This window comes from Glycomyces buryatensis, from assembly GCF_004912275.1.
GTDB classification, from domain to species: Bacteria; Actinomycetota; Actinomycetes; order Mycobacteriales; family Micromonosporaceae; genus Glycomyces; species Glycomyces buryatensis.
On the sequence record NZ_STGY01000055.1, the window covers coordinates 1 to 100,144 of the forward strand.

General features: G+C 67.5%; 91 protein-coding genes, 1 tRNA gene and 3 pseudogenes. 48 read left to right on the plus strand and 47 right to left on the minus strand.

Features of this window, described 5'->3' with window-relative positions:
- Positions 1-395: 395 nt before the first annotated feature.
- The 4 genes from FAB82_RS13995 to FAB82_RS14010 all read right to left on the minus strand — a co-directional run bounded on the left by FAB82_RS13995 (position 396) and on the right by FAB82_RS14010 (position 7,205).
- Positions 396-1,625 carry a S8 family peptidase gene (locus FAB82_RS13995; RefSeq protein WP_211116593.1) on the minus strand — a complete coding sequence of 410 codons (1,230 nt, stop codon included), beginning with the start codon at positions 1,623-1,625 and terminating at the stop codon, positions 396-398.
- A gap of 319 nt (positions 1,626-1,944) precedes the next feature.
- A complete protein-coding gene (locus FAB82_RS14000) occupies positions 1,945-3,126 on the minus strand; it encodes a S8 family peptidase (protein ID WP_136535159.1) in 1,182 nt (393 codons plus the stop codon).
- Positions 3,127-3,414: 288 nt separating this feature from the next.
- Positions 3,415-4,962, minus strand: a complete 1,548-nt coding sequence (locus FAB82_RS14005; RefSeq protein ID WP_136535160.1) for a S8 family serine peptidase — start codon at positions 4,960-4,962, stop codon at positions 3,415-3,417.
- Between the two features lie 392 nt (positions 4,963-5,354).
- Positions 5,355-7,205 carry an ABC-F family ATP-binding cassette domain-containing protein gene (locus tag FAB82_RS14010; protein WP_136535161.1) on the minus strand — a complete coding sequence of 617 codons (1,851 nt, stop codon included), beginning with the start codon at positions 7,203-7,205 and terminating at the stop codon, positions 5,355-5,357.
- A gap of 185 nt (positions 7,206-7,390) precedes the next feature.
- On the opposite strand from FAB82_RS14010, the gene FAB82_RS14015 reads away from it, so the two are divergent.
- Positions 7,391-9,211, plus strand: coding sequence for an ABC transporter ATP-binding protein (locus FAB82_RS14015; RefSeq protein ID WP_136535162.1), 1,821 nt, complete (start codon positions 7,391-7,393; stop codon positions 9,209-9,211).
- Positions 9,212-9,229: 18 nt separating this feature from the next.
- Positions 9,230-11,023 (plus strand): ABC transporter ATP-binding protein, encoded by a 1,794-nt coding sequence (locus tag FAB82_RS14020; protein WP_136535163.1) that lies wholly within the window; start codon positions 9,230-9,232, stop codon positions 11,021-11,023.
- A gap of 71 nt (positions 11,024-11,094) precedes the next feature.
- Here the strand turns inward: FAB82_RS14020 and FAB82_RS14025 are convergent, their stop codons facing one another.
- The 3 genes from FAB82_RS14025 to FAB82_RS14030 form a co-directional block, all read right to left on the minus strand.
- Positions 11,095-12,096 carry a hypothetical protein gene (locus tag FAB82_RS14025; protein ID WP_136535164.1) on the minus strand — a complete coding sequence of 334 codons (1,002 nt, stop codon included), beginning with the start codon at positions 12,094-12,096 and terminating at the stop codon, positions 11,095-11,097.
- Positions 12,097-12,151: 55 nt separating this feature from the next.
- The gene (locus tag FAB82_RS27150) at positions 12,152-12,310 is read right to left on the minus strand and encodes a hypothetical protein (RefSeq protein ID WP_168801596.1); all 159 of its coding nucleotides are present in this window, start codon (positions 12,308-12,310) and stop codon (positions 12,152-12,154) included.
- Between the two features lie 105 nt (positions 12,311-12,415).
- Entirely contained in the window at positions 12,416-12,763 is a 348-nt protein-coding gene (locus FAB82_RS14030) for a DoxX family protein (RefSeq protein ID WP_136535165.1), read from the minus strand.
- Positions 12,764-12,898: 135 nt separating this feature from the next.
- Between FAB82_RS14030 and FAB82_RS14035 the strand changes: the two genes are divergently transcribed.
- Complete coding sequence (locus FAB82_RS14035; RefSeq protein WP_136535166.1) at positions 12,899-13,186, plus strand: DUF1905 domain-containing protein; 288 nt, start codon at positions 12,899-12,901, stop codon at positions 13,184-13,186.
- 245 nt (positions 13,187-13,431) lie between these two features.
- Here the strand turns inward: FAB82_RS14035 and leuA are convergent, their stop codons facing one another.
- From leuA to FAB82_RS14050, 3 genes are all read right to left on the minus strand, one after another.
- Positions 13,432-15,138 (minus strand): 2-isopropylmalate synthase, encoded by a 1,707-nt coding sequence (leuA, locus tag FAB82_RS14040; protein WP_246039645.1) that lies wholly within the window; start codon positions 15,136-15,138, stop codon positions 13,432-13,434.
- 247 nt (positions 15,139-15,385) lie between these two features.
- Positions 15,386-15,964 (minus strand): nitroreductase family protein, encoded by a 579-nt coding sequence (locus FAB82_RS14045; RefSeq protein WP_136535168.1) that lies wholly within the window; start codon positions 15,962-15,964, stop codon positions 15,386-15,388.
- Positions 15,965-16,067: 103 nt separating this feature from the next.
- A complete protein-coding gene (locus FAB82_RS14050) occupies positions 16,068-16,850 on the minus strand; it encodes a hypothetical protein (RefSeq protein ID WP_136535169.1) in 783 nt (260 codons plus the stop codon).
- A 159-nt stretch (positions 16,851-17,009) separates the two neighbouring features.
- Between FAB82_RS14050 and FAB82_RS14055 the strand changes: the two genes are divergently transcribed.
- Together FAB82_RS14055 and FAB82_RS14060 are read left to right on the plus strand one after the other, a co-directional pair.
- The gene (locus FAB82_RS14055) at positions 17,010-18,275 is read left to right on the plus strand and encodes an aspartate kinase (protein ID WP_136535170.1); all 1,266 of its coding nucleotides are present in this window, start codon (positions 17,010-17,012) and stop codon (positions 18,273-18,275) included.
- Between the two features lie 2 nt (positions 18,276-18,277).
- The gene (locus tag FAB82_RS14060; RefSeq protein WP_136535171.1) at positions 18,278-19,345 is read left to right on the plus strand and encodes an aspartate-semialdehyde dehydrogenase; all 1,068 of its coding nucleotides are present in this window, start codon (positions 18,278-18,280) and stop codon (positions 19,343-19,345) included.
- A gap of 184 nt (positions 19,346-19,529) precedes the next feature.
- Here FAB82_RS14060 and FAB82_RS14065 read toward each other — a convergent pair whose 3' ends face one another.
- From FAB82_RS14065 to FAB82_RS14075, 3 genes are all read right to left on the minus strand, one after another.
- Positions 19,530-20,309: an ABC transporter permease gene (locus FAB82_RS14065; RefSeq protein WP_136535172.1), complete on the minus strand. Its 780-nt coding sequence runs from the start codon at positions 20,307-20,309 to the stop codon at positions 19,530-19,532.
- Positions 20,302-21,279 (minus strand): ATP-binding cassette domain-containing protein, encoded by a 978-nt coding sequence (locus FAB82_RS14070; RefSeq protein WP_136535173.1) that lies wholly within the window; start codon positions 21,277-21,279, stop codon positions 20,302-20,304. The genes FAB82_RS14065 and FAB82_RS14070 overlap by 8 nt, the downstream gene beginning before the upstream one ends.
- 195 nt (positions 21,280-21,474) lie before the next feature.
- Complete coding sequence (locus FAB82_RS14075) at positions 21,475-22,131, minus strand: TetR/AcrR family transcriptional regulator (RefSeq protein ID WP_211116594.1); 657 nt, start codon at positions 22,129-22,131, stop codon at positions 21,475-21,477.
- 35 nt (positions 22,132-22,166) lie between these two features.
- Between FAB82_RS14075 and FAB82_RS14080 the strand changes: the two genes are divergently transcribed.
- The 4 genes from FAB82_RS14080 (at position 22,167) to FAB82_RS14095 (ending at position 27,678) form a co-directional block, all read left to right on the plus strand.
- Positions 22,167-22,481 (plus strand): rhodanese-like domain-containing protein, encoded by a 315-nt coding sequence (locus FAB82_RS14080; RefSeq protein ID WP_136535174.1) that lies wholly within the window; start codon positions 22,167-22,169, stop codon positions 22,479-22,481.
- A gap of 74 nt (positions 22,482-22,555) precedes the next feature.
- Positions 22,556-23,953, plus strand: a complete 1,398-nt coding sequence (gene cysS / locus FAB82_RS14085; RefSeq protein ID WP_136535175.1) for a cysteine--tRNA ligase — start codon at positions 22,556-22,558, stop codon at positions 23,951-23,953.
- Positions 23,954-23,971: 18 nt separating this feature from the next.
- Positions 23,972-24,976, plus strand: coding sequence for a 23S rRNA (guanosine(2251)-2'-O)-methyltransferase RlmB (rlmB, locus tag FAB82_RS14090; RefSeq protein ID WP_136535176.1), 1,005 nt, complete (start codon positions 23,972-23,974; stop codon positions 24,974-24,976).
- Between the two features lie 134 nt (positions 24,977-25,110).
- Complete coding sequence (locus FAB82_RS14095) at positions 25,111-27,678, plus strand: Hsp70 family protein (protein ID WP_136535177.1); 2,568 nt, start codon at positions 25,111-25,113, stop codon at positions 27,676-27,678.
- A gap of 57 nt (positions 27,679-27,735) precedes the next feature.
- On the opposite strand, the gene FAB82_RS14100 is transcribed toward FAB82_RS14095, so the two are convergent.
- Genes FAB82_RS14100 through FAB82_RS14115 form a run of 4 tightly spaced genes read right to left on the minus strand, consistent with a single transcriptional unit; the run spans position 27,736 to position 30,635 of the window.
- Complete coding sequence (locus FAB82_RS14100; protein ID WP_136535178.1) at positions 27,736-28,374, minus strand: lysophospholipid acyltransferase family protein; 639 nt, start codon at positions 28,372-28,374, stop codon at positions 27,736-27,738.
- Positions 28,371-29,333 (minus strand): phosphatidate cytidylyltransferase, encoded by a 963-nt coding sequence (locus tag FAB82_RS14105; RefSeq protein ID WP_136535179.1) that lies wholly within the window; start codon positions 29,331-29,333, stop codon positions 28,371-28,373. Before FAB82_RS14105 ends, FAB82_RS14100 begins: the two co-directional genes overlap by 4 nt.
- Positions 29,330-29,944: a CDP-alcohol phosphatidyltransferase family protein gene (locus tag FAB82_RS14110; protein ID WP_136535180.1), complete on the minus strand. Its 615-nt coding sequence runs from the start codon at positions 29,942-29,944 to the stop codon at positions 29,330-29,332. Before FAB82_RS14110 ends, FAB82_RS14105 begins: the two co-directional genes overlap by 4 nt.
- Before the next feature lie 55 nt (positions 29,945-29,999).
- Complete coding sequence (locus tag FAB82_RS14115; RefSeq protein ID WP_136535181.1) at positions 30,000-30,635, minus strand: hypothetical protein; 636 nt, start codon at positions 30,633-30,635, stop codon at positions 30,000-30,002.
- A gap of 228 nt (positions 30,636-30,863) precedes the next feature.
- Between FAB82_RS14115 and FAB82_RS14120 the strand changes: the two genes are divergently transcribed.
- Together FAB82_RS14120 and FAB82_RS14125 are read left to right on the plus strand one after the other, a co-directional pair.
- A tRNA-Thr gene (locus FAB82_RS14120) sits at positions 30,864-30,940 on the plus strand.
- A gap of 98 nt (positions 30,941-31,038) precedes the next feature.
- A complete protein-coding gene (locus FAB82_RS14125) occupies positions 31,039-32,298 on the plus strand; it encodes an ATP-binding protein (RefSeq protein ID WP_211116595.1) in 1,260 nt (419 codons plus the stop codon).
- Positions 32,299-32,331: 33 nt separating this feature from the next.
- Here FAB82_RS14125 and FAB82_RS14130 read toward each other — a convergent pair whose 3' ends face one another.
- The 4 genes from FAB82_RS14130 to FAB82_RS14145 all read right to left on the minus strand — a co-directional run bounded on the left by FAB82_RS14130 (position 32,332) and on the right by FAB82_RS14145 (position 37,958).
- On the minus strand, positions 32,332-33,234 hold the full coding sequence (locus FAB82_RS14130) for a carbohydrate ABC transporter permease (RefSeq protein WP_136535183.1): 903 nt from the start codon (positions 33,232-33,234) through the stop codon (positions 32,332-32,334).
- Positions 33,231-34,223, minus strand: coding sequence for an ABC transporter permease (locus FAB82_RS14135; RefSeq protein ID WP_211116596.1), 993 nt, complete (start codon positions 34,221-34,223; stop codon positions 33,231-33,233). Before FAB82_RS14135 ends, FAB82_RS14130 begins: the two co-directional genes overlap by 4 nt.
- Entirely contained in the window at positions 34,220-35,887 is a 1,668-nt protein-coding gene (locus FAB82_RS14140; RefSeq protein WP_136535184.1) for an extracellular solute-binding protein, read from the minus strand. Before FAB82_RS14140 ends, FAB82_RS14135 begins: the two co-directional genes overlap by 4 nt.
- Before the next feature lie 337 nt (positions 35,888-36,224).
- A complete protein-coding gene (locus FAB82_RS14145; protein ID WP_136535185.1) occupies positions 36,225-37,958 on the minus strand; it encodes an N-6 DNA methylase in 1,734 nt (577 codons plus the stop codon).
- 128 nt (positions 37,959-38,086) lie between these two features.
- On the opposite strand from FAB82_RS14145, the gene FAB82_RS14150 reads away from it, so the two are divergent.
- The gene (locus FAB82_RS14150) at positions 38,087-38,710 is read left to right on the plus strand and encodes a hypothetical protein (RefSeq protein WP_136535186.1); all 624 of its coding nucleotides are present in this window, start codon (positions 38,087-38,089) and stop codon (positions 38,708-38,710) included.
- A gap of 257 nt (positions 38,711-38,967) precedes the next feature.
- Positions 38,968-39,669, plus strand: a complete 702-nt coding sequence (locus tag FAB82_RS14155; protein ID WP_136535187.1) for a hypothetical protein — start codon at positions 38,968-38,970, stop codon at positions 39,667-39,669.
- 139 nt (positions 39,670-39,808) lie between these two features.
- Here FAB82_RS14155 and FAB82_RS14160 read toward each other — a convergent pair whose 3' ends face one another.
- From FAB82_RS14160 to FAB82_RS14170, 3 genes are all read right to left on the minus strand, one after another.
- Positions 39,809-40,516 carry a ComEA family DNA-binding protein gene (locus FAB82_RS14160; protein WP_136535188.1) on the minus strand — a complete coding sequence of 236 codons (708 nt, stop codon included), beginning with the start codon at positions 40,514-40,516 and terminating at the stop codon, positions 39,809-39,811.
- The gene (locus tag FAB82_RS14165; RefSeq protein WP_136535189.1) at positions 40,517-41,953 is read right to left on the minus strand and encodes a serine/threonine-protein kinase; all 1,437 of its coding nucleotides are present in this window, start codon (positions 41,951-41,953) and stop codon (positions 40,517-40,519) included.
- A 71-nt stretch (positions 41,954-42,024) separates the two neighbouring features.
- On the minus strand, positions 42,025-42,708 hold the full coding sequence (locus FAB82_RS14170) for a hypothetical protein (RefSeq protein ID WP_136535190.1): 684 nt from the start codon (positions 42,706-42,708) through the stop codon (positions 42,025-42,027).
- A 184-nt stretch (positions 42,709-42,892) separates the two neighbouring features.
- On the opposite strand from FAB82_RS14170, the gene FAB82_RS14175 reads away from it, so the two are divergent.
- Entirely contained in the window at positions 42,893-45,046 is a 2,154-nt protein-coding gene (locus tag FAB82_RS14175) for a DnaJ-like cysteine-rich domain-containing protein (RefSeq protein WP_136535191.1), read from the plus strand.
- A gap of 137 nt (positions 45,047-45,183) precedes the next feature.
- Here FAB82_RS14175 and FAB82_RS14180 read toward each other — a convergent pair whose 3' ends face one another.
- From FAB82_RS14180 to FAB82_RS14195, 4 genes are all read right to left on the minus strand, one after another.
- The gene (locus FAB82_RS14180; RefSeq protein ID WP_136535192.1) at positions 45,184-45,702 is read right to left on the minus strand and encodes an SUKH-4 family immunity protein; all 519 of its coding nucleotides are present in this window, start codon (positions 45,700-45,702) and stop codon (positions 45,184-45,186) included.
- Between the two features lie 320 nt (positions 45,703-46,022).
- On the minus strand, positions 46,023-47,633 hold the full coding sequence (locus FAB82_RS14185) for a hypothetical protein (RefSeq protein ID WP_136535193.1): 1,611 nt from the start codon (positions 47,631-47,633) through the stop codon (positions 46,023-46,025).
- Positions 47,634-47,639: 6 nt separating this feature from the next.
- Positions 47,640-48,344, minus strand: coding sequence for a hypothetical protein (locus FAB82_RS14190; protein ID WP_136535194.1), 705 nt, complete (start codon positions 48,342-48,344; stop codon positions 47,640-47,642).
- A gap of 21 nt (positions 48,345-48,365) precedes the next feature.
- Positions 48,366-48,656: a hypothetical protein gene (locus FAB82_RS14195; protein ID WP_136535195.1), complete on the minus strand. Its 291-nt coding sequence runs from the start codon at positions 48,654-48,656 to the stop codon at positions 48,366-48,368.
- 385 nt (positions 48,657-49,041) lie between these two features.
- Here FAB82_RS14195 and FAB82_RS14200 point away from each other — a divergent pair, with 385 nt between their 5' ends.
- The 5 genes and pseudogenes from FAB82_RS14200 to FAB82_RS14220 all read left to right on the plus strand — a co-directional run bounded on the left by FAB82_RS14200 (position 49,042) and on the right by FAB82_RS14220 (position 52,803).
- Positions 49,042-49,890, plus strand: a complete 849-nt coding sequence (locus tag FAB82_RS14200; protein WP_136535196.1) for a hypothetical protein — start codon at positions 49,042-49,044, stop codon at positions 49,888-49,890.
- On the plus strand, positions 49,887-50,177 hold the full coding sequence (locus FAB82_RS14205) for a hypothetical protein (RefSeq protein WP_136535197.1): 291 nt from the start codon (positions 49,887-49,889) through the stop codon (positions 50,175-50,177). The genes FAB82_RS14200 and FAB82_RS14205 overlap by 4 nt, the downstream gene beginning before the upstream one ends.
- 118 nt (positions 50,178-50,295) lie before the next feature.
- A complete protein-coding gene (locus FAB82_RS14210; RefSeq protein WP_136535198.1) occupies positions 50,296-50,946 on the plus strand; it encodes a hypothetical protein in 651 nt (216 codons plus the stop codon).
- Between the two features lie 200 nt (positions 50,947-51,146).
- Positions 51,147-51,461 (plus strand): annotated as a pseudogene (locus FAB82_RS14215) (respiratory nitrate reductase subunit gamma); the annotation flags it as partial.
- A gap of 85 nt (positions 51,462-51,546) precedes the next feature.
- Positions 51,547-52,803 (plus strand): leucine-rich repeat domain-containing protein, encoded by a 1,257-nt coding sequence (locus tag FAB82_RS14220; RefSeq protein WP_136535199.1) that lies wholly within the window; start codon positions 51,547-51,549, stop codon positions 52,801-52,803.
- Positions 52,804-52,969: 166 nt separating this feature from the next.
- Here FAB82_RS14220 and FAB82_RS14225 read toward each other — a convergent pair whose 3' ends face one another.
- The 8 genes from FAB82_RS14225 to FAB82_RS14260 form a co-directional block, all read right to left on the minus strand.
- Entirely contained in the window at positions 52,970-53,362 is a 393-nt protein-coding gene (locus FAB82_RS14225; protein WP_136535200.1) for a contact-dependent growth inhibition system immunity protein, read from the minus strand.
- Complete coding sequence (locus tag FAB82_RS14230; protein ID WP_136535201.1) at positions 53,359-53,658, minus strand: hypothetical protein; 300 nt, start codon at positions 53,656-53,658, stop codon at positions 53,359-53,361. The genes FAB82_RS14225 and FAB82_RS14230 overlap by 4 nt, the downstream gene beginning before the upstream one ends.
- 40 nt (positions 53,659-53,698) lie before the next feature.
- On the minus strand, positions 53,699-54,178 hold the full coding sequence (locus tag FAB82_RS14235; RefSeq protein WP_136535202.1) for a hypothetical protein: 480 nt from the start codon (positions 54,176-54,178) through the stop codon (positions 53,699-53,701).
- 9 nt (positions 54,179-54,187) lie between these two features.
- Complete coding sequence (locus FAB82_RS14240; protein WP_136535203.1) at positions 54,188-54,880, minus strand: CdiA C-terminal domain-containing protein; 693 nt, start codon at positions 54,878-54,880, stop codon at positions 54,188-54,190.
- A 12-nt stretch (positions 54,881-54,892) separates the two neighbouring features.
- Positions 54,893-55,606: a WXG100 family type VII secretion target gene (locus tag FAB82_RS14245; RefSeq protein ID WP_136535204.1), complete on the minus strand. Its 714-nt coding sequence runs from the start codon at positions 55,604-55,606 to the stop codon at positions 54,893-54,895.
- Positions 55,607-55,921, minus strand: a complete 315-nt coding sequence (locus tag FAB82_RS14250) for a type VII secretion target (RefSeq protein WP_136535205.1) — start codon at positions 55,919-55,921, stop codon at positions 55,607-55,609.
- Entirely contained in the window at positions 55,918-56,301 is a 384-nt protein-coding gene (locus FAB82_RS14255; protein ID WP_136535206.1) for a YbaB/EbfC family nucleoid-associated protein, read from the minus strand. The genes FAB82_RS14250 and FAB82_RS14255 overlap by 4 nt, the downstream gene beginning before the upstream one ends.
- Positions 56,302-56,578: 277 nt before the next feature.
- Positions 56,579-57,700 carry a hypothetical protein gene (locus tag FAB82_RS14260; protein ID WP_136535207.1) on the minus strand — a complete coding sequence of 374 codons (1,122 nt, stop codon included), beginning with the start codon at positions 57,698-57,700 and terminating at the stop codon, positions 56,579-56,581.
- A gap of 360 nt (positions 57,701-58,060) precedes the next feature.
- Here FAB82_RS14260 and FAB82_RS14265 point away from each other — a divergent pair, with 360 nt between their 5' ends.
- Positions 58,061-58,726 carry a DUF4272 domain-containing protein gene (locus tag FAB82_RS14265; protein WP_168801598.1) on the plus strand — a complete coding sequence of 222 codons (666 nt, stop codon included), beginning with the start codon at positions 58,061-58,063 and terminating at the stop codon, positions 58,724-58,726.
- 131 nt (positions 58,727-58,857) lie between these two features.
- On the opposite strand, the gene FAB82_RS14270 is transcribed toward FAB82_RS14265, so the two are convergent.
- Positions 58,858-60,012 carry an RNA-guided endonuclease InsQ/TnpB family protein gene (locus tag FAB82_RS14270; RefSeq protein ID WP_136535209.1) on the minus strand — a complete coding sequence of 385 codons (1,155 nt, stop codon included), beginning with the start codon at positions 60,010-60,012 and terminating at the stop codon, positions 58,858-58,860.
- Positions 60,013-60,188: 176 nt separating this feature from the next.
- Between FAB82_RS14270 and FAB82_RS14275 the strand changes: the two genes are divergently transcribed.
- From FAB82_RS14275 to FAB82_RS14285, 3 genes are all read left to right on the plus strand, one after another.
- Positions 60,189-61,289 carry an adenosine deaminase gene (locus tag FAB82_RS14275; protein ID WP_136535210.1) on the plus strand — a complete coding sequence of 367 codons (1,101 nt, stop codon included), beginning with the start codon at positions 60,189-60,191 and terminating at the stop codon, positions 61,287-61,289.
- A gap of 19 nt (positions 61,290-61,308) precedes the next feature.
- Complete coding sequence (locus tag FAB82_RS14280; protein WP_136535211.1) at positions 61,309-62,547, plus strand: amidohydrolase family protein; 1,239 nt, start codon at positions 61,309-61,311, stop codon at positions 62,545-62,547.
- 818 nt (positions 62,548-63,365) lie between these two features.
- Positions 63,366-64,004: a ubiquinone/menaquinone biosynthesis methyltransferase gene (locus FAB82_RS14285; RefSeq protein ID WP_136535245.1), complete on the plus strand. Its 639-nt coding sequence runs from the start codon at positions 63,366-63,368 to the stop codon at positions 64,002-64,004.
- Between the two features lie 77 nt (positions 64,005-64,081).
- Here the strand turns inward: FAB82_RS14285 and FAB82_RS14290 are convergent, their stop codons facing one another.
- The gene (locus FAB82_RS14290; RefSeq protein WP_136535212.1) at positions 64,082-64,840 is read right to left on the minus strand and encodes a carbonic anhydrase; all 759 of its coding nucleotides are present in this window, start codon (positions 64,838-64,840) and stop codon (positions 64,082-64,084) included.
- 241 nt (positions 64,841-65,081) lie between these two features.
- Here FAB82_RS14290 and FAB82_RS14295 point away from each other — a divergent pair, with 241 nt between their 5' ends.
- Positions 65,082-65,288 (plus strand): hypothetical protein, encoded by a 207-nt coding sequence (locus tag FAB82_RS14295; RefSeq protein ID WP_136535213.1) that lies wholly within the window; start codon positions 65,082-65,084, stop codon positions 65,286-65,288.
- Between the two features lie 8 nt (positions 65,289-65,296).
- Positions 65,297-65,698, plus strand: a complete 402-nt coding sequence (locus FAB82_RS14300) for a PIN domain nuclease (RefSeq protein ID WP_168801599.1) — start codon at positions 65,297-65,299, stop codon at positions 65,696-65,698.
- 90 nt (positions 65,699-65,788) lie between these two features.
- On the opposite strand, the gene FAB82_RS14305 is transcribed toward FAB82_RS14300, so the two are convergent.
- The gene (locus FAB82_RS14305; protein WP_136535215.1) at positions 65,789-66,649 is read right to left on the minus strand and encodes a dioxygenase family protein; all 861 of its coding nucleotides are present in this window, start codon (positions 66,647-66,649) and stop codon (positions 65,789-65,791) included.
- Positions 66,650-66,729: 80 nt separating this feature from the next.
- Between FAB82_RS14305 and FAB82_RS14310 the strand changes: the two genes are divergently transcribed.
- Positions 66,730-67,188 carry a MarR family winged helix-turn-helix transcriptional regulator gene (locus tag FAB82_RS14310; protein WP_136535216.1) on the plus strand — a complete coding sequence of 153 codons (459 nt, stop codon included), beginning with the start codon at positions 66,730-66,732 and terminating at the stop codon, positions 67,186-67,188.
- A 71-nt stretch (positions 67,189-67,259) separates the two neighbouring features.
- Complete coding sequence (locus FAB82_RS14315) at positions 67,260-67,856, plus strand: hypothetical protein (RefSeq protein WP_136535217.1); 597 nt, start codon at positions 67,260-67,262, stop codon at positions 67,854-67,856.
- 164 nt (positions 67,857-68,020) lie between these two features.
- Here the strand turns inward: FAB82_RS14315 and wrbA are convergent, their stop codons facing one another.
- Positions 68,021-68,647, minus strand: a complete 627-nt coding sequence (gene wrbA, locus FAB82_RS14320) for an NAD(P)H:quinone oxidoreductase (RefSeq protein ID WP_136535218.1) — start codon at positions 68,645-68,647, stop codon at positions 68,021-68,023.
- Between the two features lie 476 nt (positions 68,648-69,123).
- On the opposite strand from wrbA, the pseudogene FAB82_RS14325 reads away from it, so the two are divergent.
- From FAB82_RS14325 to nuoN, 15 genes and pseudogenes are all read left to right on the plus strand, one after another.
- Positions 69,124-70,389: pseudogene (locus FAB82_RS14325) on the plus strand (geranylgeranyl reductase family protein); the annotation flags it as partial.
- Between the two features lie 124 nt (positions 70,390-70,513).
- Positions 70,514-70,873 (plus strand): NADH-quinone oxidoreductase subunit A, encoded by a 360-nt coding sequence (locus tag FAB82_RS14330; RefSeq protein ID WP_136535220.1) that lies wholly within the window; start codon positions 70,514-70,516, stop codon positions 70,871-70,873.
- A 4-nt stretch (positions 70,874-70,877) separates the two neighbouring features.
- Complete coding sequence (locus FAB82_RS14335) at positions 70,878-71,513, plus strand: NuoB/complex I 20 kDa subunit family protein (RefSeq protein WP_136535221.1); 636 nt, start codon at positions 70,878-70,880, stop codon at positions 71,511-71,513.
- The gene (locus FAB82_RS14340) at positions 71,444-72,175 is read left to right on the plus strand and encodes an NADH-quinone oxidoreductase subunit C (protein WP_425461586.1); all 732 of its coding nucleotides are present in this window, start codon (positions 71,444-71,446) and stop codon (positions 72,173-72,175) included. Before FAB82_RS14335 ends, FAB82_RS14340 begins: the two co-directional genes overlap by 70 nt.
- 23 nt (positions 72,176-72,198) lie before the next feature.
- Entirely contained in the window at positions 72,199-73,524 is a 1,326-nt protein-coding gene (locus FAB82_RS14345; protein ID WP_136535246.1) for an NADH-quinone oxidoreductase subunit D, read from the plus strand.
- A pseudogene (gene nuoE, locus FAB82_RS27535) lies at positions 73,521-74,207 on the plus strand (NADH-quinone oxidoreductase subunit NuoE); the annotation flags it as partial. The gene FAB82_RS14345 and the pseudogene nuoE, both read left to right, overlap by 4 nt.
- 2 nt (positions 74,208-74,209) lie before the next feature.
- On the plus strand, positions 74,210-75,544 hold the full coding sequence (nuoF, locus tag FAB82_RS14355; RefSeq protein WP_246039649.1) for an NADH-quinone oxidoreductase subunit NuoF: 1,335 nt from the start codon (positions 74,210-74,212) through the stop codon (positions 75,542-75,544).
- The gene (locus FAB82_RS14360; protein WP_136535225.1) at positions 75,544-78,018 is read left to right on the plus strand and encodes an NADH-quinone oxidoreductase subunit G; all 2,475 of its coding nucleotides are present in this window, start codon (positions 75,544-75,546) and stop codon (positions 78,016-78,018) included. Before nuoF ends, FAB82_RS14360 begins: the two co-directional genes overlap by 1 nt.
- Complete coding sequence (nuoH, locus tag FAB82_RS14365; protein WP_136535226.1) at positions 78,015-79,370, plus strand: NADH-quinone oxidoreductase subunit NuoH; 1,356 nt, start codon at positions 78,015-78,017, stop codon at positions 79,368-79,370. The genes FAB82_RS14360 and nuoH overlap by 4 nt, the downstream gene beginning before the upstream one ends.
- Positions 79,370-79,939: an NADH-quinone oxidoreductase subunit NuoI gene (nuoI, locus tag FAB82_RS14370; protein ID WP_136535227.1), complete on the plus strand. Its 570-nt coding sequence runs from the start codon at positions 79,370-79,372 to the stop codon at positions 79,937-79,939. Before nuoH ends, nuoI begins: the two co-directional genes overlap by 1 nt.
- Positions 79,936-80,712 carry an NADH-quinone oxidoreductase subunit J gene (locus FAB82_RS14375; RefSeq protein ID WP_136535228.1) on the plus strand — a complete coding sequence of 259 codons (777 nt, stop codon included), beginning with the start codon at positions 79,936-79,938 and terminating at the stop codon, positions 80,710-80,712. The genes nuoI and FAB82_RS14375 overlap by 4 nt, the downstream gene beginning before the upstream one ends.
- The gene (gene nuoK, locus FAB82_RS14380) at positions 80,709-81,008 is read left to right on the plus strand and encodes an NADH-quinone oxidoreductase subunit NuoK (RefSeq protein WP_136535229.1); all 300 of its coding nucleotides are present in this window, start codon (positions 80,709-80,711) and stop codon (positions 81,006-81,008) included. Before FAB82_RS14375 ends, nuoK begins: the two co-directional genes overlap by 4 nt.
- Before the next feature lie 19 nt (positions 81,009-81,027).
- Positions 81,028-82,920 carry an NADH-quinone oxidoreductase subunit L gene (gene nuoL / locus FAB82_RS14385; RefSeq protein WP_136535247.1) on the plus strand — a complete coding sequence of 631 codons (1,893 nt, stop codon included), beginning with the start codon at positions 81,028-81,030 and terminating at the stop codon, positions 82,918-82,920.
- Positions 82,920-84,461 carry an NADH-quinone oxidoreductase subunit M gene (locus tag FAB82_RS14390; RefSeq protein WP_136535248.1) on the plus strand — a complete coding sequence of 514 codons (1,542 nt, stop codon included), beginning with the start codon at positions 82,920-82,922 and terminating at the stop codon, positions 84,459-84,461. The genes nuoL and FAB82_RS14390 overlap by 1 nt, the downstream gene beginning before the upstream one ends.
- On the plus strand, positions 84,454-86,007 hold the full coding sequence (gene nuoN, locus FAB82_RS14395; RefSeq protein WP_136535230.1) for an NADH-quinone oxidoreductase subunit NuoN: 1,554 nt from the start codon (positions 84,454-84,456) through the stop codon (positions 86,005-86,007). The genes FAB82_RS14390 and nuoN overlap by 8 nt, the downstream gene beginning before the upstream one ends.
- A gap of 75 nt (positions 86,008-86,082) precedes the next feature.
- Here the strand turns inward: nuoN and FAB82_RS14400 are convergent, their stop codons facing one another.
- Positions 86,083-86,616, minus strand: a complete 534-nt coding sequence (locus FAB82_RS14400; RefSeq protein WP_136535231.1) for a hypothetical protein — start codon at positions 86,614-86,616, stop codon at positions 86,083-86,085.
- A 355-nt stretch (positions 86,617-86,971) separates the two neighbouring features.
- On the opposite strand from FAB82_RS14400, the gene FAB82_RS14405 reads away from it, so the two are divergent.
- Both FAB82_RS14405 and FAB82_RS14410 read left to right on the plus strand, forming a co-directional pair.
- Positions 86,972-88,351 (plus strand): DHA2 family efflux MFS transporter permease subunit, encoded by a 1,380-nt coding sequence (locus tag FAB82_RS14405; protein WP_168801600.1) that lies wholly within the window; start codon positions 86,972-86,974, stop codon positions 88,349-88,351.
- Positions 88,329-88,916: a TetR/AcrR family transcriptional regulator gene (locus FAB82_RS14410; protein WP_136535233.1), complete on the plus strand. Its 588-nt coding sequence runs from the start codon at positions 88,329-88,331 to the stop codon at positions 88,914-88,916. Before FAB82_RS14405 ends, FAB82_RS14410 begins: the two co-directional genes overlap by 23 nt.
- A gap of 13 nt (positions 88,917-88,929) precedes the next feature.
- On the opposite strand, the gene FAB82_RS14415 is transcribed toward FAB82_RS14410, so the two are convergent.
- The 3 genes from FAB82_RS14415 to FAB82_RS14425 form a co-directional block, all read right to left on the minus strand.
- Entirely contained in the window at positions 88,930-89,526 is a 597-nt protein-coding gene (locus FAB82_RS14415; RefSeq protein ID WP_136535234.1) for a Uma2 family endonuclease, read from the minus strand.
- Between the two features lie 73 nt (positions 89,527-89,599).
- Entirely contained in the window at positions 89,600-90,592 is a 993-nt protein-coding gene (locus FAB82_RS14420; protein ID WP_246039651.1) for a polyprenyl synthetase family protein, read from the minus strand.
- Between the two features lie 104 nt (positions 90,593-90,696).
- Positions 90,697-91,935 carry an MFS transporter gene (locus tag FAB82_RS14425; protein WP_168801601.1) on the minus strand — a complete coding sequence of 413 codons (1,239 nt, stop codon included), beginning with the start codon at positions 91,933-91,935 and terminating at the stop codon, positions 90,697-90,699.
- 594 nt (positions 91,936-92,529) lie between these two features.
- Between FAB82_RS14425 and FAB82_RS14430 the strand changes: the two genes are divergently transcribed.
- From FAB82_RS14430 to betT, 4 genes are all read left to right on the plus strand, one after another.
- Positions 92,530-93,270, plus strand: coding sequence for an IclR family transcriptional regulator (locus FAB82_RS14430; protein WP_246039652.1), 741 nt, complete (start codon positions 92,530-92,532; stop codon positions 93,268-93,270).
- Positions 93,271-93,508: 238 nt separating this feature from the next.
- On the plus strand, positions 93,509-94,987 hold the full coding sequence (locus FAB82_RS14435) for an aldehyde dehydrogenase family protein (RefSeq protein ID WP_136535237.1): 1,479 nt from the start codon (positions 93,509-93,511) through the stop codon (positions 94,985-94,987).
- 2 nt (positions 94,988-94,989) lie between these two features.
- Complete coding sequence (gene betA / locus FAB82_RS14440) at positions 94,990-96,651, plus strand: choline dehydrogenase (protein WP_136535238.1); 1,662 nt, start codon at positions 94,990-94,992, stop codon at positions 96,649-96,651.
- 39 nt (positions 96,652-96,690) lie between these two features.
- Positions 96,691-98,799, plus strand: a complete 2,109-nt coding sequence (gene betT, locus FAB82_RS14445; protein WP_136535250.1) for a choline BCCT transporter BetT — start codon at positions 96,691-96,693, stop codon at positions 98,797-98,799.
- Between the two features lie 143 nt (positions 98,800-98,942).
- On the opposite strand, the gene FAB82_RS14450 is transcribed toward betT, so the two are convergent.
- The 3 genes from FAB82_RS14450 to FAB82_RS14460 all read right to left on the minus strand — a co-directional run bounded on the left by FAB82_RS14450 (position 98,943) and on the right by FAB82_RS14460 (position 100,032).
- Positions 98,943-99,353, minus strand: coding sequence for a phage holin family protein (locus FAB82_RS14450; RefSeq protein WP_211116597.1), 411 nt, complete (start codon positions 99,351-99,353; stop codon positions 98,943-98,945).
- 164 nt (positions 99,354-99,517) lie between these two features.
- Entirely contained in the window at positions 99,518-99,781 is a 264-nt protein-coding gene (locus FAB82_RS14455; RefSeq protein ID WP_136535240.1) for a Txe/YoeB family addiction module toxin, read from the minus strand.
- The gene (locus FAB82_RS14460) at positions 99,778-100,032 is read right to left on the minus strand and encodes a type II toxin-antitoxin system Phd/YefM family antitoxin (RefSeq protein WP_136535241.1); all 255 of its coding nucleotides are present in this window, start codon (positions 100,030-100,032) and stop codon (positions 99,778-99,780) included. Before FAB82_RS14460 ends, FAB82_RS14455 begins: the two co-directional genes overlap by 4 nt.
- Between the last annotated feature and the right edge of the window lie 112 nt (positions 100,033-100,144).

Here is a 100,144-nt window from a genome sequence, read left to right on the forward strand (position 1 = left end):
GCCTCGTGAAGTGGCTGCGGCACAACACGTCTCGCCACGACCGCCACCGAGACCGCACCGCACCCCCGCACCCTTGCACTCCGGCGCCCCCGCACCCTTGCACTCCGGCGCCCCTCCGCCCCACCTCCCCTGCGGCCGGGTACGGAGGCCGCGCCCGTCCCCACTGCTGCCGTCGTCGATGCCTTTGGCGCAGCCCGACCATGAACCGGCATGGCCCCGCCGACGCACCGGTCCCCAATGCAGGCCTCCCCAAGCGCCACAACACCACCCGCCCAGACGCCCACCCGCCCAGAGGCTCAAACCGAACAGCATCGCCAAAATGACCCAGTCCCGCTCGCGCATGACGAAGGGGGCCACCGCAAGCCGCGGTGGCCCCCTGTCGCTCTCGTCTCCGATTACTCGGCGGCGGCGAGGAACTCGGTGTTCAGCAGCAGGTTGGGAGTGCCTTCGGTGACCTCGATCGCGTCCGCGACGGCGCCCTCGGTCAGGGCCGCGGAGACCTCCTCAGGGGTGGCCTCGGGGTTGGTCTCCAGGTAGAGGGCCGCGACTCCCGCGACGTGCGGGGCGGCCATCGAGGTGCCGGAGATGGTGTCGGAGGCGTCGTCGCCGTCGATCCAGGCCGACGTGATGCCGTCACCGGGGGCGATGATGTCGACGCACTCGCCCCAGTTCGACCACGAGGTCTGGGCGTCGTTCTCGTCGCTGGCGGCGACGGTGATGGCGGTCGGCTCGGAGCCCGGCGACACGTCGCAGGCGTCCTGGCCCTCGTTGCCGGCGGCGATCGCGAAGGTCACGCCCACCGAGGTGGCGCCGGCGATGGCGTCGTTGAGCGCCTGGCTGAAGGTCCCGCCGAGGCTCATGTTCGCCACGGCCGGGCCTCCGGCGGCGTTCTCGGTGACCCAGTCGATGCCGCCGATGATGCCGGCGTAAGAGCCCGAGCCCTCGCAGTCGAGGACGCGGACGGGGACGACGGTGACGTCCTTGGCCAGGCCGTAGGTGGTGCCGCCGATGGTGCCGGCGACGTGGGTGCCGTGGCCGTGGCAGTCGGACGCGTCGGCGTCGTCGTCCACGAAGTCGTAGCCTTCGCCGATGCGGCCGGTGAAGTCCTCGTGCGTGGTGTTCACGCCGGTGTCGAGGACGTAGGCGTTGACGCCGGTCCCGCCGACGTCATACGTGTAGGAGGCGTCCAGCGGCAGCTCCTGCTGGTCGACGCGGTCCTGGCCCCACGACGGCGGGTCGGTCTGGACGTCGGCGATGGAGACGGTGCGGTTCTGCTCGATGTAGGCGACCGATTCGTCGGCGGCCAGTTCGACCGCTTCGGCCTCGGTCATCTCGGTGACGTAGCCGTTCACCGAGTCGAGGGTCTCTTCGACCGCTACGTCGACGCCGAGGTCCTTGGCGATGCCGCCGAGGCTTTCGGCGCTCTCGTCCATGACGACGATGTACTCGCCGTCGATGGCGTCGGCCGAGCCCGCGCCGGCGATGACGTCGGCGGCGTTCAACTGGTCGGGTTCATCGGCCGAGGCGAAGGCGGTGGCCGCGAGGATGGAACCGCCGGCGAGTGCGCCGGCGAGGCCGATCGCGGCGGTACGGCGCAGGCGCCGTTTGGTTCCTGCCGTTGACAAGGGGGAACTCCTTTGGTTGTCCCGGGGCCGCCGCTGGGGGTGCGTTCGTGCGCCAGGGGGGAGGGTGATTCAGCTGTCTGCGGGCACGGGGCCCTGGTGGCTAACCATAAATCAGAGAACATTTCGTGTAAAGACCCCCAATCCGATTAATAAATCAATGAATGAACAACCCGTGTCAAAGGTCCAAAACAGACAAACGGACCGGAGTGCCGCACTCACTGAGCGCGACACCCCGGTCCGCGGACGGGGTCAGCCATCCCGTTGCAGCGTGTAGATCGTTGCGGGACACCCCGATTCGTGAGCGGGGCGAGCTATCCCGTTACAGGGTGTAGAGCAGCCGGTTCGGGCTGCCCGAGCCCGCGCCGGTCACCACACCGGTGGTGGCGTTGGAGGTGATCCAATTGGACACCGCCGACGTCGAAGCGCCCGGAACCCGTTGCAGGTAAAGCGCGACCGCGCCCGCGACGTGCGGTGAGGCCATCGAGGTGCCGGAGATGGTGTTGGTGGCGGAAGAGCTCGTGTACCAGGCCGAGGTGATGCTCGAACCGGGCGCGAACACGTCCAGGCAGGATCCGTAGTTGGAGTAGGAGGCCCGCGCGTCCGTCGACGTGGTCGCTCCGACGGTGATCGCCGAGGCGGCCGAGGCCGGGGAGTAGTTGCAGGCGTTGCGGTTCGAATTGCCCGCGGCCACCACGAAGGAGACCCCGGACGAGACGGCGGAGGACACGGCGTTGTTGAGCGCCGCGGAGTAGCCCCCGCCGAGGCTCATGTTCGCCACGGCCGGCTTGATCGCATTGGTCCTGACCCAGTTGATGCCGTTGATGACTCCGGCGGTGGTGCCGCCGCCCGAGCAGTCCAGGACGCGGACCCCGTGCAGGGTAACGCCCTTGGCGACGCCGTGGATGGTGCCGCCGACGGTCCCGGCGACGTGCGTGCCGTGGCCGTTGCAGTCGTTCGGGTTGGAGTCATTGCCGACGAAGTCGTAGCCGTTGCCGATCCGCCCGGAGAACTGCGAGTGGGAGGTCAGAATGCCGGTGTCCACAATGTAGGCGTGGACGCCCGAGCCGGTGTAGTTGTAGGTGTAGGTGCCCGACAGCGGCCTGGAGCGCTGGTCGATCCGGTCCAGACCCCAGGTCGCGTTGTTCTGGGTGGCCTCGATCGAGACGACGGCGTTCTGTTCGACGAAGGAGACCCCGTCGGCCGCGGCCAGGTCGAGCGCCTCGGATTCGGTGGCGTCCACCAGGACGGTGTCGACCTCGTCGAAGGTCTCCACGACCTCGGTGTCGACGTCCGCGTCGGCCTCGGCCTCGGCGAACTCGGCAGCGGAGTCGAGCACCACCAGGTACTCGCCGGCGATCGCGTCCGGGTTGTCGGCGCCGACGATCTGCGCCGTGGAGGTCTCGGCCTGGGCCGATCCCGCCGTGAGTGCGGCCGCCACCAGGGCGGCGGCCCCGATACTGGCGGCCGCGACAGTGCGGATTCTATTGCGTGAGTAGGACATGAGGGTGATCCCTTTCGCTGCCCCGGTCCGGATTGCGAACCGGGGGAATGGGGTTGATGGAGGTGGGGACCGAACCGGCGCACGGGGCGCCGGCAGTTCGGGTTATGGCAGTTCGGTTATGGCCATTCGGGTTATGGGGCCGCGGGTCCGGAGCGGAGTCCGGGCCCGCGGCCGATCGCTATGCGGTTGTGTGTGGGTGGGGGAAGTGCCTGGATTCGGGGCCGTAACCGACTCGCCGAGCCCGTCGTTATGCGGTTGTGAGGAAGGAGGGAATCAAGCAGGGGGACATCAGAGCTCGAGCGTCCAGCTGTTGAGCGTGCCGGAGTCGCCGAAGTAGACGTCCGTGATCTCGAGGGTCCAGGTCCCGGCCGAGTCCTCATCGGACAGGTCGAGCGGGTAGGTCGCGATCACGTTGTCGCCGGAGTCGAAACCGGAGTCCTTGACCGGGTAGGCGGTCCCGTCCGGGGCGATCAGGTCGATGACCAGGTCGCCGCGCCAGGTGTGGGTGATGTCGACCGACAGCGAACTGGCCGAGCGGGCGGTGCCCTCGCACTCGAACGTCATGGTCGCGGTCGTGGTGGAGACGTCGGGCAGTGCCACGGAGGCGTCGCTGGTCTGCGCGCAGTCGCTCGGCTCGCCCGGGTCGGGGTCGCCGCCGCCCTCGCTACCGGTGTGCAGCAGCCGGTTCGGGCTGCCGGCGACATCGGAGACGCGACCGGTGGCGGCATTGCCGCTCACCCAGGTCTCGACCTCGTCGGTCGTGGCGCTCGGGTTGAGCGACAGGTAGACCGCGACCGCGCCCGCGACGTGCGGGGAGGCCATCGAGGTGCCGGAGATCGTGTTCGTGGCCGAGTTCGAACCGATCCACGTCGAGGTGATGTCTACGCCCGGGGCGAAGATGTCGGTGCAGGAGCCGAAGTTCGAGAAGTACGCCCTGGTGTCGCTGTCATCGCTCGCGGCGACGGTCAGAGCGCTGGCCGCCGAGGCCGGAGAGACGTTGCAGGCGTTCTGGTCCTCGTTGCCGGCCGCCACCGCGAAGGTGACGCCGGAGGCGACCGCCGCGTCGACGGCATTGTTGAGTGCGGCCGAGTAGCCGCCGCCGAGGCTCATGTTCGCGACCGAAGGGCCCGAGTGGTTCTCGGTGACCCAGTCGACCCCGGCGATGACGCCGGCATTGGTGCCCGAGCCTTCGCAGTCCAGGACGCGCACGCCGACGAGCGTGACCTCCTTGGCCAGGCCGTAGTCGGTGGCGCCGATCGTGCCCGCGACGTGGGTGCCGTGGCCCTGGCAGTCGGTCGGGCTCGAGTCGTCGTCGACGAAGTCGTAACCGGTGCCGACGCGGCCGGCGAACTGCCCGTGGGAGGCGAGGATCCCGGTGTCCACGATGTACGCGGTCACGCCCGAGCCGTCGCCCAGGTACTCATAGGAGTCGTCCAGCGGCAGGTCGAGCTGGTCGACGCGGTCCAGGCCCCAGGACGGGGGATTGTCCTGGACGTCGGCGATGGAGACCGTCTGGTTCTGCTCCACGAAGGCCACCTCGTCGTCGGCGGCCAGCTCGGCCGCCTCGGTGGCGGTCATTTCGGCCAGGTAGCCGTCGATGGTCTCGAAGCTGTCGATGACTTCGGCGCCGGAATCGCTTGCGAGCGTTGAAGACCCGTCTTCCATGACGACGATGTACTCGCCGTCCACGGCATCGGGGGAATCGGCGCCGAACACCGTGCCGGTGGCGGGATCGGCCCAGGCGGCGCTCGCGCCGAGCCCGGCCGAGGCGATCGCGGCGGCCCCGGCGAGGGACGCGGCGCCGACTCTGCGCAGGGTTGATCTGGGGGATGACATCAGGGGGGTACTCCCTTTCGGTCGATCGGCGTCGTCCGCGGGGGAACGGATGGGGGCGCGAGCCGACACCGGTTTACCGGCTTGGTGAAACCGGTCCCTTTCGGGCTTTCCCTTTCAGGTTAGGGAAATCACAACCAAAAGTGAAGCCCCTGGAAGAGGGGTGTAAATCAGTGAATTAAGGCCGTGTTACCAACCGGTACGAAAAGTGGAAAACGCAGTACAATGCCCAGACAACAAATCCATTTGCGGCACTTTGCGGTGATATATGGGCACTGGGAGCGCTCTGTTAGGGGTTGTGGCAAAGTCGCCGCGATCCTAAAAAGCGAACGCGGCGGGTCGTTCAAGCGGAGAAACGGGCATTCGCGGGTCGAATGGCACTACGGGAATCGCCCCTAGTCGGCCAGCTCCATCCAGCGCTCCTCGATCTCGTCGCGCTCGGTCTCCAATTCGGCCAGACGAGCGCCCAGCTCCGTCAGCTTCTCCGGATCCGTCGCGGACTCGGCCATGCCCGCATGCACGTCCTTGATCTTGTCCTCGACCTTCACCAGGCGCCGCTCCAGCTTCCCCAGCTCCTTCTGCACCGCCCGGTCCGTCGTCGCCTTCGACGGCGACTTCTCCTGCGCCGCAGACGATGACGACGAAGACACCGACCGCACCGGACCCGCCTCGGCCCGCCGCTCCAGATACTCCTCGATACCGCGCGGCAGGTTCCGCAGCGTGCGGTCACCCAACAGCGCCCACGTCTCGTCCGCGACCCGCTCGGTGAAGTACCGGTCGTGGCTCACCACGATCATCGTCCCCGCCCAGTCGTCCAGCAGGTCCTCGAGCTGCGTCAGCGTCTCGATGTCCAGGTCGTTCGTGGGCTCGTCGAGGAACAGCACGTTCGGCTCGGCCATGAGCAAGCGCGCCACCTGAAGCCGACGGCGCTGACCGCCCGACAGATCGCGCACGAACGTGCGCTGGCGACCGCCGACGAAACCCAGCCGCTCGGCGAGCTGACCGGCCGAGATCTCCTTCTTGCCGAACTGGACCCGCTTGGCGACCAACTCGATCGCCTCCAGGACCCGCCAGGAACCGTCGAGGTCTTCCATGTGCTGGGTCAGCCACGCCAGCTTCACCGTGCGGCCGACCTTGACGCGACCCGCCGCGGGCTGCTTGTCGTCGATCGCCTCGGCGAGGGTGCGCAGCAGCGAGGTCTTGCCCGCGCCATTGACGCCGAGCAGCCCGACCCGCTTGCCCGGGCCCAGGATCCAATCGAGGTGTTCAAGCAGGGTCTGATCCCCGGCCTTGACGGTGACGTCCTTGGCCTCGAAGACCGTCTTGCCCAGGCGGCCGGTCGCGAAGCTCACCAGCTCGGCGGTGTCGCGCGGCGGCGGCTCGTTCGCGATGAGCTCGTTGGCGGCGTCGATCCGGAACTTCGACTTGGAGGTGCGGGCCTTGGGGCCGCGCCGCAGCCATGCCAGCTCCTTGCGCATGAGGTTCTGGCGCTTGTCCTCGGCCAGGTTCGCCTGACGCTCGCGCTCGGCGCGGGCCAGGACGTAGGCCGAATAGCCGCCGTCGTACTCGTAGACATCGCCGCGCTGGACATCCCAGATGCGGTCGGCGATCTCATCGAGGAACCACCGGTCGTGCGTGACGACCAGGATCGCGGACTTCGTGATGTTCAGGTGCCGCGCCAGCCAGGCGATGCCCTCGATGTCGAGGTGGTTGGTGGGCTCGTCGAGCAGCAGCAGGTCGGCCGGCTCGGCATGTGAGGCATCACCGATGAGGACCCGGGCGAGGTCGGTCCGGCGCCGCTCGCCGCCCGACAGCACGCCGATGACCGAGTCCAGACCCTCGGGGAGCACGGGGGCGTCCAGGCCGCCGAACAGGCCTTCGAGAACGGAGCGGACGCGGGCGGAGCGGGCCCATTCGTGGGAGTCGGCATCGCCGAAGAGCTCACTGCGGACGGTCGCGGTGTCATCGAGCGAGTCGGTCTGCCCCAGGACGGCGACGGTGGTGCCGCCGGTGTGCACGACGCGCCCGGAATCGGGCTCGTCGGTGCGGCCGATGAGCTTGAGGAGCGTGGACTTGCCGTCGCCGTTGCGGCCGACGACGCCGACGCGCTGGCCTGCGCCGATCCCGAGGGAGACCGCGTCGAGGATGACCTGATCGGGGTAGGCCTTGGACACGGATTCGAGGTTTACAAGATTGGGCGCAGACACGTGAACCAAGACTACCCGCGAAGCTGAGGACCGGGTCATTGGCTCAGTCCGCGCAGCTCGCGAGCGCCCCCCTTGCCTCAGCCCGCGTGGTCCACAAAACCATATGAGCATATGGTTATACGACCTGTAGGCGTATGGCATTCGAACGCCTGAGAGCTGCGAGCGTTATCAATCTCTGCTATGGTGTCACATGGCAGTCATTGTGACGTCATGAATGGAATAATATGACACCCTCGAAATTTCCGGCAGCGCGCGGACTCCTCGCCGTCGTCCGCCTGCTCCCGCTCATCTCTCGTCCCCGCACCGCACTCTTCGCCGCGACGACGGTCCTCGTAGCGGCCTTTCCCCTAGTCATGACCATCGCGACCGGTTTGCTCGTCGGGCAGATCCCGGCCGCGGCCGAGGCCGGTCCCGGTTCCCCCGAGGCCCGCGAGGCCTACGTCCTGCTGGGCGTCGGCGTGGCCGCGCTCCTGGCACTGCGGCTCGTCAGCCAGGCCCACCAGACCAACGCGCGCAACCTGGGGCGCGATCTCGAACTGCTGCTTCAGGACCGGCTCGTCTCCGCGGTCGCGCGGCCGGTCGGCGTCGCCCATCTCGAGGACGACGACATCCTGGCGCTGCTGCGGATCGCCCGGCAGCTGGGCATGGACTACATCCGTCCCGAACGCGCGATCCAGGGACTCGCCGCCATCGCGCCCGAGTTCCTCTCGGCCGCCGGAGGCTCGATCGTCCTGTGCTTCTTCAATGTCTGGATCGGCCTGGCCTGGCTGATCGGGTGGCCGCTGGTCGTCATCGCCATGCAGAACGAGTACACGCGCATCGGCAAGTCCGTCTACATGCGCTCGACCGAGATGCGCGAGAACGAATACCTGCGCGACCTCGCCATCACCGCCGAGCCCGCCAAGGAGCTGCGGGTCTGGGGCATGATGCCGTGGCTGCTGGGCCGGTTCGACCGGCTCAGCGACGAGCACCTGGAGCACACCGAACGGAACCAGGGCATGCGCGCCCGTGTCGCCCTGCCGGTCATCGCGGCACTGCTCGTGCTCACCAGCGTGACCGCGGTCGCCTTGGTGGACGCGGGGGTCAATGGGCTCGTCGGGTTCGGTGCGCTCGCCGTCTATGTCGTTGCACTGCAGAAGATGTTCACCTTCTTCGCCTTCGACGACAATGCCGCGTTCCTCTCCTACGGTGTGCTGCCGATTCCCGGCATTCTCGCCCTCGACGGGAAGCTCGCCGCCGAGGAGCGCGAGGTGACCGCCGTCCTGCCCGACGGGGCGCCGGTCGAGCGGATTCGGTTCGAGCGGGTCGACTTCGCCTATCCCGGTGCGGACCGGCCCGTCATCGAAAGCCTCGATCTCGACATCGAGGCCGGGACCTCCCTGGCGATCGTGGGACACAACGGCGCCGGCAAGACCAGCCTCGTCAAGCTTCTCGCGGGCCTGTACGAACCCACCGGCGGAAAGATCACTATGGACGGTGTCGATCTGGCCGAGGTCGATCCCGCGCAGTGGAGGACGAGCCTGTCGGCCCTGTTCCAGGACTTCACCCGCTACCAGTTGTCGGTGCGCGACAACATCACGCTCGGCGCCCCGCACCTGGCCGGTGATACCGACCGGATATGGAAGGCCTGCGAGCCGATGGGCATCCGCGACCTCATCGAGTCGCTCCCGGACGGCCTGGACACGGTGCTGTCCAGCGAGTACGCGGACGGCACCGACCTCTCCGGCGGGCAGTGGCAGCGGATCGCCTTGGCCCGCGCGCTGTTCGCGGTCCAGGCCGGGGCGAAGGTCCTCATCCTGGACGAGCCCGCGGCGGCGCTCGACGTGCGCGCCGAGGCCGAACTGTACGAGCAGTTCCTCAATATCACCGCCGGGCTGACGACCATCGTCATCTCCCACCGCTTCTCGACGGTCCGCCGGGCCGACCGGATCGTCGTCCTCGACGGCGGCGCGGTGGTCGAGGACGGCTCCCACGACGAACTCATGGCCCTCGGCGGACGCTACGCCGACGCCTTCACCTTGCAGGCCAACCGGCTCGCCCGTTAACCCCTACGGAGATATTCCATGTTGGACAAAATCAAGGCCGGTTGGCGTGGCTACCGGGACTCCCTCGCCATCGGCTATCGGGCCCACCCCAAAGGCGTGATCGCCCAGATCGTGCTCGGCCTGGCTGAGGCGCTCCTCATTCCGATCGCGCTGTACCTCATCAAGGTCATGATCGACGCGGTCCAGACCGGGGACTCCCAGCAGGCCTACCTCGCCGCGGCCTCGCTCGGGCTGGCGGTCGGGGTCATCTGGGCCGTCGTCTTCGCCTACGTCAAGGTCATCTTCACGGTCCTGCACCACACCGTGCGGGTCGCCGATCGCAGGATCATGGAGCTCATGGGGAATCCGCCCGGGCTCGACCACCACGAGCGGTCCGACTATCTCGACCGGGTGCAGCGCATCCGCGAGGACCGGTGGCTGCTCGGCGGCTGCATCAATCAGACCGCGCAGATGCTCAGGGCGGTCCTGGTGATCGTCTTCGGCGGCGCCATGCTCGCGCAGGTCCACCCGCTGCTGCTGGTGTTCCCGCTGATCACCTTGGCGGGGATGACCATTGCCCGGCGGGCGGGAGCCATCGAGGAGGACTACCTGGAGCGGACGAGCGCCGCGGAACGGCGGCGTCGCCACCTGTTCGAGGTCGCCACCGGCACCGACGCCGGCAAGGAACTGCGGATCTTCGGCAGCGCGGGCGAACTCGGCGCCCGCCACAGCGCTGCCGGGCGCGGCGTCGTGGCCGAGCGGAACCGCGGTCAGTGGAAGGCCGCGAGGCTCGCCTCCTGGGAGGGCGTGATCTCGGCGTTCGGGATGGCCTCCGGCATCGGATTCGTGCTCTACCTGGCCATTCGCGGCCAGGCGACCGCCGGTGACGTGATCCTCCTGGTCGGCCTGATCCAGATCATCGCCGGATACGCGGCGGGCCTGACCATGCACACCGTCCTGGTCTACAAGACCGCCAAACTGGGCGCGCGTCTGGAATGGCTGCGCAAGTACGGTGAGGCGAGCGCGGGCCCGGCCCGGCCCGTCGAGACCCCCGAACGCCTGTCGAACGGCATTGTCCTGGAGGACGTCTCGTTCGCCTACCCCGAGTCGAAACGGCCGTCGCTGGACGGAGTCTCGCTGGAACTCCCGGCCGGAAAGGTCGTGGCGCTGGTGGGGGAGAACGGCGCGGGGAAGACCACCCTGGTCAAACTGCTGTCCGGTTTCTACCAGCCGACGGGCGGTCAAATCCTGGTCGACGGCCAGGACCTGACCGGTTTCGGCGTGGCGTCGTGGCGCCAGCGCATCGGCGCGACGTTCCAGGACCTGGCCCGTTTCGAGTTCACCGCGCGCGAGACGATCGGCGTGGGGGACCTCGGGGCCGGCTTCGATGACGAGCGGGTCCGCGAGGCGATGGCCCGCGCAGGTGCCGGCGATGTCATCGAAGACCTGCCCGGCGGGCTCGACACCCGCCTGGGCGGCCGCTGGGACGACGGCACGGATCTGTCCGGCGGCCAATGGCAGAAGCTCGCGATCGGGCGTGGCCGGATGCGGGAGGAACCGCTGCTGGTGCTCTTCGACGAACCGACGGCGGCCCTCGACCCGCAGACCGAGCACGCCCTCTTCGAGCAGTTCGCCGAGGAGGTCCGGGCGGGACGCCAGCGCGGCACGGTCACCGTCCTTGTCTCGCACCGCTTCTCGACGGTGTCGATGGCCGACCTGATCGTGGTGCTGGACCAGGGCCGGGTGGCCGAGACGGGTACGCACAAGGAACTGATGGAACGGCGCGGCGCCTACGCCGAGCTGTACGAACTCCAGTCCTCGGCCTACCGCTAGGGGGTGTCCGGCCACCGGGCAGGGCCGTCGCGGGTCCTGCCCGATGCCGCCGGTCGCGGTCTTCGTCCGCGTCAGAACATCTTGGCCCGGTTGGGGTGGTCCTCACCGGCCGGGCAGTAGTGGAGTTGCAGCGTGTAGCCCCGGCCTATGTAGACCTTGACCGGGTCGATGTACGGCCATTCGGCGTCTGCCTGCACCAGCGGCAGCCAGTGATCGGTGCCCTCGTCATCCTCACCGGAAGCGGCGGTGAACAACGGCAGCTGGGTTTCGCCGCATTCGCACTTGAGCGGGTACGGATCGGTGACGCCTGAATAGCCGCCGTAGCCCATGACCTTCCATCCGCGCGATTGCGCATCCCAGTAGCCGGGATCGACGCCGACGCTCTCCTGCCATGCGGTGATGCTCATTGCGAGCGGGGCGGGGAGCTCTTTCTCCCACACCGGGTACTCGGTCACGATCTCGGGGCGGATCACGCAGGGCTCGGGGAGGTAGCTTTCGTTGCAGAGGACCGGGACCGGCGGCGATTCGAGGGGTTCGCCGATGGTTTCGCCGCTGCGCCAGCGGAGCTGGAAGGCCGGGCAGTACGGGGCGTCGGCTTCCGGGTGGTCGCGCGGGCACCACAGGACTTGCAACAGGTCGTAGCGGTCGGCCCAGGGCAGGCCGGGTACGTCCCGGTAGTAGAGCTGGGCCAGGGCGACCAGCGGCGGCGGTGCTTCCGGGTCGTATTCGGGGCGGCCGTCCAGGGAGTGTTCGCTGCGTAGTTCCTTCATGCGGAGGCGTTCGGCATCCCAATCGAGCTCTTCCCCTGCCGCTTTGCGCCGGTCGCGGTCGGCCAGGTAGCGGCGTTCGGCGCGCACGTGGTCGACGGGCTCGTCCGCGCAGTCGTCGTGTTCGAGCTCGCAGACGGGCCACGATTCGTCAGCGGGCCACAGCAGCGGACCGCCGATCGAGCTCTCGTGCACCGTGGTGGTCCCCGGCCGGGGGCGCAGCCGAACGGCGCTCTTGGCGTAGGCGGCGAGTTCCGGCAGGTGAACGGCGATGTCACGGGGGTGGGCGGAGTCGGTGTGGCGCATAGGGGCTCGCTTTCGGGTTGTCGAGAATGGCGCCGAACGAGTTATCTCGCAGGGTTTACCAGTAGCGGTTGCAGCATTCGGTGTGCAGGGTCGCGTACGGGTTGCGGCGGTCGGGGATCGAGCGGTTCCGGCGTCCCATCTCGATTTTGGTGCAGCAGTGCCAGTCAGGATGCTCGGCGAGGTGCGCCGGGTAGTCCTCGGCAAGTGCGCGCATCCCGTCGCCTTCGAGTTCGTAAGCGTGACGACTGCCGATGAGGAACAGGGTGTCGGTCGCGACGGGCCGGCGCTCGGCCGGTCCGCGTTGGTGCTCTGGCCGGGGTCAGGCGAGTGCGCCGAGGGTCAGTGCGGCGGCGGCCGGGACCAGGTACAGGACCGGGTAGACGACGGTCGAGTACGAGCGGGCCCGCAGGACGGTGATGACGGCGCCGGTGAAGTACAGGATCAGGGCGATCGCGGCGGCGATGCCGATGGGCGGTACGAATAGCCCGACCAGCAGGCCGAGCGCCCCGGTGGCCTTGGCGAGGCCCAGCCACAGCCACCAGCTCTGAGGCACACCGTAAGAGGCCAGCGGGTCGGTGACCCAGGCGGCCTTGCTGAGGACCGAGTAGGCCGAGAAGCCGATCCAGAGGGCGGCGAAGACGGTGACGATGAGGTGGGCGATCGACATTGGGGGCTCCATTCGTGCTGGCCGGGATCGGGTCCCGGCCGGTTGGCTTTCGGTGTTGTGCCCCCTTGACCGAGCCGACCTTGATTCCCTGACACTTCGGGCGGAAGTGTGACTGCCCTCTCCTAGGCTGGCGCAATGGAGTTGGAGTTCAGCGGGGAGCTGTGGTTCTGGAAGGGCCCCGCACCCTGGTATTTCGTCACCGTTCCCGAGGCGGCCTGCCGCGAGTTGGAGGCGGCGTCGGCCGTGGTGAGTTATGGCTGGGGCATGATCCCGGTACTCGCCGGCATCGGGGGAACGGAATGGAAGACCTCGTTGTGGCCCAAGGACGGGAGCTACATCGTCCCGGTGAAGGCCGCGGTCCGGAAGGCGACCGGCGCCGACGAGGGCGATACGGTCGCGGTCCGTCTCTCCGTTGAGATCTGACCCTTGATAGCCCTCAGTGGGGTTGCCGCATGACTGAACACGATGGACCCTTGCCGCGACCGGGTCCGCTCCTCGCAGCGGGCACCCGGCGGCAGTGCTTGTCGCACTGGGGATCTCGTTGATTCAGATCCCGGCCCTTTTCGCAGCGAAGTGGGCCGCCGGGTTTCCCCGGCGGCCCACTGTCCCTTGTCGCCTAAGCGCGATAGCGCCCGGTCATGCGCAGTGCCGAGCCAAGGACAACCTCGCTACGCTCGGTTGTATGCGCTGGCCACCGCCCGCATCGTCGCCAGGACGATGTTCGGGTGCACTCCTGCGCCCCATACGGTCCTGCCGTCGATCGCACACTCCACATAAGACGCGGCCTGAGCGTGCTGGCCGGACGAGAGCGCGTGCTCGGCGTAGTCCAGCACCTCGACCTGAACGCCCACGGTCGCCAGCGCGTCGGTGAACGCAGAGAGCGGGCCGTTCCCGGTGCCGGTGATCTTCTGCTCCAGGCCGTCCAGGGCGATCTGCGCGTCGAGCGTGACCGTCTCGTCGGCGTAGGTCGTGGTGTGGTCCTCCACGACCAGGCGCTTCGTCGGCTGGTAGTCCGGGTGGTACTCGCGGCGGAAGACGTCGTGGATCTCCGAAGCGGTCACTTCCCGGCCGGTGGTGTCGGAGTGCTTCTGGATCGCCTGGCTGAACTCGATCTGCATGCGCCGGGGCAGGTCGAAGCCGTATTCGGACTGCATGAGGTAGGCGACGCCGCCCTTGCCGGACTGCGAGTTGACGCGGATGACCGCCTCGTAGCTGCGCCCGACGTCCTTGGGGTCGATCGGCAGATACGGTACGCCCCAAGTGAAGTCGTCCACCACGGTGCCCGCCTCGGCGGCGTCGGCCTCCAGGTGGGCGAAGCCCTTCTTGATGGCGTCCTGGTGCGAACCGGAGAACGCCGTGTACACCAGGTCCCCGGCGTACGGGTGCCGCTCGTGCACCGGCAGCTGGTTGCAGTACTCGACGGCGCGCTTGATCTCGTCGATGTCGGAGAAGTCGATCTTCGGGTCCACGCCCTGGCTGAACAGGTTCAGGCCCAGCGTCACGATGCACACGTTGCCGGTGCGCTCGCCGTTGCCGAACAGGCAGCCCTCGACGCGGTCGGCCCCGGCCTGGACGGCCAGTTCGGCGGCGGCGACGCCGGTGCCGCGGTCGTTGTGCGGGTGCACGGATAGGATGAGCGACTCGCGGTTCGGCAGGTGGCGGTCCATCCACTCGATCGAGTCGGCGAAGACGTTGGGGGTGGCCATCTCGACGGTGGCCGGCAGGTTCACGATCAGGGGCCAGTCGGGGCGCGGCTGGATGACCTCGGCGACCTTGGAGACCACTTCGAGGGCGTAGTCCAGTTCGGTGCCGGTGTAGGACTCGGGGGAGTACTCGTAGCGGACGGCGGTGTCGGGGGCCAGCATCTCGGCGTACTTCAGGCACAGCCGCGCGCCGGTCGTGGCGATGTCGGTGATGCCGTCCTTGTCCAGTCCGAACACGACGCGGCGCTGGAGGGTCGAGGTCGAGTTGTAGAAGTGGACGATGGCCTGCTTGGCGCCGCGGATCGATTCGAAGGTCCGCTCGATGAGGTGCTCGCGGCACTGGGTCAGGACCTGGATGGTGACATCGTCGGGGATCAGGTCCTGTTCGATCAGCTGCCGTACGAAGTCGAAGTCGGTCTGGGACGCCGAGGGGAATCCGACCTCGATCTCCTTGTAGCCCATGTCGACCAGCAGGCGGAACATCTTCAGTTTCCGCTCGGGGGACATCGGGTCGATGAGGGCCTGGTTGCCGTCGCGCAGGTCGACCGCGCACCAGATGGGGGCGGAGTCGATCACCTTGTCGGGCCAGGTGCGGCCGGGCAGGTCGACGGAGAACTGGGAGGCGTAGGGCTGGTATCGCTTGGCGCGTTCAGCGAACGAGGAAGAAGTCAACGGTTTGCTCCATGAATCGGTTGTCACTGACAGCCGGCACGCGAAAACCCGCGGCGAGGAGCCGACCTAGTAGGCCCCGCCGCGGCAGCTAAGGAGCATCGAATACCGCATGACCCCGCGAGCCTACACCCCATAGCGGACACCGGGGAAGACCGGCGCCCGCATCCTGGGACGCGCGGATCGCACCAGTGCAGCGCCGACCGCCGGTGGCGACCACCGCCCGCATCCGGGACGCGGGAGAGCCCCGTCAGCCGTTCAGCAGCAGCTCATCGATCGTGAGGCGCCCGCGCGGGGACCGGTCGGGTCCGGCCACGGACTCCTCCAGCAGGCCCGGGTCGCCCGCGATGCCGATCGCCATGACCGTCGTCGGACGCAGCGCCTCGGGCAGTTCGAACTCGCCCGCGATCGCGTCGGCGTCGAAGCCGCCCATCTGCCGCACCGTCAGGCCCTCGGCCGCGGCCTGGAACGTCAGGTGCGCCATGGCCTGCCCCAGGTCGTAGGCGGCGTGCGAGAGCGGCCCCTTCTCGTTGGAGTCGACGCGCACCCCCACCAGCAGTGCCGAGGCGTGCTGCGCCCACTCGCGGTTGCCGGGCTTGAGTGAGTCGAGCACCCGCTTGAACTCCCCGGTCTCGCGCCGGGCGAGGATGAACCGCCACGGCTGCGAGTTGCCCGCGCTCGGCGACCAGCGGGCCGCCTCCAGCAGGGCCGTGACCTGGTCATCGCTCAGGTCGTACCCGGCTTCGAAGGCGCGGGTCGACTGGCGCGACGCCAGCAGCGGGTGGATCGGCACCGCGGTCTGCGCGTGCCGGTCGAACGATGTGTTCATGAACTACCCCTCAGAACAGGGTCGGATCAGCATTCATGGCGATTTTCGCCAAATTTCATGGTGCCACGGCCAGGCCCCGAGCCGGGTCCCGCTGTCGGCTTCCTTACTCTCCGGCTTCAGCTTCCGACGGGGCCTCGGGCACCTCCGAAACGCCCTCCGACGGCGTCGGCGAAGGCGAATTCGACGGCGCCTCGGACGGTGTTCCGGACGCCGAAGGCTCCGGCGTCGGCTTCTCAGGCGCCTTGCGCCCCAACGGGTCTCCCTCCACGATCTCCCCCGGGAGTTCCACCGTCGCCACGGCCGCGGCGGGCTTGCCCTCCAACGTCAGCGACCCGACGTCGCCGCCCGTGACCGACACGATCGTTCCTGAAGCATCGAGACACCACTCACCCTCCGGGAACGGCGTCCGCACCACCACCGTGTTCGGCGTCAGCGTGAAGCAGTCGCCCTGCTGCGACACCGCGAACGGCAGCTGCCGGTCGAGCAGCTGCGGCAGCCACTCGATGAACGGCCGCTGCACCTGCGGATCGAACTTCGACGGAATCTCCCCGGTGATCCCGGCCAACTTCACGCACCGCTCCTGTGCGCACTGGAAGAACCCGCCGGTCGTCCACGCCACCGACACGTCCACCGTCCCGCCCTGCGCCCACGCCGGCACGTCCACCCGCCACGTCCCGTCCTCGGCCGCCCACATCGTCACCGTCCCGCCCTCGCTCCACGCGTACTCGGCCGTGAACGACGTGTCCAGCGCCGTCGAGACCCGCCCGATGAGCGCCGCCTGCGGGCTGGCCCGCCGCGGCGCCGGATCGGTCTCGTCCACCACCGTCGCCGACCCGCAGCCCGATAGCACGGCCGCCAGCAGCGCCGCCAACGTGAGCGCTGCCACTGTGATACTGCCTTTTTTCCTTGCCACAGCGCGATTCTGCGTCCTATGGCGCGGAACGACCTGGCGACACACCGCAGGTCGCAGTTAAGGTGAGGTGGCCCGCCCGGCAACGGGGCGGTGCGACGACGCCCGACAAACACAGACATTGAGGTGACATCCGTGGCGCTGGTCGTGCAGAAGTACGGCGGTTCATCGGTCGAGAATGCCGAGCGCGTCAAGCGCGTGGCTGAGCGGATCGTCGCGACGCGAAAGCGCGGGGACGATGTCGTAGTGGTGGTCTCGGCGATGGGCGACACCACCGATGAGCTGCTCGACCTGGCCGCTCAGGTCTCGCCGGTCCCCGAACCGCGCGAACTCGACATGCTCCTGACCGCCGGCGAGCGGATCTCCATGTCCGTGCTGGCGATGGCGATCAACAACCTCGGTTTCGGCGCGCGCTCCTTCACCGGCTCGCAGGCCGGGATGCTGACCACCGCCTCCCACGGCGAGGCCCGCATCATCGACGTGACGCCCGGCCGCATCCGCTCGTCGCTCGACGAGGGCTTCATCACCATCGTCGCCGGTTTCCAGGGCGTCAGCCAGGACACCAAGGACATCACGACGCTCGGCCGCGGCGGCTCGGACACCACCGCCGTCGCCCTCGCCGCGGCCCTCGAGGCCGACGTGTGCGAGATCTACTCCGACGTCGACGGCGTCTACACGGCCGATCCGCGCATCGTCCCGAACGCGAAGAAGCTTGACAACATCACCTTCGAGGAGATGCTGGAGATGGCCGCCTCCGGCGCCAAGATCCTGCATCTGCGCAGCGTGGAGTACGCCCGCCGCTACGGGATCCCGCTGCACGTCCGTTCGTCGTACTCGACCAAGACCGGCACGATCGTGTCGGGTTACATGGAGGAGCTGCCCGTGGAGCAAGCACTCATCAGCGGCGTCGCGCACGACCGCTCCGAAGCGAAGATCACCGTCACGCGCGTGCCCGACAAGCCGGGCTCGGCCGCGTCGATCTTCAAGATCATCGCCGATGCCGAGATCGACATCGACATGATCGTGCAGAACGTGTCGACGACCGGCAACGGCCACACCGACATCTCCTTCACGCTCCCCAAGGACGCGGGCCGCAAGGCGACCGAGGCGCTGAAGAAGCACCAGGACGCCGTCGGCTTCGAGACCCTCATCTACGACGAGAACATCGGCAAGATCTCCCTGGTCGGCGCCGGGATGCGCTCGCACCCGGGCGTCACGGCGAACTTCTGCCAGGCCCTGGCCGACGCCGGCGTGAACATCGAGATCATCTCCACCTCGGAGATCCGCATCTCGGTCGTCTGCCGGGACACGGAGCTGGACGAGGCGGTCCGCGCCGTCCACGACCGGTTCGAACTCGGCGGCAGCGAAGAAGCCGTCGTCTACGCGGGGACGGGGCGATAAGCATGAGCCGCAAGCTGAATGTCGCGATCGTCGGCGCCACCGGCGTCGTCGGATCGATCATGCGCCGTCTCCTCGCCGAAGAGCGCGACAAGTGGGGCGAGATCCGCCTGATCGCCTCCCCGCGCTCGGCCGGGAAGGTCCTCAATGTCGGCGACGAGGCCATCACGGTCCAGGCCATCGGCCCGGACGTGTTCGCCGGCATCGACATCGCCCACTTCGACCTGCCCGACGAGGTCTCCGCCGAATGGGTGCCCGTCGCGGCCGCCGCCGGCGCGGTCGTCATCGACAAGTCCGCCCACTTCCGCATGGACCCCGAGGTTCCCCTGGTGTGCCGCGAGGCCAACCCGGAGGCGGCCCGGATCCGCCCCAAGGGCATTATCGCGAACGCCAACTGCACGACGCTCGCGCTCATTCCGACGCTGGCCGCGCTGAACGAGGCGTTCGGCCTGGTCTCGATGTCGGTCGCGTCCTACCAGGCCGCGTCCGGCTCGGGCAAGGAAGGCCTGGAGGCGCTGTACGCGCAGGTCGACAAGACCGCCGGGATCGAGCGCATCGGCACCGACCACGGCGATGTGCGCGCCGTGCTCGGCGCGGAGTACGACACGCCGTTCGGGGCGCCGCTGGCGCTGAACGTGGTGCCGAAGGTCGGCGGCTGGAAGGACGGCGGCTGGACCTCCGAAGAGCTCAAGGTGCGCAACGAATCGCGCAAGATCCTGGGCCTGCCGGAGCTGAAGGTCGCCTCGACGTGCGTGCGCGTGCCGGTGGCCGTGGGCCACTCGCAGGCCGTGCACGCGACGTTCGCGAACGAGGTCAGCGTGGAGGCGGCGCACCGGGTGCTGGACGCGGCCGAGGGCGTCGACCTGGTCGACGACCCGGCGAACGGGGTCTACCCGATGCCGATCGACTCGGTCGGCAAGCACGGCACGCAGGTCGGGCGGGTGCGGCAGTCGATCGACTTCCCGAACTCGCTGGAGTTCTTCGTCGTCGGCGACAACCTCATGAAGGGCGCGGCCCTCAACTCGATCGAGACGGCCGAGCTCGTCCGCCAGGAGCTCGAAGCGAACGCGTAAACGGAAAAGCAGTACATGACGCGGCCCCGGGGCGAAAGCCTCGGGGCCGCGTTGCGTTCCGGGCAGCGTGATGCGCGGTGGTGTTGCGAATTTTGCGCCCCTTGGCAATAACCCTGCCCCAGGGGTACGACAATCCGGTGCTGGGACAGCGACCCGGGGCCGAAGCCCCCAGCCGCTGTTCGCGTTACGCGTCGCGCTTCTTGAACAAAGTCCAGGCGGCGGCCATGATGATCGCCGCGAAGAGCGCGAACACCGCGCCGCCTTCCCAGCGGCTGAGCATGTCGCCGCCGAGGTCCTCGGCGTCGGACAGGTCGAGGATCATCAACCGGCTTCCCGCGTTGAAGGGCAGGAACTTAACCGCGGGCTCCAGCCAGTCCAGTGCGGGGATAAATGCGAGCCCCGCAATCGCGGTCTCGAGGATCAGGGGCATCAGGAAGATCACGACCAGCGCCGAGGGCACGCCGCGGAACAGCAGGCCCAGGCCCTGGCCGACGAGCATGTAGATCAGCACGTACAGCACGTAGCCGATGAGCGACGGCAGCAGCGGGTCCTCGAACAGGCCCTGGATCTCGCCCCAGAACGCGAGCATCACGGCCGCATTGAGCACCAGCGACAGCACCGTCACCGCTACCGTGACGCCGGACATGACGAGGATCTTCGCCGCGATCAGTCGCGAGCGCTGCGGCAGCGACGTGAGCGTCGGCTGGATCGTGCCGTGCCGGTACTCGTGACCGGTCGAGAAGATCCCGATGATCCCCATGAAGACGGCCAGGAAAGGGAGGCCGAACATGGCGCCACCATTGAGCAGCACCGCGGTGAAGAACGTGTCCAGCGTCTGGTCGCCGGCCGCGATCCCGGTGATCAGCGGGATCGCCAGAGCGCAGAGCAGGCCGATGCCGATGAGCCAGTAAGTCGAGCGCAGCGTCCAAAGCCGCGTCCATTCGTATCGGAGTGCGTCAAGCATTGTCGGTTCCGTCCTGAGCGGGCTGGGCAGCCTGGGCGGCCGGTGCGGCCGGTGCGGCCGTCTTCTCGGGGTCGATCGCGACGAACTCCTCAGAGGAGCCGGTGGCGGACATGAACGCGTCTTCGAGCGAAGCCGAGTGCTCGGACAGCTCGCGCAGTTCGATGCCTTCGTTGAAGGCCAGGTGGCCGACCAGGTCGATCTTGAGGTCGGCGACGATCAGCTCGCCTTTGGCCCCGGTGGTGACGGTGGCGCCCTCGCGTTCCAGCACCGGGGTGAAGGCCTCGGCGGCGGGGCTGCGGACGATCACGGTGGTCTGGGTGAACTCGCGGACGAACGTGTCGACGTCGCCGTTGAAGATCATGTTGCCCTTGCCGATGACGACCAGTTCGTCGGCCATGAGCTGCATTTCTGACAGCAGGTGGCTGGAGACGAAGATGGTGCGCCCCTCGTAGGCCAGTCGCTTGAGGATGTCCCTCATCCAGTGGATGCCGTGGGGGTCGAGGCCGTTGGTGGGTTCGTCGAGCAGCAGGATCCCCGGGTCGCCGAGGAGCGCCTGGGCCAGGCCGAGGCGCTGGGCCATGCCGAGGGAGTAGCCCTTGGGCTTCTTGCGCTTGACGGTGGCGAGCCCGACGTACTCCATGACCTCGTCGATGCGGGAGGTCGGGATGCGGTTGGCGGAGGCGAGCATCCGCAGGTGGTTGCGGGCCGAGCGGGTGGGGTGGAAGGGCTTGGCCTCCAGCAGGGTGCCGACGTCGTTCATCGGACGCCGGATGTCACCGAATTTCGTGCCGTCGAAGAGGGTTTCGCCGCCGCCGTGGTCGAGTCCGAGCATCAGTCGCATGGTGGTGGACTTGCCCGAGCCGTTGGGCCCGAGGAAGCCGGTGACGACGCCGGGGCGTACGTCGAACGAGAGTTCGTTGACCGCAACGGTTTTCTTGTACCGCTTGTGCAGTCCTCTGGCGGTGATCATGGGGCTCCTTGTCTGCGCGGAGGGCGTACCGCGTGATTTGAGCCTAGTGGCCGCTTTGGTCCCGCGCATGACACCGGAGTCGGATTCGGCCTCGTACCGAGGTCGTATACGGGCGGCGGAGCACGGCCGTTTCGCGGCCCGTCGCGCACCGCCGGCCGTCGTCGGCGGCATCACCGATTCTCGCGAATGCCCCGGTCAGGTGCCCGATCCCAGGAGCCGGTCGAGGTGGTCGGCGGCGGCGCGCCGCAGCCGTTCAGTGCCGAGTTCGGATGCGACCGCGCCGAGGTGTTCGGCGGCGAGGGGCGCCAGCAGTGCGTGCGCCCCGGCGTCCGGGTCGACCCAGCCGAGCTCGCCCAGCAGGATCGCGGTGTGGCGGTGCCAGAAGCGGTAGGAGCCGATCCGGTACCGCGCCCCCGGCGAGGAGGTCTCCGACATGCGCAGCAGGTCCAGGTGGCCGAGCGCGTAGTCCAGGTAGGCCTCCGAGAAGGCCCGCAGCCGCGCCGCGGTGTCCGTGCCGGGTCCCGGTGGCGCCGCGTCCGTGCCGGGCCCCAGTGGCGCCTCGCCGCTCAGGATGCGGCCCTGGAGCTCGCGTTCGCGCTCGTCGAGCAGGGCGACGGCCAGCCCCGCCTTGTCGCCGAAGCGGCGGAACGGCGTCCCCTTGCCGACCCCGGCCGCGGCGGCGATCGCGTCCATCGACACGGCGTCGACGCCGTGCGCGGCGAACAGGCGCGAGGCGGCCGCGAGGATCGCCGAGCGATTGCGGGCGGCATCCGCGCGTTCCACCGGTGGTGACGAGCGCAACAGCGATAGATCTTCATAAACGGACTGCGGTCCGTTATGTTTGGAACTCACAACCGGACCATAGTCCGAATCTCGAAGGAGTGCAAATGGTCAACCTCATCTCCCGCGACGAACTCGCCGGAGCACTCGACAAGGTCACCCTCGTGGACGCCCTCGGCGCCGAATACCACGCCAAGCGCCACCTCCCCGGCGCCGTCCCGCTCGCCCCCGGCGAGGTCGACGCGCGCGCCGCCGAGGTCCTGCCCGACAAGGACGCACGGATCGTCACCTACTGCTCCAACGAGGCCTGCCCCAACTCCGGGCAGGTCGCCGAGCGCCTGATCCGCCTCGGCTACAGCGACGTTCGCAAGTACAAGGAGGGCATCGAGGACTGGGCCGACGCCGGCCTGCCCCTCGAATAGCCCCCCGTCACGCGACACGCGGCCGCGCCCGCCGGGAGCGAAGACCCGGTGGGCGCTGCCGTTAAACTTGCCTTGTGAGCCTGCGCCTGTACGACACCGGTACCCGTTCCGTCCGCGACTTCCAGCCTCGGAAGACCGACGAGGTCGGCGTGTACCTGTGCGGCCTCACCGTGCAGGGGCCGCCGCACATCGGGCACCTGCGTTCCGGGGTCTCCTACGACCTGCTCATCCGGTGGCTGCGCCGCTCCGGTTACAACGTCAACTACGTCCGCAATGTCACCGACATCGACGACAAGATCCTGGTGCGCGGCGCCGAGCAGGGCCGGCCCTGGTGGGCCATCGCCTACGAGAACGAGCGCAAGCTCGCCGAGGGCTACGACGCGCTCAATGTCGAGGCCCCCACCTACGAGCCGCGCGCCACCGGCCACATCACCCAGATGATCGACCTCATCCAGTCGCTCCTCGAACGCGGCCACGCCTACGCCACCGAGGCCGGCGACGTCTGGTTCTCGGTGTCCTCCTGGCCCGACTACGGCGAGCTCTCCCACCGCCGCCCCGAGGACATGCTCTCCGGCGCCGAGCCCGGCAATAAGCGCGACTCGCGCGACTTCGGACTCTGGAAGGCCCACAAGCCGGGCGAACCGCTCGATGCCGCCTGGACCTCCCCGTGGGGCCCGGGCCGCCCCGGCTGGCACATCGAGTGCTCCGCGATGGCCCGCCGCTACCTCGGCGACGCCTTCGACATCCACGGCGGGGGCACCGACATCATGTTCCCCCACCACGAGAACGAGCTCGCCCAGTCCCGCGGCGCCGGCCTCGACTTCGCCAAGTACTGGGTGCACAACGGGATGCTCAACCTCGCCGGCACCAAGATGAGCAAGTCCCTGGGCAATACCCTCAGCGTCTCGGCCCTCGGCGAGAAGGGCTTCTCGCCCGCCGCGATCCGCTACTACCTGACCAGCGTCCACTACCGCTCGGCCGTCGACTTCTCCGAGGACGCCCTCGGCGAGGCCCAGTCCGCGTGGGAGCGCCTGTCGAACTTCGTGCGCCGCGCCGCCGAGGCCCTCGGGCTCGAATCGACCATCGGCGGCATGATGTGCGCCGATTTCGTGAACGCGATGGACGACGACTTGAACACACCGGCCGCCGTCGCCGCCATCCACGACATGGCCCGCGAGGGCAATGCCGCGCTCGACGCCGGGGACGACACCGCCGCGACCAACATCGCCGGCGGGGTGCGAGCTATGCTCGATCAGCTCGGCCTCGACCCATTCGATGCCCATTGGGACGATCCGAGCGACGCGAAGCTGACCGGTGCCGTCGACGCCCTGGTCCAGATCGCGCTCGAACAGCGTGCAGAGGCGCGCGCACGCAAGGACTACGCGGCGGCCGATCGCATCCGTGACGAGCTGACGCAAGCGGGCGTCACCGTCAAGGACACCCCTCGTGGTCCTGTATGGACCGTAGATTAGTTCCGGGGGAACACTCAGATGAGCACCAAGGGCGGACATCCGAACCGTCGCAAGACCGCCAAGGCCGGCCCGAGCAAGGGCTCCGGCGGCGGCAAGAAGGGCCTGGCCGGCAAGGGCCGCACCCTCAAGGCGGAGGACCGCCCCTGGCACAAGTCCTACACCGGCGACGACAAGCCCCGCAAGACCAAGTGGAAGCAGGACAAGGAGCGCGCCAAGGCCGCCGCCGAGGGCCGCACCACCAATATCGGCAAGACCAAGCCCGCCGCGCGCACCCGCCGCGACGAGGGCCCGGAGATGCTCCTGGGCCGCAACCCCGTCCTGGAGGCCCTGCGCGCCAAGGTCCCCGCCACCGCGCTGTACGTGGCCTTCGGCACCGAGATCGACGACCGCGTCGCCGAGTCCGTGCGCCTGGCCAACAACCGCGACCTCCCCGTCAAGGAACTGGCCCGCCGCGACCTCGACCGCCGCACCAACAACGCCCTCCACCAGGGCATCGGCCTCGAAGTCGAACCGTTCCAGTACGGCGACGTCGACCAGCTCGTCGCGAACGCCAAGGCCAGCGGCACCGCGCCGCTCCTGGTCGCCCTCGACGGCGTCACCGACCCGCGCAACCTCGGCGCGATCATCCGCTCCACCGCCGCCTTCGGCGGCCACGGACTGGTCATCCCGTCCAAGCGCGCCGCGTCCGTCACGGCCGTCGCCTGGCGGGCCTCCGCCGGCGCCGCCGCGCGCCTCCCGATCGCCAAGGTCGTCAACCTCACCCGCACCATCAAGGAACTCCAGCAGCAGGGCTTCATGACCGTCGCGCTCGACGCGGGCGGCGACGCCGACGTGTTCGACCTGCCGGTCGCCACCGACCCGCTGCTCATCGTCGTCGGCGACGAAGGCAAGGGCGTCTCCCGCCTGGTCGCCGAGACCTGCGACTACCGGGTGGGCATCCCGATCGCCAGCGAGGTCGAATCGCTCAACGCCTCCGTCGCGGCCTCGATCGCCCTCGCCGAGGTACAGCGCCAGCGCAGGTAGACGAGCGGTCGCCGAGCAGGCGGACCTCCCCGATCGGCGATCCCTCGACCAGGCCCGTCGGGACGGACCTGACCGGCCGACCGTAATCTGTTGTTCAAGCACCCGCCGTCTCGTCCCCCGGAGCTGCAAAACCCATGCCGGCCGAATACCTCCTCAGCGTTGACCTCGGTACCTCCCACACGGTCGCGATGGTGGTGTGGCCCGACGGCCGCACCCGCCCGCTGCTGTTCGACGGGTCGCCGGTCATGCCCTCGGCGGTGTTCCTCGACCAGGCCGGCACCATCCACACCGGACGCGACGCCGAACGGCTCGGCCCGACCGCCCCCGAGCGGTTCGAACCCAACCCGAAGCAGCGCATCGGCAACGGCACGATCCTGCTGGGAGACCGGGAGGTCGACGTCCGCGACGCGTTCGCCGCGATCCTGGGCCGGGTCGCCTCCCAGTGCAGCGAGGCGGCCGGGGGACTGCCGCGCACGGTGATCCTGACGTGCCCGGCCGCGTGGGGCGAGCAGCGCCGGGGCACCCTCCAGGACGCCGCGGCGCGGGCGGGCTACCCGCCGGTCCAGCTCATCACCGAGCCGGTCGCCGCCGCCCACTACTACACCTCGCGCCTGGAACACCCGCTCAATCCGGGCGAGGCCATCGCGGTCTTCGACTTCGGCGGCGGCACCCTCGACATCGCCGTGGTCGAACGCGAGGCGGACGGCTCCTTCGCGGTCCTCGCCGACGGCGGACTCCCCGACCTCGGCGGCCTCGACTTCGACGCGGCCCTGGTCGCCCACATCGGAGCGCAGGTCTCCCAGCGCGAACCCGACGTGTGGAAGCGGCTCGAAACCCCCACCACCGCCGGCGAACAGCGCGACCGCAGGACACTGTGGAACGACATTCGCGGCGCCAAGGAGATGCTCTCGCGCTCCTCGGTCGCCCCGGTGACCGTGCCCGGCCTCGAACAGGCCCTCCACCTCACCCGCGGCGAACTCGACCAGCTCTCGGCGCCCCTGCTCGGGCGCGCCGTCGGCGAGACCCAGCGCGTCCTGTCGCTCACCGGCCGCGACGCGTCCGGGCTCGGCGGGCTCTTCCTGGTCGGCGGCTCCAGCCGGATGCCGCTGGTGTCCAAGGTCCTCCACGAACAGCTCGGCATCGCCCCGACCGCGCTCGAACAGCCCGAACTGCCGGTCAGCGAGGGCGCCGCCCTGTCCCTGGCCGCCCCCGCCCCGGTCACGCCGCCGGTCATGAGCCCGCAGGCGCCGCCCGGGTTCAGCCCGGCCGGGAACCTGCCGCCGCAGACGCCGGCCTCCGACGAGACCATGCAGCTGCGCATGCCCGGCGCGCAGCAGCCGAAGCGGAAGCAGAAGCGCGCCAAGTGGATCGCGCTCGCCGCGGGCATCGCGGTACTGGCCGTCGCCGCGCCGCTGGCCTGGAACTACTTCGCCGACCCGTTCCGGGAGCGGCCGTTCGACGATTTGACCGCCGTGGGCGATCTCGTCCCCTACGCGGTCGACGAGGCGCCCGAGGCGCTGATGGAGGTCCGCACGTGGGAGGACCGGACCCTCTTCGCCTACGCCGCCGACCCCGACGAGGACATGCACCTCCTCGCGGTCGACAACACCACCGGCGAGACCCTCTGGGACGAGGAGGTGGTGATCGGCGGCGGTGGATGGGGATCGACGATCTTCGCCGCCGCGGACCTGCTGACGGTCCGCCAGGAGGTCCCCGAGTCCACCGAATCCTCGTACGAGGACTACCTGTTCCACTTCCTCGACTGGGAGACCGGCGAGGAGATCGGTACCGCCACCACGGACGGCGGCAACTCCATGCGCTACGGCGACCATGTCGTCTCCGCTTGGGACGGAGCGAACGAGGCCACCGTGTTCAACGCCTCCGGGAAGGTCGCCCAACGGATCGAGTTCGGCGACGCCGAGGAGGGCGTCGACCTCCACGACTGGGGGCTGGTCCGCTCCAGCGAGGACCTGGAGCACCCCTCGACCCCCGTGCTCGGCAACGGTCGGATGTGGGTCCTCACCTCCGACGACGTGGTGCACGTCTACGACCTCCAAACCGGCAAGGAGATCGCCTCCAATGCGGTCGAGTCCATTTCCGACACCTACTTCGCCTACGACGACACCATGTACGTGACCATTGAGGACAGCACCGGTTACAAGATCCGCGCCTACGACATCGAGTCCGGTCTGCGCTCGGTGGGCGAGGACTACGTCCGCGCCGAGGTCACGCCCCAGTTCATGCGCTCATGCGGCGTGGGCCGGGTGTGCGTGCAGGAGCAGGATGCGGACCAGTACATCACCTACCGAGTCTTCGACGTCGAAGAGGGCGCGATCGTGAAGGACTTCGACGAGTACGAGTCCGGCTATGACCGCATCGAACCGGTCGGCGAGAACCTCATGGTCACCTACTACGAGGGGCGCGAGGAGCGCCGCACCCAGGTCTACGATCGCGACTTCGAGACCATCGGCGACGTGCACAGCGAGGTGTTCAGCGCGATCGACGGCGGCACCGCGCTCGAATACCCAGACTGGGACGGCTACGGCCTGAACCAGGGGCCGGTCGTCGGGCTCGGCGGCCGGACCGGCGAGCGGACCCTGATCAGCGACGCCCTGGAGACCTACGGCTGCAGCGGATCCGATACGACGCTGGCCTGCTTCCAGGAGGAAGGCATGCAGATCTTCCGCTTCCGCGACGCGTAGGCGAACCGGGCCGGATGAACACTCGCCGATCGGCGACCGCCCATCTGGCTCGTCAGTTCAGTCCCAGTCGGCGAAGACGCCTTCCTTCCGCAGCCCCTCGAACCGCTCCCGCAGCGCCTCCAGGAAGTCCCCGTCGACGTCCGACCCCCGCAGCCCTTCGCCCACAAAGACATCGGCGAAGAACGGCACCAGCAGCGCCTGCCCCTTCGGCAGCGCCTTCCCCAAGCCATGCGTGTAGATCGGCACGACCGGCACGTCAGGGTGCCGCGCGGCCAGCTTCGCCACGCCGCCCCTGAACTGCGCCAACTGCTCCGGCTCCCCCCGCGAACCCTCGGGGAAGAAGATCAGGATCTCCCCGCGCTCCAAAGCCTCACCGCAGGCCGCGAGCGGATCGCCGCCATCCTCCGAGCGCTGGCGCTCGATCGGCAGGACCCCGATGATCTGCAACGAGAACCAGGTCATGAAGCGGTTCCGCAGGAAGTAGTCGGCGGCGGCCACCGGCCGCACCCGGCCCCGCCGCGTCCCCATCAGACTCATCAGGACCATCGTGTCGAGATGACTGTTGTGGTTGGCGGCCAACACGGCCGGTCCCTCGGTCGGCAGCCGCTCCCGATTCCGCACGTTCAAACCCAGGACCAATAGGATCACCGTCCGCACGATCACGGTGAAGAACACCCAGCGCAGTACCCGGTTCACAACAGCCCCAAAGCGGTCGGCGAATAGTGCAGGAAATACAGGTAGTGGAAGAACAGCGGCGCCGTGTAGATCAGGCTGTCGACCCGGTCGAGCATGCCGCCATGCCCCGGCAGCAGGCTCCCGGTGTCCTTGACGCCGAGATCCCGCTTCAGCGCCGAGATCGTCACGTCACCGGCGAACCCGCCGATGCCGATCAAGAGACCCGCGCCCAGCGACTCCAAGTGGCTCATAGGGGTCAGCCACGGACCCAGCACCCACGCGAGCACCAGCGTCGTCACCACCCCGCCGATCAGACCCTCGACGGTCTTGCCCGGACTGACCTGAGGCACCACCTTGTGCCGGCCGAGCGTCTTCCCCCAGACGTACTGGCCGACATCGTTGAACTGCGTCAGGAACACCAGGAACAGCACCAGACCCGGCCCGCCCGCACCCGGATTCAACTCCCCGGGCAGCACCAGCAGATAGGCGACGTGGCTGATACCGAACACCATCGCCATCAGGCCCCACTGAGTCGTGCCGACCGCCCGCAGAAAGTGGTTCGTCTCCCCGCCCAGCACCATGCGGAACGGCAGCAGCAGGAACACGTACACCGGGATGAAGATGATGAAGATCCCGTACCACTCCAGCCCGATGATCGCGTACTGCGCCGGGATCGTCAGGTAGGCCAGGAAGATCACCGAACGGTCGACCCGCCGGGTCGGGATCAGCGAGAAGTACTCCTTGAGCGCCAGGAACGACACCAGCGCGAAGAAGACCAGCGAAACGACCTCGTTGACGACAATCGCGACGGTGAACACCGCGGCCATCACCCACCAGGACCGCACCCGCTGCACCAGCTCCGTATGCGTCGCCTCGGGAAGCCTCCTGCGCAGCAACGCGATCAGGACCGTGGCGGTGACGAGGATGCCCGCCACCCCGGCCAGCGCGATGAGCGCGGCCGATTCGACTCCGAGGATCATGCACCGGCCTCCATCTCGCGCAAGGCCTTGCGGGCGCGGTTCGCGATCGTGACGACCAGCGCCAGCGCCACCAGCGCCAGCAGCACGTTCAGCCACATCCCGCCGGGACCTCCGAGGCCGAGCCACAGTCCGAGCGCGCCGAACACCAGCGCCCGGTCGCTCTTGCCCATCGGCCCGTCGTAGCGACGCGACGCCCCGACCTGAATGCCCAGGACGCCGGTCATTTCGGCGATGACGGCGAGGACGACGACCATGACCACCAGGCGAGGATCGAGTCCGGTGACGAACGCCAGCGGCAGGTAGAGGGCGGCGTCGGAGACGACGTCGCCGAGTTCGTTGAGGATCGCGCCGAGCCGGGAGCGCTGGCCGTGGTCGCGGGCGAGCATCCCGTCGACGGCGTTGAGCGCCATGCGCAGGAGCAGGAACGCGGGCAGGGCGAGCAGCGGCCAGGCTTCGTTCGGCCAGATGGCGATGGCGGCGCCGAGTCCGATCGAGAGGACGGCGGCGGCCACGGTCACGGCGTTGGCGGTGACTCCGGCGGAGGCGAGGCGGGCGACGCCGGGTCTGAGCAGTCGTTGGAAGGCGGGTTTGAGTTGGTAGACCGATGGCATCGAGGGGCCCTTCTGTTCGAGGAATGGAGGGACGTTGTCGGTGGGTGGGCGGGGTTCAGCGGCCGGTCCAGGCGCGACGGGCGTGGAGGATCCACCAGACGAGCTGGCCGATGATGCCGAGCACGGGAATGCCGAGGAAGAGGAGCGCGAACAACTGGTCGGAGGTCAGGACGGTCTGATCGCCGAAGTAGGGGGTCTCGGTCCACAGGACCTGCTTGTACAGGGCCACGAGGAGCACGCAGGCCAGCGCGGCGGCGCCGTACCCGATCCGCCGGTCCTTCCGCATGACCGCCGCGGCGATGAACGCCGCGGCCGCGACGAGGTAGGAGGCCAGGTAGTACCAGGTCACCTCCGAGTTGGAGCCGTCCTTGGACATTGCGGTGTTGAATGCCACGAGCCACAGCACGAGGAAGCCGAGGACCAGCAGCAGCGGTTCGGCCGTGTAGATGTCGGCCCGTGGCCGGGTTGTGCGGGCGGCCCGCCACGACATGGCCACGAAGGCGATGGGGAGCAGTGCGAGCAGGAGGTATTTGGCGTAGTCGAGGACAGTGCCGGAGATGTCCCAGGTGAAGAGCCCGGCGAGCCAGGCGACGGCCGCGAGGCCCCAGTAGGCGGCGCGGGCCTCGACCCGTTTCGCGCGGAACGCGAACCACAGTGCGATGCCGACCGCCAGCGTGAAGAGGAGTGTCATGCAATAAGTGTCCCCACCGGTGGCAAGCCCCTTGGTCCCGTTTTCATGCCAAAACTGTAGGCATTCCACAACGAGCGGTGGCCGGACGCCACTCTGGGCCCCGAATTTTCTCCGTTTCCTCCAAACGGAACGCCGCCCCGCGCGATGCGGAGCGGTTCCGGTGCGTAGGGCCTGCCGCTGTGGCTCGGCTACAATCGTTCCGTCTCGCCGTCACATCGGCGCGGGCGTGCCGGCGTAGCTTTAATTGGTAGAGCAACGCACTTGTAATGCGTAGGTTGCGGGTTCGAGTCCTGTCGCCGGCTCCAAGTTCCCCTGAGATTTGACCAGACAGCCTCGGAAAAATCGTACCAACACGCTGGAAATGTTGGTACTGAGTGATTGTAAATCTTGGTATTCTATGCCAGTGACGAGGGAATATGTAGCACGCATCGCAGACCGGCTGATCGATGACCTCATGACCGACTTTCCGGCCGTGCTCATCGTCGGACCACGGGCCTGCGGCAAGACGACGACCGCGCGCCGCCATGCCCAGACCGTGATCCAGCTCGATCGCGAAGCGGAAGCAGCGGTCGTCCGAGCGGATCCCGAGGGCGCACTCGACGTGACTCGTCCTGTACTTCTGGACGAATGGCAGGTGGCGCCGGAGGTGCTCGGCGCGGTGAAACGATCGGTGGACACACGCCCGGGCCCCGGCGCATTCCTGATCACCGGCTCCGTTCGCTCTGACCTCCATGCCGAAGGATGGCCGCTGACGGGACGGGCGATCCGAGTCGAGATGCACGGACTCATTCAGAGGGAGATCGAAGGCGCGATCGATCTGGATCCGCTCTTCGACCGCCTGCACGCCGATCCGACAGGCGCCCTGCGGAATACAACGACCGACATGGCACTCAACGACTACCTGGACTTGGCAATCAGGGGCGGGTATCCGGATTCCGTTCTCGCTTCCACCGCGACAGCACGGCGGCGATGGCTCAGAGCCTATGTCGATCAGGTCGTGTCACGAGACGCCGAACTCATCGACAGCGGTCGCGACCCGCTCAAGCTCCGGCGCTATCTGTACGTCCTCTGCCTCAACACGGCAGGGGTCACCGCCGCGAAGACGCTCTACGAAACCGCGGGCATCAACAGCAGGACCGCCCAGGCATACGACCGCCTGATCGGGAACCTCCTACTCGCCGAGGAAGTACCGGCGTGGTGGACCAACCGACTCAAGCGCCTCACCAAGGCCCCCAAGCGGTACATCTCGGACCCCGGTATTGCCGCGGCCGTCCTTCAGATCGATCGCCAAGGACTTCGTCGTAGCGCCGACCTGCTCGGAAGAGTGCTCGACACCTTCGTGGCCAGCCAGCTTCGCGCCGAGGCCCGAGTGGGCGAGTCGGACCCTACGCTGTACCACCTGCGCACGGCCGACCAGCACCACGAAATCGATCTGCTCGCGGAGTATCCGGACGGCACCGTGTTCGCCTTCGAAATCAAATCGTCGGCAGCCGTTACTGCAAGGGACGCAAGGCACCTCGCCTGGCTACGCGACGAACTCGGCGATCGGTTCATCGGTGGAGCGGTACTCCACACGGGCCCACGCTCGTTCGCGCTCGGCGACCGCCTCATCGCCGCGCCCATAGCCGCATTGTGGTCACGACCTGCCGAGCGGCAAACCTGACCGCCTCAGCGGGCGGCCAGGCTCCCTTGCGGCTCAGCCCTTCACGGCGCCGACGATCACGCCCTTCTTGAAGTGCTTCTGCACGAACGGGTAGATGATCAGGGCCGGGATGATCGCGACCATCACGATCGCCATCTTGACCGCCAGCGTCGGCGGCGCCGTCTCGAGCCCGGAGGTCTGCGGCAGCGGCGCCGACTCGACCACGTACGTGCGCAATACGAGCGCGAGCGGCCATTTCGAGGTGCTGTCCATGAACAGGAACGCATTGAACCAGTTGTTCCAGTAGCCGACCGCGTAGAACAGGGTCACCACCGCGATCACGGCCTTGGACAGCGGGGCGACGATCTGCCACAGGATGCGGAACTCGCCGGCGCCGTCGATGCGGGCCGAGTCGAACAGCTCCTGCGGAATGTTCATGAAGAACGCCCGCAGCACCACGACATTGAAGGCGCTCACGGCCATTGGCAGGATCAGCGACAGGTAGTTGTCCCGCAGCCCCAGCCCGGAGATCCACAGGTAGACGGGGATGAGGCCGGGGAAGACGACGAACATCATCAGCACCGAGAACAGGATGGTCCGGTGGCCGAACGAGCCGGGCCGCGAGAGCGCGTAGGCCCCCAGGATCGACACGACGACGCTGATGAACGTCCCGACGACGGTGATGCCCAGGCTCACCCCGAGCGAGCGCAGCACCACCTTATTGCGGAACATCTGCTCGTAGGCCTCGAAGGTGATGCCGTCGCCGGGCCAGATGACCAGGCCGCCGACGCGGTTCACGGTCTCCGCCGAGGACAGGCTCGTCAGGGCGACCGCATAGAGCGGGAACAGGATCAGCAGGGCGATGACGACGATGGCGACGCCCTTGGACGCCTGACCGGCGGCCGTCGGCTTCTCGTCCCACACGGCCCGGCCGGTCGCGGTTTTCGGATTGCTCATGATCGCGAATACACTCCCCGCTCGCCCATCATATGTGCGGCCTTATTGGCCGCCAGGATCAGCACGAGGCCGACCACGCCCTTGAACAGGCCCGCGGCGGCGCCGTAGTCGAAGTCGCCCGTGCGGATGCCCGAGTAGTACACGAACGTGTCGAACACCTCCGACGCCTGCGAGCCGACCGCGCTGCGCTGCAAGAAGAACTGCTCGAACCCGACATTGAGCGCATCGCCCAGCCGCAGGATCAGCAGCAGCACGATCACAGGCCGGATCCCCGGCAGCGTGATGTGCCAGAGCCGGCGCCAGCGCCCGGCCCCGTCGACGGCGGCGGCCTCGTACAGGTTCGGGTCGATCGCCGCCAGAGCGGCCAGGAAGATGATCGCGCCGAACCCGGCGTCCTTCCAGATCGCCTGCGACGTAATGAGGAGGATGAACGTGTCGGGGTCGGTCATCCAGTTGATGCCGTCGAAGCCGGCCCGCCGCAGCAGCTGGCTGACGAGCCCGGCGCCGCCGAGCATCTGCTGGAAGATCGCGACGACCAGCACCCAGGAGAAGAAGTACGGCAGGTACACCACGCTCTGCAGCATCGACCGCAGCCGCCCCGACGTGATCGAGTGCAGCAGCAGCGCCAGCGCGATCGGCACCGGGAAGTAGAACACCAGCTGGAACGCGGTGATCGACAGCGTGTTCGTCATGGCCCGCAGGAACTCCGGGTCACCGAAGAGGTTCCCGAAGTGGGTGAAGCCGACGACGCGGGAGCCGAGGATGCCGCCGGTGAACGGCTTGTAGTCCTGGAACGCCACGACATTGCCCAGCGTGGGGATCCACCAGAATCCCCACACCAGGGCCATCATCGGCACGGCCATGAGCACCAGCGGCCAGTCGTTCCGCAGCCGTTTCTTCCAGTGCGCCTTGGGTTTCTTCGGCGCGGTCCGGTGGGTGGAGTCCCCGGTCTCGGCGACCGAGGACTCCACAGTGGTCGAAGTGGTCACAGGCGGTCGTTGTCCTCTGCGACCTTGGTGTAGTACTCGCGGGCGCTGTCGCCGACCTTGGTGCGCCAGTCGTCGACGAGTGTCGTCCAGTCCGCAACCTCGCGCTGGCCGCGGTAGATCTCGTGGTGGGCCTCGGTCATCGGCTCGTTCTCGGCCGACAGGTCGGAGGGCATCTCGACGCGCAGTCCCTGGAACGGGCTGTCGTCGAGGAACGGCGCGGCGTTGGTCTCCCAGGCGTGCAGGGCTTCGACCATGCCCGGATACTGGAACTTGTTGTTCGCGTTGGACCGGCCGGAGAGGAACATGTAGGTGGGCGCGACCTCGGTCTGGCCCAGTTCGGTGCGCTGGGGCACGCCCTCGTCGTCGATGGTGAAGTGGACGCCCTCGACGCCGTCCGACACCAGGTCCGCTTCGACGGTGCCGAAGGGGGTCGAGCACCAGTTGGCGACCCGCAGGCACTCCTTGATCCGCTCCTCGGAGAGGTCCTTCTTGATGAAGGTGAACATGCCGGCGGGGTCGTCGCGCCAGATGGTGGGCGTGCCGCCGGGCTCGGCGGCCATCGGGTTCATGACCTGGAGGTCGAAGCCGTCGACATTGCGGTAGGTCGCGAACATCTCGTGCCAGGCGCCGAGGCCGTCCTCGTAGAACACCGCCTGGCCCGAGCCGATGATCTCCTTCGCGTTGGTGAGGCGGTCGGCGACGTAGTCGGGGTGGACCAGGCCCTTGTCGAAGACCTGGCGGGTGAACTCGACGGCGGCGGCGAACTCCTCCGTCTCGAACTTGTGCACGAGCTTGCCGTCGTCGTTGCGCCACAGAGTGGGCACGCCCATCGCCTCTTGGATGGTCTGGTCGATGGAGGCGAAGGCCCAGCGGTTCTTCGAGGGGTCGTTGATCTCCTCGGCGATCGCCAGGAGCTCCTCGAGGTTGGTCGGGTGCTCCACGCTCAGTTCGTCCAGTATGTCCTGGCGGGCGAACATGGCGTTCGTGTACGGCGCCCGTTCCCAGGGGATGCCGAGGAGCTTGCCGCCGAAGACGCCCATTGCCCATGCGGCCGTGGGATAGGAGGCGAGGAGCGGATAGTCGGCGGCCTTGTCGCCGGCGAGGAAGGGGGAGAGGTCGGCGAACAGCTCGTTCGCGGCCTCGGTGAAGTCGGCGAGCTTGATGATCTCCCAGCCGGGGATCTGGAACATGTCGGGGACGTCGCCGCTGGCGAGGATCGTGGTGATCTTGTCGCCGTAGGTGTTGCCGTCGGCGATATTGAATTCGACGGTGCCGCCGAGGATCTCGTTGACCGCCTGGAAGTAGGAGTTGTCGGCGAGGCCGGGTGGGGTCGGGTTCCACAGCGGTGTGATGGCGGTGATGTCCTCGCCGGTGGTCATGGGCGCCTCGGTGATCACCTGGACCGGTTCGGCCGGGCGCGAGAGGTAGCCGGGGGTCACGGTGCCGTCGGGCTGGCCGGGGAGGTCGGGCTCGATGCCGCCCTCGTAGGGCGTGTACGTGGGGAGGAGGTCGGCGAGTTCGTCGGTGCCGGCGGCGGTTCCGTCGGGGCCCTCCTCCAGGTCGGAGCAGGCGCCGATGCCGACTGCGATGCCGGCGGCGGCCGTGGCGTGGAAGAGGTTCCTGCGGTTGAGGCCGAACGCGGTTCGACTGGATCGGTCGCCCATGTTGTGCGCCTTTCGATCGAGGTCTAAAAGAGGAGTAGGGGCTATTGCTTGGGATGGGCGCCGGTTCCCGTTTACTTAAGCAATACGTACCAACTAATATAACTTCATAGATGAGAGATGCGCAACACCTGTCCCACGGGTTTCTCGGGATAGGTGGTGAGAGGGTCGCTATTCATCCACAGTGGTCATTCTGTGACCGATTTCATCCGCCATTGCGGGGGTGCGGAGAGCAGCGGCCGTGCCGCCGGAGTGGTGCCACGCTCCAGTTGCCGATTGCCCGGAGAGCGACCCGTCGTCTTGGCGAGAGAGTGCCCAGTCTGTTAGGGCGGAGCGGAGATCAGTCGCCGTCGACGGTGACCGTGCCGCCGACGAGCCCGGCGGCGGCGCCGTCGGCCAGCGCGGCGGCCTCGCCTCGGGCGGCGTCGAGGGAGTCGCGCAGGTGCAGCAGCTTCGCGTAGGCCGCGCCCCTCCGGCGCTGCTCTTCGAGCGGGAGTCGCGGGACCTTGACCGACAGGAGTCGCCGTTTGGCGCCGGTGGCGGTCCGCTTGGTGGCCTTCGGGATCCGGGCGGCGACGACGGCCGCGAGCCAGGGCAGGTCGATCTGGTCCGAGGTAGCGGTGATGGTCCACTGCGACTCGGCCGCCGCCGAGGCGGGGCCGAGCCGGACGGCCGGGGAGCCGATCGGGTCGACGATGATGGCCGAGGACGCGTCGGCCGCCTTCGGCCCCGAGCCGCCGGCCGCACCCGGGACGACCGTGATGTGGCCGCCCGACGCCAGGTCGGCCAGGCTGACCTCCGGGGCCGTCTCGCCGGGACCGGATCCGAAGCGCGGCAATGAATCCCGTGCCGCGTCCAACTGCTCGGCGAGCCGTTCCAGCCCGCTCGCGAGGTCGCCGGCGCCCCCGGTCGCGGCGGCCAGGTACACCGCGGGCGAGATGTCCACGTCCTCGTCCCACAGGCTCATGAGCGGCACCGTCACCGAGTGCGCGGTCGCGATGGGCGAGTGCGGGTCGTCGGCGAGCGCCCGCCAGGTCTCGGCCACGTCGGAGCCGGTCGACACCAGCAGCTGGGTCGTCTCGCCGCGCGGCACCAGGACCCAGATGTGCGCCTTGGTGTCCGGGTGGTCGACCACGGCCCGCAGCGCGCCCCATCGCAGCAGTTCGGAGCGCAGGCGCCGTCCCGAACGCCGGTGGGCGACCTGCGCGGGCATCCGGACGACCGCGACGCCGCCGGGCGCCAGGAGCGCCAGGCAGTGCAGGGCCCAGGCCAGTTCGGGCTCGGTGCGCGGGGGCGTGCCGTAGGCCAGGCGCGGGTCGTCGCCGGCGGGGAGCCGTTCGTACCCGGAGTCCTTGACATTGAAGGGCGGGTCGCACACCACCAGGTCGTAGCGCCGCTCGGGCAAGGCCCCCAGCAGTGAGTCGCCGACGCGGATGTCGATGTCGGCCTCCGGATCGGCCAGCCGCAGCCGCTCGGTGGCGATCGCGGCGCGGGCGGCCGACAGCTCCTGTCCGCCGATGGCCGAACAGGGCCCGACGCGCCGGACGGTGGCGGCGAGCAGGTCCCCGTCGTCGCAGGCGGGATCGAAGACGGCCGGCTCGGAGCGCGCCGGGGCGCAGGCGGCCGCGACGTCGACCAGGGTGTGCAGTCCGGGCGCGGTGCCGGTTCCGGCGGCCTCGCGGGCGCGCTCCACGAAGAACTCGAACAGCTCGGCCGCGTCGGCGCTCTCGCTCAGTTCGCTCAGGAGCCCGGCCAGGTGCCGGTGCTCGGTGCGCTCGCCCGCGAGCGCGGAAGCGATGGCGCCCAAGGCGTCCCCGGCCGTGGGGTAGTCGACGGACAGGGAGAACCAGAGCCGGTCGGCGCCGGTGACGTGCAGGGCGCGGCCGTGCTCGGCGGCCCACTGCTCGATGTCGGCGAGTGCGAAGCGGGGGCGGCGGGAGGCCTCGTCGATGGGGGCGGGGAAGTCGGGTTCCCTACGGCGCCAATTGCTGACGGCATTGCGGCCGACCCCGGCCAGTCGGGCGAGGTCGGTCAGCGTGATGGTCTCGCCGGTCCTGGTGTGATCTGCGCTCATGCGGCTCCCCTGTTCGCGTTTGTCAGATCCTACCCACCCCCCGTGCGGACGCTTGACACAGCATTCTATGCTTGTGAAGTGAGTTCACGTGCAACAGTTCGTGACAAGTTCTACACGGAAGGTCAATCATGAAGCAGGAAATCGAGTTCCCGGTCATCGCCAAGCGCCTCCTCGCCGCCGCCGGCGCCGGACTCTTCGGCCTGGCCGCGCTGACCGCTTGCGACGCAGCCGCGTCGGATGGCTCGGGCGGCTCGACCGACTCTGGTGGCGACACCGCCGAAAAAGCGGCGGAGACCTGTGAGGTCGCCCCCGCCGAGGAAGGCGCGGGCACCGACTTCGAGGCCCCGCTGGCGACCTGCCAGGCCGCCAGCATTCCCGGCTGGGACGTCGCGGTCACCGCCGTCGAGCTCGACGCCACCGAGACCGTCCTGGACGCGAATACGTTCAATGAGGACGTCGCGGACGGCACGCAGTACCTCATGTACACCCTGACCGCGATCAACACCGGCGACGCGGCCGCCGACCCGTTCCTCGACCTGACGACCTCCGTCGACATCGGCGACCTGCGCTACGACGAGACGTGCGGCGTGCTGCCCAACGACATGGTCGACGTCGGCGAGATCGCCCCCGGCGATTCCTTCACCGCCAACGACTGCGACTTCATCGACTCCGAGGGTGCGGAGTCCGCCGTCCTCGCCGTTTCGTCCCTCATGGACATGGAATCGACCGAGGTCTACTTCAAGCTCGGCTAAACACCCGAAGACGGGAGGGCGCGGGTTCCTCGGCGGAACCCGCGCCCTTCTCTGCCAGATACATCCAGATGCCGTGACGTTCGCCATGTCTTCGACACGTTAAGCAAAGTGCGTTAATTCTTTCCCCAGTTCAGGGACCCGCGTTTTGGCCCCGCCACGCAATGCGATTGGTGTCGATCTCATAGGCTCCTGGCAGTTCTTCTCAACCGCGGCACCCATCACGCGGCCATTCAGAGATCCATCCCAAGAAAGCAGCCATGGAAAACGACATCAAGACCCCCCGTTCCTACAAGCGACTCCTCGCCCTCGCCGGTGCAGGCCTCCTCGGCGTGGCCGCGCTGAGCGGTTGCAACGCCCTCTCGGACGCCGTCGACGACGCCTCCTCGGAAGACCCCGACGCGGTCAACGAAGAGGCCTACGACGCGGCCGCCGACGTCGTCCCCGGTGACTGCCTCACCGTCGACTTCATGGGCGCCACGGAAGAAGAGTTCACCATCCCCTGCGACGACGAGGGCGCCTACTGGGAGATCACCGAGATCTCCGCCGACACCGGCGCCACCGCCACGGGCGGCACCCTCAGCGACAACCAGCCGCTGTTCGACCTGTGCGGTGAGGAGGTCGGCGCGATCACCCCGGGCAGCCCGGTCACCGACTGGAACATGGTCTACGACGAGACCACCGGCAACGTCGACTACCTCTACTGCACCCAGGCGATCGGCGGCATCGTCGCCGACGCGGGCGAGTGCTTCTCCAGCTCCGACTTCTACTCGACGGCCATCCCCTGCGACGACGCCGAGGCCGACACCGAGGTCGCCTCGGTGGTCTCCCTGGAGCTCGGCGAGTACAGCGAGGATGACCTGGCGACCGCCGCCGCCGACTGTACCTCCAGCGCCTCCTTCCCGACGACGGACCAGTTCGGCCGTTCCACGGGCGTCTTCTGCATCGAAAGCCTCATGTAATCCACTGGCGAGCAATCGAATACGACGAAGCCCGGGGGCCGTGCCCCCGGGCTTTTCGCATCGCCGGAGAACGCGATTCATGCCGATCCGATAAGCGGAATGTCATGTCCCGCATACGGACTCGGAACTGAATTCGGACTCAGGGAATGAACACCACGTACTCGCGGAGATGATGCTCGAAGGTGGGGCTGATCTCGATCACCAGCAGCACCTCGCCGAGGCTCCCGAACGGTCCGGAGCGGGCCACCCAGTCCTGGATCTGACGGGCGCTGGTAATGGTCACTCCGGGCAGGCCCGCCAGGACGTGGGCGGGGGCGTGGTTGAGGTCGACCAGGCCGCCGTCGTCGAACTGGCGCGGCAGATCCGGGCGGCCGATGCCGAGTCGCTTGGCCAGCATCGGATCGGCGTCGACGGTGCGGCGGGCCTGCTCCCGCAGGTGCCGGGCCCGATCGACCACCTCGGTGCCTTCGAGGCGGGCCACCGGCACCTGCGGCCGAGCCGGCTTCTCCCAGACGGACGGCCGGATGACGAACAGGTGCCCCGTCGCGCCGAGCGTGCCGAGCCCGATGAAGGCGATGTTCATCGCGTCGACTCCGGAAGGCGCCTGATCCCCGAAGCTCCCCATGATCCCGCATGCGGCGATGAGCGTGGCGCTGTAGACGATCAAGCCGATGAGCGTATTGGTGGTGCGGCGCCGGCTCAAGGCGATCGCGAACGCGATGGGCGTGCCGAGCCCACAGGTCAACAGCGGAAGTAGGGCCCACAGGATGGTGCCGCTGCGGGAGAAGTTCGTGGTGGTTCGCTTGGGACTGTTCGTAGGTGGGACATAAGGACCGGAGGCGGTCATCTAACGGGGACTCCCAGTGGCGGAGGTGGCCTGCACCGGCCACACCGGGCCCGCCTGGGGCGGAATGGCCCAGGCCCGAAGCAGCCGCTCGGCCTCGATGGTATCCGGCTCGGCCGGACCGAGCGCCGCCGCCATGTCCTTCACCAATGCCGCGAGCGACTGATGCGCCTCCCCGCCGCGCCCGAGCGCCACGAGCATGTCCACCGCGATCCGCCTGGAGCGCAACGTATCCCGATGCCGCTCGCCGAGCAGGCGCCGCTGCCGCTCGATGACGGCGCCGAGACCGGCCAGGGCACTGGAGGCATTGCCAAGGGCCGCAAGGCATTGGGCGGCCCTGACTTGGCAGTGCAGTCCCCGGGCCGGTTCGGCGGCCTCGAAATCGGCGGTGAGGGAGCGATACGCCGTCAGCGCGCCGTGGAAGTCTCCGGAGGAGAAGGCCCACTCGGCCTCCTCGAGCCGGCCTGTGGCGCCGCGCGGGGCGGGAGCGGGGGAGGTCCGGCCGGCGGCGGCGGCCACGTCCGGCGGAGCGAGCGGCGCCCGGAGCGGCCACGTCGGATCCCCCGAATCATGAGCGGCCGCACCGGAAACGGGAACCTGGCCGAACAGCCTCGCCAGTTGCAGGAAGACCTCGGACGCCGACGAGGGCCGCCGCTCGGGCTCCTTGGAGAGCAGCGAGGCGATGAGCGAATCCAACTCGCTCGGCACCTCGGGATGCCTGCGCCGCACGGGCTCGGGAATCTCGGTGAGATGGGCGGTCTGCACCTCGTAGGCGCTGGAGTGAGAGGCGAAGAGGCGCTCGCCGGTGGTCATCTCGTAGAGCAGGGCGCCGAGCGAGTACAGGTCGGAGGAGGGCCCGACGGGCTTGGCCAGGATCTGCTCGGGAGCCATGTAGTTCACCGTCCCGGGCTTGTCGCCGGTGGCGGTCAACTGCGTGACATCGGGCTCCAGAATGGAGGCGATCCCGAAATCGACCACGCTGACCAATCCGCTCAGGCCGACGATGATATTGGCGGGCTTGAGATCCCGGTGGACGACACCGGCGGCGTGGGCGGCGGCGAGCACCGAGGCCAATTGAGCCCCAACGGCCACGGCCCAATCGGTGGGGAACGGCCCGGTCTCGTCGAGCAGATCCCGCAGGCTCAGCCCGGGCAGGTATTCCATGACCAGGTAGAGCTCGTCGCCGTCCTCATCGACCCCGGCATCGAAGATGGCGGGAATGCCGGGGTGGGAGATCCGGGCGGTGACACGGGCCTCGCGCCCGAACCGGGCGACGATCTCCTCGCGCCCGGGACCATGCAACAGGTCGGGCTTGACCACCTTGACGGCCACCTCGCGGTCCAGCCGGGCATCGATCCCCTGCCAGACACGCCCCATCCCGCCGGCCCCGATCGGCCGCGCGAGCGAATAACGGTCGCCGACCACACGCCTAGACTCCACCCCATATTTCTACCCGCCCCCGCCCAGCCCAAAGCGTGACCAACCGGATCCGGCCAGCAGCCGGGTCGGGATCAGCCGTCGTCCTCATCGGCATCGTCGTCGGCGAAGTACGCCTCGATACGGCGATTGAGTTCCCGCCGCCTGCCGCGATCCACTTGGGCCCCATCGAAGAGATCGGCCCGCATCTCCCGCAGCAGATGGTGCCAGGGGTCGCCTTCGATGCCCGGGAACTCTTCGGCGTCCACCTCGAGGATGGAAGCGAGCTCCACCAGATTCTGGTAGTAGAGACGCTCGTATTCGGGACCGAGCACGACCTCGTCAATGAAGGCGGCGAGGGAGTCCTTGACGATGATGAAGTTGTCCCGCAGGTTCCAATCCCAGGCGTCGGCGTCATAGAACACCGTCTCCCCGGTTTGAGCATGGAGCAGGATCGCCGTGGTGTCGGCCAGCTCGGACTCGCCGATGACATGCCAATCGTGCTCGCCCTGCCACTCGGTCTCGGACTCATCGAGTTTCCATCGGCCCCAATGCTCCCGGCCGGAGAACCGCAGCTGCCCCAGTTGACGACCCGCGAGGGCGGCGGCCAGGCGCTCTTGCGGCTCCAGGCTCAGGTCTTTGAAATGCTCCGTATCGAGCTCCCGGCGAAACTCCTCGCCGTGCTCCCAGATTCGCAGCACATTCGCCGCGAACCGCACGCCATCGGCGGCGAGTAGATAGTCGACCTTCGTCTTGATCGATTCGAGTTCAGCGTTCATCGTGATCCTTCTCTCGGGCCAACCGCAGCCGTTCGTCCGGTGCGAGTGATGCCGTGCCGCAACGCTAGTTCGCTCTGGCCGGATTCTAAGGTTCCCAGGTTCGGATACGGTGAGGGGCGGCATCCCGATGCGGGACGCGATCCCCTTATAGCGGAGGACATCCGATGGTGGGTACGGCCGAGATATGAGCGACGCAGCCGAAACCGATCGCCTGGTGGTCGAGTGCCTCAGCTGTTCTGGGTCGGGGCGTCAGATCAGTGCGTGTTCCTGCACGAAGACCGGCAACACGCTGGTCGTCTCCGAAAGCGCCGCATTGGGTTCGTACGAGGCGTTCGTCAAATGCCGCCTCTGCCACGGGTCGGGGACGGTCACGTATCGCTGCATCACCTGCTCCGGCGAGGGGCGGGCCCGCGGGCAGCTGGTGGTCTCGGCGGTCAACACCGGCACCGGACAGGTCGCCTCGGTCTCCGTGATCCCCGGCGTCATCACCCCGGTCAAAGTGGGCCCGGACGATCGGGGCCGGGAATGGGTACTGCCGCTCGGCGAGGTGCTGGGCGACGTCGCCGCCCAGGTCGGTCTCGACACCAAGCCCGCCTTGACCGGCTTCGGCTTCTACCGGTGGCGCCCGATCCGCCTCGCCCGCGAATGGGACCCCGAGATGGAAGCGGCAGAACGATTCCGGATCGAGGCCGAGGCGCTGGCCTCCAATGAGCGCGGGCGCCGCCAGGTCCTCATCGCGCACCCGAACCAGACCTGGCCCGCCGACCCGGACCAGCGGTTGGCCGAGTTGTGCTCCCTCGCTGCGGCGTTGCGGGTGGACCTGATGGTGTGGCGGCATGCTCGGGCCACCGGACCGGATGGCCGACCGCGGTTCTCGTGGTGGGTCGGCTTGACGCTGCCGGGTGTGCCGCTGCCGGTCGGGGGACCACCGTCCTGGCCCCGTCACATGAACCTGCGGAAAGCCTTGCTGCGCGCTGACTCCCAAGACATGGTCGACCGGTTCCATCCCGGCCACAACGATGACCGGCCCGGTGGGACTCCCGGCCGTTTCGTCGACGACGCTTCGGGCACCGGGCCCGCCGCTCCCGGCCCGGCATCGCAGCTGGCGCGCGAGCTCGAAGTGCTCGGCGGGGAAACCGATCCGGCCGCGGCGATCTGGCGCGACGGCGCCTGGCATTTGACGAAGGTCGTAGTCGCACGCGTCCGGGAGACGCTCATCCCGATCGAAACCGGCCAGGTCGAGCAGCGCCATCTCGCCGAATGGGCCCTGGAGACCGAGCCGCCGACGCCTACGTGGCTGGCCGCACCGATCCCGTCCCACGGCTGTGCGACCTGCCAGACCGGTACCGCCTGGTCGCAGTGCCAGTGCATTGACAACCGCAACGGGGACGCCTATTCGCGCTGCGCGGTGTGCGGCGGGACCGGGGAGCGGCCTTCGGAGACCTGCTCCACCTGTGGACACTCGGGCCGCATTCACACTGGCGCGGTCATCACCGTCACCGACGCTCGCTCCTTCGCCCGCCACATCAACCTCGCACCTCCCCCGGCCCCGCCCGGCACCCAGCCCACTCCGGTCGCCGCGCACGGCGGGGATCGGACGCTCCATCGGCTCGGCAAGCCTTGGCGGCTCGGCGGAATCCTCAAAGAATTCGGGATCGATCCGGCGAACGTGACCATCGCCGGCGGCCCCGACATGAGCAGCCAAATCTTCGACGGCACTTGCACCGCACTCGTAGGCGCCGACCACGACGCGCAGGCGCGGGCGTTCTGCGAGCGAATCAGCCGCGGCTGGAGGGCCGGGCGGGTCTTCTGGCGGTTGCGCCGCCCTGATGAGCGCGGCGTCAAGGCGCTGGCGCAGGCCGCGAACGCGTTCGGGCTCGACCTGGTCGTCGGGGCCCGATTTCAGGCACCCGTGCCCGCCGTCCCTGACTCGGTCGCGGTTGGGACCCGCTGGTCCGCATACGTTCTCGACCCGGAAGAGCGGCATAGGCAAGAAACCTGGCTGGGCGCCGACCGGCCATTCGCCGCGGCGGTGGGCTTCGGTTGGGAGCATTGGACGCGCGTATTCGAGTACCAGCGGTTCGCACCCACCGCGGTGCTGTCCGAACCGCAGCGGACCGACCCGGCATCGGCGGACCTCGACAGGCTCGAACCCGTCCTCGACGGACTCGCCCGCCGCTGCGCCGACCCCGAACCTCGGACGGTCAAGCTCCACCTCAGCCCGGACCGCGCGCTCATCAGATTGGAGGAGCGTTCGAACACCCCCGGTGAACGCGACTGGCGGGTGCTGGCCGACGCGGCGACGTTCACCGAGGCCGTCGCACAACTCAACGACTGAATCGACGAGCGTCTCGTGCAGTCCCGCTGTCGTCCATTCTCAGGACACCTTGGGCGGGTAGGCGATGTCGTCGCGGGAGCCGAGATAGTCGACCTTCGCCCGGACCTGCTCGAAGTCGGTGCGAATAGGGGCCGGCGTCAGGCCGCCCAGGCCTTGGCCTCGCCTGCCCAGTAGGACTGGGTCTCGTCCTGGCCGACTTGCGGATCTATCTCGTTGGCGCGGCGCAGGAAGGCCGCCAAAGCCAGATCCGCCTCCTCGTCGTTGTCGATCATGTACCGCTCCATCCGAAGGTGGTACATCCGCCACGAGATCTCCACATATGACGCTGCGGAGGAGTTCAGGAACGAGCGCCTGCCGTTGCGCCTGGAGACCCCTTGCACCGCACCGGTTCCCGGGGCCGCAAAGACGTCGAGGATGCGCAGGCGCCCCAGCAGGTAGCCCATGACCTCGTCATCCCTCTTTACCGCCTCGGCCGGCGGCGACGCCTCCGGCAGATACTTCATGATCGGAATCCTCGGCAGCCCGAAATCCAGCAGCGCCCGCCGATCGGGCTCGGGAACCTGCCACCCGGAGACCGCGGACGCAGGCGGAATCACCTGGTCGTCGGGATCGACGAGTTCGGCGATCGGATCATTGAGAATGCGGTCGAGCTGCATCGGTGACTCCTAGTCGGCTCGGCGATGACGGTCGACCGTCAGCCGGATGTCATGTTCTCGTAGACGGCTGCGAGTCATTCATGAAGGCCAGAGATGTTGCAACGCAATGCCATTGAACTCTGCTGTGTCCATTGATGAAGCTGTGCCGGAATTTTTCTTATCGCCGCGGCAACATGGCAGGCGAGTGGGTGAAAGTAAAGGCTGCTTCGGCATTTTTCTGGGTTGCAAGAACGGGCTTCAAGACGACCCCGCTAGTCGGAAAGCAAGCAGTGCGGCGCGCGATCAATGATCGCACGCCGCACTGGTTTGCTTGTCGCCGTTTACTTCAGCGGGTCGTTGTCGTCTTCGAAGCGGGCCAGGCCCCAGATGTCTTCGTCTTCGATGAGCCAGGTGCCGGAGTCGAACTCTTCGTCCTCGCCGGTGCCGCCGGCGCCCCCTCGGCCGCCGCCCATCATGCCGCCGCCTCCGGCTCGGCCTCCCGCAGCGCCCGCGCCGCGGCCTCCAGCGCCCATGCCGCCTGCCCGGCCGCCCATGCCGCCGCCGCGGCCCGCACCGGCTCCGGAACCTGCGCCCATGCCACCGGCACCGCCGAAGAGGCCCGCGCCGGCGCCACCGCCCATGCCGCCGCTACCGCCGCCAGTTCCGGGGCCGCCACCGGGTGCCGTGGGAGCCAATGTGCCTGGGCCGCCACCGCCGCCCGAGGCGAGACCGCCGCCGAGGTCATCGGGGTCTTCACCCGCCTCAGACGACCACGGGTTCTCGGAATCGAGGCCGGTGCTGGGGGTGCTGCCCGAGCCACCGGAACCGCCGGGGCCGGAGATGTCGGTCAAGTTCTCCGGCGGGACATAGGAGTCCGAGCCGGTGCCCATGCTGCCGGGCGACTGCGGCGCGGAGCCGCCATCGGTGCCCGGCCAGGCCGGGGTGTCGCCGTCGTTGAACGCGGTGTCTTCCGAAGGGTCGGCGACCGGCTGGATCGCAGCGACCTCGAACTCGGTGGATTGCTGGCGCGAGACCACATCGTTGTCGATCTCGGAGGCCTTGGCCTGGTACTCCGTCGAGCCGTCGGCGTTCTTGTCCGCGACGGCCGCGTCGGCGTATTCGTCGGCGTCTTTGTTCGCGGCCTGCTCGGCGTTCATGCCGGGCGGGAGGGTGTCGGGGTTCTCGGTGTACTCGGTGAGTCGGGTCTGGTACTCCTCTTCGCGCTCTTCGCGAATGCTGTCGAAGACGGTCGGGTCGAGCCCGGCCTTGTCGACGGCGGCCTGGGCCTCTTCGTCCTCCGAGATATCGCACGCGTCGTTGAAGGGAACACGGCTGTGCAGCCGGTGGGCGCAGCCCGAGTGTTCCTCCAAATAGAAGAGGGGAGCCGGGTAGGCAATTCTGTTGCTGCCCTGCTGGCCGGCGACCGTCTCTTGCTTCTCACGGAGCTGGCCGACCACGCCGCCCGCGCCGTCCTCGCCGATCGCGTCCACCATCGCGTCGACATTGGTGATGACGATGTCGACCTGCTCGGTCAGGGCTTCGTAGTCGGACCCGGTCCACTCATTGCCCAGATCGACGGTGGCCTCTTTGACCTTCGACTTGATGGTCTCGATCTTGCCTTTGAAAGTAGCCCAGTGATTGGCGATCGTTTCGAAGGCGTAGGCATCAGGGTTATCCGGGCGAAGCGCATTCACCATGCCTTTGACGGTCTCGCCGGGAGGCATGGCGACTTCTCCGCGCATGGTCTCGAAATCGGATTCAGTCTGGCCCATGACGGGAACCGCGGACATGAGCTTGACCCAGGCTCGTTCAGCCTCGGTCACCTGAGCATTGGTGCACCCGTCACCATCGCAGGAGGGGCTTGGGAGGAGCCCTTCGATGACGCTGTTGATGTCATCAGTGCTCTTGCCCTCATCAACTGCGGTGTAGGTGGCTTCGTCTTCGTTGCTCATTGGGGGTTACTCCTCGAACTTCGCAGCGATTTCGGAATTGAGGCCCGGAAGGTATTCTTCGGTCACGAAGGGGGCGTACTCATCCAGGGTGAAGTTGTAGACGGGAGCGTCCTCTCCGCCGGGGTCGTTGTCAACGTAGGTGAAGAACTCGATTACCCAGTTCCCTTGCTGGCCCCAGCTATTGACCGTCTGTCCGAATTCGGTATATCCGCTCCAGAAATAGCTCTCGGTCCACTCACCCCCGAGTTCACCTTCTTGTACGTCGGTGTACTCGGTTCCACCGTCGCCGGGTTCGAAACCGTCAACCAATGATTGGTACTCATCGGCGGCTTCTTGATCGGTTTCGAAAGGAAGCAGGGTCAGTTGGGCCCTGGCGTTCGCAGAGCCGGGGAGGTGGAACTGGCCGCGACAGGCCGGAAGTTCACCTTCGTTGTTCGGAACCATCCCGCCTTCGACGACTTCCTCGACGCCGATGTAGTCCTGGTACGGCTGGAGGTCTTCGAAGATTTCGCATCCGGTGCCCCATGAAGTCATGGCGCCGTAGACCTCTGCTTGGGTCACACCCGGATACACGCTTTCCGCACGGTCGCCTCCTCCGTCGGAGTTGCCGCCGTTGCTGTCGTCGCCGCCTCCGAGGGCGTTGCAGCCCGTCAGGAGCAGAACTGCGGCGCCGAGTGCGGCGGCGGTCTTGACGAGTCGATGGGTTCGCATCGGATTCAGGTTCTCCCGGGATCAGCCGTCTTGGTTGTTGACATCGGAGGTCGTCAGAGCCTCGGACTCGTCGCTGTCGTCGGCCGAGGCCGTGACCGCGTCGGACAGGCCCTCAAGGGCTTCGATCAGCTTCTGGGTATTGGTCCACATGGTCTGGTGGAACTCGTTGTAGCTGCTGCGTGCGGAGGGGGCGTTGTCGAGCACGCCGAAGGCGGGCATTTTGCCCAGAGCGCCTTCGGGTTCGAGCATGGGGGCGAGTTCGTCTCGAGCGGTTTCGAGGTGAGGCTTGACTGCCTCTGTGAACTCGCGCATGGCTTCAGAATCGATTTTTCTCGCCACGGGGGTTTCTCCTCAAGGAGCGCAGTGTATTTGGGACCTGACCTCGATGGTATCGGACCGGCGCAATTCACACGGAGCGCCCGAAGCCGGACATGAGGGTGGCCGCGTCTCTAGACGGATCTGGACGCGAGGGCGCGCCTTATTGGTCCGCTGAGCCGTGGCCGTTTAGACTTGTCGTGCGTGCTATGAGCACGAAATTCAGATAAGTGAATATCAGCGGCGGCCCGCCGCAACGTCGCTAAACAAGCTGGCGGGCCGCCTCCTTCACCAGAGAGGCGTACCTCCCGTGGCATATATCAGCCTACTCGAAAACAGGCCTGAGTCTGTAGACGGAAACCCCTCGGGCGTCGCGTGGAACGTGATCGTTCCGCCCTGGACGCTCCCCCCGAGGAACCCGGCGGCGTTCCGCGCGAAGATCGCCGCGCTCAACCCCAAGCCGAGCCCCAGCCCGCAATGCTCCGACCAGCGACTCAACCCTCGCCCCAACCGGCGTTTCGGCCCCCGGGCCATGCAACGCCCCGATCTGCCGAGCCTCGGTCGTCTGCGGGAGGCGGCGTTCGACCGCTTCATGGAGGGTTCGGCCGACCTTGCCCAGGCACACCACACGGAGATGGACCCCGGCCGCTGGGAACGGGCCTGGACGAGCCTGAGGGAGGGTCGGATCTGGCGGGCCCTCAAGACTGCCTGCGGCCGGGACCGCAAAGGAACCCAGAGTCGCGCGGCAGCGGCGGAACCGCTGAATCGGTCTGCCGCACAACAAGTCCGCGCCGCGCGGTTCGCCGACGCCCTGGGCGGAGCCCGCCGCGCCCGACAAGAGCACGCCACCGCCATCAGCGACGCCGAACCCGAAGGTCAAGGGCGCCTGAGGGGTAGCGGCGGCTGGCTCTCTGGGCCTGGACTCGACAACGTGCCCGGCGGCACTGTCGCAAACACCGGAGGTGATCCCGACACCGGAGATGAGGTGGCACCCGACTACGAAGGCCTCACGCCCCCAACGGAACCGCCCGAACCGTCCAAGACCGTCCACACCGCCGAGGAAACGGCCCGCAACCCGCACGCCCCGGGTTTCCACACAGCACCCGACGGCACGCACTACCTGAATTTCCCGCTCCAGACCACCGCCCGCGCCGCCGCCATCAAGGTCACCGACCTGATGCGGGCCGGGGCCGCCCTCGGAGCGCTCATGGACAGAGGGGCCACGGCATGAGACTCCACGCCGTCATCGATGAGGCCGGACTCCCGGTCCTCGGCATCGAAACGATCGACAATCGAAAGGTCCAATACTCCTGGCCCATCGGCCAAGACCGCCTCCGCCTACTCTTCGTAGACCTGATCCCCGCCACCATCGGCTCGATCACCGGCCTCCAAACCCGCTGCCCGCGACTCCACGTCTCCGAACCGCTCCACCGAGAATGGGCCGAATCCCAAACCGATCACCTGAAATCCGAAGCAATCCGCCTCTGGCACACCACCTTCCGCCACTGCGAAGGCTGAGAGGAGACGAGATCTCGGTACGCCCTCGAACTGGAGAAGCTTCTGGTCCGGGGGCACCGTGAATGGCGTTGGCCACGTAGATTCGGGTCGAACAATCAATCGCCCAGGAAGAAGAGACGTGCTTGACCCTCGATACCCATCGCAGACACCTGCCCGCATACCGATCGCGATTGCCCTGATCCAGTTCGCAGTCTTCTTCATCGCGCTGTCGCCGCTGGCACTCGTCCCGCTAATGCAAGCCGACGCGACCTACTACTTCGAGACCTGGATCGAGCCTGAACCTGGCGACACCGCCACTCAATACATGCTGGAACACAGCTACGTTGAGCTGGGACTCATCGGCGTCGGTGTGGTGCTCCTGCTCGTCTTGGCCATCGTCTCGGCAGTCGGATTGCACAAAGGCAAGCGCTCCGCCCGCATCCTGACCGCAATTTGGGTAGGCATCCTGGTTGTGGGCGCGATCGGGTGGGAGAGCTGGGTCTGGATCTGGAGCTCAAGCCTCGGCGAGGACCTGGAGTCGGCCTCCGCCGGCAAATTCTCGGGGGCGCAGTACTACATGGACGCGCTTGATCTGAATATCCCTGTGGCCGCAGCGACGCTCGTATTGGCCCTGCTCGTCTTCATCCTCGTATTGACACCCGCTGTGCGGAGGTGGACTCCCAAGCGGAGCTACGTCGTGTTCGCCGGGCAGCAAGCGCCCACGGCAGGCGCACAATTCGGTCCGCCGCAACAGGCCCAATTCCCACCCTCGGACCAGAGGCAGTTTTAGCCCTTGATGCTTGCCGTCATGTCGAAGATTCGAAGAGCCGCAGCCCAGCACTCCCAAACCGGCCGGCCTCCTTGGCCCGCCATGGATGTGATGAGCTGTGGAAGCGATGAGCACTGATCAATCCGAGCCGGCTCGGAACCGTGACTCCGATGAACCCCTTGAGGAACCGCCCTCGAGCTCCGCGGCCTCCTGCCCTTTTCCTCGCCGGCCTGACCACGACCCTGCTCACGGCCGTCGCCGGACTCACCGGCGGCCACGAGGTCGATTACCGCGAAACCGTCTCGCCCTGGTTCCGGAGCATCTGGATCCTCCAACCCGACGTCGCCGCCATGGCCGGCGCCTTCAAGCTCCACGCGCTCATCGGCCTGACCCTCTTCGCGCTCTTCCCCTTCACTCGGCTCGTCCACGCCTTCAGCGCACCCGTCTGGTACCTCTTCCGCCCCTACGTCGTCTACAGGACCCGAGACCGGGAACCCACCCCGGCCTCCCGCCGGGCACCCGAGGCTGGACGTAGATTCACCCGCTTCGGGGGAGTGCCGCGTGGAGGATTCGCTTTAGAATGGGGGACCCCCTTGTCTCCCAGCAGGAAGATGCCCCTCGATGCTCGACGAGGCCATGCAGCGCATCCACGAGGCCAAGCGCACCAGGCAGACGGAGCTCGATCTCGCCGATCTGGACCTCACCCAATTGCCCGAAGAGGTCTGCGAGCTGACCGGGCTCACCAACCTCAACCTCATGGACAACCGGCTCACAGGGCTGCCCGAGTCGATCGGCAATCTCACGGGGCTGGTCGAGCTGATCCTGTTCGACAACAGGCTGACTGCGCTTCCGGAGTCGATCGGGCGACTCGGCGCATTGACCAAGTTGGACCTCGGGAACAACCGGTTGACCGCACTGGTGGAAGCTGTCGGCGACCTCGCCACTCTCGAATGGCTCTACCTTTCCGGGAACGATCTGGAAGAACTGCCCGAGTCACTGTGCAACCTCGTCTCCCTGGTTGAAATCGACCTTCGCAGCAACGATCTCGAAGCGCTGCCCGAACCGATCGGCAATCTCGCGAGCCTGGCCGAACTCAACCTGCGGGGCAATGACCTCCGGTCGCTGCCCGAGTCGATCGGCGACCTGGCGCGGCTCGAGTTTCTGGATCTGAACGCCAACCGGCTGACATCACTGCCTGAATCCATCGGGGCGCTCGCCGCGCTCACCAATCTCGATCTCAACGGCAACCGGATCACCGAACTGCCCGACTCGATCGGCGAACTCAGGAAGCTGGAAGAGCTCGACGTGAGCTACAACCGACTGGAGGCACTGCCGCAGAGCATCGGGAAGCTCACCGCCATCAAGAAGCTCACCGCCCGAAACAACGACCTCCTATCACTGCCGGAAACCCTCGGCAACCTGGTCGCGCTCACCGAACTCGATCTCTGGGACTGCAGTATCGAAGCGCTGCCGGACACGATCGGGAATCTCACCGCGATCACCAGACTCGACCTGGGGTTCAACCGGCTTTCGGTGCTGCCAGACTCGATCGAAAACCTGACCGCCCTCACCGAGCTCGACCTCAGATTCAACCGGCTCTCGATGCTGCCGGACTCGATCGGGAACCTCACCGAGCTCGAGACGCTGGATCTCGAAGGCAACCGGCTCTCAGCACTTCCGGACTCCATCGGAGGCCTCACGGCACTCACGCAGCTCGAGGTCAAGCGCAATCAACTCAGTGTCCTGCCCGCGAGCCTGTCAGCAATCGGGGGGTTGAAGGAGCTTCTGGTCGAAGGGAACCCGTTCGCCCCCGAGGTGGCCGCCGCGGTTGCCAGCGGGCACGACGGCCTCATGGCCTTCCTCAAGGAAATTTCGTGATCGTTTGGCTTCAGCACCAAAATGATCGCGAATCTCGTTTCTGCTTCGCTATGCGCCCCAGCCCACCTCAACCAGGCGCTTCACACGATCGCGGAACTTGAACAAGCCCTGGCTCGCGGCGGTTCGCTGATGGTGAAAGCCCGAAGGCCTCAGGAACCGACCCTATTCACCGCCATTCCGTGAAACGGCCGGGAAACGCCAGATTCCAATCGTCTTCTCCGACTTGTTCCACGATTTCCGCGAGCTGCCTTCTCACCTCGGGATGAGCCGCAAAGTACTCGTCGGGCAGTGAGAGGCAGGCCGCAAGGAGATCACCGGGGTACAGATCCCCTTCAACCATTGGAGTTCGCTGGAGATCGTGCAACGCGAAGGGCACGGTCCATGCAAGCGAAATCCGTTGGCCGATGAGCAGGCGAAGCTCCTCGGTCGACAGCTGCGATGCAGGTTTGGCGCGCGCCGCATGGCAATGACGGATGAGTCTGGTTGCGTCAGCGGAAGGCCGCGGCCAGCGGTCGTTCTCCAATTGCTCCAGGGACTCATGGATTTCGGTGCGGTTCATGATGGCATGTGTCTGCACTTAGCTTTCCACTGGCCAAAAGCGGCAGCGATTGAAGCGCTCGCATGTACGTATGGACCGTCGCCTCCGTGACGAACCACCCTCCGTTCATCGTCGACGTAGATCATGTCGAACCCGTGCAATCGCAGCAGCGCTGACCGGACCATCGGGTCGGCGATCTCGTCGTCGCGCTCCTCGACCCAGGGTTTCGCCCAAACATGGGCCTCCTCGCGAGTGATCTCGCGGTTGATGACCCGGTTCCATTGCGCGGCCACCTCCTCGCGGTTGGGGATGTCCATACCTTCCATCATATTGCTCATTTGAGCCATTACGGGTTCGCTAGAATTGATCTATCGGCTCGATAATATATCCTTTAAGTATCGGAGCAAACATATTTTGAGCGTCAAGATCATTGGGGTCGATCAATCTCGGATCGACGACTATTTCTTGGCCCTTTCGCTTCTCGATCACGATAATTTCATCATAGAATTCAAGGAATCCAGATGAACTGTTATCACGAGATAGTAGGTCGAGTACGGACTTAATGATTCGGGCAAGGCCTCGATTCTCATCCTCGAAGTTCATAGATTTGCGCGGCTCGAAAGAGATCGAGGTAAAGGTGTCGGTGGCCTGCAATCGCCGTCCTTCGTCTGTGAACTCTGCAACCTCCATGACAGTCGCAGCAGCCCACCATTTCTCACCTGTGATAGGTGACGGCGCCAGGAGTTTAACTCGATCAAGATCGAGTACGGTACAGAAGAAATCCGAAATCTCCTCCACTGAATAAGAGGCTGTGTTGAATTCGTAATTTGTCGACATGGAAATCTCCTAGAACGGATAGAAATCGATGACCTGGCCGTTTTGAACAATCTTGATCTCCTCAAGGTTGTTGATCGGCTTGCGCTCCAGGGTCGCTCTCAGGTCGGCTATATTCATCCCTGAATCATCGAGGTTGAGTACGATATTATCAGCCTGCCCCTTCTTGACCTTCGCGGATATATCGTCTCGGATACGGCCTGGGTCATCTCTACTTGGAGAGTAGCAGTCGAAGTACTCGCCTTCGATTTTGTAATCGGGGTCCTTACCGTTCTCGTTCCTGGGAGGGTTTTGCTCAACGTCATACCCGTGTTCGGCCAGAGTCTGAGCGGCCTCATTCTCACGTTGTAGCCCTCGCCTGTTTTCTGGGCTGCCCCTCACTTCGGTCGGTTCACCGCGGGGCGTGTTGTTCGGGCTCGGCTCCTGAGACGGTTCGGTACGGCCTTTGTCATCGGTCGGCGTGTTGTTTGCGGAGTTGTCGGCATCAGCGTCGGTGCCACCATTGGCGTCTTGTCCTTGTCCCGGGACCTCGCCCTTTTTGTAGTTTCCTTCTACTGCGTCGTTGGCGGACGTGATGCCGTTGGCGGGCAGGTCGGCGCCGTGTGAGTTGGTGCCGCCACTGCCGTTGCCCTTGCCGCTCTTGTCTTTGGAGGCGAGGGCTAGGCCTATGACGGCCACGGTCAGGAGCTTGAAGAGGATGCGCATCGGATTCGGGTCCTAGCTGTCGAGGAGCGCTTGCAGGGCCTCGAAGCTCTGCACGAGGGCCATGATCACGCCGAAGAGCGTTATGGACAGGTTCAGGACCAGGCCGGTCGCCTGCGTCGCCACCAGGGGGATGCCCACGCCGGTCGCGATGAGCCCCAACCAGACCGGGAGTCGGACGAATAGAGTCGACACCAGTTCCGCGATCAGGTCCCGCACCAGTTCGCGGGTGACGGTGATCAGTGTCCCGGCGCCTTCGGTGGCCGCGCTCATTGCCGCGCACAGACTTGCCAGACCGTCGGTGCCTTCGACGTTGTAGTCCATCTTCGTCCGGTAGGCGTTCGCGGCCTCGCCGCTCCAGTCCGCGACGTCGTCATCGATATAGGCGTCGAGCTCGTCCTTGATGGCGAGCACTTCGGCCGCCATATTGGCCCACGTCTGGGCATGCGCGGTGAGGATGTCGGCGTCGCCGGCGATGTCGTCGAGGAATTCGCGCAGCGGTCCGACCGCCTCCATCAGCCAGGCGACTCCGGTCGAGGTGATCGTGCCGAGCGGGTCGAGAAAAGTGGCGACGCCTTCGAGGCCGGTCATGAGGCCGGCGAGGGAGGCGTCGACCCAGTTGCCTTCCTGGATGCCGGTCACCACGCCGGCGATCTCCTCGCCGATCCCCGAACCGGTGTACCAGCGATGGGAGTCCTGGACATCGGCCACCAGGTAGTTGTCACTCATCTACAGCTCCCCAGCGATATTGTCGAGATCGGATGCGGCGGAGGCGTCGGCGTCCTCATAGGATTCGGCGGTCGCGTTCAGGGCCGTCACGTGGCCTTCCAGATTGCGTTTGCCCTGATCGATGCGGGCATCGACCATGGCGTGCTTCTCCTCGAGGATCGGGGCGATCCACTCGCACAGCGGTCCGAAGGCATCGTCCGCCTGGGTGATCGCGGTCGAGGCCGAGCGGACGGCCTCGAACCTCTCGATCAGGCCTTGGATGTGGCTGGTGTGGGTGCGCAGATCCTCGGGGTCGACGCTGAGGCGGTCGCTCATTGCCGCTGGCCTTCCGCGTCGGAGTCGAGGCGTTGTTTGAGGCTCGCCGCGACCGCCTTGCCTGTCTCGGAGTCAGCCCCGACCGTGGCGGCGATGACCTCGCCGGTCTGTTCCACGATGCGCCGCTTGGCTTCGGCGATCGTCTCCATTATGGTGCGCGAGACGACGTCGGGTGTGACACGTCGAGTGCGGTCGGATAGTTCGATGCCGGTCAGGTTCCCCGTCGAGTCGACCTTGACGGTGATCAGGCCGTTCGAGTCGGACACGGTCACCGACAGGGCTTTCATCTGCTCGGCCATCGCCTGCGTCTGGGACGCCATCTGCTCGAATCTGGCCTTGCGCTCCTCGAGTCGCGCGCGGGCGGCCTCCGGGTTGAGCACGCGAGCCAGGTTCGGACGCGGAGAAGGCGGTGGCGGTGGGATGTCATGGGGAGTCAAAGGTCGTTCCTTCCAAAGGAAGCGAGGGGAGGTTCACGACATGTTATGAGGCGCCTGCACATTCGAGGGAATGCGTCCCGAATTGTGGGATCTGCGTGGATTCCGAACCCTGCTGGTCAAGCCCATCTCGGGCGCCCGCACGGTGGGTAGGACAGGGAAGCGGGCACCGGGATTGGGCCGGTGCCCGCTGGCGATCGTTGGTTTGGGTTGTGGGCCTGGGTTATTCGCAGGTCCAGGTGACTGCCTTCAGGATGTGCATGCCGTCGGCGTCTTCTCCGGCGTAGACCTGGCCGGCGAGCAGAGTCCCGTCCTCGTTGATCTCGGTGGCGGTGTCGCCGAAGTAGTTGTCGGCCGGGTCGGTGAGGCCGGGGAGTTCGACCAGTTCGTCCGCGGTTTGGTAAGCGGCGCTTGGGGAAGCCTCGCCCGCCGCCGTGCCCTCGGGGTTGATGCCCGGGGCGAAGACCAGGTCGAGGATTTCGGCGGTGCCCTCGGTCAGGTTCCAGCGCATGCCGGTTTCCAGCTCGTCGTTGAAGAGGTAGCCGGAGACCCAGTCGCCGCTGATGTCCATCGGGTAGGAGCCCGCCGCGTTCTCGTCCACGCCGTCGGGGAGCGGGAGGGCCTCGCCGGTGCCGTCGGGGTGCCAGACGTACGGGCGGGAGTTGTCCTCGCCGTAGCCGTAGTAGCCGACGATGGTGCCGTCCTCGTCGATGTCGGTCGCCTGGCCCCAGGTGGCGTCCTCCGGGAGCTCCAGGGCGACCGGCTCGGTTTCGCCTGCGGGCCAGAGCACCGGGGTCGCCGACTCCGCCTCGCCGTCGGTGCCGATGATGTCGCCGGCCTCGTTGATGCCGTCGGCAGAGCCGTACTCCGCGGTGGTGGTCAGCGGGGTCAGTTCGGTGCCGTCCCAGATGTACGGCTTCGAGCCGCCGTCCTCGAAGGTGCTGCCCACGGCAATGCCCGCGGTGGTGACGTCCTGAAGGGACTGATCCTCGCCCGGCATGGCCACCTCGGTGGCCTCGCCGCCGGAGTACAGCCACGTGTCGCGCTGGTAGGTGTCCAGGTCGTAGGTGCGGTAGGCGATGACGGAGCCGTCCTCGCTCATGCCGGTGACGATGCTGAAGTACCGGTCCTCGGGCATCGGCAGCTCGGCCAGTACGCAGGTCGCCTGGGCCGCTTCGGATTCGTCGTTGTTCGCCTCGGCGTGCGCGCCCTGGACCGATAGGACCGCCACGGCCGCCGACGCGATGAGCGCGGTGCCTCCGAGGAGTGCCGTCCGCAGTTTGGCCTGCGATTTCGATCGCGAGTTAGCCCCCGGCTCCAGCTGTGGCTCCACAGTGTTCGACATCAGGTCGTCTTCCCTTCGTGTCGGGTGCGCCGGGGCCTGACGGCCCCGTCAATCCAAGGACGCCGGTAGGTTGCCGCCGGGTTGCCCGGAACATGCGACTTTGTCGATGCGATGGTGGTTCCGCCCGGAATCGCCACGGACCCAACGTCCTCGTACTCCCCAGTAGGCCACAGGGGACACCCTGTGCCCGTGTCATGAAACCACTGCGTAACACGGTAATCATGAGGGTTTATCCGGTATCAAAAACGCCCAACCCGGATTGACTGAAACATGTGTTGGACGCTACAGTTCTTCACAATTACCCTTCCGTGTGAACGCATCCTCACCCCTCAAGGTGAACCCCAAGTGGTAGGGAGCCATATGCAGGCCTTGATCTCCGACCCCCGCAGCGTTCGATCGCGCACCGTCGACGGCCTAGGTGCCTTGGGTATACCGGCCCCGCCCGAGCAGTTCCCGCTCCCCTTCCCCTCCGGCCAGATGCCCCGCCTCCGGCCCCGCGTCCACCTCGAAGCACGCGCCGCGATCCTGAACGTAGTGCAGGCCAGGGTCTTCGACATGCCCGAGGAACTCGCGATGCGCTGGCTCCTGGACGCCCACGTGCTCGACCACCTCGCCCCCGACGAGTGGGGCTTCATCGCCTGCGGCCGCGGCGAACGCCCCCGCTACGCCGACCAGCTCGAAAGCCTCTACACCGTCGCCTGGCTCATCGGCCTGGTCGACCACCTCGACCCCGCCGTCGCCTGCGCCGAGGAACTCCCCGAACTCCTGCCCGACCTGCGCCGCCCCGAGACCTTCAGCGACTGGCGCGACCGCCAGCTCACCCCCACCCGCGACGCGGGCGTCGTCGCCGAAATGCTCGACCTCTACTACTGCCTCGACTTCGTCTGCGACCAGGCCCGCCGCGCCGGTCAGGCCCCGCCCAGCGGCGTGGACGACTGCCTGGTGTGGCACCGGCGCTGGGCCCTCGAATGGGCCGTCGTCTTCAATGAGGAGCGGCCCGTGCATTGGGACGAGGTACGGCTTTGATCTCCGCCGCTCCCTGAGATGGAAGCGGATCCCCGGCTTGCGGTGCGCTGTCGCGCACCGTCTACGGGTGGGTTCCTGTTTCAATGCCTACTGCCCGGTCTCCCGGGTCTGACGCAGGCTCCGCAGGCGTTTTATGTGTCCGGGGATCCCTCGGCCACAAGACGCTTGCCTTCGCTCCTGATATTGATCTCCGCGTTCACATCACGGTCATGGACCGCCCCGCACGGACACTCCCACTCCCGGACCTTCAACCCTTCCAGCCCTTTCGGGCCGGTGAGTGCTCCGCACGCTGAACACAACTGCGTGGACGGAAAGTACCGGTCGACCTTGGCGAAGCTCCTCCCCGCCCGCTTCGCCTTCGCCTCAAGCCGGCTCAGGAACATGCCCGCCCCGACATCCTGCCACGACTTCGCGGCCCGGCCCCGGGACAGACCAGCGATATTCAGGTCTTCGACGTAGATGCCTTGGTTCTCGGCAACGATCGTCGCAACCTGTTGGTCGATCCAGTCCGCCCGCTTGTGCTTGATCTTTTCGTGGACCCTTGCGACCTTCAGCCGCGCCTTGGCGCGGTTCGCTGAGCCCTTTGTCTTGCGCGAGAGCGTCCGCTGGGCTTTCTTCAGTTTCCGTTCGAGCCGGGCGAAGAACTTCGGGTTCTCGATCCGCTTGCCCCCGCGCAGCACCGCGAAATCCGTCAAACCGAGGTCGATCCCGGACTCCACCTCCGGATCCGCCAACGGCTCCAACCGCTCGGCGTCGCCATCAAGCTCGATCACGAAACTCGCGTAGTACTTGCCAGTCGGGGTCTTGATCACCGTCACTGAGGACGGCTCGGCCGGAAGCTCCCGCGACCACGCGACCTTCACCTCACCGACCTTAGCCACATACAACCGGCCACCTGGCCGGAGCGCGAACCCGCGTCGGGTGTACCGCGCCGACTGTGTCCCAGCACGACGTTTGAAGCGTGGCGGGCCGATTCGCGGCCCGGCCCGTTTCCCCGACAGCGAATTGAAGAAGTTCATATATGCCGCATGGCAGTCGCGCAGCACCTGCTGCAACGGCACCGTCGACACCTCGGCCAGCCACGACCGCTCCGTCGTCCGTTTCGCCGCCGTGATCAAAGCCTTGTCCAAGTCCGCTGTCCTCGGATACGGCAGGCCCTCGGCATGCGCGTGCGTCCTTGCGGCGACCGCGTCGTTCCAGACCGTGCGCACACAACCGAAAACCCGCGCCAGCTCCCGCCGCTGCGGGGCCGTCGGGTAGATCCGGTAGCGGTACCTCAACTGCACATCACGACTCTAAACAAGGGGTACGACACTATTGCCCGGTTCACGGTTAGAACAGTCCCGCTCCGTGGAACCTTGCACAGACAATCGCCCGCGATCCCTCCCCAGCACGAAGGCCAGAGCACGCTCGCGGAGTACGGTGAGGCAGCCGCACGAAACGCACTGACTATATTCATGGGATGAATTCGACTGCGCTCTCCCACCAACAGATCCGCAAGGCCCCGAAGGTCGTGCTCCATGAGCACCTCGACGGCGGCCTGCGCCCCCAGACGCTCATCGACATCGCCGACGAGATCGGGTACGACAAGCTGCCCGAGACCGATGCGGGGAAGCTGGCCGACTGGTTCTTCAAGGCCGCCGACTCCCACACCCTCGAGCTCTATCTGAAGACGTTCGAGCACACCATCGCCGTTTCCCAGATGTCCCACACCTGCGCCCGCATCGCCTCCGAGGCCGCTCAAGACCTTGCCGCCGACGGCGTCGTCTACGCCGAGATCCGCTACGCCCCTGAGCAGCAGCTCAGGGACGGCATGATGCTCGAAGAGGTCGTGGAGGCCACTCAGGCCGGATTCGAGGAGGGCATCCGCAAGGCCAAGGAGGCCGGGCACGAGATCCGGATCGGCACCATCCTGTGCGCCATGCGCCACGCGAATCGTTCTGCGGAGATCGCCAAGCTCGCGGTGGCCTACCGCGACAAGGGCGTCGTCGGCTTCGATATCGCCGGCGGCGAGATCGGCAACCCGCCCGAGAAGCACCTCGAGGCGTTCAACTTCCTGCGGAAGGAGTCGATGCCGTTCACCATCCACGCCGGGGAGGCCTGCGGGCCCGATTCCATCCACCGCGCGGTCGGCATCTGCGGTGCGAACCGGATCGGCCACGGCGTCCGGCTCATCGAGAACATCGACCTGTCCGGTGACAACGTAAAGCTGTCGAACCTGGCCCACTACATCCGCGACCAGGGCATCACCCTGGAGCTGGCCCCGTCCTCGAACCTTCAGACCGGGGCCGGCGCCGAAACCATTGGGGAGCACCCGATCAGCGTGTTCTACGCCCTGGACTTCAACGTCACCGTCAACAACGACAACCGCCTGATGAGCCGCACCGACACCTCCCGCGAGTTCCAGCTGCTGTCCGAGACCTTCGGCTGGGGCTGGGCTGAGATCAAGCGCTGCACCGAGAACGCCATGGAGTCCGCGTTCATCCACCAGCCCGAGCGCAGTCGCATCCTCGAACAAGCGATCCGTCCCTTCTACGCGGCGCTCGAAGGGAACACTCAGTAGTCTGAGTAAGCTCGGCTTCATGCACGTTTACACCGCCCCTGTGATCGTCCCCATCGCGGGCGACCCGATCCGAGAGGGCGCGGTCGGGGTCGACGGCGGGCAGATCGCCTACGTCGGCCCCGCCGCCGACGCCCCTGACGCCGAAGCGACCACCGCGTTCGAAGGCGTACTCACGCCCGGACTGATCAACGCCCACACCCACCTCTGCTACACCGCCTTCGACGACATGTACGGCAACGAGAAGGAATTCTTCGAGTGGATCCAGGAGTTCCCGCGCCGCAATCCCGGCACCGCTGACGACGCGTGGCGCGCCTCGGTCCAGGCCGGCATCGACCAGTCCCTGGCCGCCGGCGTCACCGCCGTCGCCGACATCGTCACCCCCGAGGCCGCCTTCGACGCGCTGCTGACCTCCGACCTGGCCGGCGTCGCCTACTGGGAGGCCTGCTTCATCGACGACGCCGCCTGGGAAGACCGCCGCAAGGCCTGGCGCGAGGTCGTCACAGAGAAGCGCGCGATCAACAACTCCGACATGGCGATCGGCATCAGCCCCCACACCCTCTACACGCTCGGCACCGGCGTCGCCAAGGGCCTCGCCGAGCTCGCGCGCACCCTCGACATCCGCCTCCACCCGCACCTGGCCGAGACCACCCACGAGGACATGTTCGTGCGCCGCGGCGCCGGACCGTTCGCCTTCATGAACCGCCGCGGCGGCCTCCAGCTCGACCTCGCCGACGGCGGCGCCGGGCACTCCCCGGCCGAGCAGATGGACAAGGTCGGCTGGCTCGGCGCGGATTCGCATGTCGCGCACGGCGTCCACCTCGACGCGGACGACCGCGAACGGCTGCGCAAGAAGCAAACCGCCGTCGCCCTGTGCGCCCGCTCCAACGTCCGCCTCGAAGCCGGGGACGCACCCGTCGCCGCACTGCGGGCAGAGGGGAACCTCGTCGCCGTCGGCACCGACTCGCGCGCCTCCTCGCCCGACCTCGACGTCGCCGCCGAACTGCCCGCGCTGCGCCGCATCGCGCTGGCCCAGGGCGACGACGGCGAAGGAATCAATGAGTGGCTCGTCCGCGCCGCCACCGAGGGCGGGGCGAAGGCTTTGGGTCGCAGTGACATCGGCGCCATCAAGGTCGGCGCCCGCGCCGACCTGGCTCTGTTCGACGTCGCGACGGAAGGCGACCCGTATGCGGCGCTGGTGAAGTCGGCGGCCGGAAAATGCAAGGCCACGGTCGTCAAGGGCAAGCTCATCGTGCACTGAGCGAGCACTTTGCGAGCGAGCCCGACCCCGGTCGGGGAAACCCTCCCGGCACTCCTGACCCTCAAGCCTCTTCGTAACGCTTCGGTCTCAGTGCTTGCCACACGCCACTTCATCCGCAATGCTGAAAGCGGAACGGCGATGCCCGACGCAGCGCCGACCGCGACTTGATCCCGAATGGGGAAGGGCGACTTCGCACTTCCCTGTTTATCCCCTGGAGATAGCGGGGCATGCGTCCGACGGGCGCATGCCCCGCTGCCATTTCCGGCGTCCGAATTGGCGTGTCGAATCGGACCTTCAACCGCTTTCCACCACTATTCATCGCAGCTCCCGCCGAACTGTGACAGCGCGCACCTCGTAGTTATCGCTTGGGTTACGTGCGATAACGGTTCGGTTTCATAGATCGACATCACAACGCCTCATGCGTCAATGTGGTGTGTAGCGCAGACCGCATTCACAACACATCACAGTGTTGCGATGTACAGCGGCTGCCGAGACCCTACCGATGGAGGCGCAGGTGATCGCGACGATGCCCGACTATCCCGCGCGCTTCCTCGCGTCCCCGGCTCTTTCCCCTGCACCTCAGGCCATTCGGCCTGACTCTCCGACCTCCCCACAGGGTGGCGCGCGGCCAAAGCACATGCTCCCTCACGGCCGCGCGTGACGCGCGAATGCGCGTCTGCCCGCTAACCCCTTGATCCGCCGGGGCCCACAACCCCTGGGCTCCGGCGGATTTCCTTTCCGGGATATGCGAGGCTGAGCACGTGATCGAGGCGAACGAATCGAATACCCCGCGTAAGGAACCCGGCCGCATCGCCGCGATGTTCGACCGGGTCGCACCGGCATACGACCGCACCAACACCGTGATGGTCGCCGGTCAGGACAAGCGCTGGCGCAAAGCCACCCGCGAGGCCTTGAGCCTCCAGCCGGGCGAGCGCTGCCTCGATCTGGGCGCGGGCACGGGCATCTCCACCGCGGAGCTCGCCAAGTCCGGGGCCGACGTCATCGGCGCCGACATCTCGCTGGGAATGCTCCGCGAGCACGGTGACCGGCAGGTGCCGCTCGTCGCGGCCGACGCGCTGACGCTGCCCTTCGCTGACAACACCTTCAACGCCGTCACCGGCTTCTTCTTCATCCGCAACGTGGTCGACCTCGACGCGTGCCTCGCCGAGATCCTGCGGGTCCTGGCCCCGGGGGGCCGCATGGTGCTGTGCGAGGTCTCGCGGCCGGTGTGGAAGCCCTACCGGGCCGCCCACGGCGTGTTCGTCAAGCACGTGCTGCCGAAGGTGGCCGGGCGCGTCTCGTCGGACAAGGACGCCTACAAGTACCTCGCCGAGTCGACCTTGGAGTGGCCCGACCAGGCCGCCTTCGCCGATCGGATCGTGGCCGCCGGCTACCGCAAGGTCGCCTGGCGCAACCTCGCCGGCGGCGCGGTCGCCATGCACCGCGGCTTCAAATAGTCGTGACACCCCTGAATCCGCGGTGAACGGCGACCGCTCGGGGACCGCTGCCGCGGCCCCTGCTCGGTGAGAACGCTCTACTCGACGCGCTCGACCAGGCCGGTCTCGATCGAGTAGTACGCCCCGACGATCTCCAGCCCGTTCGCGATCGGGTCGGCGAACTCGGGCTGCTTCTTCAGGTCCTCGACGACGAGCAGGACGTTCGCGCGGATCATGGCCTCGACGTCCGTCTCTTCCTCGCCGGTGTCCTCGATGGCTTCGTAGGCCGGTTCGATGGCTTCGACGATCTCGTCGAAGGGGTCGTCGTCCTCGGCGTCCGCGTGGAGGGCCTCGTAGGCGTGCGTGACCGCCCCGCAGTGCTGGTGGCCCAGGACCACCACGAGGGGCGTGCCGATCGCGAGCGGTCCGTAGACGACCGATTCGGCGACCAGCTCGTCGAAGGTGCTGCCGGCGGTGCGGACGATCATGAGCTCGCCATTGCCGGTGTCGAACACCAGCTCCGGCGCGACCCGCGAGTCCACGCAGCCGAAGACGATCGCCCACGGCGACTGGGTGTCGAGCAGCGCCTCGCGGCTCTCCGGAGTGGTGTTCGGGTGGGTCGCCTCGCCAGCCGCCCAGCGGGCATTGCCCTCCACGAGCCGGTCCCAGGCCTCGGTGGCCGTCGTCGGGGGCGTCGTGGTCGCGGCGGCGTCGGTGGATGCGGCAGTCGGGTCCGCCGAACCGCCTTGGCCGCCTTGGTCATCGGCTGAGCACGCGGTCAGCGCTGCGCCGAGGCCGACAGCGCCGATACCAGAGATGAGTCCACGACGGGATGATTTGAGAGAATTATTCACCATGACCGGACACTAGACATGGCAATCTGTTTACTTGAAATTTGTACTAACTGATGTGACCGGACTCGCGCGCTAGGCGTAAAGGTCCGGCCCCGGCCCGAGGTGGGCCGGGGCCGGACCCGTTGCCTCTGGTCGCCTACTACGACAACCAGCGGTACGCTGCGGCTTGCCGCAGCCGCAATGAGGTGGCAGAGTCGGATATACTGGAGTCGGGAAACGTTACGGCCGATTGGAGTTGATCCGTATGGCTAAAACTAGCGTTGATATCAATACTGAGCAGATGGAGCGGGCCCAGACGATCCTGGGGACCGCCACGATCAAGGACACGATCGACGCCGCGTTGCGACGGGTCATTGCCGAAGAAGCCAGAGAGCGGTTCATCGACCTCGCCTCGACCGGCTGCTTCGCCGAACTCGCCGACCCCGAGGTGCGGCGGAAGATTCGGTCGTGACGCAGTACTTGGGCGACACCAGTGCACTGTCGCGATGGGGTCTGGAGCCGGTCAAAGCCCGGCTCGACCCGCTGCTTCGGCGCGGACTCATCTCGATTTGCGACGCTACCGAATACGAAATGCTGTTCACGGCCCGCGATCACGCGGAGCGGGAACAGCTCAAGTCGGTCATGATCCCGGCCTTTCCGTGGGTGCCGATGGGCGACAACGTATTCGCCGATGTGCTGGATCTGCAGCAGCGGCTCACCCAGCACGGCAAACACCGGTGCGCATCGATGGTCGATGCGATGCTGGCTGTCGTGGCGGCAAGGGAAGGCCTGACGATTCTGCACTACGACCGTGACTTCGCGACCATCGCCGAGGTCACCGGTCAACCGGTCGAATGGGTCGTGGAGCCGGGAACCGTCTGAACTCGGCAATGCCGCGCGCTAGGCGTAACGGTCCGGCCCCGGCCCGGGGTGGGCCGGGGCCGACCCCCGTATTCTGATTGGAATTGCGCGCTAGTTCAGCTGGAACGATCGCTTCGCCAGGCCGAGCCAGAAGCCGTCGATGACCGTCTCGGCCACCTGCTCGGTTTCGGACGCCGCCCCGTAGGTCACGAACAGCGGCAGGTAGTGGTCGACCGTCGGGTGCGCGTACGGCATCCCCGGGGCCAGCGAGCGGTAGCGCGCCAGGGTGTCGACGTCCCCGCGCTCCAGCGCCTCGGCGGCCCAGTGGTCGAAATCGGACGACCAGCCCGGCACCCGTTCCGGGTGGCGGAAGTCGATGTACGGCAGCCCGTGCGTCATGAAGCCCGAACCGATCAGCAGATAGCCCTCCTCGCGGAGCGGGCGCAGGCGACGGCCGAGTTCGAGCAGCCGGTCCGGGTCCTGGGTCGGCATGGACATCTGGACGACCGGGATGTCGGCGCCCGGATACATGACCTTGAGCGGCACCCACGCGCCGTGGTCGAGCCCGCGGCTCGCATGCTGGTGCACCGGTTCGTGATCGGGCATCGCGGCACCGAGGCGGCGGGCCAGGGCCGAGGCGTCCGGGGTCTCGTACGTCATCCGGTAGTATCGCTCGGGGAAGCCCCCGAAGTCGTAGACCAGGGGAGTGGCGGCCTCGGGGCTGGAGATCATGAGCGGCGCCGACTCCCAGTGCGCGGAGACGACGACGATGCCCTTGGGCTGGGGCAGCGACTGGGCCCAGGCGAAGAGCTGCGCCATCCACTCGGCCTCGTCGAACAGCGGCGGCGCGCCGTGGCTGAGGTAGAGCGAGGGCAGCGGCCCGTCCGCGTCGGTCCACTCGCGGCGTTCGGCGGCGGCGGGCGCGGTGGTCTCCAGGAACGCGTCGAACGCGGCGCCGGGTCGGCCAGGCATGGTCACTCCCATTAGTTGAATGTTCAATTAATGGTACTCGTTTTGCTTGATCCGTCAAGTATTGAAGTTAAGCTTGGGGAATGAGTGATGAAGCACGCTGGCTGAACGACGCCGAGCTGGAAACCTGGCTGGCCGTGATCGGCATGGTGACGCGACTTCCCAACGAGCTCGACCAGCAGTTGCGGCGCGACGCCCACATGAGCCACTTCGAATACGGGGTGCTCGCCGCCCTGGAACACGCCGAGGACGCCACCAGACGCATGAGCGACCTCGCCTACGTGTGCCACGGCTCCCTCTCGCGCCTCTCCCACGTGGTGCGCCGCCTCGAAGAGCAGAACCTCATCGAGCGCTTCGCCTGCCCCGACGACGGCCGCTCGACCCTCGCCAGGCTCACCGACGACGGCCGCCGGCGCCTCGCCAAGGCCGCGCCGGGGCACGTCGAGTTGGTGCGCAGCTTGATATTCGACGAACTGAGCGAGGAAGAGGCGAAGGAGTACGGCCGCCTCACCAGGCGAATCCTGGACCGAATCACGAAATGAGCGCGGTGGCCCCGCCCGGCTAGAGTGGCAGCGCCCGGGCACCCCCGTCCCTTCCCCGAGGAGGCACCCCCATGCCCTTCCCGCGATCATCTGCGAACGGCGCGAAGCTCATCGGCGCCGCGACCGCCGCACTCGCACTGGCCGCCTGCACCACCTCCGGTTCGAGCATCAACGAGGACTACACGGACAACGAGGCGCTGGCCGAGATGGAGGCGTTCGTCGCCGATTCGATCGAGCCGCTGGAGGACTTCCCGGGGTTCGAGCGCCGGATCGTCAAGGTGATCGAGTGCCTGTACGGGATGAACGAGGAGCACACCGAGGAGGGCTACGACGTCGTCTCCCTCGAATACGAGTTCCCCGAGGCGAACTGGGAGGACCCGCTGGTCCGCGAGACCTACCCGGAGCAGCTGGCGCGATTGTGGGGGGACCAGGGGCATGAGGTCGAGGTAGATCACGACGACGGCGCGATCGGCCGCGTCACGGCGAAGCGGGACGACGGCTTCACCATGAACTACAACGTCCAGGGCGTGGTGTGGATGAACGTCCATCTCACCGGCGACGACTGCGTGGCCATCGCCGACGGCGAGCTCGAGATCCCCGAACCCCAGGGCGGCGTCACGGGGGAGGACAACGACATCCTGTCCGGCTACGGCCCCCGAGTCGACTGACCCGGTCCGGCGGGACAATGGCCGGTTGGAGATCATCCTCAATCGCGCCGGTCCCCTCGCGGGTCCTGCGAACACGAAAACGCCCGACCGGAATGGAACCGGTCGGGCGATCTCTCTGCTCGGCGCCACCCCTAGCGCAGGGCAGAATCCGCGAATGCGGTGGATTAAGCGGCGGCCGCGGCGCGGCCGGCCTTCAGGGCCGCGGCGGTCTCGACCACGCGCTCGGCCTGCGCGGTGGCGGCGGTGAGCACGCCTTCATCGACCGGGGTGCCCCAGCCGAAGTGCGAGACGCCGTACGGCGAGGCGTTCGCGAAGGCGACCTCGCCGGCGTAGCCGGGGGCAACGATGATGCCGCCGAAGTGGTGGAACGAGTTGTACAGAGCCAGCAGCGTCGACTCGTTGCCGCCGTGCTTGCCGGAGGCGGCCGCGAAGCCCGAGTAGACCTTGTCGGCCAGTTTGCCCTGGAACCACAGGCCACCGAGGGTGTCGATGTACTGCTTGAGCTGCGAGGAGACGTTGCCGAAGCGGGTGGGGCTGCCCATGATCACGGCGTCGGCCCAGTCGACGTCATCCGGAGTGGCCTCGGCGATGTCGGCGGTGGCCTGAATGTTCGCGGCCCACTGCTCGTTCGCGTCGATCGCCTCCTGCGGGGCGAGCTCGGCGACCCGGCGCAGCCGGACCTCGGCTCCGGACTTCTCCGCACCTTCGGCGATCTGGCGGGCGAGCTGGGTGACGTTGCCGGTCTGCGAGTAGTAGACGACCGTGACCTTGACGGGCTCGTTGACGGACATGGGATTTCTCCTTTGCGAGGCCGGCGGGCGCGGGGCCGGACCGGAACAGTTTCAAATATTGGGGCGACTGTGCCGCGAGTGGTTCGAGAGTTCGTTCAATATCGAACTACCCGAGAAACCATAACCCGGTTCCAGGCAAAGTTCAATTTTGAACCAATGTGTCGCTGGCCACGCGACCTGCGGCGAAGCACCGTGTTACGAGAGTGTTTCACAGTGGTGGAAGTCTTCAGGTAGCCCAACTGTCGGCTTTATCACTGCGTGCGGGAGTGATCCGCGCGCGCTCCTGGGGCTGGAGTCGTTCCCTGTTTCAAGCACAGCCGTACGGGACGTGACCTCGCAAAATAGCGACTTAGGCAGGCCTAAGTGACGGCCCGTGAATAACGGAGTTCTAGACTGCAGACAAACGCTTGTGAAGAGCTTCACAAGCGGGTAGATCGTTAATAAGATCACCGCCCCACACGCCTGAGAGGACGCTTGTGACCACTCACGCAACCCCGGATGCCGACGTCATCGTCGTCGGAGCGGGACCTGGTGGTTCAGCCGCGGCCTACCACCTGGCCGCCCGGGGCGTCGACGTACTGCTGTTGGAGAAGACCCACTTCCCGCGCGAGAAGGTCTGCGGGGACGGGCTGACCCCCCGCTCGGTCGCGCAGCTGCTCAAGATGGGCGTCGACACCTCTGAATCCGCCGGCTGGATCCACAACAAGGGCCTGCGGGTCGTCGCCGACGACGCCGCGCTCGAAATCGACTGGCCCGTCCTGGAGTCCTTCCCCTCCTACGGCCTCGCCAGGACCCGCATGGACTTCGACGAGATCCTGGCCGCCCGCGCCGTCGCCGCCGGGGCCTCGCTCCAGACCGGCGTCCGCGTCGTCGCCCCCGTGTTCGACCTGGCCGGGCGCGTCACCGGCGTCAGCGCCGAACAGGGCGGCGAGACCGTCGTCTTCAAGGCGCCCTTGGTGATCGCCGCAGACGGCGTCTCCGGGCGCCTGGCCTTGTCCCTCGGCATCAAGCGGGACGAGAAGCGCCCCATGGGCGTCGCGGTCCGCCAGTACTACAAGAGCCCCCTCAAGCACGACGACGACTACCTCGAATCCCATCTGGCGCTGCGCACCGCCGAGGCACCCGACGTCCTCCAGCCCGGCTACGGGTGGATCTTCGGGCTCGGCGACGGCCGCGTCAACGTCGGGCTCGGCGTCCTCAACTCCTCGACCGGGTACCAGAAGACGAACTACCGCTCGCTGCTGCGGAACTGGCTCGAGAACACCCCCGAGGAATGGGGCCTCGTGGAGGAGTCGAACGCCGACGGGCCCGTGCGCGGCGCCGCCCTTCCCATGGGCTTCAACCGGGTCCCGCACTACAGCCGCGGCCTGATGCTCGTGGGCGACGCGGGCGGCATGGTCAACCCGTTCAACGGCGAGGGCATCGCCTACGCCATCGAATCGGGCGAGATCGCCGCCGACATCGTCGCCGCGGCGCTTCGCGAACCCACCGTCCCGCGTCGGGAAGCGGCCCTGCGTCGTTATCCAGAGCGGATGGACGCATTGCTGGGTTCCTACTACCGGATGGGCGGCATCTTCGTCGACCTCATCGGTCGTCCGCAGATCATGAAGCTGTGCACCGAGCACGGACTCAAGCACCCCGCCCTCATGCGCCTGGTGTTGAAACTGCTGGCGAACCTCACCGACCGGCCCGGACGCGACACCGCGGACCGGATCGTCAACGGGATGCGGGTCGTCACGCCCCGATTGGGCCGGGCCAATACTCGGCTCGGAAGCTCCGCCACCCGGGGCAAGCCCCGGTCCGCAAGCTTCGCCACTCGAGCCAATGTTCGGCTCGCAAGCGTCGCCGAAGAAAGGTCCTGAGCGGATGGAAGTCTACGTACCGGTCATCATCATGTTCGCCATTGGAGCCGGCTTCGGCGTCGTCTCGGTGGTCGCCGCGCGAATCACCGGCCCCAGACGTGTGAACCGGGCCAAGAACGACCCCTACGAGTGCGGGATCGAGCCGGCCCCGACCACCTCGGGAGCGACCAAGTTCCCGGTGAAGTTCTACCTCACGGCGATGCTGTTCATCGTCTTCGACATCGAGATCATCTTCCTGGTGCCCTGGGCGGTCCACCACGACGTGCTCGGCGTCTTCGGCTTCTGGGCCGTAGTCATGTTCATCGGAGCGCTGTTCGTCGCCTACGCCTACGAATGGCGCCGCGGCGGTCTGGACTGGGATTAAGACAATGGGTATCGAAGAGAAACTCCCGCAAGGCATCATCCTCACCTCCGTCGAGGCCCTGGTCAACTGGACCAGGCGGGCCTCCATGTGGCCGGCCACGTTCGGACTCGCCTGCTGCGCCATCGAGATGATGGCGACCGGCGCGGCCCGCTACGACACCGGCCGCTTCGGCATGGAGGTCTTCAGAGCCTCACCGCGCCAAGCGGACCTGATGATCGTCGCCGGGCGGGTGAGCCAGAAGATGGCCCCGGTCCTGCGCCAGATCTACGACCAGATGGCCGAGCCCAAGTGGGTCCTGTCGATGGGCGTGTGCGCCACCTCCGGCGGCATGTTCAACAACTACGCGATCGTGCAGGGCGTCGACCACGTCGTCCCCGTCGACATGTACCTCCCCGGCTGCCCCCCGCGCCCTGAGATGCTCCTCGACGCGATCCTCAAACTCCACGAGAAGGTCCAGCACGAGCCGCTCGGCGAGAAGCGCCGCGAGGCCCTCGCCGACCTGCCCGAGCCCGCCATCAAACCCGGCGCCATGCCCTCCTCGTACCGCTTCGACAAGCAGCGCAAGAAGGAATGGGCCGAGGCAGTGAAGGACGGGACCGAGGAGCAACTGCGGATCCGCAAGGCGGTGGCAAAGCGATGAGCGACGGCGAAATCCAACCGGTCGGCCAGGAGGCCCAGGGACTCTTCGGCGTCTCCGGCTCGGGCGACACCTCCGGCTTCGGCGGCCTGGTCAACCAGAGCCCGAGCGCCGCCCCGCTGGTCTCCACGCCCGCGCCGCTCGGGGAGTACTTCGACGAAGTGGTCGACTCGCTCCAGCAGCTGCTCGGAGACGACATCGCGAGGGCGGTGATCGTGGACCGGGGCGAGCTGACCATCCACGTCGCGCCCGACCGCGTCGCCGACGTCTGCCAATCCATGCGCGACGACGAGAACCTCCGCTTCGAGCTGTGCAGCTCGGTGTCCGGAGTCGACTACCCGGAGCAGGCGAACCGGCTGCACGTGGTCTACCACCTGACGTCCATGACCTACCGGCGCCGGGTCCGGCTCGAAACCGCCGTGAGCCTCGACCACCCGGTCGTGGCCAGCGTGACCGCCGTGTACCCGACCGCCGACTGGCAGGAGCGCGAGGCCTACGACATGTTCGGTGTCGTCTTCGAGGGCCACCCGCACCTGACCCGGATTCTCATGCCCGACGACTGGGAGGGCTACCCGCAGCGCAAGGACTATCCCTTGGGCGGCATCGCGGTCGAATACAAGGGCGCGCATATCCCGCCGCCGGACGAACGGAGGGCTTACAAGTGACCGCCACCGACAACGCTCACGACATCTTCGAAGACGAGGATGCCTATGCGGCCGAACGGGACACGACCGAAGGCAAGGTCTACACCGTCACCGGAGGCGACTGGGACGAGATGGTCGCCGCCGTCGACCCGGTCAACGACGAACGCCTCATCGTCAACCTCGGTCCGCAGCACCCGTCCACGCACGGCGTGCTCCGCCTGGTCTGCGAGATGGAGGGCGAGACCGTCCGCTCCGTCCGGCCCGTCATCGGCTACCTCCACACCGGCATCGAGAAGAACCTCGAATACCGGACCTGGACCCAGGGCTGCACCTTCGTCACCCGCGCCGACTACCTCGCGCCGATCTTCAACGAGACCGGCTACTGCCTCGCCGTCGAGAAACTCCTCGACATCGAAGTACCGAAGCGCGCCAACACCATCCGCGTCATCATGATGGAGCTCAACCGCATCAGCTCCCACCTGGTCGCCCTCGCGACGACCGGCATGGAGCTCGGCGCGCTCTCGATGATGATCTACGGCTTCCGCGACCGCGAGAAGATCCTCGACATCTTCGAAGCCGTCTGCGGCCTGCGCATGAACATGGCCTACGTCCGCCCCGGCGGCGTCTCCCAGGACATCCCCGCCGAAGCCGTCGGCATGATCCGCGACTTCGTCGACTACATGCCGCAGGGCCTCGACGACTACGAAGGCCTCCTCACCGGCAACGCCATCTGGCAGGAACGCACCCAAGGCGTCGGCTACCTCGACGTCTCCGGCTGCCTCGCCATGGGCGTCACCGGACCCGTCCTGCGCTCAGCCGGCCTCGGCTGGGACCTGCGCAAGACCATGCCCTACTGCGGCTACGAGGAATACGACTTCGACGTGCCCACCCACAACGGCGCCGACGCCTGGGCCCGCTACGTCATCCGCCTCGCCGAGATCCGCGAAAGCCTCAAGATCATCAGCCAGGGACTCGACAAGCTCGAACCCGGACCGGTCATGGTCGCCGACAAGAAGATCGCCTGGCCCGCCCAGCTCGCCACCGGCGCCGACGGCATGGGCAACAGCCTCAACCACATCCGCCACATCATGAGCCAGTCGATGGAAGCGCTGATCCACCACTTCAAGCTCGTCACCGAGGGCTTCCGAGTCCCCGCCGGGCAGGTATACACCGCGATCGAGTCCCCCCGCGGGGAACTGGGCATCCACGCCGTCTCCGACGGCGGCACCCGCCCGTTCCGCGTCCACATGCGGGAACCCTCCTTCGTCAACTTGCAGGCACTCCCCGCCCTCGCCGAGGGCGGCCTCCTCGCCGACGTCATCGCCGGCGGGGCCTCGCTCGACCCCGTCATGGGAGGTTGCGACCGATGAGCTACCCGGACCACATCCGCGACCAGGCCGAACAGGTCATGCGCCGCTACCCGCAGGGCCGCGAGCGCTCAGCGCTCCTACCGCTGCTCCACCTCGTGCAATCCCACGACGGGTACATCTCCGAAGACGGCATCGCCTTCTGCGCCGAAGCCCTGGGACTCACCAAGGCCCAAGTCCAGGCCGTGTCCACCTTCTACACCATGTACAAGCGGGAACCGGCCGGCGACTGGCTCGTCAGCGTCTGCACCAACACCCTCTGCCAGGCCAAAGGCGGACAGAAGGTCTTCGACGCACTCGCCGACGACCTCGACATCGGACACGACGAGTCCACCCCCGACGGCAAGTTCACCCTCGAACACGCCGAATGCCTCGCCGCCTGCGACTACGCCCCCGTCGTCACCGTCAACTACGAGTTCTTCGACAATATGGACGAAGCCCAGGCCCTCGAACTGGTCCACCAGCTCAAAGAGGGCAAGCGGCCCATCCCGTCCCGAGGAGCGCCGCTGTGCACCCTCCGCGAGATGTCCGTCCAGCTCGCCGGATTCGAAGACGAACGCGAAGTCGGCCTGGAAGGCAATGCCCAAGGCGACGCCACCCTCGCCGGAGCCCGGCTGGCCGCCGAGGCCGGCATCACCGCGCCGGCCTTCGACCCCACCGCGCCGCTGGTAGCAAAAGAGGAAGCGAAGTGAGTCGAGTAACCGTGCCTGGCCCCAGACGACCCTCCGAAGACGTCCTCAACAAGCTCAAGCCCGTCATCACCAAGCGCTGGCTCTCGCCCGGCGCTTGGCGGCGCGACGTCTACGAGCAGCTCGACGGCTACAAGGCCCTGCGCAAGGCACTGACCTACGAGCCGGGCGACCTGATCACGTTCATGAAGGACTCCGGGCACCGCGGCCGCGGCGGCGCCGGGTTCCCCGTCGGCATGAAGTGGCAGTTCGTGCCCGACGACGGCCAGGAGCACTACCTGGTCGTCAACGCCGACGAGGGCGAGCCGGGCACCTGCAAGGACCTGCCGCTCATGATGAACGACCCGCACTCGGTCATCGAGGGCATCGCGATCGCCTCCTACGCCATCAAGGCGAACCGGGCGTTCGTGTACGTGCGCGGCGAGGCCGTCCACGCCGCTCGCAGGCTCCGTGGTGCTGTCGCCGAGGCGAAGGAAGCCGGATACCTCGGCAAGGACATCCTCGGCTCGGGCTTCGACCTCGAAGTGGTGATCCACTCGGGCGCGGGCGCCTACATCTGCGGCGAGGAGACCGCCCTGCTGGACTCGCTCGAGGGCAAGCGGGGCCAGCCGCGGCTGCGGCCGCCGTTCCCGGCCACGCACGGGCTCTACCAGAAGCCCACGTGCATCAACAATGTCGGCACCATCGCCGCCGTCCCGCACATCGTGCTCGGCGGCGCCGAATGGTGGAAGTCAATCGGCTCGGAGAACTCGGCCGGGACGATGATCTACTCGCTGTCGGGCCGCGTCAAGCGCCCCGGCCAGTACGAATGCTCGATGGGGACGACCCTCGCCGAACTCATCGAACTGGCCGGCGGCATGGAGGACGGGCACGAGCTCAAGTTCTTCACCCCCGGCGGTTCGTCGACGCCGATGCTCTCGGCCGAACACGTCGACGTCCCCCTGGACTTCGACAATGTCTCCAAGGCCGGATCCATCCTGGGCACCACGGCGCTCATGATCTTCTCCGACCAGGACTGCCCGGTCGTCGCCTGCTGGCGGTGGCTGAAGTTCTACCAGCACGAATCGTGCGGCAAATGCACGCCGTGCCGCGAGGGCAACTACTGGATGGTCCGCGTCTACGAGCGCATCCTGTCCGGCACCGGCACCCCCGCCGACCTGAAACTGCTGACGGACGCGTGCCGGAACCTGCTCGGCCGGTCCTTCTGCGGCCTCGGCGACGGCGCGACCTCCTGCGTCACTTCATCACTGAAGTACTTCAAGCAGGACTACCTCGACTACATCGACGGCCACAAGCAGCCCCTCTTTGACGCCGTGCAGATCGGAGCGCACTGATGAGCGACCAAGTCACGTTCACGATCGATGGCGTAGAAGTCACCGTCCCCAAGGGCACCTTGCTCATTCGGGCCGCCGAGCAGCTCGGCATCGAGATCCCCCGGTTCTGCGACCACCCGCTGCTGGAGCCCGCCGGGGCCTGCCGCCAATGCCTGGTCGACGTCCCCGACATGGGCAATGGACGCGGCATGCCCAAGCCGGCCGCCTCGTGCACCACCACCGCGATGCCGGGGATGGTCGTCAAGACCCAGCACACCAGCGAGATCGCGCGGGACGCCCAGGAGGGGATCATGGAGTTCCTCCTGATCAACCACCCCCTGGACTGCCCCGTCTGCGACAAGGGCGGCGAATGCCCGCTCCAGAACCAGGCCATGTCGGCCGGCCGCACCGAGACCCGCATGGAGGTGGCCGACAAGCGCCAGTACAAGAAGGCGCTGCCGATCTCCTCGCAGGTCCTGCTCGACCGCGAACGCTGCGTCCTGTGCGCCAGGTGCACCCGCTTCTCCGACCAGATCGCCGGCGACCCCTTCATCGAGCTGATGGAACGGTCCGCGCTCGAACAGGTCGGCGTCTACGAGGACGAGCCGTTCGAGTCCTACTTCTCCGGCAACACCGTGCAGATCTGCCCGGTCGGCGCGCTCACCGGCACCCAGTATCGCTTCCGCTCCAGGCCTTTCGACCTCGTCTCCAGCCCCAGCGTGTGCGAGCACTGCGCCGCCGGCTGCGACCAGCGCACGGACCACCGGCGCGGCAAGGTCCTGCGCCGCCTCGCCGGGAACGACCCGGCCGTCAACGAGGAGTGGAACTGCGACAAGGGCCGCTGGGCCTCGTCGTACATCGACTCCGCCGACCGCATCACCAAGCCGATGGTCCGCGAGGAGGACGGCTCGCTGCGCGAGGCCTCCTGGCCCGAGGCACTGCGCCGGGCCGCCAAGGGCCTCAAGGCGGCCTCGAGCGGCGTCGGGGTCCTGCCCGGCGGTCGCCTCACCGTCGAGGACTCCTACGGGTACGCCAAGTTCGCGCGCGTCGCCCTGGGCACCAACGACATCGACTTCCGCTCCCGGCCCCACTCGACCGAGGAGTCCGAATTCCTGGCCCACTCCGTCGCCGGGGTCTACCCGTCGTCGGGCGCGGTCACCTACGAGGACCTGGAGAAGGCGCCGGTCGTGCTCGTCGCCGGTCTCGAAGTCGAAGAGGAATGCCCGATCGCGTTCCTGCGCATGCGCAAGGCCGTCAAGACGAAGGGCCAGCGCGTCCACGTCCTCGCGCCGTTCGCGACGCGGGGCACGACCAAGCTGAACGCGAACCTCATCGAGGGACTGCCCGGCGAGGAGGCCGAACTGCTCGACGCCTGGTGCCGCGGAGGCATGGTCCGCGACGCACTCGGCGAAGACGGCGCGGTCATCCTGCTGGGCGAGCGCCTCGCGACCGTCGAGGGCGCGCTCTCGGCCGCCGTCAAGCTCTCCCGCGCCACCGGCGCCCGCCTCGCCTGGATCCCCAGGCGCGCAGGCGATCGCGGCGCCGTCGAGGCCGGATGCCTGCCGGGGCTGCTGCCCGGCGGCGGACTCGCCGACTACGCGGCCGACCGCGAGCAGCTGGCCCGGTACTGGGGCGTCGACGACCTTCCGGGGGCCGACGGGCGCCACGCCTGGCAGATCCTGCAGGCCGCCGCGGAAGGCGAGCTCGACGCGCTCCTGATCGGCGGCGTCGACCCGTACGACTTCGCCGACGCGCCCGCCGTCGAAGCGGCCCTGTACGCGGCCCGCTTCGTCGTCTCGCTGGAGATCCGCCACTCGGCGGTCACCCGCGTCGCCGACGTCATCCTCCCGGTCGCGCCCGTCACCGACAAGGACGGCGCCTACTTCGACTGGGAGGGCCGGCTCCGCACCTTCGAGGCCGTCCTCGAATCGGACCTGATGAGCGACCACTCCGTGCTCAACGCGCTCTCCGCCGCGATGGGCGTCGAACTCGGCGTCGGACTCACGCGCGTGGTCCGGGCCGAACTGGCCGGGCTTCCCGACCCGATCACCCGCCAGCCCGCCCCCGACTACCAGGTCGACGCCCCGGCGCGGCCGGGCGAGGGAAAGGCGATCCTGGCGACCTGGCGGCAGCTGCTCGACGGCGGCTCGCTCCAGGAGAACAATCCGCATCTGGCCGGGTGCGCCCCAGACCCGGTGGTGCGCTTGAGCGCGGCGACCGCGAAGGCGATCGGCGCCACTGAGGGCTCCGGCGTCACCGTCGCCACCTCGATCGGCGGGATCACGCTGCCGCTGCAGACCACCGACATGCCCGAGGGCGTCGTCTGGGTGCCGACCAACGCGCCCGGGCGCGGGATCTTCCGCCACCTCGGCGCCGGCTCGGGCGACGTCGTCGCCATCCGCGCCTATCCGGCGGTGCCGAAGCCCGCCGGCCCTGAGCAGAATCCCGGCTCGCAAGCGTCGCCGGGCAATGAGAAGGAGACGGTCAACTCATGAACGACCCGATCTGGCTGATGCTCGTCAAGGGCGTCCTCGTCTTCGTGGTGCTGGTCCTGCTGGTGCTGTTCACCATCTGGTTCGAGCGGCGCATCGTCGCGATCATGCAGGTGCGGCCCGGCCCGAACCGCAACGGGCCCTTCGGTCTGCTCCAGTCGCTCGCCGACGGCCTCAAGTTGGCGTTCAAGGAGGACATCATGCCGCGCACGGCCGACAAGGTCGTGTTCATCGCCGCGCCGATCATCGCCGTCTCCTGCGCGTTCACCGCGTTCGCGGTGATCCCCTTCGGCCCCGAGGTATCGGTCTTCGGCATCGAGACCGAACTCCAGCTCACCGACTTCGAGGTCAGCGTCCTGGTCATCCTGGCCTGCTCCGCGCTCGGCGTCTACGGCATCGTCCTGGCCGGCTGGGCCTCCGGCTCGACCTACTCGCTGCTCGGCGCGCTCCGCGCCGCCGCCCAGGTCATCTCCTACGAGATCGCCCTCGGCCTCGCGGTCCTGACCGTGTTCTTCCAGTCCCAGCTCATGTCCACCGGGGCGATCGTCGAGGCCCAGGCCGAAGGCATCCCGATGAACATCGGCGGGCTCGAACTGACGCTGCCGGGCTGGTACTTCCTGATCCTCGCGCCCAGCTTCGTCATCTTCGTGATCGCGATGGTCGGCGAGACCAACCGGGCCCCGTTCGACATGCCCGAGGCCGAATCCGAGCTCGTCGCCGGCTTCGCCACCGAGTACTCGTCGCTGAAGTACGCGTCGTTCTTCCTGGCCGAGTACGTCAACATGGTCACCATGTCGGCCCTGGCCGTCACCCTCTTCCTCGGCGGCTGGGCCGCCCCCTTCCCGAACTCGTGGTGGCCCGCCGCCAACGAGGGGTTCCTGCCGCTGGTCTGGTTCTTCGGGAAGGTCATGGCGTTCCTGTTCTTCTACGTGTGGCTGCGCGGCACCCTGCCCCGCATCCGCTACGACCAGTTCATGCGGCTGGGCTGGAAGGTCCTCGTCCCCGTCAGCCTGGTGTGGCTGCTCGTGCTGGCCGCCATGAACATCGGCCTCGACGCGGGCAACGACCTGCCCACCCGCATCGCCTTCGCCGGCGGCGCCGCCATCGTCGTGATGGCGCTGATCTTCTTCTGGCCCACCAGGAAGCCGTACGAGCCGCCGGCCGAGCCCGACGCGGGACTCGGCGGATTCCCCGTCCCGCCGCTCGACCTCGTCGTCCCGCCCAGCCCGCGGAGCCTCACCGAGATCGAGCCGGCCAGTGCCACCGCGACCGCCACTGTCGCGAACGGCTCAGGGGCGAACGGCTCGGCCGATGCTTCGAACGGCTCGCAATCCACGAGTAGGAGGGAGGAGTAATGTCCGGCTTCGCCAAAGGCTTCGGCGTCACCTTCTCGCACATGTTCAAACCCAAGGTGACCGTCGACTACCCCGAGCGGCCCCCGAAACTCCAGCCGCGCTACCACGGCCGCCACGTCCTCAACCGTCACCCGGACGGCCTGGAGAAGTGCATCGGCTGCGAGCTGTGCGCCTGGGCCTGCCCGGCCGACGCGATCTACGTCGAAGGCGCCGAGAACACCGAGGCCGAGCGGTACTCGCCCGGTGAGCGGTACGCCAAGACCTACCAGATCAACTACGCCCGCTGCATCTTCTGCGGCCTGTGCGTCGAGGCCTGCCCGACCCGTTCGCTCACCATGTCGAACGAGTACGAGCTCGCCCGCGACGACCGCCGCGACCTCATCTTCACCAAGGAAGAGCTGCTGGCCCCCCTGAACGAGGGCATGGAGCAGCCGCCGCACCCGATGCGGCTGGGCGACAGCGAAAAGGACTACTACGGGTCCGGGCCGACCAACCCCGGCGCCAGCGAAGGCGCCGAGTTCTCCCTCTCGGAGATGCTGGCCGAGACGAAGAAGGGGGCCGAGCAATGATCGACGTGGCCCAAGCGGCGTCGACCGGCGAGGCCGTCGCGTTCTGGATCCTCGCGCCCATGGCGCTCGGCGGCGCCATCGGTCTCGTGCTGGCCCGCTCGGCGATCCACGCCGCGCTCATGCTCGCGCTCACCATGATGTGCCTCGCCGTCTTCTACATCATGCAGTCCGCGCCGTTCCTGGGATTCGTCCAGGTCATGGTCTACACCGGCGCGATCATGATGCTGTTCCTGTTCGTGCTCATGCTGTTCGGACGAGATTCGCGCGATTCGATGTTCGAGACGCTGCGCGGGCAGCGGCTCATCGCCGTATGCCTCGGCATCGGCCTCGCCGCGCTCCTCGCCTCGGGTCTGGCCCACGCCGTCGCCGGCCTCACCGTCGCGGACGGCCCGCCGGTCTCGGCCTCGGGCGCCGGAGCCGGCTCCAACGTGGAAGCCATCGCCGAATCGCTGTTCAGCACCTACCTCTTCCCGTTCGAGGTCATGTCCGGGGTCCTCACCGTCGCCGCCGTCGGCGCCCTCATGTTCGCCCACGTCTCCCGCAAGGGCGAGGCGCGCGGACAGAAGCAGGCCAGCCGCGAACGCTTCGCACCCGGCAACTACCCCGGACCCAGGCCCGGACCCGGCGTGTTCGCCACCTCCGATTCGACCGCGACTCCCGCGCTCGGGCCGGACGGCGCCATCGTCCCCGAGAGTCTGTCCGAATACGTCCCGCCGCGGCAACTCACGCCCGCCGAGTCCGCACCCAAGCACACCGAGGGGAGAGAGGGATGAGCCCGGACTACTACCTGATCCTCGCCGCCGCCCTGTTCTGCATCGGCGCTGTCGGCGTCCTGATGCGGCGCAACGCCATCGTCGTGTTCATGTGCGTCGAGCTCATGCTCAACGCCGGGAACCTGACGCTGGTCACCTTCTCCCGCACCACCGGCACCATCGACGGGCAGGTCATGGCGTTCTTCGTCATGGCCGTCGCCGCCGCCGAAGTCGTCATCGGACTCGCCATCATCATGGCGATCTTCCGCTCCCGCCGTTCGGCCTCCGTCGACGACGCCAACCTGCTGAAGGCCTAGAGGGGACCTCGTGGAAGCAATGACCTACGCGAGCGCCAGCGGGCTGCTCGCCTGGACCTGGGCGCTCATCGCCCTGCCCGCCGCCGGCGCCGCCGTCCTGCTGCTCGCCGGCCGCCGCGCCGACAAGTGGGGGCACTGGATCGGCGTCGCCACCATCGGCGCCGCCTTCGCGCTCGCCCTCGGCTCCTTCGCCTCCCTGCGGGGACTTGAGAACAAGACGATCGCGACCGAGCTGTTTACCGTCATGTCGGTGGGGGAGCTGCGGATCGACGCTTCGCTGCTGTTCGACCCGCTCAGCGCCGTCTTCTGCCTCCTCATCACCGGCGTAGGCTTCCTCATCCACATCTACGCCGTCGGCTACATGGCACACGACGACGGGCGCCGGAAGTTCTTCGCCTACTTCAACCTGTTCGTCGCCGCGATGCTCATCCTCGTCCTCGGCGGCAACTACTTCATGACCTTCGTCGGCTGGGAAGGCGTCGGGCTCGCCTCCTACCTGCTCATCGCGTTCTGGCAGACGAAGCCCGCGGCCGCCACCGCGGGCAAGAAGGCGTTCCTGACCAACCGCGTCGCCGACGTCGGGTTCCTGCTCGCCATGTTCCTCATGGTCGGCGCCTTCGGATCGCTCGACTTCGCGACCGTCTTCAATGGGGCGGAAGGGCTCTCGACCGGCATGAGCCTGGCGATCGGGCTGCTGCTGCTCGCCGCGGCCTGCGGCAAGAGCGGCCAGTGGCCGTTCCAGACCTGGCTGCCCGACGCGATGGAGGGCCCCACCCCGGTGTCGGCCCTCATCCACGCCGCCACCATGGTCACCGCCGGCGTCTACCTCATCGCCCGCTCGCACATCATCTTCAGCCTCAATGCGAATGTGCAGACCGCCGTCGTCATGATCGGCGCCCTGACGCTCCTGTTCGGCGCGATCGTCGGCTGCGCGAAGGACGACATCAAACGCGTCCTCGCCTGGTCCACCGTTTCCCAGATCGGCTACATGTTCCTGGCCGTCGGGCTCGGCGGCGGCGCGTTCGCGCTCGGCATCATCCACCTGCTCGCCCACGGCTTCTTCAAGGCCGGGCTGTTCCTCGGTTCCGGCTCGGTCATGCACGCCATGAACGACCAGACCGACATCCGCCGCTTCGGCGGGCTGTGGCGGGTCATGCCGTGGACGTACGCGACCTTCGCCGCCGGATGGCTCGCCATCATCGGCATGTTCCCCTTCTCGGGGTACTTCACGAAGGACCCGATCATCGCCTCCGCGTTCGCCCGCGAAGGCTGGCAGGGCTGGGCCGTCGGCGGCGCGGCACTGCTGGGCGCCGCGCTCACCGCGTTCTACATGACGCGGCTGTTCGTGCTCACCTTCCACGGCCCCAAGCGATGGACCGACGACGTGCATCCGCATGAGAGCCCGGCGATCATGACGGGCCCGCTCGTCGTCCTCGCCCTCGGCTCGATCGGCGCCGGCGGCCTCATGGCCACCTCCGTCGTGGACTGGCTGACGCCGGTCTTCGGCGAGGCCCACGAGGCCCACGGGCACCTGACCCACGCGCAGGTCACCATCGCGACCATGGCCGTCGTCGTTCTCGGTGCGGCCCTTGCGGTGCTGTTGTTCCGAGGCGGAACCGACGCGGTGCCGCGCGCCGCCGCCTGGCCGGTGCGGCTCGCCCGCGCCGACCTCGGCGGCGAGGCCGTCAACCGCGGCCTGTTCGAGCGTCCCGGGCGCGTCGCCACCGGCGCCGCCATCGCGATGGACGCCCGCGGCGTCGACGGCGTCGTCAACGGCCTGTCCGCGGGCATCGGCGGCACCTCGAGGCGCCTGCTGACGTTGCAGACCGGCTTCGTCCGCTCCTATGCCCTGTCCATATTGTCCGGCGCCGTCATCGTGGTGGCCGCGCTCATGGTTGTGGTGATCCAATGATGAATGAGCTCCCATTGCTGTCGGCGCTCGTCGCCGTGCCCCTGATCGGCGCGGTCATCGTCGCGTCGGTGCGGCGCGAACAGGCGAACGTGGCCAAGTGGACCGCGCTGGGCTTCTCCATCGCGGTGGCGGTCATCGCCGCGCTGGTGGCGCTCGGCTTCGACTACTCGGACGGGGCCCCGTGGCTCCAGCAGACCGAGTCCTACTCGTGGGTCGAGGCCTGGGACCTGAACCTGTCGTGGGGCGTTGACGGGATCGCGCTGCTGCTGGTGGCGCTCACGGCCGGGCTGGTCCCGATCGCGATGCTCGCCGCCTGGCGGGACCTCGACTCGGTCAAGCGCTCGGTGCCGGCGTTCTTCGCGCTGATCCTGGCGCTCGAGGCGGCCATGCTGGCGACCTTCCTGGCGTCCAATGTGCTGCTGTTCTACTTCTTCTTCGAGGCCATGCTGGTCCCGATGTACTTCCTCATCGGCTCCTACGGGACCGGGCCCCGCCGCCAATACGCGGCCGTGAAGTTCTTCCTGTACTCGCTGGTCGGCGGCCTGTTCATGCTCGTCGCCGTCATCGGCCTGTGGGTTCACAACGGTGGCGTTTTCGACTGGCAGACGCTCGTCGCGGCCGAGCCGATGGAGGCCGGGTCGCTCCAGAACTGGCTGTTCCTCGGCTTCTTCATCGCCTTCGCGATCAAGGCCCCGTTCTTCCCGTTCCACACCTGGCTGCCCGATGCGGGCGGTGCCGCCCCGGCGGCCATCGCCGCGCTGCTCGTCGGCGTCATGGACAAGATCGGGACGTTCGCGATCCTGCGCTACTGCCTGCCGCTGTTCCCCGATGCGACGCGGACGTTCGCGCCGTGGATCATCGGGATGAGCGTCATCGGCGTCGTCTACGCGGCCCTGGTCGCGATCGGGCAGACCGACCTGAAGCGGCTGGTCGCCTACACGTCGATCGCCCACTTCGGGTTCATCGGGCTGGGGATCTTCGCGTTCACCCAGACCTCGGCGACCGGCGCCGTCCTCTACATGTTCAACCACGGCCTCGCCACGGGCCTGCTGTTCATCGTCGTCGGGATGCTGACGCTGCGCCGCGGTTCGGCGTCCATCACCGACTACGGGGGAGCGGCCAAGACGCTGCCGCTGCTGGCGGGGGTCTTCCTCTTCGCCGGCCTGGCGTCGCTGTCGCTGCCCGGGACCGCCCCGTTCATCTCGGAGTTCCTGGTCCTATTGGGCGCCTTCGCATCGAACGAGCCGGTCGCGATCGTGGCGACCCTGGGCATCATCCTCGCCGCCGCTTACGTGCTGTGGATGTACCAGCGGACCATGCAGGGCACCCGCAACCCCGCCCTGGACGACCTTTCGGCGATGAAACGCGACCTCACCATTCGCGAGAAGGCCCTCGTGGCCCCGCTCGTGATCGCGATCCTCGGCTTCGGCCTCTACCCGCAGCCGCTCATCGACGCCGTCGAACCCGCCGTGGACAACACCCTGCAATTCGTGGTCGACGAACCCGCCGACGTGCCAGCCGCTGGAGAGACCAATGAATGAGACTCAAACCGCCACTCTCCAGATCGACTGGGGCGGACTGGCGCCCATGATCATCGTCTTCGCCGTGGCCTTCGTGGGGCTGCTGGTGGAGGCCTCCGTGCCCAAGCGGCGCCGGCTCCCGGTGCAGCTGGCGCTGACCGTCGCCGCCCTCATCGGCGCCGTCGTGGCGGTGGTGCTCCTTCAGGGCGCCAACACGACCGCGTTCTCGATCGGGGGCACCCCGATCGGCTCGGTCATCCTCGACGGTCCCGGGCTGTTCATGCAGGGCCTCATCGCGGTTCTCGCGCTCGTGGCGGTCCTGCTGCTCGCCGAGCACCGCACCACCGCGGGCGGCGACTTCGTCTCCGAGGCGGCGGTGGTGGCCGACTCGGCCGCCGACGTGGCCCAGCGGCGCGATCCCGGCGCGACCGAGATCTTCCCGCTGACGCTCTTCGCCGTCGGCGGCATGATGATGTTCGTGACGGCCGGCGACCTGCTCACCATGTTCGTCGCGCTGGAGATGTTCAGCCTCCCGCTGTACCTGCTGTGCGGCCTGGCCAAGCGCCGCCGGCTCATCTCCCAGGAGGCCTCGCTCAAGTACTTCCTGCTGGGGGCCTTCGCTTCGGCGTTCTTCGTCTACGGCATGGCGATGCTCTACGGGTTCGCCGGCACCATCGACCTGGTCGGCATCAACCAGGCCGGGGTCAGCTCGGGCGAGCCGCGGATGCTGCTGTACATCGGCGTGGCCATGATCTCGGTGGCCCTGCTCTTCAAGGCCGCGGCGGTCCCGTTCCACATGTGGACCCCCGACGTCTACACCGGAGCCCCGACGCCGGTCACGGCCCTCATGGCCGGCTGCGTCAAGGTCGCCGCCTTCGGCGGCCTGCTGCGGGTCTTCAACGTGGGCCTGTCCTCCTCCGCGTGGGACTGGCACACCATCCTGGTGATCATCGCGGTCGCCACCATGCTCGGCGGCGCGATCTTCGCGGTCACCCAGCGGAACATCAAGCGGCTCTTGGCCTACAGCTCCATCGCCAACGCCGGGTACCTCCTGGTCGGCGTGATCGCCCTCGGCGACGCGGTCGGCCAGACCATGTTCTACCTGGCCGCATACGGCTTCACGGTCATCGCCGCCTTCGCGGTGGTCAGCCTGGTCCGGGACGGCGACGAGGAGGCGACCCACCTGTCCCGCTGGGCCGGGCTCGGCAAGAGCTCCCCGTGGACGGCGGTGGTCTTCACCGTCCTGATGCTGGCCCTGGCCGGCATCCCGTTCACGAGCGGCTTCGCCGCCAAGTTCGCCCTCTTCGGCGCGGGCATCGAAGCGGGCGAGGTCGGCCTGGTCGTCGTCGGCGTCATCTCCTCGGCGATCCTGGCCTTCCCGTACCTGCGGGTCGTGGTGCTCCTGTGGCTCAATGAACCGGCCCCGGACGCCCCGACGGTCAACCTCCCCAGCCCGATGGCGGGCACGGTGGTGGCGGTAGGCGTGGCCGCGACGATTCTGCTCGGACTCTTCCCCGGCCTCCTGCTCAGCATCGTGGACGGGGCCAGCACCTTCCTGGGTACCTGACCAGTTAATACAACGACCGCCCGGCGTTGTCCACAACCTGTGGACAACGCCGGGCGGTCGTTGTTCTGACTGTGCTCAGCGGGGCATGCCCGCGCCGACCAGTTCCCGCTCCTCGGCGGGCTCGGGGATCGCGACCGGCACGCGGGTGGCGAACCACGCCTTCGCCGACTTCGAAGAGAGGCATCCGAGGATCGAGGCCGGGAAGGCGCCGCAGACCACGAGCATCGCGGCCGCGCTGAGGAAGAACGGGGCGTCGTCGGGGAACGTCGCGAGGTAGGCGCGGAGGGCGATCCACAGGTACATGGCGAAGGGAATATAGGCCAGCGCGTACCAGGCGACCACGATCGCCGAGTCGTCGCGGCGCCCGAGGCGCTGCGCGATGACGGGCATTGCCGCCGTGATCCCGATCGAGACCAGGATGAGCACCCAGCGTTCGAGGTCGATGGAGAGCAGCACGTCACCCATGGTGTCGTGGCTGGAGTCCGAGGTGGTGGCGGCGAAGACGAAGCCCAGGCCGATCGTGTAGAGGCTGGTGATCGCGATGAATTGCAGCCAGAGCAGTGCCTGAGCAGCCATGACGGTCTTGGGTTTTACGGCAGGTTGCTGCACTGCGCTCCTTGACGGTTCTCTCTAAGGACACTGGATCCTTCGAAGACGCGGGGCGGGGGGATTGCCCGCCGTCGAGCCCGGGGGCCAGGGTGGCCCTTGAACGATAGCGAACCCGTTCCAGCCGTGACCTCGGACGTTCGGTCAACTCTTGACTTCCCAGATTCTGGTAGCTACTGTCAAATGACAGTAACTATCAGAATGAAGGAGCCATGAGCACCCTCTCCACACGCCGCCGCTGGGCGGCCCTTCTCGCCCTCCTGCTGGGCATCCTCGTCGTCGGGCTCGACGTCACGATCCTCAATGTCGCGCTGCCCACGCTCGCCGTGGACCTCGACGCCTCCACCGCCGACCTCCAGTGGATCGTCGACGCGTTCATCGTCGTGCTCGCGGCCCTGCTGCTGCCGGCCGGACTGCTCGGGACCGGATCGGGCGCAAGAAGATCCTGCTCGTCGGGCTGGCGATCTTCGCCCTCGCCTGCACGGTCGCGACCCTCGCCGACAGCGTCGGCGTCCTCATCGCCGCGCGCGTCCTCATGGGCGTCGGCGCCGCCATCGTCATGCCCGTGTCCATGTCGGTCGTGCCGAGCATGTTCGCCGGGGCCGAGCGCACCCGCGCGATCGCCCTGCTCACCGCCGGCATGGCGATCGGCCTGCCGCTGGGCCCGCTGGTCGGCGGGTGGCTGTTGGAGCACTACTGGTGGGGTTCGGTGTTCCTCATCAATATCCCGCTCATCGTCGCCGGGTTCATCGCCGTCGCCGTGTTCCTACCCGAGTCGACCGACCGCCACGCGCCCCGCCTCCAGCCGTTCGCGGCCGCGGCGGCGGTGCTCGGGCTCGCCGCGCTCGTCTACGGCGTCATCGAGGCGCCGACCCACGGCTGGACCTCCGCGCACACCCTCATCGGCGGGATCGGCGGCCTGGCCCTGGTGGCGCTGTTCGTGGTCAGCCAGCTGCGTTCGGCCGAGCCGATGGTGGACCTGGGGCTGTTCCGGAACCGGGCGTTCCTGTGGGGCTCGATCGTGGTCACCGCCGCCTCGCTGGTGCTGATGGGCTCGCTGTTCCTGGTGCCGCAGTACCTCCAGATCGTGGAGGGCAACACCGCCTTCGGCGCCGGCCTGCGCCTGCTGCCGATGATCGGCGGACTGCTGTGCGGCGGCCTCGCGTCGGAGCGCATGGCCGGGCGCTGGGGCTACCGGTTCACCATCACGTGCGGCCTCGGACTGCTCGCGGCGGGCTGCCTGATCGCGCTGTTCACCAGTCCCGACTCGGGGTACGCCCTGGCCGGGACCTGGCTCGCCGTCGTCGGCGCCGGGCTCGGTTTGTCCATGGTCCCGGCAACGGACGCGGTCCTCGGGTCCCTCCCGCCCGACAGCGCCGCCACCGGCTCGGCCCTGATGCAGACGATGCGTCAGACCGGCGGCGCGATCGGCGTCGCCGTGCTCGGCTCGATCGCCTCCTCGGTCTACCGCTCCGAGCTCGACGTGTCCGGCCTCCCTCCCGAGGCCGCCGGTCCGGCCGAGGACTCCGTCGCGGGAGCCGCCGCCGTCGCCGATCAGCTCGGTCTGCCCGAGGTCGCCGCGGCCGCGAACGCCGCGTTCACCGACGCCATGGTCGTGGTCTTCCTCGCCTGCGCCATCCTCACCGGGGCGGTGAAGATCGCCGCCGGACTCAGGTTCCCGAGGACGGTGGAGGCGGACGAGGCACAATCACAACATGAGCCGTCCCGGACTGCGTGAGCGAAAGAAGATCGAGACCCTTCACCGGGTCCAGGAGGAGGCCATGCGGCTGTTCGACGAACAGGGCTACGACGCGACGACGATCGAGCAGATCGCGGCGGCCGCAGGGGTCTCCCCCTCCACCTTCTACCGCTACTTCCCGACCAAAGAGGACGTGGTCGTCCAGGACGAGTACGACCCGATGATCATCGGCGTCTTCCAATCCCAACCGGAGGGCGTCGCACCCATCGACGCGCTCCGCGCCACCCTCACCGAGCTGTTCGGACAGTTCACCGCCGAGGACATGCAGCGCATCCACCACCGCGTCGAACTGATCTACTCCGTGCCGGCGTTGCAGGCCCGGCAGATCCGGCAGACGGTCGCCACCGAGCGGATGATCTGCGACCTGGTGGCCGCCCGGGCCGGCCGCGACCCCGCCGACCTGGAGGTCCGGAACTTCGCCGCGACGCTGGTGGCCGCCTGGGTCACCGCGATCACCGCTTGGAGCGAGAAGGGCGGTCAAGGCAACCTGCTGGACTACATGGACCGCTGCCTCACCCACCTCGAAGCGGGCGTGCCGCTCTGAGCTGGACAGGCGGTCAGTCGGTGAAGGCCGATGTGTCGAGCTCGAAGTCGAACGGTGCTGGAACCGTCACGGGCTTGCCGAAAAGGACCGTCGTGTGGGTCTGGTAGCCCCGCTCAGACGGGTCGGAGTATACCGTCAGTTCCCGCTTCTTCATGTCGAAGAGAAGGTAGACGGGAACATCCGAGCGACCATAGATGTCGAGTTTCGAGGTCAGGTCATCGCGGCGGGTCGACGGCGAGGTGAACTCGCCGACCAGTACGAGTGATTCGCTTGGAGCGAAAGGCGTGTCGTTCTCCGCCATGTCGAGGTCCACGACATAGAGGTCTGGGCCAAGTGCCCCGTGCATCGCAGGGAAGATGAACTTGAACGGCGCCTCTCGGGCGGAGTAACCTTCGGGCGCATGGCGCCGGAGCTGCTCAAGCATGGATTCCATCGGCTTGGCGTAAGTCCACCTCGACCACGGCGACACGACGATTTTCCCCCCGAAGACCTCGACATTGTGGTGGGGAGCTTCCACTTCATCCGCGATGGTCAGTTGCTCGCGAAACTCCCGTTCCGCCCCATCGTAGGCGTCGGTGTCGGTTTCCTTGCGTTCGAGGGTCATCGCCATCGTCGCCTCCTCGGTCACCCGTGCGTTGGTATATACGCACGACCGATTATGGCAGGTCTATCCGGAAACCGCGTCAGGCCTCTCGTTCGAGCATGTAGTCGCAGATGTCGATCAGGGCCGCGCTGGCCGGGCCCTGGGGGAGGGCCTGGGCCAGGTCGTGGGCCCGCCGGCCGTACTGCTCCAGGGTCGCTCGCGCCTGGTCGATCGCCGTGGAGGCGCGAAGCAGCGCAAGGGCTTCGGCGAGGTCCTCCTCGGCCACCGGGCCGGAGACGAGTTCGCGCAGGCGCTCCTCCGACGGGTCGGTGCCGGCGAGGGCGTAGATGATCGGGAGGGTCGGGACGCCTTCGAGGAGGTCGGTGCCGGGGGTCTTGCCCGAGGTGTCGGAGGCGATGTCGATGATGTCGTCGGCGATCTGGAAGGCCACGCCGATGACTTCGCCGAACTCCTCGGCGATCGCGACGGTCTCGGGCGGCGCTCCGGCGAACCAGGCGCCGAACTTCGCGCTGGTGGCGATGAGCGAGCCGGTCTTCTCCGAGAGGATGTCCAGGTGCCATTCGACGGGGTCGATCCCGTCGGGACGCCGGACCGTCTCGTTGATCTGGCCGCGAACCAGCCGCGCGAACGTCGCCGCCTGCACCCGCACCGCCTCGGGGCCGAGGTCGGACATGATCTGCGCGGCCTGGCTGAACAGGTAGTCCCCGGTGAGGATCGCGATCGAGTTGTCCCAGCGGGCATTCGCCGAGGGGGCGCCGCGACGCACGGCGGCCTCGTCCATGACGTCGTCGTGGTACAGCGTCGCCAGATGCGTCAGTTCGAGCGCCACGGCGGAGTCGATGATGCCCGGCCGGCCCGGGTCGCCCAGGTGGGAGCAGGCGAGGGTCAGCATGGGGCGGAAGCGCTTCCCGCCGGCGTGAATGAGGTGGGCGCCGGACTGGCGCAGCAGTGGCTGGTCCGTGTCGACGGCCTTGAGCAGCCGCTCCTCGACAGCGTCGAGCGACTCGCGCATCTGGTCGGCGAAGGCCGCGTCGGTAAAGCTCAGCGCGGTCTGGGCGCTTCCGGTGGTCACCACAGGCTCACCTTATCGTGTGGGGTGGTAATCGGGCACAGGGCGGGAAAGGGCAGTCGCCTGCGTCCCAGCGCCGCATCGCGGTCCGCCGATCGCATTGGACGTCATGAGGCGGCATTGACGGAGGAGCCCGCGGCTGAATTGACAGCGGAGCCTGCGCTTGAATCGGCGGCGGATTTGGCGGTGGCGCGGACGCCCGTCAGGAGGAATCCGATCGCCGCGGCCATGCAGCAGATGACGACGCTCCACCCGGCCGTCCACCCGGAGTGCTCGACGATGAGGCCGAAGGCGATCGGGCCGATCGTGCCGCCCGCGAACACGCCGGTCTGGGTGATCGAGGTGGCCGCGGCGGGCGCGTGCGGGTAGCGCTTGGTGACGGCGAAGTTCATCAGGCCCGGCCAGGCCCAGCCGAGCGAGAACGCGGCCGCGGTGCCCACCATCAGCAGCCACGGCACTCCGGCCATGATCGCGACAATCCCGGCCATGCCGCCGATGAGCATCCCGACGATGATGCCGAACTCGCCCCCGGCCTTGCCCTGCCGGAGGTCGCCCAGGCCGCCGAACCCGGTGCGGGCGATGACCCCCGCGAGCCCGCCGATGGTCAGGTTCAGCCCGGCGAAGGACTCCGACGTGCCCATCTGGACCGCGTAGGTGGTGAGGTAGGAGCCGAGCGGCGTGGCCGCCGACGCACCCAGGCAGGTCGCGGCGGCGAACAGCAGCAGGCCCCGGTCGAATGCGCGGCCCTTGCCCTGCTTCGGCGGAGTCTCGATGCGGCCGAGGCCGTGGAGCGGGATGATCGCCATGAGCGCCAGCACCGCCCCGGCGACGAAGCCCCAGCGCCAGCCCAGCGTCAGGGCGATGACGGGGACGGCGAGACCGGACAGCATCGTGCACAGCGGGACCGAGGCCTGCTTGGCGCCGAACATGAGCCCCTTGCGGCGCAGCGGCGCCCAGTCCGAGAGGATCGAGTTCGACGACAGCTGCCCGAGCCCATTGGCCGGGGCGGCCAACAGCAGCAGCACGATGAGCGTGGTCGTGTCGTGGGCGAACCCCGCGACGGCCAGCAGCGCCACCACCACATTCAGGACTGCCGCGCGCGAGGTCGCCACGGCCCCGAAGCGCTCCACCAAGGCCCCGGCCGGGATCGTCGTCAGTGCGCTGACGGCGAAGTAGAGGCCGGACGTGAGACCGATGGCGCCGATGCTCATGCCGAGCTCGCCGGAGATCTGCACCGCCAGCCCGCCGAACAGGAACACGGGGACGACCGCGGCCACGTTGACGCACAAGGCACTCAAGAACGTCGTGGAGGTCTTCGGGGCGGCGGTGAGAGCGGTGGCTGGCACGTTGGCAACCGTACTCCAAGCCGTGAGGGGCTCCCAGATCCTGAAACTTCAACATAGAAGATGATCATTGTGCGTCACGAAATCGGGTGAACAGGGCTTGACTCCGCGACACGCCGCGTGCGAGTGTGGGTCTGGTCGTACTGGAGCGCAATAGTCACAGTATGTCGCGATTCTTCGGCGCCAGGCGGGGTCGTCTCGCCGGCCGCGCCATCCACGGCACACGCCAAAACGCGACGGCCCTGGTGGGAGGGCCGCCGCGCTGTGGTTATTCAATTAGAGCGGCCGCAGCGACGGCGAGGAAGTTGGTGGGGACTCGACGCCGTCGCTGCGGCCTGTTCGCTTCCCGGCTGAGCCGAGTTTCGAACGGTGCTGACAGTTAGATACTGCCCTGTACGAGAGGGTGACGCAACAGGCGGTTGTTTATATAGTTAGATTCTCGGCCGCGACGCGACTTCCAGGTCTCCGCTTTCCAGGAAGCGCGCCAGGTCAACGGTAGTCAAATGGAGCGGCGGCATGGTGGACCAGCGGCAGCCAGAGGGTAAGTCGGCCAGTCAAGGCGGCATTCAACCCCTGACTCAGAACGAACCGACGAAGATGATCCAGAGTGTGCAGCGGGCACTGCGCATCATGGAGTACGTGGGCGCTCACTCAGGTGGGGTGTCGGCCCAGCGCATCGCATTCGAATGCGGCCTGAACCGGGCCACCGCCTACAACCTCCTGCGCACCCTCGTCTACGAGCGCTACCTGCGTCGCGACGCCATGGGCCGCTACGCCCTCGGCCTGGAGGTCTCCGACCGCTACAACGAACTCACCCACGCCATGGCCGGGCCGCGCAATTGCGGAGAGTTCATGCGCCGCATGGCCACCGAGACCGGCTACACCACCTTTGTGGCCAGATTCGTGGAGGGCCGCCCCGCGGTCACCTCCGTGACCGAGGGCAACCGCAGCCCGCACGTGGAAGACCTCATCGTCGGCTTCGACGACGGCGCCCACGCCACCGCCCTCGGCAAGGCCCTGCTGTCGACGCTGCGTCCGCACGAGCGTTCGGGCTTCCTCAAGTCCATGGGGATGCGCAAGTTCACCGGCCGCACGCTGACCGAGCCGGACCTGCTGGAGCAGGACCTCATGGTCTACGGCGAGTCCGGGGTGTACGCCGAGATGGGCCAGTTCCAGGAGGGCGTCGGCTGCGCCGCGGTCGTCGTGCGCGACGACGAGGATCCCGGCGAGCGCATCGTCCTGGCCGCAGCCATGCCACTTGAGGACATCGGACGCTTCTGGCCGGTGCTCACCAAGCGAATGCGCCGCGCCGCAGTGGAGATGCAGCCGCTGCTCTAGGAAGCGTCCAGGCGTCCCCGACAGCCGACAGGTCCGCTAGGAGGTGTTCAAACACTCCTGACGGTCGACATCCGGTCCACCAGGAGGTGTTCAGGCACCCCCGACTGCCGACATCCGGTCGGCCCGGCCATGAATGACCCCTCCCTGTAACACTTAACGTGAGCATTAGCCGCATTAGTCTGCTACGGTTCCATGCGTTTTGCCCATAAACGCAGGCGGAATCGAGAGACTGAAACACATGGCAGACCTGTACATCAATGGAAGCTGGACCGGTGCGGCCGACGGCGGGACCCGCGACGTGCTCGACCCGGCCGACGGCAGTGTGCTCGCCCACGTCGATGAGGCCGGAAAGTCCGATGTCGACGATGCCGTCGGCGCCGCCCGCCGCGCCTTCGATGACGGCCCGTGGCGCACCACCACCGCGGGCGAACGCGCGACGGCCCTGCGGGCCATCGTCGACGGCCTCCGCACCAATCGCGAAGACCTCGCCCGCATCGAATCGCTCGACACCGGCAAGACCATCGCCGAAGCCGAGACCGACGTCGACGACATCACCGCCGTGTTCGACTACTACGCCGACACCGCCGGCAAGGACGAAGGGCGCGTGGTCGACACCGGCGTCAAGGGCGCCATCAGCCGCATCGTCTACGAACCCATCGGGGTCTGCGCGCTCATCGCCCCCTGGAACTACCCGCTGCTCCAGATGTCCTGGAAGCTCGCCCCGGCCCTCGCCGCCGGAAACACCTGCGTCATCAAACCGTCCGAAGTGACGCCTCTCGCCACGATCGAATTGGTGCGCATCATCGCCGCCACCGGCCTGCCCGCGGGCGTGCTCAACCTGCTCCTCGGCGACGGCGCCGGCACCGGGGCGCCCATGACCGAGCATCCCGGCGTCGACATGGTCTCCTTCACCGGCGGCCTCGAAACCGGCAAGCGGATCATGGCCACCTGCGCCGCCGACGTCAAGAACGTCGCGCTCGAACTCGGCGGCAAGAACCCCAACGTCGTCTTCGACGACGCCGACTTCGACTCCGCCGTCGACTACGCCCTCAACGCCGTGTTCTTCCACTCCGGACAGGTCTGCTCCGCCGGGGCCCGCCTCATCATCCAGGAGAACCTCCACGACCGCTTCGTGGACGAACTCGCCCGCCGCGCCGCCCGGATCAAGCTCGGCCGCGGCCAGGACGAGGGCGTCGAGGTCGGCCCGCTCGTCTCCGAGGCCCACCGCGCCAAAGTCGAGCGCTACATCCAGACCGCCAAGGACGAGGGCGCCCTCCTGCGCTGCGGCGGGAAGCGACCCGACGACCCGGCGCTGGCCGACGGGTTCTTCCTGGAACCGACCATCTTCGACCGCTGCGACCGCACCATGACCATCGTCCGCGAGGAGGTCTTCGGGCCGGTGCTCTCGGTCGAGACGTTCGTGTCCGAGGACGAGGCAGTCTTCCTCGCCAACGACACCGAGTTCGGCCTGGCCGGGGCCGTGTGGACCGCCGACGCCGGGCGCGGCCAGCGCGTCGCCCAGCGCCTGCGCCACGGCACGGTGTGGATCAACGACTACCACCCGTATGTGCCGCAAGCCGAATGGGGCGGCTTCGGCAAGTCCGGTATCGGCCGCGAACTCGGCCCGACGGGGCTGGAGGAGTACCGCGAGTCCAAGCACATCTGGCAGAACACCGATCCCGCGCCGATGCGCTGGTTCAACCGGCAGGAGCAGTAGTCATGGCAGTCCAGAAGTACGACTACATCATCGTCGGCGGCGGATCGGCCGGCTGCGTGCTCGCCAATCGGCTCTCCGCGGACCCGACGAACACCGTCCTCGTCCTGGAGGCCGGCCGCACGGACTGGATCTGGGACATCTTCATCCACATGCCGGCCGCGCTCACCCAGATCATCGGCAACCCGCTCTACGACTGGCGCTACGAGTCCGAGCCCGAGCCCCACATGGGCGGGCGGCGCGTCTCCCACGGCCGCGGCAAGGTCCTCGGCGGCTCCTCCTCGATCAACGGCATGATCTTCCAGCGCGGCAACCCGATGGACCTCGAGCGCTGGGCCGCCGATCCGGGCATGGAGACCTGGGACTACGAGCACTGCCTGCCCTACTTCAAGAAGATGGAGAACCTCACCGCCGGGGCCAGCGACTGGCGCGGCGACGAGGGACCGCTCTGGCTCGAACGCGGACCGGCGGCGAACCCGCTGTTCAAGGCGTTCCTGCATGCCGCCCAGGAGGCCGGCTACCCGATCACCGCCGACGTCAACGGCTACCAGCAGGAGGGCTTCGCCCACTTCGACCGCAATATCAAGAACGGGAAGCGGTTCTCCTCGGCCCGCGCCTACTACCACCCGGTGAAGCACCGCCAGAACCTGACGCTGAGGACCCTGGCGTTGACGACGAAGGTCCTCCTCAAGGGGAAGAAGGCCGTCGGCGTCCAGTACCGGCAGGCCGGGATCACGCACACCGTCCTGGCCGGTGAGGTCATCCTCGCGGGCGGGGCGATCAATACCCCGCAGCTGATGCAGCTGTCGGGCATCGGCGACCCCGAGCACCTGAAGTCGGTGGGCGTAAAGCCCCGCCACGACCTGCCCGGCGTCGGGGCGAACCTCCAGGACCACCTGGAGGTGTACATCCAGCACGCCTGCTCGCAGCCGGTGAGCTACAACCCGATCTACAACCCGATCCACTACCCGCGCATCGGATTGCAGTGGCTCCTCGGCCAGCGGGGCCCGGCCTCCACCAACCACTTCGAGGCCGGCGGGTTCGTGCGAGGCAACGACGAGGTCGAGTACCCGAACCTCATGTTCCACTTCCTGCCGATCGCCGTCCGCTACGACGGCACCAAGGTCGACGCGAAACACGGCTACCAGATCCACATCGGACCAATGTACTCCGATGTGCGCGGCAGCGTCTTGATCAAGTCGGCCGACCCGAAGCAGAAGCCCGCGCTGCGGTTCAACTACCTGTCGACGCCCAACGACCGCAAGGAGTGGATCGAGGCCATTCGCGTCGGCCGCGACATCCTCTCCCAGCCCGCGTTCAAGGACTTCGACGACGGCGAGCTCTCGCCCGGCGCCGCAGTGGAGTCCGATGAGGACATCCTCGACTGGGTCGCCCGCGACGCCGAGACCGCCTACCACCCGTCCTGCACCGCGAAGATGGGCACCGGAGACGACGCCGTCATCGACCCGCTGAGCATGAAGGTCCACGGCCTCGAGGGCCTGCGCGTCGTCGACGCCTCCGCCATGCCCTATCTGACCAACGGCAATATCTACGCGCCCGTGATGATGCTCGCCGAGAAATCGGCCGACCTCATCCTCGGCAATACGCCGCTCCCGCCCGCAAAAGTTCCCTACTACCGTGCCGAAACCTCCCCCGAATCCGAATAAGGAGCGACCGTGCCCGACGACCGCAACGGCCCGAACCCGATGGAGGGGGCGCTGAGCACCGCCGCCCCCCAAGAATCCGAGACCGGGGCCGGGGGGAAGAACCGGCTCAACCCGGTCGTCTTCTTCACCTCCTCCGCCCTCATCGTCGCCGTCAGCGCCTGGGCGATGATCGACCCCGTCGGCGCGGGCGACGTCCTGTGGCAGGTCGTCGCCTGGGTCTCGGAGTACTTCGGCTGGTACTACTTCCTCACCGGCACCCTCGTGGTCGTGTTCGTGATCGCGCTGGCCGCCTCCCGCTACGGAAAGGTCAAGCTCGGACCCGACCACGCCAAACCCGACTTCTCGGTGTTCGCCTGGGCGGCAATGCTCTTCGCCGCCGGCATCGGCATCGACCTGATGTTCTACTCGGTGGCCGAACCGGTCACCCAGTTCCTCCAGCCGCCCGTCGGCGACGGGGGCACCGTCGAGGCCGCCCGCCAGGCCATCGTGTGGACGCTGTTCCACTACGGCATCACCGGCTGGGCCATGTACACCCTCATGGGCCTGGCGCTGGCGTTCTTCGCGTTCCGCTACCGGCTGCCGCTGACGATCCGCTCGGCCCTCTACCCGATCTTCGGGAAGCGCATCCACGGCCCGATCGGCGACGCGGTCGACATCGCGGCGGTGCTCGGCACCGTCTTCGGGGTGGCAGTTAGCCTCGGCATCGGCGTCGCCCAGCTGAACTTCGGCCTGAACTTCCTGTTCGGCGTGCCGCAGACCCAGGCCTGGCAGATCGCCCTGATCGCCGTCGCGGTCGTCATGGCGACCGCGTCGGCCGTGTCGGGCATCGACAAGGGCATCCGGATCCTCTCCGAGATCAACGTGGTCCTCGCGATCGGCATGGTCCTGTACGTGATGATCGTCGAGGGTTTCGCCGAGACGATGAACAAGCTGGTGCTCAATGTCGGCGACTACGTCTCGCGGTTCCCGTTCCTGACGATGGACACCTTCGGCTACGACCAGCCGACCGAGTGGCTGAACACCTGGACGCTGTTCTTCTGGGCGTGGTGGGTCGCGTGGGCGCCGTTCGTGGGCCTGTTCCTCGCCAAGATCAGCCGCGGCCGCACCATCCGGCAGTTCGTGGCGGCGACCATGGTGATCCCGTTCCTGTTCACGCTGCTGTTCCTGGCGGTGTTCGGCAATGCCGCGATCGACCGGGCGGTGGACGATCCCGAAGGGTTCGGCGCGAACACCATCGCCCTGCCCGAGCAAGGCTTCTACACGCTGCTCGACCAGTACCCGGGCGTCACGTTCATCGCCGGGCTGGCCACGTTCGTCGGGCTGCTCTTCTACGTCACCTCGGCCGACTCCGGGGCGATCGTGCTGGGCAACTTCACCTCCAAGATGGACGACCCGACCAAGGACGCCGACCGCTGGCAGCGCATCTACTGGTCGGTGCTGCTCGGCGTCATCACCTTGGCGATGCTGACCGTCGGTGGCATTACGGCTTTGCAGGGCGCGACGATCATCATGGGGCTGCCGTTCTCCTTCGTGATGTACCTGGTGGGCTTCGGATTGTGGAGGGCGCTGCGGGTGGAGACCTACCGGGCGCAGGCGCTGCGGACCGCGCTGCCGGGGTCGCTGTCCGAACGGTCGAACCTGGACTCGAAGACGGGCGTGCGCTCGTGGCGCCAGCGCATCAGCCGCGCCTCCAGCTTCCCGGGCCGCAAGCAGGTCACCCGCTACGTCGACGGCCCGGCCAAGGCGGCGTTCACACAGGTCGCGACTGAACTCGACGAGCAGGGCTGCGGGACGAACGTCGTGGAGGACATCGCCGTCGAGACCGGGATTCCGTACCTGGAACTCCAGGTGGACATGGGCACCGAGGAGCACTTCTCGTATGCGATCTGGGCCGAGTCGGCGCAGGTCCCGGGCTTCGCCCTGAACCGGATCTCCGAGAGCGAGGAGTACTGGCGGCTGGAGGTCTACCTCAACGAGGGCAACCAGGGGTATGACGTCATGGGTTATACGGAGCAGCAGCTCATCGGCGACATTCTCGACCACTACGAGCGGCACCTGGAGTTCTTGAGGATCAGCCGCGAGGCCCCAGGCGGTCCGGCGGTCCCCGACGACCTCCACTTCGGCGACACGCAGACGCGAGAGCCATAGGAAGCGAAGCAGCTCTAGGCAGAGCGGAGAAGAACGAAGCAGGGGATGTCGTGACGCGGCATCCCCTGCTTCGTATCTGGGCCCTTGTGGCTGAGGTTTCGTATTCGGGTTACTGGCGGTTGCGGTCCTGACGCCGCTCGGCGTTATTGGCGGTTGCCGTCCCGGCGTCCCTCTACGACGCGATCGGGGAGGACCAGGTTGATGACCCCGCCGGCGATCGTGACCACGAGCGAGCCGAGGATCGCCCATCCGAAGTTGTCGACGCTGAACACCAGATCGAACAGCCCGGCGATCCACGCGACGAGCAGGAACAGCGCCGCATTGACGATGAGCGCGAACAGCCCCAGTGTGAGGACGTAGAACCCGCAGCCCAGACCCTTGATAATCGGCTTGAGCACTGCGTTGACGATCCCGAAGATCACCGCGATGACCCCGAGCGTGAGAATCCGGTCGGCGGCCGAGTCGGTGGACGTCCCGATCTGGATGCCCGAAAGCAGCCACGAGGCGATCCAGAACGCCGCCCCGGTAACGATGATCTTGACAATGAGCTTCACGCGCCCCATGGTGCCAGACAGGAACAACTCTCACGGTCCCCGGCTTGTTCGTGCGGGCGCCCGATTAGGGATCGGTTCCGAGACGGATTGGCCCCCAGGCGGTCCGGTGAGCGGTGAAGGGGAGGCCGCGCAGCGGCCTCCCTCAACTCGTCGTGGTCTGGACGTCAGTCGTCGTAGTAGTGGTAACGGCATTGAATGACGCGGACCTCCTCGTTCTCGACCTTGTAGATCAGGCGGTGTTCGGCGGTGATGCGCCGAGACCAGTAACCGTGGAAGCCGTGTCGAAGCGGCTCGGGTCTCCCGATCCCCTCGTTGCCGTTGCGCTGGATGTCCTTGATGAGCAAGTTGATCCGCTTGAGGATCTTGCGGTCTTCGTTCTGCCAGTGAAGGTAGTCTTCCCAGGCCGCTTCGTCCCAGCTCAGCTTCATTCTTCTATCAGGTCCCGCTCGATCCCGCCGCCGCGCTCCATTCGCTCCATGGCGTCGAACAGTCGACGGGCGTTCGCCGGGCTCTTGAGGAGGTAGGCCGTTTCTTTGAGCGATTCGTACTCGTCGAGCGCGACGATGACGACGGGGTCGTGCCCGGAACGGGTCACGATCACCTCTTCGCGGTCGTTGATGACCGTGTCGAGGGTCTTCGCGTATTCGGCTCTTGACTGGGAGAAAGATATGGTCTTCACATTCACCTCCTCATGATGTACTAGGAAATGTACACCTCTTGGTATCGACACGCCAGGGTTCAGACGGATCAGCGACAGACGGGGTCCGCTTGACTCGGTGGCGGTCTGCTGG

Excerpts from the sequence above, each read along its gene's own strand:
- FAB82_RS14000 (WP_136535159.1), bottom strand. The coding sequence starts at position 3,126 with ATGTCCTACTCACGCAATAGAATCCGCACTGTCGCGGCCGCCAGTATC.
- FAB82_RS14005 (WP_136535160.1), bottom strand. The coding sequence starts at position 4,962 with ATGTCATCCCCCAGATCAACCCTGCGCAGAGTCGGCGCCGCGTCCCTC.
- FAB82_RS14010 (WP_136535161.1), bottom strand. The coding sequence starts at position 7,205 with ATGACCCGGTCCTCAGCTTCGCGGGTAGTCTTGGTTCACGTGTCTGCG.
- FAB82_RS14015 (WP_136535162.1), top strand. The coding sequence starts at position 7,391 with ATGACACCCTCGAAATTTCCGGCAGCGCGCGGACTCCTCGCCGTCGTC.
- FAB82_RS14020 (WP_136535163.1), top strand. The coding sequence starts at position 9,230 with ATGTTGGACAAAATCAAGGCCGGTTGGCGTGGCTACCGGGACTCCCTC.
- FAB82_RS14025 (WP_136535164.1), bottom strand. The coding sequence starts at position 12,096 with ATGCGCCACACCGACTCCGCCCACCCCCGTGACATCGCCGTTCACCTG.
- FAB82_RS27150 (WP_168801596.1), bottom strand. The coding sequence starts at position 12,310 with ATGCGCGCACTTGCCGAGGACTACCCGGCGCACCTCGCCGAGCATCCT.
- FAB82_RS14030 (WP_136535165.1), bottom strand. The coding sequence starts at position 12,763 with ATGTCGATCGCCCACCTCATCGTCACCGTCTTCGCCGCCCTCTGGATC.
- FAB82_RS14035 (WP_136535166.1), top strand. The coding sequence starts at position 12,899 with ATGGAGTTGGAGTTCAGCGGGGAGCTGTGGTTCTGGAAGGGCCCCGCA.
- FAB82_RS14045 (WP_136535168.1), bottom strand. The coding sequence starts at position 15,964 with ATGAACACATCGTTCGACCGGCACGCGCAGACCGCGGTGCCGATCCAC.
- FAB82_RS14060 (WP_136535171.1), top strand. The coding sequence starts at position 18,278 with ATGAGCCGCAAGCTGAATGTCGCGATCGTCGGCGCCACCGGCGTCGTC.
- FAB82_RS14065 (WP_136535172.1), bottom strand. The coding sequence starts at position 20,309 with ATGCTTGACGCACTCCGATACGAATGGACGCGGCTTTGGACGCTGCGC.
- FAB82_RS14070 (WP_136535173.1), bottom strand. The coding sequence starts at position 21,279 with ATGATCACCGCCAGAGGACTGCACAAGCGGTACAAGAAAACCGTTGCG.
- FAB82_RS14080 (WP_136535174.1), top strand. The coding sequence starts at position 22,167 with ATGGTCAACCTCATCTCCCGCGACGAACTCGCCGGAGCACTCGACAAG.
- rlmB (WP_136535176.1), top strand. The coding sequence starts at position 23,972 with ATGAGCACCAAGGGCGGACATCCGAACCGTCGCAAGACCGCCAAGGCC.
- FAB82_RS14095 (WP_136535177.1), top strand. The coding sequence starts at position 25,111 with ATGCCGGCCGAATACCTCCTCAGCGTTGACCTCGGTACCTCCCACACG.
- FAB82_RS14105 (WP_136535179.1), bottom strand. The coding sequence starts at position 29,333 with ATGATCCTCGGAGTCGAATCGGCCGCGCTCATCGCGCTGGCCGGGGTG.
- FAB82_RS14110 (WP_136535180.1), bottom strand. The coding sequence starts at position 29,944 with ATGCCATCGGTCTACCAACTCAAACCCGCCTTCCAACGACTGCTCAGA.
- FAB82_RS14115 (WP_136535181.1), bottom strand. The coding sequence starts at position 30,635 with ATGACACTCCTCTTCACGCTGGCGGTCGGCATCGCACTGTGGTTCGCG.
- FAB82_RS14130 (WP_136535183.1), bottom strand. The coding sequence starts at position 33,234 with ATGAGCAATCCGAAAACCGCGACCGGCCGGGCCGTGTGGGACGAGAAG.
- FAB82_RS14140 (WP_136535184.1), bottom strand. The coding sequence starts at position 35,887 with ATGGGCGACCGATCCAGTCGAACCGCGTTCGGCCTCAACCGCAGGAAC.
- FAB82_RS14145 (WP_136535185.1), bottom strand. The coding sequence starts at position 37,958 with ATGAGCGCAGATCACACCAGGACCGGCGAGACCATCACGCTGACCGAC.
- FAB82_RS14150 (WP_136535186.1), top strand. The coding sequence starts at position 38,087 with ATGAAGCAGGAAATCGAGTTCCCGGTCATCGCCAAGCGCCTCCTCGCC.
- FAB82_RS14155 (WP_136535187.1), top strand. The coding sequence starts at position 38,968 with ATGGAAAACGACATCAAGACCCCCCGTTCCTACAAGCGACTCCTCGCC.
- FAB82_RS14160 (WP_136535188.1), bottom strand. The coding sequence starts at position 40,516 with ATGACCGCCTCCGGTCCTTATGTCCCACCTACGAACAGTCCCAAGCGA.
- FAB82_RS14170 (WP_136535190.1), bottom strand. The coding sequence starts at position 42,708 with ATGAACGCTGAACTCGAATCGATCAAGACGAAGGTCGACTATCTACTC.
- FAB82_RS14175 (WP_136535191.1), top strand. The coding sequence starts at position 42,893 with ATGAGCGACGCAGCCGAAACCGATCGCCTGGTGGTCGAGTGCCTCAGC.
- FAB82_RS14180 (WP_136535192.1), bottom strand. The coding sequence starts at position 45,702 with ATGCAGCTCGACCGCATTCTCAATGATCCGATCGCCGAACTCGTCGAT.
- FAB82_RS14185 (WP_136535193.1), bottom strand. The coding sequence starts at position 47,633 with ATGAGCAACGAAGACGAAGCCACCTACACCGCAGTTGATGAGGGCAAG.
- FAB82_RS14190 (WP_136535194.1), bottom strand. The coding sequence starts at position 48,344 with ATGCGAACCCATCGACTCGTCAAGACCGCCGCCGCACTCGGCGCCGCA.
- FAB82_RS14195 (WP_136535195.1), bottom strand. The coding sequence starts at position 48,656 with ATGCGCGAGTTCACAGAGGCAGTCAAGCCTCACCTCGAAACCGCTCGA.
- FAB82_RS14205 (WP_136535197.1), top strand. The coding sequence starts at position 49,887 with ATGAGACTCCACGCCGTCATCGATGAGGCCGGACTCCCGGTCCTCGGC.
- FAB82_RS14220 (WP_136535199.1), top strand. The coding sequence starts at position 51,547 with ATGCTCGACGAGGCCATGCAGCGCATCCACGAGGCCAAGCGCACCAGG.
- FAB82_RS14225 (WP_136535200.1), bottom strand. The coding sequence starts at position 53,362 with ATGAACCGCACCGAAATCCATGAGTCCCTGGAGCAATTGGAGAACGAC.
- FAB82_RS14230 (WP_136535201.1), bottom strand. The coding sequence starts at position 53,658 with ATGGACATCCCCAACCGCGAGGAGGTGGCCGCGCAATGGAACCGGGTC.
- FAB82_RS14235 (WP_136535202.1), bottom strand. The coding sequence starts at position 54,178 with ATGTCGACAAATTACGAATTCAACACAGCCTCTTATTCAGTGGAGGAG.
- FAB82_RS14240 (WP_136535203.1), bottom strand. The coding sequence starts at position 54,880 with ATGCGCATCCTCTTCAAGCTCCTGACCGTGGCCGTCATAGGCCTAGCC.
- FAB82_RS14245 (WP_136535204.1), bottom strand. The coding sequence starts at position 55,606 with ATGAGTGACAACTACCTGGTGGCCGATGTCCAGGACTCCCATCGCTGG.
- FAB82_RS14250 (WP_136535205.1), bottom strand. The coding sequence starts at position 55,921 with ATGAGCGACCGCCTCAGCGTCGACCCCGAGGATCTGCGCACCCACACC.
- FAB82_RS14260 (WP_136535207.1), bottom strand. The coding sequence starts at position 57,700 with ATGTCGAACACTGTGGAGCCACAGCTGGAGCCGGGGGCTAACTCGCGA.
- FAB82_RS14265 (WP_168801598.1), top strand. The coding sequence starts at position 58,061 with ATGCAGGCCTTGATCTCCGACCCCCGCAGCGTTCGATCGCGCACCGTC.
- FAB82_RS14275 (WP_136535210.1), top strand. The coding sequence starts at position 60,189 with ATGAATTCGACTGCGCTCTCCCACCAACAGATCCGCAAGGCCCCGAAG.
- FAB82_RS14280 (WP_136535211.1), top strand. The coding sequence starts at position 61,309 with ATGCACGTTTACACCGCCCCTGTGATCGTCCCCATCGCGGGCGACCCG.
- FAB82_RS14285 (WP_136535245.1), top strand. The coding sequence starts at position 63,366 with ATGTTCGACCGGGTCGCACCGGCATACGACCGCACCAACACCGTGATG.
- FAB82_RS14290 (WP_136535212.1), bottom strand. The coding sequence starts at position 64,840 with ATGGTGAATAATTCTCTCAAATCATCCCGTCGTGGACTCATCTCTGGT.
- FAB82_RS14295 (WP_136535213.1), top strand. The coding sequence starts at position 65,082 with ATGGCTAAAACTAGCGTTGATATCAATACTGAGCAGATGGAGCGGGCC.
- FAB82_RS14305 (WP_136535215.1), bottom strand. The coding sequence starts at position 66,649 with ATGCCTGGCCGACCCGGCGCCGCGTTCGACGCGTTCCTGGAGACCACC.
- FAB82_RS14310 (WP_136535216.1), top strand. The coding sequence starts at position 66,730 with ATGAGTGATGAAGCACGCTGGCTGAACGACGCCGAGCTGGAAACCTGG.
- FAB82_RS14315 (WP_136535217.1), top strand. The coding sequence starts at position 67,260 with ATGCCCTTCCCGCGATCATCTGCGAACGGCGCGAAGCTCATCGGCGCC.
- wrbA (WP_136535218.1), bottom strand. The coding sequence starts at position 68,647 with ATGTCCGTCAACGAGCCCGTCAAGGTCACGGTCGTCTACTACTCGCAG.
- FAB82_RS14330 (WP_136535220.1), top strand. The coding sequence starts at position 70,514 with ATGGAAGTCTACGTACCGGTCATCATCATGTTCGCCATTGGAGCCGGC.
- FAB82_RS14335 (WP_136535221.1), top strand. The coding sequence starts at position 70,878 with ATGGGTATCGAAGAGAAACTCCCGCAAGGCATCATCCTCACCTCCGTC.
- FAB82_RS14340 (WP_425461586.1), top strand. The coding sequence starts at position 71,444 with ATGGGCCGAGGCAGTGAAGGACGGGACCGAGGAGCAACTGCGGATCCG.
- FAB82_RS14360 (WP_136535225.1), top strand. The coding sequence starts at position 75,544 with ATGAGCGACCAAGTCACGTTCACGATCGATGGCGTAGAAGTCACCGTC.
- nuoH (WP_136535226.1), top strand. The coding sequence starts at position 78,015 with ATGAACGACCCGATCTGGCTGATGCTCGTCAAGGGCGTCCTCGTCTTC.
- nuoI (WP_136535227.1), top strand. The coding sequence starts at position 79,370 with ATGTCCGGCTTCGCCAAAGGCTTCGGCGTCACCTTCTCGCACATGTTC.
- FAB82_RS14375 (WP_136535228.1), top strand. The coding sequence starts at position 79,936 with ATGATCGACGTGGCCCAAGCGGCGTCGACCGGCGAGGCCGTCGCGTTC.
- nuoK (WP_136535229.1), top strand. The coding sequence starts at position 80,709 with ATGAGCCCGGACTACTACCTGATCCTCGCCGCCGCCCTGTTCTGCATC.
- nuoL (WP_136535247.1), top strand. The coding sequence starts at position 81,028 with ATGACCTACGCGAGCGCCAGCGGGCTGCTCGCCTGGACCTGGGCGCTC.
- FAB82_RS14390 (WP_136535248.1), top strand. The coding sequence starts at position 82,920 with ATGAATGAGCTCCCATTGCTGTCGGCGCTCGTCGCCGTGCCCCTGATC.
- nuoN (WP_136535230.1), top strand. The coding sequence starts at position 84,454 with ATGAATGAGACTCAAACCGCCACTCTCCAGATCGACTGGGGCGGACTG.
- FAB82_RS14410 (WP_136535233.1), top strand. The coding sequence starts at position 88,329 with ATGAGCCGTCCCGGACTGCGTGAGCGAAAGAAGATCGAGACCCTTCAC.
- FAB82_RS14415 (WP_136535234.1), bottom strand. The coding sequence starts at position 89,526 with ATGGCGATGACCCTCGAACGCAAGGAAACCGACACCGACGCCTACGAT.
- FAB82_RS14430 (WP_246039652.1), top strand. The coding sequence starts at position 92,530 with ATGATCCAGAGTGTGCAGCGGGCACTGCGCATCATGGAGTACGTGGGC.
- FAB82_RS14435 (WP_136535237.1), top strand. The coding sequence starts at position 93,509 with ATGGCAGACCTGTACATCAATGGAAGCTGGACCGGTGCGGCCGACGGC.
- betA (WP_136535238.1), top strand. The coding sequence starts at position 94,990 with ATGGCAGTCCAGAAGTACGACTACATCATCGTCGGCGGCGGATCGGCC.
- betT (WP_136535250.1), top strand. The coding sequence starts at position 96,691 with ATGGAGGGGGCGCTGAGCACCGCCGCCCCCCAAGAATCCGAGACCGGG.
- FAB82_RS14455 (WP_136535240.1), bottom strand. The coding sequence starts at position 99,781 with ATGAAGCTGAGCTGGGACGAAGCGGCCTGGGAAGACTACCTTCACTGG.